Source organism: Pseudoramibacter porci, from assembly GCF_009696145.1.
Lineage (GTDB): Bacteria > Bacillota > Clostridia > Eubacteriales > Eubacteriaceae > Pseudoramibacter > Pseudoramibacter porci.
This window is the reverse complement of sequence record NZ_VUMO01000008.1, coordinates 1-115,146: the sequence shown is the minus strand read 5'-3', so window position 1 is coordinate 115,146 and position 115,146 is coordinate 1. Positions and strand designations below refer to the sequence as shown.

Here is a 115,146-nt window from a genome sequence, read left to right as displayed (position 1 = left end):
TTACTGAATGCATGGCCTGTTTCTATTATTGCTATTTTACCACGGTTGTATGGCAACAGGTGAAAAATGATTGCGATAATAAACAAAGCCTAGAGCGTTTGCCCTAGACTTTGTCTACAGTCTGAAACCAGATGGTTGAACCATCTGGTTTTTTATTATTTTGCCCTATTTCGAATATTTTCCATCAATGAAGACCACTTCTTCGTCTTGTCCGTAGGCACTGCCGTAAACCTTCACCAAGCCGATAATCCAGTCGACAGTGGCCCAAATACCGACGCCGCCATCGGAGTATTTTGTTCATAAGTCACCTCGCATATTATTAAATGATACTTAAACGGTATCATACAGCCCGCGCTGTGACAAGATACATCGCGTAAAAACTTTTACAAATTTTATTTTCTGTAAATTTACATTACACTATTTTCAAATGCGTAAAAATATTTATTAATCAGACTTCTATCGTCCTTCTATTTTTCATCCGCATCGTTTTGATCGAGGGCACACAAAATCCCCTTCGGCAAAACGTACATCACTGTCCCTTCTGCTGTGTCGCCAATTTTATCGTACAGCCGGCCGGCACTCATACTTTCGCCCAAAACCGTGAAGGAACTATTTGCGACGTAACCGACTGGCCCAAGCCCTTCCATTTCAACGCGGATCGCTTCTTTATCGTATTCATTGTCCGGTTCTTTGATCAGTTTCACCTTCATGTTGGGTTTGAAAAATTCCTGTCCAAATTTGTAGCTGGTTCCCGTAATGGTAAAATAAATCTTATTCATGCCTTCCCCTCCTTTTCCTCATCTTACAACCATTCTCCGAAAATAACAAGAAAAATAGGCGATGAATAGGCTTGGGTATCTCCTAAAATAGTGCGTTATCGTCCAACTGTGCCGTCCTTTTCGTCCAACTTCTACACGATTTTGGACGAAAAATCAATCGGCTGGACGAATCGCTTCACTGTCTGCTCGGACGTAAAAAGTACCGCGTCCCGCGCCTTTCTTCTCAATCTCGCCCGCTTCGACCAATTTTTTCAGCGCCGCCAGCACAGACGATCGGCTGACACTCGGGCAGTGCGCAACAACTTCCGCGCTGGTGAATTTTCCGATTTTTTCCTCAGTATAATGCTTGACGATATCGTAAGCTGTGCTCCGCTGTCCAGTCTTCGCCATCAGCCCAACGCGGTCTTCAAATTCGATGTAGCAGGCCAAAATGACTTGAAGTGTATATCGGATAAACGGTGTCGGGTCGTTTTTACCCTCATACCAGCCTGCGTCGGCCGCCGCAAGCGCTTCATAATAGCGGTCTTTCGTCTTTTCAATCTGCTTTTCGATGCTGATATATTTGCCGACATCGTAGCCGTTTTGATATAAAAGCAAAAGCGTAAGCAGCCGGCTCATCCGGCCGTTGCCGTCATTAAACGGATGAATACAGAGGAAGTCGCAAATGAACACCGGAATCAAAATCAGCGCGTCGATTTTTTCAGCCGCTGCCGCTTGTTCATAAGCGTGGCACAGCCGCTCGACCGCTTCAGGCGTGTCGTAAGGTGGGACCGGCGTAAAACGCGTCACAACCGTTCCGTCCGGACGGGTTTCGTTAATCACATTCTGCACATTTTTAAAATGGCCACCGAAGGAAAGTCCAGCTTTCTTCAGCAGATCACGATGCAGCTGAAGAATATAGGATGGGCGGATTGGAATGTACCCGTAATTTTCGTGAATGGTGTTCAGCACGTCCCGATAACCTACGATCTCGTCCTCGTCGCGGCTTCTCGGCGTTGTCTTCTCGGCAAAAAGCTGCTTCATACGCGTGCTTGTCGTCACAATACCCTCAATTTTATTCGACGCTTCTGTACTTTGAATTTTAGCTATTTCGACCAGCCGATCCAGTTCCGTCGGTTTTTGACGGACAAACAAATCTTGTCTGCCCTTGCACTCGTGTATTTTAGCAACAAAATTGACAATGTCTGTGGGCCAAGACCGTTCTGCCAACTGAGTGTAGTCAAAAGTTCTCATGCAGCAGCCCTCCTTTCGTCCAATTTCGTTCCCTTTTCGTCCAATTATGGACGATTTTGGACGAAAAATCAATCGGCTGGACGAAAAACTTGTCCCATCCAAAAGTCATGCATCAAAAAAGCGCCAGCCTACTGACGCTGACGCTTCGCTTCATGCAGTCTGCCGTTTGGCACCGCTCGTTTATTTGCCGTAATAATATTTCGATTTGCCGATCGTCTTTTTGCCGTACTCAATCGCGCTCACCGGGCAGCTGCCGATGCAGGCGCAGCACTGCGTAGACCGGCCCGACAAAGACGTAGGGCTTTTCAGAGGTGTAGCTGCCGACGTCGTGTTTTTTCAGATGAACCGCGATGTTTTCAATGGCATCGCCTGTCGCCTCCGCGATCTTTTCCGCCACATGGCGGCTGTTGCCTGTCCCTGTAAAATATAAAATCATCTTGTGGATTCCTTTCTTTCAGTTATTTGTTCAAACATTTGAACCTTATTGTATCATCGAGGCAACAAAAAAAGCGCATCCGTCAAGTAAATCGAGACGGATCAATTTGATGACCCTCTCTTGACAGATGCGTTTATACTTAGCGAAAAAACGCCGCGCTTTCGCAGCTCTTTCGCATCATATTTTCATTCAATCCAACCGGCCGAATTTTTCAATGTAATCCTCAATCGTTTCGCCATGCGCGAGCCCGTTCAGCAGCTCGACCGCCGGCGACTTAAGTTTTTCGGCTCTCGGGTAGAGCGGCTCTAAAAAAGCTTCTTCGTTGAGTCCCCGCTTCGCCAGACCGGCGTGGGCCAGATCCAGAATTTGAACGAGGGTCTTTGAAATGGCCTTTCGATCGAAAATATTTCCCGGGAAATTTTTTTGTACGAACAGATTTCGCAGCTCGGCCGCCGTGTAGCCCTGATGATAAATCGTGCGGTCGCGGGCCAGTAGTTTGGTTAAATCGTGAAGTTTTGCCATCAGCCCGACGTGGAAGGCCCCGGCCGCAAAAATCTCGCTGACCGGCTGCGCGCATACGCTTCTGAATTCCACCGTTCCGCGAAAGGTCAAGTCCTCAAATTTGAAAGAGCGCAGTGCGCTTAAATCCGACTCCTCAGGCTGGAAGGTGATCGGCTTGTACGCCGTGCCGTCAAAAAATTCACCATTCACCTGTTCCGATGCAAAGTAATCGGCCAGGGGTGTCGGCGCAAAGTTGATGTATTTGCCGTCCCGCTCGACACAGTACAAACTCATGCTCCGAATGTAAGCGGCGATCTCCTCGACCGATTCGAAATCCGCGGCAAACATGTCCACGTTGTACGGGTTGACGCCGTGAAGACTGTTGCGCCAGAAATAATCCCGGGCGCAGAGCAGAGACTGGCCGTCTGTCTGCCAGACCGAGTTGGCAAAGAGCACCGCCTTGTAGGGCTCCAGCTTCGAAAAAGTGTTGAGGACCTCGGGCAAATCCTGCTCCTCCACGTCCAGCTGAACCTGGCTCGCGCAGGAAAACAGCCCAAAATTCGGATGGTGGTGAAAGGGAAAGCCGCCTGGCTTTTCGTATTTCGGGTAGGACGACAGATGATGGAGCAGCATGCGGTAGCGCTCGCTGGCCACCGGCACGTTGCGGTTGACAGCATAGCGCGGATTGATGCCCATGCCGGTCAGTGTGTGGCCGCAGCGGCCCAGCCCGTCGTAGAGAAAAGCGTAATAACTGGCGAACCGCCGGTTCAGCTCGTGCAAATCGAACGCCGCGCCAAAAGACAGCTCCACCGTATTGTAGCTGCAGTCGAAAGATAAATTGTCGCCCGTTTCCGGGTGGGTGGCGCTGTAAATGAAGCCATCCGCATCCCGGCACCGCTCTGTAAAATCGAAATGATCGACAAAATCCTCAGCCACTCGATGCACCGCGTCGAAATCTACGGGCAGGGGCTGCCGGTTGACAATGGGCAGTTCGAGTTCAATGCCCGCTTTTTCCGTCCGTGGCCGCCGGGTCGGTGCGATAAACCGCTCATCGATGGCCTGGTCCAATTCCGCTCTATTCATGCTGGTTCTCCTCACTTCGGTGTTAATCCTTATTGTTTTAATAGTTTATGAGGAATCCCGCGATTTGTCAAACAAAAAAACAGACAGTCCGGCGAATTGATATATCCCCGCCTTACTGGGCATCCAGTAAAGCGGGGACATATCAGACCTGCACTGTCTGTTTTTCTGTGGTTTCTTTATTCTTTTTTAATCCGCGCCAAATCGTGGTTATCTGCGCCTTTTTGAGCTTTAACCGATGCCGCGTTCAAATCCGTCACCACCTGATCGCCTGGCAGTCCCTTGGATAAATACATGTACTGATCGGCTCGGTTGACGAGCGTTGCCGCCGTGTCACCAGACCTCACAGCGGTGATGCCGATGGAGATGTGGAAATGAATCCGCTGACTGTCCGCCCGCACATCGATCTCTTCGGCGATTTGGGAAAAGCGCTTGGCCACGCCTTCCAGTTCGTCGCGGTCTCTCAGCTGCAAGAGCCCGACAAATTCATCGCCGCCCCACCGGCAAAACCGGTCGATCCGGCGGCCGTATTGTCTGAGGGCAACGCCGAAAGCCTGCAGCACCTCGTCGCCCACCTGGTGGCCGTAACGGTTGTTGATGCCGTGGAAATCGTCGGCGTCTGCAAAGAGCACGGCGAAAACGTTGCCGGTCCGGCGATAGGTTTCCAGCGCCTCTCGCAGACAGAGATCCATATATTTCCGCCCCGGCAGACAAGTGATCGGATCCCGCGTCGCCACTTCGTAAACATCTTGGATCATCTCGTCATCGTAGCTCGCATCGGTCAGCGGCACAAAAAGCGCCACGAGCTCGTTGGTCTTGCCGGCCTCGTCCTGCAGGGGAATCAGCGTGTTGCGGATCAGAATATCCTTGCCGTCCGAACGGCGCATGAACATCTGCATGGTCTGCGACTGGCCCGTCGCGAGAGTCACAATCGCCGGGCAGCGATGGTCCGGCACGGCAATGCCGCTCGTAAAAGAGCACCCCAGATTGGATTCGAAGCAGTCGCGCCCCAGCATCTCTTCTGCCGCATACCCGAGAAGATTTTCCGCCTCGGCATTCCAATACTGCACGCGGTGATCAATCGACAGGATATAACATCCGACACCCGCAGAATCCAGGAGCTCCCGCAGCGCTTTGCCGCGAGCGGCCTTCCAATCTAAATCGGGCCGCTTCCCTCCCCCTTCCTGCAGCAAGGCCTTTTCAAAGCTAGGCAGCTCGTCGGCGTACACGACGTGCATTTCGGCTTCGAGGACGCACCGCATATCGCCGACCTTGCGAATGCCATTGATGGCGCTTTTGATGCGCTGGGAAAGGGATTCGATATCCTGCGGCGACGCGTACTCGCACAAAATGGCGAAATGGCTGGCGCTGATCCGCGCCGCGATGCCGCCGTTGCCGATCTGTTTCACAATGGCGTCTGCGCAGGCGCGCAGTGCCGCCTCGAGCGCCTTTTTGCCCTGGATCTTCCCGATCTTCGGCAATTCCGGAACAGTCGCAAAAATAAGGCCGTAGGGTCTGCGGGACAATCGGTAATCGGAATCGTAGTTGAAGAAATGAGTGGTGAAGCTCGCCGCATTTTCGAGCCCGGTCACCGGATCGATCGTGTCCGCATGGCCGTGGCTGCCGCGCATTTCAGCCCGCATGTTGTCGTCGAGGAAATAGCCCATCAATCCGACAATTTGCCCGTCACGGTACAAAGGCCATTTGGTCGCGTAAATGTCCCGGGCGACACCTTTCGCGATGCATTTTCCCGGCACGTTGCTGGACCGCGCACCGGTGTGCAGAATGGCCAGTTCTTCCTCGTGGTACGGCCCGTTGTCCAGATGCCAGAACATCTCCTCGTCGGTTTTGCCGAGAATCTGATTCGGCGAATCGAAACCGTAGTAGTCAAGGAAAGCCTGATTGGCGCCGAGGAATCGGCGGTGCCGATCCTTCCAGAAAAGGGGCACCGGCATGTAGAGCATCAAATCGTCCCAAAGGGAAACTTTCTTGTTAACCAGCTCAGTATTCCAGCCGATCAGCGAGGCGTACGGATCCTGCTGCTGCCGCGCCTGCTCTTCTTTGACAGCGGCCATGTCCATCGCGCGGACCGCGTAAAGAAATTGTTCGCGGGCCGTCCCGGGAATGCGGATGATCCGGTGGGACATCCAGTTGAAGCGGCCGCGGTCGTCTGCAGTTCGGAAGCCGCTTTCCAGAATACCGCTCTCGGCCTGCGCCAGCCGCGACGAAAGGGTCGCCGGTTCGATAAACGCGGCGTAGCGTTTTTGGTCCGCTGCAAAAATCGGCGGGAACAAAGGCGAGAACCGACCGTCCTCGCCGCAAATGGGCTCGCGATTATCTCCCTCGGCACCATTCTCACCGAACTGAATGCTCGTCACCGTATTGTCCGTCAGATCGAGATGGAAAAGGGTCTGGTAGAAGTAGCGCAGACTCATCAGCATGCGCGTTTTCTCAGAGAGCCGCTCACCGGTTTTGAAAGAATCAAAAACATTGACCACAAATAAATACTGGGAATCCGTTTTGCTGATCAGGCGGTAGCGGCACAATAATTCCTGCCCGTGGAACGCGTAGTACAGCTCGCCGGATTTACCCGTCTGAATGGCGTACCGGGCGGCCTGGTACAATTCCCGATTGGCCGGATGATGGCCATCGTTCAGGCGCGCCTCCACTGCTTCCTGCGTCTCGACCCCATCCTCCGCGAACAATGCCATGGCGACGTCGTTCACGTACAAAATGCGGAAAGTCTGGTGCTGCTCTTCAATCAGCATCAGGGGCAGGTCCGTCATGAAATTGACCTGCTGCACCGCGTCGTAATAGGGTTTCTGTTCCACATTTTCGACGGTTGCGCCCTTTTCCATGCAGTTGCGCAGGGCCTTGTCGTAGGGCATGGGTTTGCTGAAATAATACCCCTGCAGGAAGTCGCAGCCGCTCCTTTTTAAGAAATCGGCTTGTTCTTCGGTTTCCACCCCTTCCGCCAAGGTCAGGCCGCCGATTTTCTTGTCCATGGCAATGACCGACGACACGATCTCCCGGGAACGCGGCGTATCCTTCCGCAAAAAGCCCATGTCCAGCTTCAAAACGTCAAAATCGTAATCCTTTAAGAGGTTCAGCGTCGAATAGCCGCTCCCGAAATCGTCAATCCAGATTTCGTACCCCGCTTCCCGGAACCGGTCCAAGGCCTGAAAGATCTTGGTTTCGCTGGAGGTCAGGATGCTTTCCGTGACTTCGATGTGCAGCATCCCGCGGGAGACGTCGTATTCCTGGATCATCGCCTCAATTTCGCCGAAAATGTCACAGCACAGGAAATCCACACGCGACAGATTTATAGAGATATGGATGTCCGGCGCGCCTTGTTTTTCCCGCTCAGCAATGCCTTCGATAACTTGGCGGATGACGCAGAGATCCAATTTCCAGATTTGCTGCGTCTCTTCCAGTACATTGATAAAGACATCGGGAAACAAAAAGCCCTTTCTCGGGTCGATCCATCTCACCAACGCTTCCATGCCGCAGATCTGATTCGATATAGCGCGGATAATCGGCTGATAATAGACCTGAATCCAGCCCTTCTCTACCGCCTCATCGACGTGGGACGCCACGTATTCCGCTATCTTCAGGGCTTTACCGCTTTCTTGGGTGTAAAAAGAGAAGAAGGTGTTCACGTGTTTGCGGTTCTCGTCGCAAGCCAGCTTGGCCCGATTGCAGACTTCTTCCGGGTTGATGGCGGCATCGTCCCAGGCACACGCCCCGACACTGCAGTCGACGCTGCTCGGCGCTATCTGGCAGATCATGGCTCTGGCGTGGTTGGCCCGCTCCTCGAGATCGCGGTTGTCCACGAGCACAGCGAACTGGTCGCCACCGAAACGGGCCGTTCCAAATTCGGGAAAGGCCATCTGCAGGATTTTGCCGATGGCTTTCAAGAAGTCATCACCGGCGGCAACGCCGTAATGCAAATTGATCTGTCTAAAATTGATCACGTCAAAAAAAAGTACGGCCAGCTGACGGTCCTCGCTGCCACTTTCAATCTGCCGGCGGGCGTTGGTCATCAGCGAAAAAAAGGCGTGCATTTTTAACAAACCGGTCTGCGCGTCCATATGGCTTTTCGCATCCAGGATGTTCTGCATGCCCAAGTCGACGACGAAATTGACGAGCAACAGGCGGCCCTTCCGGTCGATCTGTGCTTGGGCGATGATGCGCACGAGGCGGATCCTGCCGCTCTGAGTGACAAGGCGGCATTCAAAATGATCCTGGTCCCCCACGACGCGGCTGACCCGCGCGTACACCGCTTTGGCCGTCTCCACGTCGTCCGGATGCATCATCTGCCAGTAATCACCTTTTACACTTTCGCGCAACATTTCCGCGCTTTCAGCTCCCATCATTTCGAGAAAAGGCCGATTGACAAACACCGGCACGAACCCCTTCTCCGGCGCAAAGGCGAACACACCTCCAGGGATGCTGTTTAATATTGGTTCAAGGGGTCCTTCTAAAAGATATTCCCTTAAAGGATTGGAATTGCGGTTCATGCTCATTGACTCTCTCCATCCATTAATTGTTGATCATTGACTTCGTCAATTAAATTGTATCATCCAAACGTCTTCCACCGGAAAACAACTGCCGGTAAACCCCGGCAGATTCGCTCATCGCAGCCTCCCGCTGTGCGTTCAGATGTTGTTCAAAAAGCGCTGTGTCGGCTGCGAGCCGCTCGGCCAACCGGCATAGGGGCAACGCATCCGAAAAGCAGTTCATCTTTGACGTGTACCGGCGGCGGTGAAGGGTTCCCTCAAGGCCAAGAATCAGCTGATTGTTTAAAAAGGCCCGCTTCACAGACGATAGGATTTCACCGCCGTGGTTGACGTCAAAATAATAATCACATTTTTCGAACAATTCGTCAACGACTTCTTTTCTAACGATCGGGTAAAGTCTAACGTTGGCGTGCCGACCATAGGCCAGGAGACGGCTGGACATTTCCGTCACGGCCGCGATGTGGAAAGTCATTTGCGGCAAATGGGTCAGAAACGTCTCCAATTGTTCGATCTGATCGGAATTCGTGCAAATCAGTACGTCGCGCCGACGGCGGTTCATCCGCTCAAAGGGATAGACGAATCCGAGGGGGCGCACCTTTTCAGCCGGAGCGCCCAAAGCGGTGAGCTGTTCCCAGCTGGCGCGATTCTGCACGTAAATGGCCGATGTGTTGGCTCGGCCCTCCAAAATCATCTGCATATTCCCCGGAATGTCCGGCCGGGGGTTTTCCTGCCAAAACAGCACGTGGCCGCCTTCGGCACAGCCGAGCTGCTCTGTGACAAACAGCGGCGTCGACAGCGAATTGTAGAAAATCCGCTGGCCTTCCGCGCCGAGCTCCCGGATCATCGTCGCCGCGAGGGCGGTCCGGTTTTTGAACAGCTCGGTCTTCCCCCGGCGGGTGACCAGAATATCACGGGTGACGGCGTTCTCGACGACGCGCTCCCGGCCCGCGCCGTCGAACCAGGTGCGGCAGAAGCGCTCGCCCTTCCGGTTAAAAACTGTCCTGGCGTACAAAATCCCGCGCCGATCGTAATGATCCGTCGCGCGGACTACCCCTTTTTCGTTGAGCCAGTCCACCTCGCTGACCAGGCGCCGCCCCGAGGGGCCGCCGTAAAAAATCCGGCCGCGCAAATGGTTCAGGTCGTGAATTTCTCCACTGCCGTTGTTGCTGCTGATTTCCCAATAATCCGGCACCTCAATCTGATTGAAAAACCGGGGCTTCCCCCGCTGCCACCCCGCGTGGGACAGGCGGTAGGTCCACTGCTGCTCCGGGGTTTCGTCCGGTGCGTCGCCCGAATCGGTGCAGAACCAACGAAACAGCGACAGGACGTCCGCCGGCAGAAATCCCGCGTCACTCACGACGACGACCGGCCCGTCAAATCCCGACAGACGGAAGGACTGCTTCAGTTGATCCGCCATCTCGTCATAGTGGTCCAACAGCAGGACGCCCTTGGATTGACGCCGATTTATGCGATCACACTTTTCCATCTCTGTTCCACCTTTTCTGTTAAATAAGCTGCTGCAATAGCGTAGGCATGCGCCTGGAAAGCCGGCTGGTCTGCTGTTTTAAAAAACCGGACGAGCCGATCCCGCAGCCCCTCGATATGGGCCTGAACCGAGGTGCGCGCATCGACCGGAATCAAATAGCCGTTGCGCCCGTCATCAATAAAGGTCGGATTGCCGTAGGGCACGTCGAAGCCGACGATCGGCAGGCCGCTGCCCACCGCCTCCATCAGGCTCAGACCGAATCCCTCGCTCGTCGAACCCGACAAATAAAGCGCGTAATTTTGGTACACATCCGTCATGTCGTGCTGCCCCATCAGGCGGATATAACCGTCCGCGCCCTTTTCCCAAATCAGCTGAACCAGCGCGTTGTATTCGCTCCCGGCGCCGTAAATATCCAGCGTCATCTCCGGAATTTCCGCTTTGGCCGCGGCACAGGCTTCGATAATCCAGTCGATGTGTTTTTCCGTGGCCAGGCGGGACGCCGTGACGATCGAAAAAGGCTTTCTGCCTTTTTTAGGATCGGGGCGGCGGAGTTTGTCTAGGCTGCCCACCGGAATGGTGACGATGTTCGGCGCCTCGCCCACATACTGTTTAAACTGCGATAACATTTTGTCACGCTGGGCGTCAGTGGAGGTGACAAAAAAATCAATATGGCGGATCATATCGAAGGCGTACTCGTAATAATTGTTCCAAAGAATTTGATTCTCATCCGTGCTGCCGGCGCTGTAATGGTCCGCGTGGACGACGATGCCAGTTTTTGCCGTGCCGCAATTTTGCAAAATAGCCTGGCCAATGCCGGTGGTCCGGTCGATGATCACCGTGTCCGATGCCGTCAGGCCAAGGCTGCGGACCATGTATCCCACCAGCGCCTCTTTCGAGTACAAGAGCTGGTCGGGGAAACGGTACATCACGTCGCCGCCGTCGATGATTTCCTCGTAAGCCGTGGTCCCGTCGGTGTTGAAAAACCGCCGCAGGTACAAATGGGCTTTGCCGTCGAGGGGCGCGTAATATTCTGAATAGACCCGGCCGTAAGTGAAATAATCCTTCCGGATCAAAAACCCCCGGGAGACGTATTCCACCCGGTGCAGGCGCTCACTCCGCTCGTCCGCAAAATACAAGGTGAGAAAATCACCGCCTTGGGCGCCCACCATCCGCCCGATTTTTCCGCTGCGCTGCATCGGCACCTCGGGGATAGCCAGGGTTTGTCTAAAATCCGCCAGGGTGTAGGTGACCGGCGCAATTTTAAAATCGGTAAAGAAGGTGTACAGCCAGATGATTTCTTCGTCTTCAAAGCCGATGCGGCGTGTGTAATGCTCGATATTTTCCTGGGGGAACATATCGGTAAAGACAAATTTCGCCGGGGCGTCAATGCCGCGGAACATCCGTGCGCGATACACCTGGGCGTATTCGACCCCGCTGGAGGCCCAGCCAATACCGAGATTAAAATTGTAGATCATCCCAACCTCCTGTCTTTACGGGAATATGATTGTCATTTTGCCGTCATCGCCAATTTGGGGATCCCCCAAGAAGAAATTTCGGGCGATGTTCTGCTTCATGGTGGCCTTCATCGCTTCAAAGGATTGGTAAGCTTCGCGGCTGTACTCGAAAATCGGGTTGCGCTGCGCGGTACCCCGGGTGGTAATCGCGTACTGCAGCTGCTGCAGGTAGTCGACCTCTTCGACCCAGCCGTCGTCCAATGCGTTCAATAAGCACTGCCGCGTGTATGCCTGCAGCTGGTCTGCTTTTGAGAAACCGGCCGCTTTCTGTTCGTAGAGCCGAGCAGCGTAAGCTTCCATGCGTTTCAACAGCCGCTGCTGGTCTTTCCGGCCATGGCCATCAATTTGGATGACCGCCGGATCCAGCTCGTAGGTCAGATTGTCGAGAACGTAGCGGCTCAGCTCGTGGGGCGTCAAACGGGGATGGGCCTTCACAAAAGCTGTCAGGTTGTCCCGGATGATGCCCCGCATCATCCTCGGATCGATGTCGCCCTTGTCCAGCAGGCGGTCCCGGGCGGCGTACAAAATTTCCCGCTGGCGCCGCAGAATTTCGTCGTAGCGCACGGATTGTTCCCGCGTCGAAACGCCCTGCTCTTCCATCGTCTTCTGGGCGCCGTCGATGAGCCGTTTGAGCCGGCCCGGAGAAATGCGGCGGCTGCCGTCGATGTAAGCCTCCACCTTTTCACCGTTCATGGTCGTCACGATTTCGTCCTCCAGCGACACAAAGAACTGGGACGAGCCCGGATCACCCTGGCGGCCGGCCCGGCCTCTGGCCTGACGTTCCAGCCTGACGTTTTCCATCCGGCCGACACCGATGACTGCCAGCCCGCCGAGAGCCTGCACCCCCGGCTCAAGCTTGATATCGGTGCCCCGGCCCGCCATACCGGTAGACACCGTCACCGCGCCGCGCATGCCGGCGGCAGCAATGATTTCCGCCTCCCAATAAGCGTTATCGGCGTTCAGCACACTGTGGGGGACACTCTCGCGCACCAGCATCCGCGAAAAGATCTGGGTATCTTGAATGGTGGCCGTTACGATGAGCACTGGCTGGCCCGTCCGGTGGTGTCGGAGGGTCTCTTCAAGGGCTGCCTGATACTGCTCTTCGGCCGTCACAAAATACTGGTCTTTCTGATCGATGCGCTGCAATTTTTTGTGGGGCGGCACCACGACAACCTTTTTGTGATAGACCGTCCGCAATTCTTTTCGCGCGTCGGCAATGGTCCCGCTCATGCCGCACATTTTCGGGAACATCAAAAACAAATTCTGGTAAGTGATGGAGGCGACTGAACGCTGTTCTTGGGTCAAGGGGACGTGCTCCTTCTGCTCCAGCGCCTGGTGTTCGCCGCCGCGAAGCTTCATCCCCGGCAGGCTTCTGCCGGTGCTGTTGTCCAGCAGGACGATTTCATCCTGATCGGAGACCATGTAGTCGTTCTGCCGCTCGAAGAGAACGTGGGCCCGCAGCGCCAGTGTCACGTGGCGGTTGAGCTCGAAATGCTCCCTGGCGTAAAATCCACGGATGCCGAAGAAGCGTTCGGCGTATTTGACGCCTCGTTCCGTCAGCCAGACGGCCTTGTCCTCAGTTTCGTAATCCAAATCCGCTTTGAGGGTCGAGACGAAAAAGTCCGCCATCTGATACAGATTCGACTGGACTCGGGGCGCACCGGAAATGACTAAAGGCATTTGAGCGCCGTCCAGCAGCACCGAGTCAGCCTCGTCGATGATGATGAAATAAAAATCCCGAAGGAAGCGGTCCTCCGCCCGCATCACCAGATTGTTTAACAGATAGTCAAAGGCCAGCACGCTATGGGTCGTGTAAAGAATATCCGCCTTGTAATTCTCGCGCTTCTGATCATTAGTCAGAAATTCTCCCGGCGTCTGCGACACGCCGGCGCGCTGGTCGAGCCCCATGAACGCAAAGACCGGGCGCATTTCCTCCGCGTCGCGGTAGGCCAGGTACTCGTTGGCGGTCACAAGGATCGTGCTCTTTCCCGTCAGGGCGTTCAGGTACAAAGGCATCGTCGCCGTCAAGGTCTTGCCTTCGCCGGTGTTCATTTCCGCGAGAGCGCCCAGATCCATCGCGATGGCGCCGTAAATCTGCACATCGTAAGGGTATTTGCCCAAGACCCTGCGGTCCGCCTCGCAAATGGCTGCGTAAGCCTCCGGCAGAATCTGCTCCAGGGTTTTCCCGTTTTTCAGCTGCGCCTTCAGTTTCGGCGTTTCGGCTTGAAGCTGTGCGTCATTCAGAGCGCGCATCGCCACGCCCTGAGCCTTGACTTTTTTCAATAAGTTGTTCAACCGTCTGTCTGCCATGGTTATGCTGTTCTTTCTGAAATTGTAAAGGAATGGAAATGGAAGGTGTGGGCCCCGGCGCAGATCAACTGCGCCTCGTAGCTGTAGGTCTTCAGCGGACACCGAAAATCCATCTCGGGCTGGTCGACGACCAGACTGCCGGCTTCATCGCCATTTTTCCCAAGAAAAACCAGCCGCAAGAAGATCCCGCCGGGCACGTCGCAGTCCACATCGACGGCGACGTGGTAGCGCCCTTCGCCGTCGATGATCGGCAGGGTGGGCTCCACACGCCCGGCCTGGAAATTGACCATCGAATACCAGGTCTTGATCGCCGTTCCCGGCGGCATCAGCAAGTTCTTAAAGACAACGTCGTCCGCCGCCCGAAAGTCGATTTCCGTGCCGTACAGATAGGTATCGCTGACGTATTCATTCCAATATACGGTCCAGCTTTTATTTTGTTCCGCCATCTTCCGCTCCCTTTCTGCCGTATCCGTCCCGAAGCACCCGCTGGTACTGCCTGAGAAACCAATTGACGATCCCCGAGGTATCGTCGTTGTGGCGCCCGTGCAGCCCCTTTCCGATGATTTTGGCGCCTCGGCCGCTGACGTGGGAAATGAGCTGGGTGTAGGCGTCCGCGTCGTAATCGTCCTCGATCATGTAGGCCACGCAAAACGTCCGGCCCGACCAGTCCGTTCGGTCGAATTTACTCCAGAATCGCCGGTTCATCCGTCTAACCGCGTCATCGTCCAGCTGGTGGTACTGCTTCCACATCACGTCCAGAGACGTCGGGAAACCGCCCGGCCGGGCGATCCGCTCCGCCTGCGCCATATTGCCGAGGCTGGCCAGGGGCTTGCCGACGATGAGGTAGGCCGGCCGGATCATCGTGCCGTAATACAACGCGCCGAACGTCCCCATCGAAAGCCCGGAAAGGATTACCTGATCCCGGGAAAATCCCAGTGTGTCCATGGCACCTTCGATGACATTTCTCAGACGGCGTTCGTATTCCGCATCACCCAAATAAAAGGCGCCGCCTTCCAGCCGCGGCTCGCTGATCAGCAGAAAGGGCGCGCCCATCCTGCGCATCATACGGTAGCCTTCAAAGCCCTCCATGGTTTTATACCCCGAAAAATACACGCACAGCGGCGGCTTTAAATCCCCGGGGTCCAAATACGCGAAGATTTCCTCCCGGCTGCTGGCGGCGATCCGCGTGCTCCCTGGCAGAAAATCCCCTGCGCCCCGCCGCGAATACCGGTCGTGCAGCGCCACAATGCGCAGCCTGCCCCGCCCCTTGGCGTTCAGGGAGACGAAAACCGGGCCATCCTGCTTGGGATTGTCGATCGTCACCGGGCGGCGCATCGCGGCCTCGTCAAAGGTCCAGATTTTCTGAATGACTGAGACGCTCCCCGCCACAAATTGCACGACCTGAAGGGCGATGTCCACCTCGCCCTCCTTTTCGTATTCCAGCCAGAAATCGATGGCCTGCCCCGCTTCCACCGGAATGTTGCCGCGCCAGAAGGCAGCCTGCTGCATTTTATCGCCAAAAAAGCCGTCCATGACCATTTCCGTGAACCCGTGCCACGCCGCCTTTCCCTGAAAGCCCGGCGCCACCGTCAGGGTATGGGCGTCAAACTTTTCGCCGTAAGGGCGCCCGAAATAATTCCTGAGCTGTTTTTCCAAAAAGGGCTTCAGATCCTGCCGCGGCAGTTTTCTGCCGCAGCGGCGCCCCATCATTTTCGCCATTTTCCCGCTCAGCGGGACATCGTCGAGAACGAAAAGGCTGTGGGCCCGCACGATTCTGGAGAGGATCTCGGCTTCCCGGTCGGTGAGGATGCGGTCAATCAGGGCCACGTCGTATTCTGCGTCTTCAAAGCTCAGCTCCGGCTCGTAATGCCATTCCGTGTCCGAAGGGAGAGCGGCCTGGCGGGAAAAATCAGCGGGGCCCAGCTGCAATGCTCTGATGTTCAATGTTCGCAATGACCTCCTTCCAGGATTGTACAAGCTGGCCTGTCGTGAACCGGCTGCCCAGCTCGTAGGACGCAATCTGCGCCTGGTTCGCGTGGGCGACGCTGCTCAAATAGTAATCCAAAGCCGCTGGCAGATCCTCAAGGGTTTGGAGGACGATGCCGTTTTTGCCGTTTTGGATATAATCCGTCTCCCGGGCTGTAATCTGCGGCATGCCGACACTCATGGCGGAAATCTGCAGGAACTGATCGGGAACGGCTTGCAGGTCGACGAGGACCCGCTGTTCCCGCAGCGTCCGGCTCACGGCCATTTCGTCGACGCACTGCGCGACCGAGAAGACGGCCTCGGCGAGACCCTGGGTGTCGATTTGGCTCTCGGTCACGCCCTCGTCTTCTCTGGCCAGATCGGGATTCATCCCCGCTGCCCGAAGGGCGTTCCGCGCGCGGTGCATCAGCTGGCCGCTGATGTTGTAGCGCGACGCGCGCGTAAACAGACAGACCCTGGCTCGGGGGTTGACTTTTTGAATGTAGTCCGCGAGCAGCACCACCAGCTGGTCAAAATCAGCGTCCCCAATCTGATCGACGGCCAGCAGGATGTTCTGCACGTGAAGGTGCAGGCTGTTGCCAAATTCCTGCCGCGAGTCGTAGGGGGTGATTACGCGGATCGCCGCCGCGTCCAGCCCCGATTGCTTCTGAATCTGAAGGGCCGTCGCCTTTTTATCGGCGACGATGGCGTCCGCCCCCGCGATCAGGGCCGCGTCCCCTTCGCCCATACCGTTTTCGTCCAGACGCCGCCCGAAAAAGGAGAGCACCGTTTTGTTCTGGGATAAGGTCTGCGCCAGCACCTCGGCATGCAGCGGATGCATGGCGATCAAGAAAATGTCCGCGTCCGACACCGTCTTCAGACTTTCCGCCATGACCTCGGCGATCATCTCGTCAATTTTGTCGTATCGCGGCTTCCGGTAAGGGACGTGCGCGATGCCGCCGTCGGTGCGCACGCAGTACCAGCTGCTCTCCGGATTGACGATGACGTGCCCGTCGTCCATGTACCGCGCAAATTTCCAGACGCCGTCCGCGTCGAAATACTGCTCCCGGACAGGAACCCCGCTGCGGTACACAATCTGACAGGAGATGAAGCCGCGGTCGTCGTAGACATTGCTGCACGTCCGCTCCCCGTCTTGGAACATGTCGACGCGGAACATATTGCCGTCTTCTGCGAATTCGATCTGCGCGTATTTTTCGACGCCCCGTCTGACGATCACCGCAAAGGGCGAATAAATGAATTCGACGCCCTCCGGCCAGGACAAATCGTGAAAGGAAAAAATGGCGATATCGGACAGCGTGATGCCCTGCATCGCGTCAAAGCAAGACCAATACGGCGCGTGGTACACGCCCTGGCGGTGAAGAAAGTGTCTAAAATTGGGGGAGAACCCGAGCAGCAAAATCTTAAAGGGCGCGACATTTTTTCTGAAGAACAGCTGAATCTGCTTCACCGTGTCGTCAAACTCCGTCACGGTTCGCGCCCGGTACCAAACCTGCTCGTTTTCCTTCCAGTCGCCGTTTTGATACCAGGCTGGAATAAAGTACTCCATAAGTCCTCCTTTGTGGTTTCGCGCGGTGCCCTCACATGAAGAAGCGGTACGCGTCGTACCGGTAATACGTGCCAATTTCCTGCACCAAACTGCAAACAATACTGACCAGAATCATACCCGAGGATGGGAGCATCGCCAATGTCGCCGGAATGACATCCTGCAGCGATAACACCAGCGAAGCGGCCATGCATCCCGCCTGGAGCAGCCCGCTGATTATACTCCATTTCAAGACCAGGCCAACCAACATGCGCGTCGTGTGGGCACCGGCGTACACCCCGACGATGCTGTCCCCGTTGCGCTGGAGCTGTCTGGCGCTTTCCTTTGGATTTAACATGATGAAAGCAAAGACGATCGACAAAGCGACAATGATGATCAAATACACGGCAATCCCCAACGGCTGTGTCATCACTATATCCTGACGGATCTGCGCCAGCGCCGCGCTCTGGGGAATGATAACCGTCAGCAGCCGGACGGCGTACCGCGGCACGATGAAGGCGGCCGTCGCAAACATGACTGGCATGATCCCGACCGGGTTGCGCTTGTAAGCCAAGTAATTCCGATCGGCGTGAATATTGTGGATGGATACCCGCTGCAGCGGCACGCGAATAATTGAATTTTCCATAAACGCCGTGCCCGCGATAACCCCTAAACTGATCGCCATCAGGACCGGATAGCGGAGAAAATGATGGGCGTCTAAATTTTGAATCAATGCGGTCAAAACGTTGACTAAAATAATCGGCATCGGCGCGCCGATCCCGTGTTTTTCATTAGCGGTGCACAAAATAAAGGTCAGCATCGCCCCGCCAATCATTTCCAAAATCACAATCCCCTGTACCAAAGCGACCGAGCCTGCACTCGGAGCGTAAGTCAAGTCCGTCGATTGGACAACAGCCATCACGACGGTAATGACCAAGGCCGCAACGCGCATCCAGCGGTCCTGCTTCTGTTTGGAAATTTTAGCGCGGCTGTTGGCACTTTTCATCGCCGAAACGACCTGCACCAGGAGGGAGGCATTGATGTACGGCATGATCCCCAGCGCCATGATGGTGCGCTGGTAGCGGTCGCCGCTGAACATCGTCGTGACCAGAGACTGCGCGTTGACGCCGATGTAGCGCCCGCCGCCGCTCGAGACGCCGTAGAGCAGCACGCTTCTCGCCGCCAAATAAACGGCCAGCACGATCAACGTGAAAACCAGCCGCTTCCGCAACTCGTGCGTGTCGGTGTGTGCCATGGGGTCCCGCCTCCTTTCCAACGACGTCGGTGCGTGATTGCACCTCTAACGCTTAGGATTATAACATAAAAATGAGCAATCCCTCTATATAAAGTGCATGCCACAACATGAACACCCAGAGGCATCGCTCATTTCTATTGTGCTATTTTATTTTCGAGTTTTATTTAAGGCGATGCCGCCCAGGCCGATCAGTGTTTGATCACCTGGAGCGGTACCACACTGTCCAATGCGTCGATTTCAGAAGAGGCCGCTGCATCACCCGCCGCGGAGCCGTCAGCCGAGGCCGCCGTTGACGCTGCGCTGACGGCGCCGTCCGATGCGGTCGAGCTGCCTGCCATATTGTTGCTGGGCGACGCGCTGAGGGAATCTTCCGCGGACATCCGGATACTGTTGGAAATGCTGTTGCTGTTTTCCGTTTCCGATTCAGAGGCCGCCGTTGACGCCGAGGCCGATTTACTTTCACTGGCCGCTGCGCTGGCGCTGTCGCTCGAACTTGCCCGCTGGCTTGCGCGCGTCTGTTCATCTGCTGCCGAGGCAGAAGTGCTGAGCGATGTGCTTTCGCTGGTCGACGTGCTCAGTTGCACCGACGTGCTTGCTGGGGCGGTGCTCGTGCTGGCCGCCACTGCCGAACCGGCAGCCGAAGCCGAAACGCTGAGAGAAGCCGCCGCGCTGGCCGAAACTAATGCAGATGCGCTCATCGACGCGCTGGCACTGGCCGAAACACTCGCGCTCGCTGACTGCGAAGCCGAGGTTGAGCCACTAGCCGATGCACTTGTTGAGGTGCTTGTTGATTCAGACGCCGCAGCCGATTCGCTTGCACTTACTGACTGCGAAGCCGAAGTTGAACCACTAGCTGATACACTTGTTGAAGTACTTGCTGATTCAGATGCCGCAGCCGATTCGCTTGTGCTTGCTGACTGTGACCCCGAAGTTGAACCACTAGCTGATACACTTGTTGAAGTACTTGCTGATTCAGATGCCGCAGCCGATTCGCTTGTGCTTGCTGACTGTGACCCTGAGGTTGAACCGCTGGCCGATGCACTTGTTGAAGTACTTGTTGATTCAGACGCTGCAGCTGAAGCGCTGGTACTTGCTGATTCAGATGTCACAGCCGATTCGCTGCTACTTGCTGACCGTGACCCTGAGGTCGAGCCACTAACCGATGCACTTGTTGAGGTGCTTGCTGATTCAGATGCCACAGCCGAGGTGCTTGCGCTCGCTGACTGCGAAGCCGAAGTTGAACCGCTGGCCGATGCACTTGTTGAGGTGCTTGTCGATTCAGATGCCGCAGCTGAAGCGCTGGTACTTGCTGATTCAGATGTCACAGCCGATTCGCTTGCACTCGCTGACTGCGACCCTGAGGTTGAACCACTAGCCGATGCGCTTGTTGAGGTACTCGCCGATTCAGATGCTACAGCCGATTCGCTTGCGCTTGCTGACTGCGACCCTGAGGTTGAACCGCTAGCTGATACACTCGTCGACGTGCTCGCCGATTCAGACGCCACAGCCGAGGTGCTTGCGCTCGCTGACTGTGACCCTGAGGTTGAACCACTAACCGATGTACTTGTTGAGGTGCTTGTTGATTCAGACGCCGCAGCCGATTCGCTTGTGCTCGCTGACTGTGAAGCCGAGGTTGAACCGCTGGCTGATGCACTTGTTGAGGTACTTGTCGATTCAGACGCCGCAGCCGATTCGCTTGCGCTCACTGACTGCGACCCTGAGGTTGAACCACTAGCCGATGCACTTGTTGAGGTGCTTGTCGATTCAGATGCTGCAGCCGATTCGCTTGCGCTCGCTGACTGCGAAACCGAGATTGAACCGCTGGCCGATGCACTTGTTGAAGTACTTGCTGATTCAGATGCCGCAGCCGATTCGCTTGCACTCACTGACTGCGAAGCCGATGTTGAACCGCTGGCCGATACACTTGTTGAAGTGCTTGTTGATTCAGACGCCGCAGCCGATTCGCTTGTGCTCACTGACTGCGACCCTGAGGTTGAGCCACTAACTGATGCACTTGTTGAAGTGCTTGTTGATTCAGACGTCGCAGCTGAAGCGCTGGTACTTGCTGATTCAGACGCCACAGCTGATTCGCTTGCACTTACTGACTGCGACCCTGAGGTTGAACCACTAACCGATGCACTTGTTGAAGTACTTGCTGATTCAGATGCCACAGCCGATTCGCTTGCGCTCACTGACTGTGACCCTGAGGTTGAACCGCTGGCTGATACACTCGTCGACGTGCTCGCCGATTCAGATGCTACAGCCGATTCGCTTGCGCTTGCTGACTGCGACCCTGAGGTTGAACCGCTAGCTGATACACTCGTCGACGTGCTCGCCGATTCAGATGCCGCAGTCGATTCGCTTACGCTCGCTGACTGCGACCCTGAGGTTGAACCGCTGGTCGATGCGCTTGTTGAGGTGCTTGTCGATTCAGATGCTGCAGCCGATTCGCTGCTACTTGCTGATTCAGATGTCGCAGCCGAGGTGCTTGCGCTCGCTGACTGTGACCCTGAGGTTGAACCGCTAGCTGATGCACTTGTTGAGGTGCTGACTGAAACACTTGTGGATTCAGAGACCGACGTCGAGCCACTGACACTTGCCGATTCACTTCCAGACTCGGATGTCGAGGCCGATTCGCTTTCTAAGCTGCTTTCAAATTCAGACACTGATGTTGAATTGCTTGCACTCGCTGACTGAGACGCTGAGGTTGAACCGCTGGCCGATGCACTTGTTGAGGTGCTCGCCGAGTCAGACGCCACAGCCGATTCGCTGGTACTTGCTGACTGTGAACCTGAGGTTGAACCACTAACCGATGCACTTGTTGAAGTACTTGTCGATTCAGACGCCACAGCCGATTCGCTTGCGCTTGCTGACTGTGACCCTGAGGTTGAACCACTAACCGATGCACTTGTTGAGGTGCTTGTTGATTCAGACGCTGCAGCTGAAGCGCTGGTACTTGCTGATTCAGACGCTGCAGCCGATTCGCTTGCGCTCGCTGACTGTGACCCTGAAGTTGAGCCACTAACTGATGCACTTGTTGAAGTACTTGCTGATTCAGACGCCACAGCCGAGGTGCTTGTGCTCACTGACTGCGAAACCGAGATTGAACCACTAGCCGATGCACTTGTTGACGTGCTTGTCGATTCAGACGCCACAGCCGATTCGCTTGCGCTTGCTGACTGTGACCCTGAGGTTGAACCACTAGCCGATGCACTTGTTGATTCAGACGTTGAGACTGATTCCGATTCACTTTCGGATTCGGAAATTGACTCACTCTCAGATTCAAACGCTGATACTGATTCACTTTCTGATTCGGACGTCGAGATTGATTCCGATTCGCTTTCGCTTTCTGATTCTGATTCACTTTCAGAACTGCTTTCCGATTCGGAAATCGATTCGCTTTCACTTTCTGATTCAGAAGCAGATTCACTATCAGATTCGGACGTCGAGATCGACTCTGATTCGCTTTCGCTTTCTGATTCCGATTCGCTTTCAGACTCAGATGTCGAGATCGATTCCGATTCGCTTTCTGATTCGCTAATGCTTATTGATTCACGTTCTGATTCTGACGTAGCTTCACTATCGGATTCTGACGTCGAGATTGATTCGGATTCACTTTCTGATTCTGACGCAGCTTCGCTATCGGATTCGGATGCCGAAATCGATTCGGATTCACTTTCTAATTCAGAAGCAGATTCACTATCAGATTCGGATGTCGAGATCGATTCCGATTCGCTTTCAGAACTGCTTTCCGATTCGGAAATCGATTCACTTTCACTTTCAGACTCAGATTCTGATTCACTTTCAGAACTGCTTTCCGATTCTGATTCGCTAATGCTTGTTGATTCACTTTCTGATTCTGACGCAGCTTCGCTTTCAGACTCAGATGTCGAGATTGATTCCGATTCGCTTTCAGAACTGCTTTCCGATTCGGAAATCGATTCACTTTCACTTTCTGATTCTGATGCAGCTTCGCTATCGGATTCGGATGTCGAGATCGACTCTGATTCGCTTTCAGAACTGCTTTCCGATTCGGAAATTGATTCACTTTCACTTTCGGATTCAAACGTTGAGGCTGATTCAGATTCACTTTCCGATTCTGAAGTGGATTCACTTTCAGATTCGGACGTCGAGATCGACTCTGATTCGCTTTCGCTTTCTGATTCTGATTCGCTTTCAGAGCTGCTTTCCGATTCGGAAATTGATTCAGATTCACTTTCTAATTCAGAAGCAGATTCGCTATCAGATTCGGATGTCGAGATTGATTCAGACTCGCTTTCGCTTTCTGATTCCGATTCGGATTCTGAACTGCTTTCCGATTCGGAAATTGATTCACTTTCACTTTCTGATTCAGAAGCAGCTTCGCTATCGGATTCGGACGTCGAAATCGATTCGGACTCACTTTCTGATTCTGACGTTGAGGCTGATTCTGATTCACTTTCGGATTCGGAAATTGACTCACTCTCAGATTCAAACGCTGATACTGATTCACTTTCTGATTCGGACGCAGCTTCGCTATCGGATTCGGATGCCGAAATCGATTCAGATTCGCTTTCAGAGCTGCTTTCCGATTCGGAAATTGATTCACTTTCACTTTCGGATTCAGAAGCAGATTCGCTTTCAGACTCAGATGTCGAGATTGATTCAGACTCACTTTCAGATTCGCTTTCGCTTTCCGATTCAGACGTTGAGGCTGATTCGCTTTCTGATTCTGATTCTGATTCGCTTTCAGAGCTGCTTTCCGATTCGCTTTCTGATTCTCTAATGCTTATTGATTCACTTTCTGATTCTGACGTAGCTTCACTATCGGATTCTGACGTCGAGATTGATTCGGATTCCGATTCGCTTTCTGAGATCTGAGTAGATGCTGAAAGCGACGTGCTGGTACTGACTGAAATAGATGTTCGTTCGCTTTGACTGTTGGAAAGCGACGTGGATCGGCTTTCGCTCGCGCTCTGTGACGCAGACGTGGACGCACTTGCGCTGACAGATTCGCTCGTAACGCCACTCAAGCTTTCACTGCCGCTTTCACTGGCGCTCACGCTGCTCGAATCCCGTTCAGAGGCGCTGAGCGATGCGGATTGCGACGCGCTGGTGCTGGCCGACGCGGTTTCCGAATGCCGTTGCGACACGCTTGTGCTGACGCTGCCGGACGCTTCGCTGAGTGACGCGCGCTGAGACCCTTCGCTTTCGCTGTGTGCCGCTGACGTTGAAAGACTGGTCGATCTGCTGGTGCTGGCGCTGGTCGACGCACTGGCAATGCTATCGCTTTGAGATGCTGAAACCGACGCGGCGCTGTCCGATTGGGACAGCACATCTGACAGGCTTTGCGAAACCGACTGGCTGGCGCTGGTTGACGCGGAGGCTTCCTGAGATTGACTGGCCGAGGCGCTGGCGTCGCTCGCAATGCTCCGAGAGGCGCTCTGGCTTGCAGCCTGAGATGCACGCTCTTGTTCAGACTGCTGTACGGACTGAGAAGCGTTGATCGATTCCGAGCGTGACGCCTGATTGGAAATGCTCTGAGACATCGACTGGCTCCGGCTTTCCGAAGCGCGGCTGTTTTCCTGGCTTTGAGACACCGACCGGCTGGTGCTGCGGCTGACCGACTGGCTGGTTTGGGTTGAAACCGAAGCGCTGGCCTTCGACGAGGCCGATTGACTCTGTTTCGCTGAAACCGAGGCCACCGTCGACTGGGACATAGATGTCAGCTCGCTGATACTCTGCGCTTCGTGGGCATAGTTGTGTTCCGGTGTGATGACCACGACGCCGCGGTTGCTCTGTTCAGAGCCGCTGGTGCTTTCCGCAACGGTCGGATGAATCGTGTACCCGCCCGCGTCGTTGCTCCAATGGGTCGCTTCGGTGCTGGAGGTGGCCTGCACGCTGACGACAACGTTGGCAATGGCCTTTCCCCATTCTTCGTAATCGCCGAGAGACGTGTCAAATGCGACCGTCACCGTCCCGTCGACGTTGATCTTTTCGGTCGTTGAGTAGCTGTCGCCCCAATAGCGGCCCTTGTAGTCGAGAGTCGTGATGTTGGACCCGAGGGACTGCTTCTTTCTTTCGCCAGTGGCCGGGTCGACCTGTGTTCGGCTGTATGAATCGTTGTTCTGGGCAAACCCACCGTTGTCCAGCGTATAAATGTTGCCGTCGGCGTCGGTCACTGTGATGTTTTGCGGTGCTTTCGCGCCGCCGACGACGTTTAAATAGAAGCCAAAGTATTGATACTGATTCGGTTTAGATGCCCAGCCCCACCAGGTCCGCATGGTCTGGTCCGCGTCTTTTGCAGCGTAATCAAAGGTCCAATGCACCACGCCGGTTTCGAGATCCAGTGTCCCGGTCATGGTGGTAATCGTACCATTCGCGGTGTCCGTGTATTCAAACACCTTGACTTTGGTGACTCTTTCAATGCCCGCCACTTCGCTGGCTGAAGCCGACGCGCTGGCGCTGGCCGACACCGATTCAGAGGCCGAGGCGGACGCGATCCGACTCAGAGAGGCGGACAAGCTGTCCGAAGTGCTCTGGCTGCCTGAAGCGGAGACGGAAGCCGACGCTGATGTGTGCGCGCTGGCGCTGTCTGACGCAGATTCCGAGATGGACTGCGAGGTTTCTTGGCTGAGCTGTTCTGAGCCCTGAACCGATTCCGAGACGACCGCACTGGTCGCTTCCGATGCTTCCGCCGAAGCCGAGGCCGACGCGCTGGCTTCCGCCGAGACGGAACCGTTCATCATGGCGCGGCTGGTCGACGCCGAGGCGGAACCGCTCGCGCTGCCGCTGGACGAAAATGAAGTGCTTTGAGAACCCGAAGCGCTCGCTCGCGCTGAATCGTCCAAGCTTCGGCTCTGCTGTTCGCTGGCCGCGAGGGAACGCGCTTCGCTCTCCGACGCGGACTGGCTGTCCTGTCCACGAGAGACACTGACCGACGTGATCTGGCTCGCTGCCTCAGACAAACTCTTGGTGTCCGCTTCGTCCTGTACCGAATTCACAGTCGACACCGACTGACTGGACACAGCCGACGCCGAGACCGACTGACCCACCGACTGGCTGGCCGCCGCGCTGCCCTTGGCCGATGTGGCAAGCGACTGAGACCCGGCGCTCGAGCCGGACTGTGAACCGCTTTGGGAGACGGCTGTACTCGCCGACGCGGTTTCAGAGGCTTCGCTGTCCAGTGCGCTGTCTGACTGGCTCATCGCATCGGCTTCGCTGGCCGACTGTTCGGCCGAGGCCGACGCCGAATCCTCCGATACGGAAGCGGCGCTGCCGGGGGCCTTCTGAAACGCGGCGCTGTCAGCGCTTTGGTCCGATGTGCTGATCTGTTGCTGAGAGGCTGCGCCCGACTGGGACGAACGCACACTCGGTGTGTCGGATTTTGCTGTCGAGGCAGAAACCGATTCTACCCGCGATTCAGACGCCGACGTCTGCTCCAGCACGCTCTCGAGCTGCGAGCCTCCGTCGGATTGACTCTGGGACACGGCCGCGTAGACCATATTCCCCTGGCCGAACATGGCACTGCCGCCAAGAACAGCGCCTGTTGCGGCTGCCCCCCGCAGAAGCGCTTCTTTTCTCTTGCGTTTCTGATTCTTTTTTTCTTTTTTCTTTTTCTTACTCATTTTTCACACCTCGTGTGTGCGCATTCCGCCGTCGCGGGCGTCTCTGCCGCCGCAATCGCATGTCGCAGCCGAATCCCCGCGATTCAATTTATTTTTTACCTATCTTTTATTATAACGCTTCTAAGCAAGGCCATCACAGCGTTTTTATGTTTTCTTCAGATTGGCCTTGCGATCTTGTCTATGTCCGCTTTAATCCTGTGGATCGGTCCGCCGCCTTCTGTGGGTGCGCCCCTTGTCGGCGTACATCGCCCGGTCGGCGTCCCGCATGACCGTGTCAAGATCGTCAATGGGGCCGGTGTGCACCACGTAACCGATCGAAATGGTGAAGCCGGCACGGCGGGCGTCGTTTTTGATCGCCTGCACGATCTGCCGCGCGCCGCCTTCATCCATGCCCTCCCGGACCACGAGAAATTCGTCGCCGCCCATGCGGAACACGTGATCGCGGTCCCCGTGGCGGACCAAAATGGCCGAAGCGTTCTGGATCAACTGATCGCCGGCCTCGTGGCCCTGGGTGTCGTTGACGGTCTTCAGCCCGTTGATGTCGCAGGACAAAAAAACCTGTGGCCCGGCAAAATGGCTTTCGGCGATGTAATGCTTGAAACCCCGCCGGTTCAGCACGCCGGTCATGTGGTCCCGCCGGCCTTGCTCTTCCGCGTCTCTAAGGTTGTTGCGGATCCGGATCATCACCGCGAAGAAATCCGTCAGCGTATCCAGCATGTAGCCGGCCGGTTCGAAGCTTTTAGCCGCCAAATTGGTCAACAGCGTAAAGCCCACAGGCCTGCCGGCCTGAAGCAGCTGCCCCGCCACAAAATTCTGAACGCCCGCAACCGGCAGCGAAAAGCCCGGATGTTCGCGCTGAAAGGCGGCGTAATCCGCAGCCAGCACCACTTTCTGCGCCTCAAAGGCTTTAAACAAAGCGCCGAAATTCTGCGTCAGTACGCTTTGCAATTCGCCCTTCAAGGGCAGACGCCCCGCTTCTTTCCACTCGTAGCTGCAGGTCGCCTCGCGGCTTCCCCGCGTTTCAAAGATGAAGAACCGCTCAGCGTGCAGATTTTGCGCGATGTAGGCGATGCATTTCGCGATGCCCACCTCGATGTCAGGTTCGCCGAGACCGATGGCGATGGCCGCGTTGCCCCAGCGTTCAGCTTCCAAAATGGCGTTCTTCGTCGTTTGTTCGTTGTCAGAAATCACCACCGGTTCGCCGAGAATCAGCCGCGCGCTGCGCCCTCTCCAAAGCACCGGTATATTTTTCACGCTGAAGGTTCGGCCGATGGCGTCGTGCCACTGATTTTCGTAGGTATCGTACTGCTCATTCGCTGCCCGCTGCATCTCGCAGCCGAGGCAGGGCTGGGTTTTGCCCCGCAGTTCAAAACAGGATCTGCCGACGAAATCCGCATCCTCCGGCAGGCCCGCCGACTGTTTCATGGCTTTGTTGACAAAGAGCAGCTGCCGCATTGCCGGATCGACGATAAACGCCGGTTCGGACAAGTCGTTGAGGACATCAGATTTGACGCCGGCCGTCTCCCAAACCTCGCTGAAAAGAAAATCCCCCGACTGACGCCACTGTTCGGCCCGCCGCATAAGGATCTCGAGCAAGTTGAGAAAGCCTTTGGCTTCGCCCCCCGACCCGATTGCGCGGTTCAGTTCGATCTGACAAGGCAGACCGTCGATTTGCCTGAGCGCCTGAATGTCTTCCACCATTTGGATCGACCATTTCTCCAGCTTCAGCATGGCCCGGTCTTTTCCCAAAAGCAGGAAATATCCATCCCGGATGCGGGCCGCAGCCACGCCGCTGGGCAGCCTACCGTCCGCGATCCGGTTGGCAACGGCTTTTTCCGCCTTGTCTACAAAAGCCTGCCCAAAGGTTTGGCGGAGCGCGGCGGCGTTGCGGATGACGAGGATCACCGCGCCGTAGCCCCGGCCGCTCTGACGGAGAGCATCGTCAAAGGCGAAGCCTGCCGCCAGAATGCCCGCCGCGTTCATCAGCCCCGTTCGGTCGTCGCGGTGCGCTTCCTCGCCGCCCTCTTGGCGAATCCATCCGGCAACGCCCGCAATGGCGCTGCCGCCTTCATCGTAATAGGGGAATTCCGTGACGCGGATCACCTGTTCTCTTCCCCCAACTAATACGTGCCGGCGCGCAGCCGCCACCGTCTTCCCTTCGCCGATCACCCGGCGTTCTGCCTGCTCCGCGGCTTTCGGATTGGTGTACCAATTAAAGGACTCGGCCGTTTTGCCGATCAGCTCCGCTTCTGTGTCTACCCGGGCCAAATCGAGGAAGGCCCGGCTCGCGCCGACGTATTGCAGCGCCGTGTCTTTCCAGAACAGCGGCAGCTTGGAATCGCCGAGAATCGCCTGGAAAAGCCGGTACGCCGAAGTCTGTTTGTGCCCCTGGGCGCCGGCTCCAGCTGAAACGGCAGGCGCCGCCCCGCGCTGCTCTAAACGGTCCTGCCACGCGCAGAGGACCACCTTCGTGCGCTCTGCGTCGACGACCAAAGCCGCCCGGCAAACCATCCGGCAGTAGGCACCGTCCTTCTGGCGCACGCGAATGATGATTTCCGCCCTGCCCTGATGGGCGGCGCGCAGCCGCTGCACCAGCGTGTCCGTCTCCGCAAAGGACAGGAAAAGTGCCCGGTCGTCCGGGTGGATGTCGCGCTGGCAAAAGGTGCCGAAGACTTCCCGTATCCCTTTTACGGTCTGTCCTGCTGAGAGCCGCTGATCGGTGCTGACGATCACCTTGATCTCGTCTTTTTCCATGTCGATGTAAAACACCTCATCAAAAAGCATGACCGCATTGCGGAAAGTATAATCAAAACGATCGGGGCGCCAGTCCGTCCGGTCGGCACTGATGTGGCTGAGCTTGGCCTGGCCGACCCAAAATTCCGGGATGCCCGCCACAAAGCTGGTCTCCAGCTGGACGTATTGGTGATTGGCCACGAAATACGTCAGCTTTTGCGGTGCGCCGTAGGCTTTCTCAGCAAACTGCGCAAAGCGTTCCGGGAAAAGCCGTCCCTGATCCTTAAAAAAGTCAGCCACCTTCGCTGCACTGGTGATCCCGATTTTTTGAGCCGCCGCCAAATAAGCCGCGTTCATCGTCAGCATCCGGATTTTTCCATTGTCAGCGAGAAAGAGCGCAAGGGGCGCTTCGGAGACGATGTCGACCAATCCGGCCGCCTGATAGACGGCCGCTTCCAAACCCCTTTCCTCCGTCCAGCCTTTCTGTGCCAGGGTGTTGAACACGTCCGCGTGGTTTCCGGGTTTTCTGACGTAGGGCCCTCGGATGTTCTCACAGCCTGCCATTTTGAGAAAGTCGGCCTCCTCTTCGGTGGCGACCCCTTTGACCAGCGTGTGCACGCCAAGGTGTTTGGCCATTTTGACGACATCGGTAATAATCGTCTTCTTTTTTTCGTCCAAGGGGGCGAAAAAGCGCCGATCCAATTCAATTAAATCAAACCGGTCTTCGTAGAAAACCGCATTGGATAAATTTTGGGTTCCAAAATGATCGACCCAGATCTCGTAGCCGACTTCTCGGAACCGATCGATCTCGCTGTGTATGGTTTTGGAACTCTCATTTATAAACTTTTCCGAAAATTCAATGCGTACACATTGGCGCGGCAGCCCGTAGGACTCGCGGACCGTCTCCAAATGTTCAAGGGGGCGCATCAGCTCCATCCCTAGGCGGGAAATCGAGAAAATGACCGGAATCAACGAAAGTCCGTTTTGCTGCCGCTCGGCCTGAATCTGGAGCATACGGTCCATGGCGAAAAGGTCCAGCCGACCGGAAAGGCGCGCCTCTTCCAGCACCGACCAGAAAACTTCAGGGGGAATGGTCCCTTTCTCGGGATCTTCCCACACCACTGAAGCCTTAATGCCGCTGATTTTCCCAGAAAGGAGACGGAGCACCGGCTCGTAGATCATTTTGATCTGGCCGTTTTCCATCGCCGACTCGAAGGCCTTCAGGATGAAGTCGCGCAATTCGGCGCGCGACTGAATCTCCCTGCTGAACACGACGTAAGCGCGGCCGTCGCAGTTTTTGGCTTCGTCGCAAGCCAGCTTCGCCATATCGAAACTGTGAAGAACCTCCGCCATGGTAACAGGCTGGTTGTAAATCACGAGGCCGGCTTTGAGGGCGTAGCTCTTCTCGCCCAGATAGCGGTTGACTTTGACGCAGACCTCATCGACCTTGCGCGCCAGGCGCTTTCTCGGCAGAATCGCGTAAAAGGTGTCGGCGTTGATGTGGCTGTACAATCCGGTGGGGAACACCTCGCGCAGGGTCTTGGCGATAAAGGCCAGCGCCTTGTCGCCTTCCGCCACGCCGTTGTTCCGGTTGAAGCCCCGAAAATTGTTGACGTTGAAGCAAGCCGGGCAGAACTGAGTGAAGGTATCCCGTTCCAGATTGATTTTGGCCAAATCCGCGGCCTTCCTAAAAAAGATTTTCGGCGCCAAAAACCCGGTGAGGCGGTCTGGTTCCGTGTCCGCCATCAGAATCCACTGGCTAACCATCTCAACGATGTACACCGGTCGGCCCTGAAGCACCGCTTTTTTGACCGAGGCGTCCGCTTCGCGAATGTGGCGCCGAACGGTCATGAATGAAAAATGCAGATTAAAATCCCGCTGATCCCCGGCAATGGCGGCGAGAGACACCTCCCGCTTCAAGTGCATGCCGGCAAAACGCCCGCCGGTCAGTTCGAAGAATGCCCGTTCTGAACGGCAGTCGTAGAAATTGAGTATGCCTTTGTTCGCAAAGAGAATCGTCTCGTCTTGATCCTGTGCCACAATGCAAACGCCCGATTTTAAAACGTCGTAAAGCCGGTGATAGTCGTCTGTTTTGAATGTACACATCAGCGCTGCTCCTTTTTGCGTTCGCCTACCGTTTTTTTCTGCCGTACATGCCCTGATCTGCCTGGTTAATGAGGGCACTCTGGCTGAGACCATCGATATCGGCCAAGGCGTAGCCGATACTCATTGTGAATCGGAAAGGATACTCCGACGCGTCGAGGGCGGTCTTCAGCACTGCCCCGTAATGCCGGATCAGCTGCTGCGGCTCCACCTCATTTTCTGAAATGGTAAACAAAAATTCGTCGCCGCCGTACCGGGAGATGAACAGCGTCCGGTAGTCTTTGGCGAGATCCCGCAGGGTATCCGCGACCAGCACCAGGGCTTCGTCGCCCATGATGTGGCCGTAATGGTCGTTGATCCCTTTGAACTGGTCGACATCGGCCATGAACAGGTAAAAGGGCTCGCCCTCCGCCCGTTCGATCCGGCCCTTCAAATAAGCCATGGCGCTCGCCCGATTGTTCAGCCGGGTCAGCGCGTCGGTGTTGATCTGCCGCCGCTGCAGCGAATTGAACAGAATGAACATGCCGAAGGTGAAGGCGACCGTCGAAAAGGCCACCTGGCTGTAGGCGATCTGAAGGATCCCGCCGACGACAATGATCGTCGGGAAAAACAGATACAGCGTAAAGTCCTGCCGGTCGATGTGCTGCTGTTTCCAGCTCTGCGCAATCAGGTAGACCACCGGCACCGCGTAGAAAAAGCAGCAGAGCGCGTGAACGGCAAACAACGGGCCGCGGTAGTAGACGCCGGCCTTCGTCAGGGTAAAGGTCAGTCCGGTGAAAGGCGACGTGCCGTCCAGCACCGTCATCACGCCAATCGGCAGGGCCCAAAGCTGATTGACCACTTTCGGCCGGCGGATGAGGGCTTCCCGCGGCGTGACCTGGGTATCCATGAAACGGTACCAAAAATAAACAGTGTAGCCGGTGCAAAGCAGATCCGCCGCGCAGCTCAAGTTGAGCAGCACCCGCGCCGCGCCGTCCAACCCGGCGCAGACGATCCACAGCCCCTCAGCGACAATCTCGACGATCAAACAGAGCGACAGGCAGTGAAAGGTCCGCACCTCATTGGAGTAACCGATATCCGGTGTCATTTTTGCGGCCATTACCACCGCCTGCGCCCCGCAAAACACCTCGAAAACTAAATAAATCATTTCATAATTCGACATATCTATCATCTCTTGCGCTGTGACAGCAGACACAGCCGAAACGTTGTTTCGGTCTCACAAAGGTCTCACAAAGCGCAGTCTTTCTAGAACATAGTATTCTCATGTTACCATTTAAGTATATCATGAGGACACGGGTTCCACAAAGGAATTCATCAAATTTTGTGTGAAATATTGCATATTATTTCATTTTTTTATTTTTACATAATTTCTTTTTTGAAGCAATTTCCAGGTTTTGTTTTCATTATTTTTCAAATATCTGTTTTTTCTTCTTTTTTATAGCAAAGTTTAACAGAAAACAGTATAATATTTTTTACTTATACAATGTCCTTATTTTGGGTGATCCTATTTTGTCATTTTCATATAGAGAGGAGACTTATGAAACGTCGTTCTCAATCGGATTTAATCCGCTGGCTCAATATCACCGGTTACGCGGTGATCGTCGTTGGTGTGATTTTCCTTTCTGTTTCTCTGTTTAAGGCCATTCAAATCAACGACCGAATCAGCCAGGAACAATCCTATGACCTCTCTGGGGCTGCCACTTACAGCGACAACACCACCATCAAACAAGTCGACCACAGCGCAACAAAAAAGGTATTAATCCTCGCATCTTACGACCCCACCTACATCTATTACCAGGATCAGATCGCCGGGATGCTCTCGGTCAGCGACGCCAACGACATCGAATTCGACGTTGTCAATCTGGACACCTTCAAGCACCACACCAAGACCGATCTGGCGTTAATCGATAAAATCGTCGAGCAGCACCTCGCCGACGGGCATTACAGCGGGGTCATCGCCTTGCGGGATCCCGCGCTGCGCTACGTCATGGACCACCAGGATGATTATTTCAAAGACCTCCCGATTCTCTTTTGCGGCGTAGCTGATCAGAAGCTGGGGAGGCGCGCCGCTAAAAACCCGCACATCGCCGGCTCTGCCGAAAGCACCCACATCACCTCAACCGTCAACATGGCCCGCAAACTTCTACCCGGCACCAAACGCATCGTCGCCGTTCACGATGACAGCGACCTGGGGAAGACGGACGCCAAAATTTTTGAGGGTCTGGCCCGCAAAAAGCGCTACGCCGGCCTCGATCTCGTCACGCTGAACACCGATCAATATTCGGGAAAGGCCTTGCGGAAAATCATCGCTTCGTACAAAAAGGGCACGATCGTGCTGGCGATGACGGCTCACACCGACCGGGACGGCAACTACTACACCGTTGCCGAAATGGTCCGGAACCTCTCCGAAAGGGCGTCGGTTCCAATTTTCCGCTCCGGCAAGGGCGGCTACAGCAACGGTGCGGCCGCCGGCCGCATTACACTTTGCAAAACCGAGTCGGCCAACACTGTGCGCCTGATGCACCAGATTATCGACGGCAAAGTCGACCTCGCCAAGCTTCGCAATGTGCCGGTCAACACCCGCGCTGTATCGGTGGTCAGCTACCCCATGATGAAAAAATACCATCTGGACTTCAACCGCCTGCCGAAATCCACGCTGCTGATCGGCGCACCGGCCTCCTATACCCGGCGCAGCTACTGGCCGGTTCTCATTGCTATGGGAATCATTCTCGCGGGCGCTTTGATGCTCCTCGTCGCCTCGCGTTTAGACGTCAAGATGCGTCTACACACCGAAAGACGCCTTCAAAAGCTGACAGATCATCTCCAATTTGCCAACGCTCACGACCCGCTGACGGCAGTCTACACCCGGCAGGCCGCCGGCAAGCGCCTGGATGAACTCGACCGGCAGCACCGGCCCTACGCCGTCGTGACCACCGACCTTGACAATTTCAAAGACATTAACAAAGTCTACGGCCATGAAGCCAGCGACGCCCAGCTCAAAGACATCGCTTCTGAACTTAAATCCCTGACCGACGCGTGCGGCGGCGTGGCCGCCCGGTACAGCGGCGATGCCTTTCTGCTCTTCTTCCCAGATCGGACCCTTCAGAAAGACGACCCGATTCTGCACCGCATTCAGAACATCTTCAAACGCCGGCGCACCATCGGCATGGACACCATCCAGCTGCGCGCCAGCATCGCCGCTGCCAATTCCAATCCGAGCAGCACGAACAAAGACGTGCTCCTCTTGTGCGAAACGGCCATGCAAATCGGCAAGCGCAGGGGTAAAAATGCCTGCATTGTTTACGACGAGAGGATGAAACAAGAAGCCGCCAAATCCGAGCAGAAACGCCTCGCGGTGCTAGACGCTATCGAACACGACGGACTGACCATGGTCTACCAGCCTCAGGTCGAAACCGCTACCGGCAAGCTGACCGGCTTCGAAGCCCTCGCGCGGATGAAAGACAAGACCTTAAGCCCGGGCGTCTTCATCCCCATCGCCGAGGCAAACGGCTGGATCCAGAAAATCGGCCGTATCACCACCAAAATGGTGATCCGCCAGATCTGCGTCTGGCGCAACAAACAGCTGAACCCGCCGCCGATTTCGATCAATTACTCCATCGGCCAGCTCAGCGACGCCGACTACCTCACCTATTTGAAGCAATGCCTCGTGATGTACGCGGTGCCGGTCGAGGCCATCCGCCTCGAAATCACCGAAAGCCTGTTCATCCGGAAGGAACGGGAAGCCCGGGCCTTCTTCGAAGCGGCCCATCGCATGGGCGTGCGCTTTATGATGGACGATTTCGGCACCGGCTACTCTTCGCTGAGCATGCTCCAGCGTCTCCCGGTGGAAGAGGTCAAAATCGACAAATCGATTCTCGACAACCATTGTTCGAATTCGGGGGATCCATTTCTCAAGCACGTCATTGCATTGATCCACGACGACGGCAAACGCGCCCTGTGCGAAGGTGTCGAAACCCAAATCCAGCGCGAGCTGTTAAAAGACTTGCACTGCGATCTGATTCAGGGATTCTACTTCGGAAAACCCGGCCCGGCCGAAGCGGCCGAAGGGGTGATCCGAAAGGGCGTCCTCGATCCGGAAAAGGACTGATATACAAAAGGCCTGCGGCATCTGCCGCAGGCCTTTTTGCTGTCTGGTTGCCTTATGTCCGCCGGCGGTCAGCGCCGCCGTTTTCTTTGTAGTACTGCTGCTTCATCTTGTACATCCGCGCCTCAGCTTTCTTCTGAAGGGCCCCGAGAGACGCGTCTTCCAATTCGCCCCGGTACGCGCTGCCGCAGGACACCGAGAGGGCGTCGTTAAAACGGCCGTGCCAGGCAGCGGCCCGGGCGAGGAAATCGTCGACCATGGCCTTCGCCCGCTCCGGCGGCGCGGCCACCACCGCGATAAATTCGTCGCCGCCGACCCGGTACAGCTTGGTGTCCCCGTCGAAGGCCTCCCGCATGCAGGCGGCCGCCGCGGTGATCAGCTCGTCGCCGGCGTCGTGGCCCAAGGTGTCGTTGGCGTGTTTCAGGCCGTTGATGTCGGCGTAGACGTAGGTGATGTCCCGGGTCGTATCCGGCTTCAAAAAGGCTTCGGCCTCAGTGTAGGCCCGCCGGTTCAAAAAGCCGGTCATGGCGTCGGTGATCGCTTCCCGATGCTCTTCCCGAACCCGCTGGGACAGGCGCTTGAGCAAAAGCCCCATGCAGATTCCGGCGAGGGCGAGGTAGGCCGCGACGATGAGCACCGTCCGCGGGACATCGGCGTTGATGGTTTTCACTTCCTGCACCACCGCGATGCGGTAGCGACCGCTGGTTTTCACATCGCAATACGACCAGGCGCCGTTCACCCTTGCCGTGAACCGCCCGCTTTTGGCCTTGCCGAGACCAATGGCGCTGATTGGCTTTCCCTGGAGTTCCGCCTTCGTCGCGCCGACGATCTTCCCCTTTTTGGTGGCCACGATAATCGTCGTCCCTTCGTAGGACGGCATGTTGGCCACAACCTCGGAAATTTCGTTGGCCCGCAGCTCGTTTAAGAGCCGCACTGGTTCGATCCCGACCTGGACCATATACGTGCCGGTGTCGTTCCAGCAGATGGCGTACATCATCGGCTTGCCCTCCGCCGTGTTCGGCGTCACGTCCTGGCACATCGTGAGCTTCTTGTCGGTGAGCATTTTCTTGAAATAATTCATCTGCTTGCCGGAGTCGAAATTGTAGCCGTAGTATTTCGGCTCGGTGCCCGAGACGATGGTGCCCGAGGTATCAAAAATGTGGATCTCGTCCACGCGCTGCAGCTTGGCGATCTCGTCCAGCTCCGCTTCACTGGGAGCGGTGGTGCGGTGGTCGAGGATGTAGGCGACCGACTCCGCCCGGGTAATGTAGGATTCCTTGAGCGTCTCGGTCAGGGCCTTTTCTTCTTTGGCATTCTCCTGAATGATTCTGGACACCTGGCCGATCAGCAGGTCGGCAGCTTCCCCGGCCTGCATCCGATTGCCGCGGATCTGAATCCAGGATTCGAGACACAGCAGCAAAAGGACAACGGCAAAAAATGCGACGAAAAAAATCCGTTTCTGTTTAGAATTAAATACCATAACGTCTCCTGGCCGGGCTTTCCCCGGCGCACAGCCCGTCCATCAGCCCAGGCGTCTGCTCGAAATCTTGGGTTCGGCTTCTTGATAAATCTGCGTCATCAGCTCCGCGACACTGCCTGCGTCCTCCGCGTAGTAAACGGCCACGGCCGGCGCAAGGGTTTCGGCGTAGCCGTCCAGCTCGCGCACCCCGCGAAGACGATCGGTCAGCTCTTGGGCGAAGGCCGCGACGTCCTGCCGGTCTGTGTATTTCATCAGCACGAGAAAATGCTCGCCGTAGATGCGCCCGGCGACTGCGCGGTTGCGGCAGCACTGGGCGATGAGGCGGTTGACGGCCTTCACCATGCGCCCGGCGATCTCGCCGCCGTACGTCTGTCTGGCCCGTTGGTAGCTGTTCAATCGAACCGACAGGGCGGCGAATGCTTCCCCACGGAATTCCCAGCCCTCCATGTACGCCTCCGCCGCGGCGGAGATGCCCTGGGCGGATTTCAGCCCTGTGCCGTCCCCTTCAGATGACTGGTCAGTCAATTGGGGGACGATCTCATCGACGGGGATGAAGGCGCCGAGGAGGCCGACCACTTCCCCGTCGCGGTAAATCGGCTCTTTTGACGCCATAATATCGTGGACCTCACCGCGGATGATACACTGACCGAGGCGATTTCGAACCGGTTTCCCTTCCTGAAGCACTTCGATTTCGTCATTGCGAAAAGGCGCGTCGTCGAGATGCCAGTGCATATCCTCGTCAGTCTTGCCCACAATCTCCGCCCGGTCTTCGATGCCGTAGGTTTCCATGAATTTGTCGTTGACGTCCACAAAGCGCCGTTGGCTGTCTTTCCAAAACAGATTCATGATCCGGGAATGGCGCAGGGTCTTCCGGAGTTCCGGCTGATCCGCGTCCATTTCCGACAGATGCGTGTACCGCCAGTTTTTGCTGGCCATCTGTTTTTGAATCATGGGGACAAAGCGCGTGGTGTAGAGCACACGCGCGCTCCCCGGCATCGGCTGAATCGTGTGCAGCTTCATGATGTAGGCGCCGTTTCGGCCCTTGGAGCGGAACAGCTGTGTGAGGACGCCGCCGTCGGCCTTGGCCATGCGCGCCTTTATCGTGGCCGGATCGGCAAATTTAACGTAATCGCCCTGATCCTCCAGCTGAATGAAAAGCTTGGCCGCCGCTTTCACATCCATCTTCCAATTCCGTTTATCCCATTCTTCGGACATTTCCAGGTAATTGACCCCGGGTTTGATCGGCTCAAATGCCAAAGTTTCCAGATTGATGAGATAGAGCTCGTCAAAGGTGGCGTAGAGGAGGCGGAAAATGTAATTTTCATCCCCCTGATCTTCTTCGTCCTTCTGCCCGAGATTGGCGGCTTCGATCATCAACAGCCGGTGCTCGCTTTCTTTGGCCAAGAGCTCGAACTGCAGACTCACAAAGGTGCCGTAGACGTTGTATTCCATACGGAGGGGGTCACCCAGCCGCAGTTTGCCCACATTGTCGCGGGCCTCTTTATAATAAGGCGAGGCCGAATTGTTCACCAATTCGTAAACTTGGGCCTGAGAATTGAAGTTCAGGCTCTGCCAGACTGCCTGAGCCGGGGCGTTGGCGTAAAGCGAGTGGAACGCCTCGCCGTCGAAATCGATGATTTCCATGGGCTTGTCGGTGAGGAAATTGAGGGCGCTGACGCTCCCGTAATACCCCTTGAAGCGCCGGCCCTCGATGTGTTCAAATTTAGTATAAATTTCACCGAGTTTCGCCAGCGGCAGCGGCGGGCTGAAATAATACCCCTGGACTCTGTCACAGCCGATGTCTTTCAAAAAGGCGTATGCCGCTGCGTCTTCGACCCCTTCCGCCAGCACCTGGAGCCCCAGCCCCTTGGCCATCGACACCGCCGAGCGGATGACCCGCTTCGACTTGTCGTCAAAGTTGCGCAGGAAGATCATGTCGAGCTTGATGACATCGAACTCGTAATCCCGCAGGACGGTCAGCGATGAGTAGCCGCTGCCGAAATCGTCCATGAACAATTCGTAGCCCAAGTGGCGGAAACGCTTCACATCCTGTTTCAAAACGTCCGAATCGGCCATGACCATCGACTCGGTCACTTCCAGGCCGAGCATATCCCGGGCGATACCGTGGCGGGTGACGCAGGCTTCCACCTCCGAGACGATATCGCATTTCAGGAAATCGATCCGGGACAAGTTGACGGAAACCGGCACCAGCGGCCGCCCTTCGGCCATCCACTGCGCCATATCCTGGCAGACCCGGTCCAAAACGTAGAGGTCCAGCTTGGTAATCAGCTGGTTGTCCTCCAGCACCGGCACATAATCTTTCGGCTTGATCAGCCCGCGTTCAGGGTCGACCCACCGCGTCAGCGCTTCGACGCCGCAGAGGGCGTCGTTGACAGTCCGGACCATGGGCTGATAATCGACCTGAATCCAGCCTTCCCGAATCGCCCGGTCGACATTCTGAACGATGTAGACGACGTTTGCCGCGTGGTGGTTGATCTGTTCGTCATAATAGCGGAAGTCCTCTGGCTGGTTCCGAATGGCGTCGCAGGTCAAGTTAGCCAATTCGCAGGCTTCCGCCGCGCGGACGCCTGCTGTCATCTGAAAGAGCCCGGCCTTCAATTTCAGGCCGTCTGCGCCGTAAGCGTCCTTAAAGGCCTGCTGCACCTTTCGGATTTTATCCTCGAGACCGGCCTGCCGGGACCACACAGCGAAGCGGTCGCTGATGAACCGGCCGCACAGCGCGTCGGGATCGGCCTGGGCGATCCACTGGCTGAGGGCGCGCAGCACCCCGTCGCCGGCCTGGCTGCCGTACTTGATGTTGTAGTATTTAAAATTGCAGATATTGGAGCAAACGAGAACGTAGTCTTCGAGCGTCCCTTCCGCTTCCGCCGACGCGATGCGCGCGTCGAGCGCTTCTAAAAAAGCTCCTTTGCGCATCAGACCGGTGACCCGGTCCAAATCGCACGCCTTGCGCTTTTCTTCCATGTTCCTTCCTCCTGAACTGAGCGGCCGCGCGGTCCCGTGCGTCCGTTCTGAGCTCTCGAAAATTTGCGCCACCTTTGTCGGTGACGATCGTATCTTATTCTGGTGATATGGTTTTCACCTTGTCATGCTTTTGCTTTTCATGATACAATAAAAATATAAAATTATCCATAAATACTGACTGATTATCCGATCAACAGTGCAAAAGCAACGGAGTTGCTCCGATTTGTTTTCTTTGAAAGGGACTCTTATGCACACATCATCTTACACGCCTCAATTATTTACCGATATCCCCGTTCCTTACGCCGTTTTCAAAGTTCAGATGAATCCGGAAAGGACGGCGGTCGTCGAAACCTATTACGTTTACGTCAACCAAGCCTATTGCGAGATGGCCGGCCTCAGCTCAGACCAGCTGATCGGCGCCGCCTACAGCGAAAGCTACGCAGCCCCCGATCAGCAATGGTTTGACTATTGCTACGAGGCGCTTCGCCAGCAGCAGCCGATCCACGCCTGCATCCACAGCGAGGAAATCGGCCTTTGGCTTGATTTCACTGTCGCACCAGTAGGCGCGCCCGACCACGTCGCCTTCGTCTTCACCAACGTCGATGAGGAAAAGAAAAAAACGAACCGAAACAAAGCCACTGACGACTTGATCATCGAAATTTCCAGTATTTTGAACAGCGACGGCGATTACGACGACCGGATGGACCTCGCCCTCGCCAAACTGGGCCAGACCATCCAATGCGACCGCCTCTACGTCCTCGAAACTGACGGCGTAACCGCCAGCAACACCTTCGAGTGGTGCACCGACGGGATCGAGCCGGAAATCGACACCCTCCAGCATCTGCCCTACAGCGAATACCTCGCCGGGTGGGAACCCTATCTCGAACACGACTCCTGCGTTCTCATTTCCGACATTGAGGAGCTGAAAGCAACCGACCCGATCGATTACGAAAACCTCAAGCGCCAGGGGATCAAACGCTTGATGGGCGCGCCGTTTTACAACCGCGGGCAGCTCATCGGCTACCTTGGTACCGACAATTACAAACAGACGGACTGGATCAACATCCGGACCGTACTTGAATCGATCTCATATTTTATCGGCGCCCAAATCGTCAATCACAGGCTCGTGGCCGCGCTGGACATTGCGAGCCGCAGCGACGCGCTGACCGGCGTCTTCAACCGCAACGCCCTGATCGAAAAGATGGACGCCTTGGCGACCAGCCGTTTGTCTGTCGGCGTCGTCTTCGCCGATGTGAACAATCTCAAGCAAACCAACGACCACCAAGGCCATGCCGCCGGCGACGCCGTGCTCTGCCAGGCGGCGGCCCTGCTCTCCGAGCATTACGGCCAGGATAACGTCTTCAGAATGGGTGGTGACGAATTCGTCGTGCTGCTGCCGACGATCCGGCGGGAGACCTTCAACCGCTCCCGCAGCCGGTTCTTTAATAAGATCGATCAACATCCCGACCTTAACATGGCACTCGGCTTCGCCTGGACCAATAACGCCGCCAACATCGACATGACGGTCCGCCTTGCGGACAAACGCATGTACGACAACAAAGTCGAATATTACACCAAACACGACCGGCGCCAACGTAAATCCTAAACGGCTCGCGCAAACCGGCACCGCTGAAAAACAGCGGTGCCGATTTTTTATGGCGCAAAAAACGGGCCGGCCTGGTAGGGCCGGCCCGCTTGATTCAAATGCCGTTACTGTCTTTTCTTATTTTCGAGTTCTTCGGTGAGGTCAAAGATTTTCTGCTGATCGTCCTTCATCATCTTGGTGTAGAGGATAACGACGGCCATGGTCAGAAGCATGAACAGGAATGGCAAAATGTTGCAGGCTTCCAAATCTTCTTTGAGGCCTTTTGGCGTCTTGACATCGTCGAGATCCTGGAGGGTGTCGCCGTTGTCACCTGGTACGATGGCCGCGCCGCCCGGTGTGGTGCCCGGAACGTTGACGTTGCCCGGGATCACGATGGTGCGGACCGGTGCCGGCGGAACCGTTGGTGCCGCTGGCGGCGTCGGGTTGACCGGCGTCACCGGAATGACCGGGACGACCGGCGTCGGCACAGTGTTCGCGTCGTAAATCACGGTGACTTCGACGTTGCGTTCCGGCATGCTCGCCATGACGACGTAGGTCTGTCTGGCGGTGTAACCCGGGACCGTTGGGGTGGCGATATTGAAGCTGTCGCCCGCCATGTACTGTCCAATGTAGTCCGGCGCCAGGGTGTTGCCGTTCGTATCCTGATAATGGATGGTCGCGACGTAGAGCACCGGCGCGTCGACTCTCAAGGTGCCGTAAACCACGGTCACTTCGTAATTAGCGATGTTGGTGCCCGGTTGAACCGCGTAGCTGAAGGTGTTCGCACTTTCACCGCGTTCGGTTTGGCTGCCGAGGAAGGTGTAGCTGAAGCCTTCGCCCTTCGCGAAGCCGTCGCCGCTCACTGTCATGTCGCTGTTGGTCAATGGGGTTCTGTCGTAAGGCTTGCTCGCGCTGCCGGAAGTCAAGGTGACGGCGCGTTTGGCGATCCGCAGGGTGCCGTTGTCGTAGCTGATGTTCTTGAAGAAGTCGGTGACGTTCTTGCCGTCCTTCGTGATGGCCAGGGTGGCGCGATCGACAGTGGCGGCCGTTTGTCCGGCGTCGGTGATGGTGCCGCGGCTCTTCGCGGTGCCGCTGAATCCCGTCGGCAGGCCCGTGACCTTGGCGTCGCCGGCTGTCAGGGCCGTGCCGTCGTAGGTCTTGTCTGCGCTTGCCGCGGTGACGCGGATGGCGGCGGTGGTGTTCTTCGTGATTTCCAGTTCGCCTTCCTGCGTTTCGATGCGGTAGTTGCCTTTCTTGAAGCTGTCGTTTGTGTCGTAAGCAATCTTGTTAGCTGCGGTGCCGACATCGGTGATCGAGCCGATAGCTCTGAGATTCAACACTTCGCCGGCCACAAAGGCTTCGCCGCCGGTGACGTCCGGGCTGGTCAGGGCATTGCCGTCGTATTCCTTCTTGGCGCTGCCGCTGCTCAGTTTGACCGCCTTTGGCGTGACTTCGAGGGTCCCGTCGTTGACGGTGATCTTGTTTTCATCAAACTGATCGGTGACGTCTTCGCCGTCCGCGTTCAAGATCTTGTAAGACGTAATCTTGTTCGCGGTCTTGCCGGCGTTCGTGATGCTGCCTTCGGTTTCTGCGGTGACGGTGTAGCCGTCCGGCGCGGTGGCCGCGTAGCCTGCCGTCAGAGCCTGGCCGTTGTACGGCCGGCTGGCCGATTCGGCGCTGATGACGACGGCGCCTTCGTGCTTGGTGACCGTCAGGGTGCCTTCTGCCTTTTCAATGCTGTAATTGGCTTCGTCGTACTTCAGTCCACCGCGGATTTCGATGGTGTTGGTGACGCTGCCCACCTTGGTGATGGTGCCAGTCGCCTTTGCCGTCGCTTCGCCTGAGACAAAGCCCTGGCCGCCGATGGTGACGTCCGGTTTGGTAAAGGCCTTGCCGTCGTAGACGTGGGTGCCGCTTTCAGAGGTCAGCGTAACCTTTCTCGGTGTGATCTGCAGGGTGCCTTCGCGGGCGGTGACGCTTTCGAATTGATCGGTGACGTCTTCACCTTTGTACATCACCGCGCAGCGGGTGAAGGTGTTCGCAACTGTGCCGTCTTTGACGTTGGTGACACTGCCGCGGATAGTGGCTTCGCCGGTGAAGCCTTCGGGCATGTTGTCAAGTCCGGTGACGGTGAAGTCACTGGTGCCGTGAGCCTGTCCGTCGTAGGTCCAGGTGCCGCTTGCCGCCGTGAAGACGACGGTTGCGGTCTGTGCCGGAACCTGGGTGATGGTCAATGTCCCTTCGTTGACCGTGATGTCGTAGTTGTCCGCTCTGAATCCGCGGTTTTGCGTGTAGGCGATGGTGTTTTTAACCGAGCCGGTCTTGGTGATGGCACCGGTGGCTCTAAGATCGCTCACTTCGCCTGCCACAAAGCCCTTGCCGCCGACGGTGACGTTCGGACGGGTCAGCTCACTGCCATTGTAGGCGCGGGTGTAGCTCGCCGAGGTCAGGGTGACGGGCCGCTTGGTGACCGTCAAGGTGCCTTCGTTGATCGTGACGTTTGTGAATTGATCGGTCACGTCTCTGCCGTCCTTCGTGATCTGGACGCGGCTGAGGCTCGCTTTCGCTGTGCCGACGTTGGTGATCGTGCCGCTGGTGGCCGCGCTGCCTTCAAATCCGGCTGGGAGGCCTGAGAAGACTGCTTTGCCAGCTGTCAGGGCTGTGCCGTCGTAAACCTTGGTGGCGCTCGGCGCGGTGACGCTGATCCGCGCGGTCGTGTTCTTGCGAATGGTCAATGTCCCTTCGTTAATCGTGATGTCGTAGTTGTCGGCCTTGAACTTAGCCTGGGTCGTGTAGGTAATGGTGTTCTTAACCGAACCGGCTTCTGTGATGCTGCCGGTGGCTTTGATATCGCTCACTTCACCGTCTACAAAGCCGTCGCCGCCAACCGTGACGACCGGGCTGGTCAATGCTGTGCCGTCGTACTCTCTTTCCACTGTATCGGAGGTCAGGGTAACCTGGCGCTTGGTGACCGTTAGGGTGCCTTCGTTGACTTCGACCCCTTCAAATTGATCGGTGACGTCCTTGCCGTCCGCATCCAAGATCTGGTAAGACTTAATCTTGTTTGCGGCCTTGCCGGCGTCGGTGATGCTGCCGTCTGTTTTGGCCGAAACCGTGTAGCCTTCCGGTGCGGTCCAGTCGTAGTCAGCGGTCAGGGCCGTGCCGTCGTAGGGTTTTTCAGCCGTTTTCGCCGTAATCGTCACAGCGTTGGCGTGTTTCGTCACCGTCAGGGTGCCGAGAGTTTCTTCGATGCTGTAGTTGTTCTTGTCGAAGCCGCCGAGGTTCTGGTATTCGATGGTGTTGGCGGTCGAGCCGGCCTTGGTGATGCTGCCGGTCGCCGTGACTTTGACTTCGCCGTCCACAAAACCTTGGCCGCCGACTGTGACCTTTGAATTGGTCAACGGTTTGCCATCGTACACCTTAGAGGCGCTCGCGCTTTCAACCGTCACCGGTCTCGGCTTGACGACCAGGGTGCCGTTCTGGAGCGTGATGCCCGAGAACTGGCTGGTGACGTTGCGGCCGTCTTTCTTGATGACTGCCGTCTTCACGGTGTTGACCGCATTGCCGGCCTTGGTGATGCTGCCTTCGGTGACGATTTCTGCGTCAAATCCTGATGGCAGGCCGGTTATCGTGTAGCCGCTGTCGCTCAGCGCTTTGCCGTCGTAGACCTTTTCGGCGTCGTTGGCCTTGATGGTGATCGCCGTCGTGTTGGCCGTGATTGCCAGCTGGCCTTCGCGGGTCGTGATCTTGTAGTTCTTAGCCTTAAAGCCGCCGCCCGTCGTGTAAGTAATGGTGTTGTCCACCTGGCCGATTTCCGTGATGGTGCCGGTGGCTTTAATTTTCGAGACTTCGCCTGAGACAAAGCCGTCGCCGCCGACGGTGACGTCTGGCCGGGTCAGCGCTTCGCCGTTGTAGGCGCGGGATGCGCTGTCAGAGGTCAGGGTGACCGTTCTCGGATTGACGGTCAGTTTGCCTTCTTTGTACGTGATGTTCGCGAAATTGCGCGTCACGTCTGCGCCGTCTTTCGTGATCTTGACAGAATCCTGATCGACAATCGCCGTGGTCGTGCCCGCGTCGGTGATGGTGCCGGCGGCGCTTGCGGTGCCGCTGAAGCCTTCCGGCAGGCCCGTGACTTTTGCGGCGCCCGCTGTCAGCGCGGTGCCGTCGTAAAGCTTGCTGTCCGTTGGGGCGGTGATGACGATCGCGGCCGTTTGATTGGCCGTGACGACCAAGTCGCCTTCTGTCTTCGTGATGTCGTAGTTGCTGACCTTGAAGCCGTCGCCTTTCGTGTAGGCGATGGTGTTCTTCACCGAACCGGCTTCTGTAATGCTGCCGGTGGCTTTGATATCGCTCACTTCGCCGTCTACAAAGCCGTCTCCGCCGACCGTAACGTCTGGGCGGGTCAAGGCTGTGCCGTCGTATTCCTTGGTAGCGCCGGCGCTGGTCAGGGTGACCTGGCGCTTGGTGACCTTCAAGGTACCGTCGCTTACGGTGACGCCTTCGAATTGATCGGTGACGTCGTTGCCGTCCGCATCCAGAATCTGGTAAGACGCGATCTTGTTCGCGGTCTTGCCGGTGTCGGTGATGCTGCCGTCGGTTTGAGCTGTGACGGTATAGCCTTCCGGCGCAGTCCAGTCGTAGCCGGCTGTCAATGCCGTGCCGTCGTAGGGCTTGTCGGCCGTCTTCGCCGTAATCGTTACGGCGTTGGCTTTTTTCGTCACCGTCAGAGTGCCGAGGGTTTCTTTGATGCTGTAATTGGCTTTGTTGAAGCTGCCGAGGTTCTGGTATTCGATGGTGTTCGCGGTCGAGCCGGCCTTGGTGATGCTGCCGGTGGCTGTGACTTTGACTTCACCGTCTATAAATCCGTCGCCGCCGATGGTCACTTTCGAATTGGTCAGCGGTTTGCCGTCGAACACTTTAGAGTCGCTCGCACTTTCAACCGTGACGGATCTCGGTGCCACCGTCAGGGTGCCGTTGTTCTTGGTGATCGGCGCTTCGAACTGATCGGTTACGTCTTCGCCTTTGTACACGATCGCCGCGCTCTTGACGGTGTTGTCCGCCGTGCCGGCGTTCTTGATCGTGCCTTCGACTGTGGCCGTGACGCTGAATCCCTTATCTTTGTAATCGTCTGGGAGGCCCGCCGCGGTGTAGCCGTCGTCGCGGTGGGTCTTGCCGTCGTAAGTCCAGGTGTGGCTGTTTGCGGTGACACTGACGCTGGCCGTCGTCCCCAGAACCTTGGTGATCTTCAACGTGCCTTCATTGATGGTGACGGTGTAATTCTTTTCGTCAAAGCCAGATTGCGTCGTGTAAGCGATCGCGTTCGTGACCGAACCGACCTTGGTGATCGAACCGGTGGCTTTGATGCCCGTCACTTCGCCGTCTACAAAGCTGCCCGTGATGCTGACGTCTGGTTTCGTCAGGGCGGTGCCGTCGTAAACTTTGGACGCACTTTCAGCGGTCAGGGTGACTTCCCGCTTGGTGACGGTCAGCGTGCCCTTGGTCTTCGTAATGCGGGTAAAGTAGTCAGTCACGTCCTTGCCGTCTTTTCTGATGACGACTTTGTCGACCGCGTTGTCCGCCGTGCCGACATTTGTGATGCTGCCCTTGGTGGTGACTTCAGCCGTAAAGCCTTCCGGCAGGCCGGTGATCGAATAGCCGCTCTGAGTCAGGGCAGTGCCGTCGTAGGCCTTCTTCGCGTCGTGTGCGGTGACGTCGATCTGTGCTGTCGCGTTCTTCGTCACGGTCAAGGTCCCCGCCTTGAGGATGATGCTGTAATTGCCGTCTTTGTAGTGTTCGCTCGTGAGGTCGTATTCAATTTTGTTGAACTTGTGTCCAACCTCGGTGATCGAACCGGTGGCCCGGATGTTCTTGATTTCGTCACCGACAATGCCGTCGCCTGTGATCGTGATGGTGTCGTTGGTCAGGGTGGTGCCGTCGTATTCTTTTTCGGCGCTGCCTGAGGTGATGATGACCGTCCGTTTGGTGACGGTGAGGGTCGCGGCGGCTTCCGCCGTTTCGTAATTGGCATTTTCCGCCTTGACGGAGACGGTCTTCGTCCCGACATCCTTGATGCTCGGCGCTTCGGTCGTCCAGTCGCCGCCGTCGACTTTGTAATAAATCGTCGTGCCGTCGGTGACCGATGCGCTCGCGCTGACTGCGTGGCTTTCGCCGTCGTAGACACCCGTGTAGCCGGTCGCCGTGACGGACAAGGTGCCCGCCTTGACGATGGTTAAGGTGCCCGGTTTGTAGGTGACGGTGTAATTGCCCTGCTCGGCGTCGCCTTCCGGCGTAATGGCGTAGGTGCCGACCTTTTCGCCTTTTTCGCGGCTGAGCTTGTAATCCACCTTGTCGCCGTTCAGCGTGCCTTCGACTTTGGCCGTGAGCACAGGATCCGCCTCGCCGTAATTCTTGGTCTGGTTGTCCGCGGTGACGGCGACCGCCTTCGGGGTGACTTTCAGCGTCGCCTTCGCGGTCGCGGTTTCGTAATTGGCATTTTCCGCCTTGACCGAGACGATCTTTTCGCCGACGTTCTTGATGCTCGGCGCTTCGGTCGTCCATTCGCCGCCGTCGACTTTGTAATAAATCGTCGTGCCGTCGGTGACCGATGCGCTCGCGCTTGCCGCGTGGCTTTCGCCGTCGTAGACGCCGGTGTAGCCGCTCGCGGTGACGGTCATGGTGGCCGCCTTGGTGATGGTCAGGGTGCCCGTTTCGTATTTCACCTTGTAGTTGCCCTGATTTTCATCGCCGCTCGGCGTGATGGTGTAGGTGCCGACTGCTTCGCCGTCTTCACGGCTGATGCTGTGCGTAATGCGGTCGCCATTGATCGTGCCGCTCACTGATACGGTGAGGGACGGGTCCGCCGTGCCGTAGGTCTTGGTTTTGTCGTCCGCCTTGACGGTGACTTCCTTTGCCTTAACAGTCAGACTGCCGGTGGCCTTGGTGATGTCGTACAGACGGGTGACGTCTACACTGCCGCGGGTGACTTTAATCGAAGCGATCTGGCTGGTGGCGGTGCCGACATTGGTCTGGCTGCCGCTGTAAGTCACGGTGAGGGTGTCGCCGTCAGCAAGAGCCCCGTCGGTGATGGTATAGCTGTCGGCTTTCAGTGCGGTGCCGTCGTAGGTCTTGGATTTATCCGCCGGCTTGACGGTGATCTTGATCTTCGGCACCGGTTTCCACTTCGCGTAAAGTTTGTTGTCGCCGATGTTGTCCACAAGGATTTCAGCGCCCGCCGCGACGTCTTTGCCGTCGCCGTCCTGCCAGCCGTCGAAGGTGTAGTTCAACGGGGCTTCAAATTTAGCGCCCGCGAGGGCCAGGGCTGTCAGTCTCGTGTTGTTGTCCAAATTGGTGCCGCCGTTGGCCGTCTGCTGCACCTTGGCGCTGCCGTCGGTACCCATGGCGTCGTCCGGATAATTGGAGTAATAAGTCAGGCTCGTCGTCGCGGTTTTGTCGCCATAGATCGCGGTCAGGGTGATGATGTGGTCGCCCTTGGCGTTGGCTTCGGTGATCGTGATTTTATCGCCCGGGTAGTAAGCGTCGCCGGTTTCAGACTGCCAGTACAGGAAGACTTTACCGGTTGGCGCCGTGATGCCCTTGGCCGATTGAATATCCGCCTTGGCGTCAATGGCGTACCATTTGCTGTCGCTGGCGCTGCCTTTGCCGTCGCCCGCGCTGTATTGGACTTGGTACTTGCCGTTGCTGACGTAATAGGGGTAGAGCTCGACGTCGCCATGGACCTTGGTGTTGAAATTGTACAGCGTGTAGCTGTCGCCGGACTTCGTCGCCCAGCCCTTCCAGTCGTAGCCTTCGGGGACGGTGACTTTCTGGCTGCTGCCGTTCTGGAGGACGTTGCCTTCGCTGTCGACCACTGTCGGCATCGCGCCTTCGTCGATCGTGCCGCCGTATTCAACTTTCAGCGAGATCGAATCGCCGCCGTGAATCGCGAGGTAGGCTTTCCCGGAAACTTCCGGCGCTTCCCATTTGGCGTAGAGCGTGATGTTCTTTGCCGGCATCGTTCCGGACAATTTGACCGGGTCCCCTGCGCCGAGTTCGTTGTCGTACCAGCCGGCGAAGGTGTAGCCTTCCGGCACGCCGCTCGGGCGTTCCGGCGCTGTTTTTAAATCGACGCCGCTGATATCTGCGCCGTACTTGTAGGATTCGGACCTTTTGTTGTCGCCGTTGATGAAATTGATGTCGTAGGTATTGCGGCTGTACTTGAAGTCAACTTTATAAGTATTACGCGTGACCTTTTCAAATTTAGATCCATCTTTTACATTATTCGTATAAGTGAAGCCCGCAATATCGTAGTGATCCTCAGCTGTTGTTGACCATTCCGTATTATCCGTTTTAAAACTGTCGGTGTGGTCCAGGGTGTACTTACCGTCAAGCCCTTCAACGTAATAGTTGAGGTTCATGGTGTAGCTTCCATTTTGGCTCACGTAATAGAATGCGCCGCCGTCGAGGGGCATGGTGGCGATCCCCGATTGATAAGGTGCGTCGCCCTGGCCATTCTCGCCTTTCTTCGTCCCCCAAATCTTAGAGGTGGCAGACGGCCATTTGACGGCAATATCGGCGCCGTACTTCGCGGTGATCCTAAGCTCTGTCATCTCAGGCCATTCATAATGTCCCCAATACCTATAACCTTGCCATTCAGCTTTGTAGAATTTAATGGCATAGGTGTTGCGGGTGTAGTAAATGTTGACGATGGTGGAACCGTCGCCCGCGATCGTCACTGATTTTTTCGTTTTGTCCGTGTTCAGGGTAAAGCCGTCATAAGTTTTGGCTAATGCGCTGGTGCTGACTGTCGCGCCGGACTGCCCCTTTTTAGCTGTCGACTCGTGATACGAATACCCGCTGTCATTGGCGTTTTCCCACCAGTAAATGACCGTGTACTGGGTGTCTTTCTTGGCTTCCCACACCGCGTAAATCGTGGTGTCTTCGGTCAGGCCGCCGCCAAAGGTGTAAGTCGCCACCTGGGCGCTTTCGCTCGCTGACCAGCCCTTGAAGGTGTAGCCAGCGCGTTTGGGCGCGGCCGGTTCCTTCGTCTGGCCGTCCGCCTTGACAAACTGCGGCTCGATGTAGGTACCGCCCTTGGCGTCGAAATACAGGTAATGCCCCTTTTCAATCTTTGGATACAGCTTGATGTTTTCCGTGCCGAGGGTCACCGAATCGCCCACAGGATGGGTCAGCGCTGGGTCAGTGTACCATCCGGTGACGCTTTCCGTTGAGCTCAGCGGGAGCTTGACGCCGGACGTCGCGATGGTGTCGCCGTTGATGCCTTCTTTGGTCGTAGAAACTTTCGCATCGCTGCCTGCGCTGTCCATGAAGAAGACGTAATGCACTTCTTTGAAGACCGGGTACAGGTTCACGGTTTCCACCGCGCTCACTGTCACCGTACCAAAGCCGTCAAAATCCGCGGTTTTCGCATCTTTTGATCTCGCCCAGCCGATAAATTTGTAGCCATCCTTTTCTGGAGAGGCCGGCTTTTTCAGGGTGTCGCCCGTCTTGACTTTCTGAGTGTCGATGACACTGCCGCTCAAATCGTGGAATTGATACGTCGCGACCGCCGGGCTTTCTTCAGACGTGCCGACGCCGGAGATGACGTAGATGGAGAAGGAACTGCCGGAGAAGCTCGCGCCGCTGGCGCTGGCGCTGGCCGAAACCGCTGTGACGTTGCCGCTGTCGGTCTGGTGCGACACGGCAAAGCGGTCGCCGTCGAGGCGATGGCTCAGCGACATGGAGACGCTGACGCTGGCTTCCGGTTCAATTTCCGCGCCGTCCTGATTGTGGAAGGTGATGTTGACGCCGACGGCATCCTTCACCTCACCGGAAGCAGTCGATTTCGCGATGCTTTTCGCGGTGCCCGTGGAAACCGCCGAGACGCTCATGCTGGAATTTTCCGGCAGGGCGCCTTCCGGTGCGCTGACGTGAACGGTCACGCCGTTGCCCGCGGTTCTGCTGAAAGACTGTGCCGGTTTTTTGTCAGCTTCTTCTTCCGCCTGAGGGATGTCTACTTCGATCGACGGCACGTCGACCGTCTGGCTGGACGAATCCGCCGTCTGATCGGAAGACGCCGGCGCGCTGGCCGACACACTTTGCGCCGCGCTGCTCGACGTGCTCGATTCAGCCGATGTGCTCGAGGCGGCCGGTGTGCTCGCCGATTCAGAGGTCGAAGCCGTGCTCTGGGCCGCCGCACTGCCTGCGGCGCTGTCGGTCGATGCGCTCGGCGCTGCAGCGCTGTCGGCCGCAACCGTCTGCGCTTGTTCCTGAGCTGCGTTGTAGACGTCTTCGTCCGCACCGAAAAGGTTTTGCGCTGTCGTGATCAGGCCGCTGGTCGCAACCATGGCCAAAGTGAGGAACAGCGCGACCCATTTTCTGACGTTTTTCGTCTTTTTGTAGCTCTTCTTCTTAAAGGTCTTCATAAATGCGTTCTCCTTTCCCTTATGATCTATCCGTCTTGCGTCGTGTGGACACGGCGCTGGTCCTGATCGTCAATCTGATCCTGCAGATCGTCCTTGATCTCCTTCATCTTCAGCTTGCGCACGATGAGGACCACGATGGCGCAAATCAAAACGATGAGGGTCAAGAGTGCCCAGATGTCAAAATTGACCTGGGTGTGAGTCATTAAAAATTTCATACCGCTCCTCCCAATCGGTTAAAAGAACAGCGGTCCGCTCTTCTGCGCGGCGCCGTTTTCCGAATTGCCATATTTTTCTTCCATTTCGTCTTCGAAATCCTCCTGGCGTTTTTTCTGTTTGCGCCAGTGCAGCAGTCCGAAGAGCACGGCCAGAGCTGCCGCCACGATCAGCGGGATCGTGTACATGTGAATGTGCAGGGTCTCGTGGCAAAAGGTGTAATAAGCCTGAATCATTTGTTTTCCTCCTTATATAATGGTGACATCTAATGGCGAGATGTAAAATTGGCCATTTACGAATCAATCTATTAAACGTTTACTCTTTACCGAGTATTTTCCCCTGGATTTGCGCGGCGGACACGGGTCCGAAGGTTCGGGAGTCGGCCGAATGCCGCCGGTTGTCGCCGAGAACGAAATACTTGCCTTCCGGCAGGGTGTAAGGGTAGATCATGAGACCGTTCGGATTTTTCTCGGTCCGGCCTCTGGCGTAGGATTCCTTCACCGCTGCGCCATTGACGTAGAGGCGGCCGTCCCGGATGTCCACCGTGTCGCCCGGCACCGCCGCGATCCGTTTGATGTAGCGGTCGCCGCTCGGCATCCCGACGGCGACGACAGTGCCGCGGTGCAAATGATTGCCACTGCGGACGAACCAGACGATGTCGCCGTTTCGGTAGGCCGGGGCCATTGAATTGCCCTGTACCCGGGAGATCCCGAATACGAAAACCATCAATGCGGTTAGTACAGCCGCTGCGGCGGCCACCCCGCAGGCGATGCTCAGCGCTTTGTGTTTGAAGGCGGCCGGTCCCGATGCCGCTTCCGGCGGCGGGCCAACGGGTGATGCCCGAAAGTCGCGAAGTCGTTCTGTCATCTTCTGCCTCCTGAAACGCCCGGCCCCGATCCCTAGATGAAATTTCACCGCGATCGTGTTATAATGCCTTTGAGACCTGTCCCCTTTGGCCGGGAGTGTAAACGGCAGACAGCTCTCTCAATTTTGGATTGTCTTAAGTATAAAGGGCCTCCGTCACACGCGGGTCTCATTTCGTTAATTTCTGCTTAATTAATTCATAGATTATGACTTTTTTGTCTTATGACCCAGGAGGTGCCCCGCCATTATGAAGAAAATCGATCGCTTCAAAACCATTCAGCTCGTGCTGTTTCTATTCCTCGCCGCGCTCTCCGCGGTCGTCATCGTCGTCCGCGGGGGCGACCGCCGCAGCGCAGTGCTGCTCCTGTGGGCGGTCCTCGCCCTTTCTTTTTTCTTTATCTTTTTGGATTTTTCCCTGTTCGCCGAACAACAGCAGGCCTACGAGAAAATGCTCGAGACCTTGGGCTCCGATCCGGTCTCAAAAATCGCGAACCGCACCAGCATCGACGCCCTCCTCGACAAATTCGAAGGGCAGCCGCTGGCGCCGACCTTCGCCTGTATCGCCCTCGAGATCGTCAACATTCAGGAGATCAACCAGACCTTCGGCCGGGCCGGCGGCAACGAAGCCCTCAAGCGCTTTTCCATCACGCTGAATCTGGCCGCCCTCGACGATTTCTTCGTCGCGCGCAACGGCGGCTGCCGCTTCGCGGCCCTCTCGGAGGACCTCACTCGGGAAGAGGTCGACGTGTTTCTCAAGCGCGTCGCCGAGAAAATCGCCCAGTACAACAGCCAGCCTGACCATCCGCCCATCCGCTACACCATTGGTGCAGCTTTCAACGATTCGGCCCAAAGCCAGGATATCGTGACGCTGCTCGCGGCGGCCAACCGCCGATTGAACCCCGCCGAGGAGCGCCACACCCTCCCGGCAGCGCCGCAGGAGGCGGCTCCCCATGTCTAACGCTTTTCATCCCTTTCACGCGCTCACGGCCAAGGCCAACGCCGACTACGTGCAAGGCCTGATCGACGGCATCCGCAGCCGGGACGGCAACGCCTTCGCCGCCTTCTACGCCCTGACGGCCGAGCAGGTCTACCGCGACTTCTACCGCCAGCTTGGCAGCGCCTACCTCGTCCAGGACTGCGTCGCCAAGCTCTACGTCTTGTTCGTCCAGGCCATCGGCCGCATCGACACCCCAGCCAAGGCTGCCGACGCCCTCCGCCACATCGAGGCGAAAATTTTAGACTACGTCCGCACCAGCGGCCGCGACGCCCCCCGGGATAAACGCCCCCGGCCGACCCTCAGCGCGGATGTGTCGGAGATCCTGCTCATCGATCTGCTGGACCGGCTGAAGCTGCCGGAAAACACCGTGCCCCTCGAGATGATCGCCGCCTACGACGTGTATTTGAAACAGAAATCCACGGTCCTGCGCTGGCTCATCGCCCTGGCGGCTGCCGTCCTCGTGATATTTCCGCTGCTCTTCGTAAATCCAAAGGGCCAGCTCACACGGGCCGGTGGTGTCAGCCCCTTCACCGGGCGGCCGGCGGTCACGCTGACGGTCAACGCCGTGCTGCCCGTGCGCTCGGTCACCGCCGCGGTGGACGGGCAGGCCGTGCCCATCATGCAGGAAAGCCGGAACACCTACACCCTGCTGCCACAAAAAAGCGGGCGGCTGACGGTCACGGTGAAGACCCTCGGCCGGGGAAAATGCACCGAGAGCCTGCAGATCGGCGACTGACCCGCCGCAAAAAAAGAAGCAGATGTGCCTTTCTCAGACATATCTGCTTCTTTTTTGTACTCCGCCTATTGGGCGTCCGTTTTCTTGTGCTCGCGATTCTCGAATTCAGGCCGTTCTCCCCCGACGACGGAGTCGATCAACTCGACGAGCTCGAGCGCACTGCGAAAATGCTTGGTCTCGTCGCTGCCTACCCAGGTCACTGTGCCCTGCCAGGTCTGATTCCGGGTTTCCAGTACGTCAATGATGAACGAATTCATAATTTCCTCCCGGTTGTTTAAAACTTATTACTATCATAGGTCTCTCTGGTCTCAAGATTGTCTTACGCGCGGCTCAACCGTACATTTTTTTCACCTGGCGCACCAGATCGAGCTCACTGACAAAGGCCGCCTCCCGGCCGGTATCGTCAAAGAGCGTTCCCTGCCAGGTATTCTGGTTCCGCCCCGAAAACTGAATATCAAAGGTTTTGAGCGCACCGGTATCCTGGGCGACCGCTTCCGGCGTATGGTAGTGTGTCGGCGCGTACTGCCAGTCCATGGCCGCCCCTTCGCACGGTCCGCCGCCGAACTTTCGGGAAATGGCGTTGGTCTTCGGCCGCCCCACTTCGTCCAAAATCTGATTCACCGCCCGCACAAAAGTGAGGGCGCCTTCGAAATGCACCGGTGTCCGCACCGCGACGCCGGTGATGTGGCCGCCGAACTCGCCGTTGGCCAGCTGATCGTCAATGCAGACCCGCAGCGCGGAGGCGCTGTTCCGATTAAACGCGGGAAGTACTATCTCGTTTGAGTTCCCCAGCACTTCCCGCAAGGTAAAACAGCGGCGGTACCTGTCACTTCCCTTTTGCCGGTCAAATTTATTGAAAATGCGGTGCATCACCACCTCGCCGGTCTCGTATTGGCAGGCCGGCAGCAGCACGACAAATTGGGTGCGGCTGTAGCGCGCGGCCACGTCTCCGGTCCGCAGTGTGCTGACGATGCAGGCCTTCATCTGCGCCATACCGCGCTCCAGCGCGGCGTTGGCGTCGCCCTTCGCCTTGCCGTCCCGCAATTCCAGGTTGATCAGCGCGATGTGTACGGGAAAGCCGAGGCGGCTGAGCCGTCTGGCGGTCAGCTCGTAGATTTTCTTGAACACGCCGATTTCGCAGTAATACGCCCCCTCGGGCTGATCCGCCTCCTGAAGGACGTGCATGACCGCCTCCACACCGGCGGCCTCGCTGCCCACCTGCTCCAGCGTCGATTTGTAGGCATCGGTCAATTCTTCCGACGGTCCGATGCCCAGGGTTTTGTACAGCGATTCCGAAACCTGCTGGAAGGTTTCTTCCGCCATTTGCATTTTGCCGTCCTCGCCGTAGCTGCGGATCAGAATCGACCAGAGGGTCTCGTCCAGCGGCTCCTCGACCACCGCGCGGCGGACCACCCGCTCCACGTCGGCGTACTGCCCGAAGGATTCGTACAGGGCGGCCAGCCGCTTCGCCGTCGCCATATAATCGTTTTGCAAATAGACCGCAAGATTCGCCGCCCAACGGCCGTTTTCATCCCCGGCCATAAAGGGCCCGGTGTACTGCTCAAAGGCCCGGTTCAAAAGCGCGGCCTGCGCTTCCGGCGCGTCGGTTTGGTCGGCCTGGCGGATCAGTGCCTCCATGTCCTCGTAATCCGTTGCCACCGAAAGCTCGGGGTTCAGCTTGTAGCCCCCTCGAAAGGTGAGGATGAAGGATTCCTCCGGCCATTTGGTTTTCAAAAGCTTGCGCATCCGCCAGACGAGATTTTTGACCACGCCCGGACCGTTCTGCTCCGCTTCTTCACCGCAGACGGCGCTGCTGATCTCGCTGAGGCTCAAATTCCGGCCCCGATTGACGATCAAAAAAGAGAGCAGGTTCAAAAGCCGGTTCGAACGCATTTCTTCCTGCGTCAGGGTCACCGCCCCGTCTGTCAGCATGAATTGACTGAAAAACACAGCCTTGTATGTGTTCACAATTTCACTCCTTTCCAAGCCGGCGGCGCATTGTCTGAGGCTCGCTGGCGTATTGAACCGCGGTGGCCGCGGTAATACGTCCCGCTTTCGCGAGCTGATACAAACTGCCGTCATAGGTCAGGCTGCCGCCTTCGCGTCCGCTTTGAACGGCGGCGCCGATCTGTGCAATTTTATTTTCCCGGATCATGTTTTGAACCGCCGGGGTGACCCGCATCATTTCAAACACCGGGATGACCGTGCCGTCCACGGTCGGTACCAGCTGTTGGGACACCACGGCCCTGAGCACCATGGAGAGCTGAATGGCCACCTGGCGCTGCTGATTGGCCGGGAAGGCGTCGATGATCCGGTTGATCGTGTTGGCCACGCCGACCGTGTGCAGGGTCGACAGCAGGAAGTGGCCGGTTTCCGCGGCGGTCATCGCGACGGAAATGGTCTCGAAATCCCGCATCTCGCCAAGGAGGATGACGTCCGGGCTTTGGCGCAGGGTCGCCCGAAGGGCGGTCACATAGCTCTCGGAATCCGCCGCCATTTCCCGCTGGCTGACAATGGCCTTTTTGTGCCGGTGGAGGTATTCAATCGGATCTTCGAGGGTGATGATGTTGGCGCTGCGCGTCGAATTGATGCGGTCGATGATGCAGGCCAGGGTCGTGGACTTGCCGCTATCGGCGGGGCCGGTCACAAGCACCATGCCGTCCCGGGCGTCGGCCAATGCCACGATCTCGTCGGGAATGCCGATGGCCTTCGGGTCCGGCAGCCCCAGGTTAATCACCCGGATCACCGCCGCGAGCGAGCCCCGCTGGCGATAGGCGCTGACCCGGAAACGGGACAGCCCCGAAATCGAAAAAGAGAAATCGTCGTCGCCTGAAGCCTCGTAGGCCGCCATCGCCCGGCCGCCGGCCAGCTGATAAATCTCCGCAATGAGCTGTGCCGTGTCGTCGGGCATCAATTTTTCGCCGTCTGTTTTGACAATGTCGCCGTTCACCCGCAGGCCCGGCGGCATGCCGGCGACAATGAACACGTCGGAGGCATCCATCACCACCGCTTTTTTCAAGATATCTATGATCCGCATTGTCCCCTCCTTCCTTCGATTCACTGCTCACTGCAGGCCGGACACCGTTGGGTCATCCCCCGCGCCGCCGCGCGCTGCCGGCACCACCTGCATCCACGTGATCCGATGCCGCCCACTGACCGCGCTGACGCCGGCCTTCAGGGTCCCACCGGTTTTCATTTTCACGGTGACCGTCTGCGTTGACGGGTGCCAGGATGCCCCAGCCACCGCCGGCGCAACACCCCGATCCAGCTGGGCGCAGACCTGCTCCGCCTGGTTGGCCGCATTTTGATACGCCGTCTGCCGAGCTGCGTGGCGCTGGGCGCGGCGGTTGTCTTCTTTTGCCGTCACGTAGGCGCCGACGCTAAGGACCGTCAGGCACACCGCGATGAAGACGGTCATCAGCAGCGCGATGCCGATGGGCATCGCCTGCCAGCTCCGCCCGTCCCTCCGGGCTGTGTTGTTTTGGCTCATGTGATCCCCTTTAATCTCTGCGGTGCTCAACTGTCGATTTGGCGCCGACAGCTCACCTGATACAAAGTCCGATGCCGATCCCAAATGACGATGCGGGTGTGCATTGTGCCCTCTGCCGTCCAGGCCGTGATGCGCACGGTGACCGCCGTTTTTTTTGAATCAGCCGTCGGCTTCAGCGCCGCCGTGTAGCGCTGGGTCAAAACCGACCGGCCGGCACTGTCGGTCTTCACGGCCGTCTTCGGAAAAGCCTGGGTCAAAGTGTCGACAAAGGCCTGAACCGAATCCGAGGTTCTAAATATCGCGCTGACGTCCCCAGCCTGGTCTGACGCCCAGGACAGCCGCGACGCTTCGGTGCTCATGGCGCTGGCTCGGGCGAAAAGCACCGTCGCCGCCGAGCTGACCAGGGCGAAGATCAGCATCGCCATTAATAATTCCATCAAGAGCGGGCCCCAGCTGCGCCGGCGCCTGCGAATATTCAGGCCGTCCATTTTTATCTCCTCGTTGGTATCTCAGACACACTCACAACCCGCTGCTCACGGTCATGTACGCCGTCTTCACGCGGCCGCCCAAGGGGGTAAACCGCACCCGCAGCAGATTTGGCTTCACCATTTTCAGCTGAAAAGTTGTCACTTCGGCGATTTCCGTGCCGCCCGCCGGGTCAGCCGAGGCGCCGCGCTGCACCGCCTGCTCCATCATGCGGCTGCCGAAGCGGTAAACGTACGTCGTCCAGCTGCCGTCCGACTGGGCGATAACCAGGGCCTGCCTGCCACCAAAGGTGCCGATTGACACCGTCCCGGGGTCAGCCTGCCGAATCTTCTGGTCAATGTAGGCCGAGATCATCCGCCCGGTCTCATTCTCCTGAGCCGCCGCCTGCTCCTGTCTGTAGGTACGCACCGAGGTGGAGGCTACCCACAGCGCGAACAGCGCAAAGGCGCAGAACAGCAGAATCGGCAGCACGCTGTTGATGCGAAATGTCCTGTTATCCATTGTGCTTCACTCCCCGGCCCCGTCTTTTCGAATGACCGCAACGTCGGGGCGGAGGTTCGCGCCCCGCGGCTGAACTTTCACGGCGAAAGCCCGGCGGTCGTACATCAGGCCGTAATGTGTCGATAAATAGGCCGCGCTCGGGGGGTATCGGCCCTCCCAGGCGTAGCACAGGGTGATGTCCCAGTTCACCGCCCGCTTCAAGGCCTTCTCCTGACGCTGGGTGTTGCCGCGGTTGATCCGGTTCATACCGTAGACCGTCAGCAGCACAATCGCGCAAAAGCACAGCAAGGCGGTGAGGGCCGCCGTCCCAAAAGAACGGCCGCTGCCTTGAGTTCTGGTGAATCGTTTCATCTTTGGTTCCTGTTCCTGCGGCTCACAGGGCCGACATGATGCTCATGAGCGGCACCATCACCGACAGCAGAATACCGCCGACGATCACCGACATGATGATGACCAAGGCCGGCTCCAGCCGCGCGATCCGCGTATCGATCCGGGTGTCCAGCTCAGCCTGACATAAATCGGCCACCTTTTCCAGCGCCTCGTCCATATTCCCCGTCCGGCTGCCCATCTCGACCAGCTGGGCGTACATGCCCGAGAAGATGCCGCTTTGCCGCACCGCCGACGAAAAAGACGCGCCGTCTGCCATCCGTTTGCGGCAGTCGGCCAGCTTGTGCGCAAAACCAACATCGGGGATTAAATCTATCGCCATATCCAGCCCCTCATCGACCGTCAGCCCGCTAACGAGTACCAGGCTCATGTGGGCCGCAAACCGCGCCGCCGCTTCCGCCTGCCACAAGCTGCGAAGCCCCGGCATCCGGCTGGCCCACGCTTGAAGCCGGGCTGCGCCGTGTTCCGACCTGCCTGCGATCAACAACATCGCCGCCAATGCCAGCACTGCGACGATCACCCCAAAGCCGACCCCGCTGAGGGCATTGCCCAAACGAGACAGCACCAGGGGCAGGCCGGTCATACGGGTTCCCAGCTCCTGGAATACCCGGTCAAACACCGGCATGACCTGAACCACGAGAATCAAGACGACCGCCGTGACCATGATCGACAAAATCACCGGGTAGACCACGGCTTGGTAGATACTCGCGCGCAGGCTGCTCTCCCGCCGATAATGCCCCTCCAGCTGGGCCATAACCCGGTCAAGATTGCCGGTCACTTCTCCGGTGTTGACCATGGCGGTCATGTACGCCGGGAAGACGCCGGTGGCCGTCATCGCCTGGCTTAAGCTGTCCGTCTCGCGGAAGACGTCGCGCATCGCGTCGAGAATGACCCGTTCGCCGTCGTTTTCGGCGTCGTCACGCATGATCTCCAGGCCGTCGAGCACCGGCAGTCCCGATTGGATGACCAGCGCCATCTGCCCCGCAAAAGCAGCCAGCTCGTCGACCGACAACTTTTGCATCCGTGTGGTTTTCTCTGCCATGGTTGTGTCTCCTTTCGGCAATAACCGGCTCAATACTGGTACATGCAGGTATAATGGCTGCGGTCCCGCATATACTGAGCGGCTTTTTTTCGGCTGCTGGCCGCCGCCAGCGTCGGGTCGATAAGGGTCCAATGCTTGCCGTCGAACTGGATGACCCCGTCGACCCATCCTTTCTCTTTGAGGTACACGCTGATCCACGCGTGATAGACGTCTTCGTTGTAACCGACCTCTAATTTCGTCGGAATGCCCTGATCGCGCAGCATCGCCGTCATCAGCGACGCGTAGTCCAGACAGATGCCCTTGCCCGTTTGCATCGTCCTGTCCGGATCCGGCAGGTAGTTCACCGGAATGTGCGCCGCCATTTTTTTGTCGTAGTCGACGTGCCCCGTGACGTAGTGAAACACGCGGGTGATGTAGTCGATGTCGTCGTCCGACCGATCGGACAGCCGTCTAGCGTAGGCCGCGCAGTCCGAATCGTTGGTGTAGGTCACGTATTGATTCGGGTAAAGAAACGGACCGAAGGGGTCGCTGAGCTGAACGTCGATCTGCTGAGACAAAGCGACCGCGTAACGGTTGTCCGTCATGTGGGCGTATACGACAATGGTGTAACGGCCGTCTCCCTCGGTGAGGGCCACCGCGTGGTAGCTGCCCTTCTCAAAGGGGTAGGGTGTCCGCGTTCCCTTCGGCCCGATCACCTGCACCTGCACCTTGTCGGCGGCTCCGGTGTAGCGGACCATGACGTAGCCCTTGGCAGTGTTGGAGGCGTCGATCGCCGCGTCCGCGCCAGTGTACACCTGTGTCCCCGACGCCTCGGGCATGGCCGCCTTTTGGACGGTTTTTCTGCCGCCTCCCCGGCCCGCGGCACAGCTGGACACGAGGATGAGGATCAGCGCCAACACCACAGCGCTTCTGCCTATTCTGCCCATTGTTCAAACCTCATCTGATTTTGACCGGCGCCGTCCGCTCCGCCGAACCTGCCGCGCCTCTCTTCCGTCGATCCCACCGCTTTTATAATTAAACGGTTTTTTTATATTTTAATAAAAATCAGCGCGGACTGTCAATATCTCTATTTTGCCTGTTGCCGGGATATTTTCTGATCTCCGGAGTTGACTGTGCGGCCGCAATTAAAAAAACCTACCCTTCTATTTTTAGATTAGAAAGGTAGGTTATAATTCAAAACCGATTGCTAAAAAGGAAGCACCTTCATTATGGTGGCAACGACAGTCGTGCAAATAGCCATAGATGTCACGTTAGCCACTGTCACGTGTACACCATCCGGTAATTTTCCAGCAAAATATTCCGCAACAGGCCCTCCGAGAACGCCACCAAGGGCGCCCGAAAAAACTGCCACCGAAATATTCGCTCCAAACATTAATACACAGGCCGGCCCGACGCTCACAACGGGTACGTAAGTCGCGTACCATCCTCCATCTTCAAATTTGCTTGAATACAAAAAAATACCGACAGCTGCACCGATAAACTGGCTTAGCACAATAGCTGGAATCTGACCACTGCCATAAGCGCCGTGTTTCCCACAGATAATTTCCCCAACAATTAAACCGATCAGGAGGAAGACTGAAGCCACTTCATTGCCATAAAATGGCGCTTCTGAGAATTCAGCCAGCACACGTCTCAAAAACCATTTCGCTGTGTAGACATTTTCCTTCGTATCTATTTCTTTGTGATAAGACCGAGTTGGTTTGGCCTGAACCCAAGGTAAGGCTTTGCATACCATACAAATAATTAGTCCTGTAATAGCCATAGTAGAGACATTTGCCACTACTCCCGGCAATTTCCAAGGACTCACGATATAAGCGCTGATCCAGGTTGCAACCGGCGGACAAAGCAGACCGCCTAAAACAGATGAGGTGAGCAGCGCTGACACGCTAGGGCCATAAAGCAACATAACCGCCGGTGGTGCCCCGACAACGGAAATAAACGTCGCTATCCACGTAACCGATGAATTGCTGAACAGATTAATGTATCGAAAGACAAAAATAGCTAAAAACAGCGAAATGGCTTGTGAGGCAAAAACCCAAGGAAAGAGAGAAGCATTGCCGTAGCAGATTTCAAACCCTTTATACTTAGCATTATGTTTAGCCAACTGCCATGCCACAAAGCCACCTAAAATCAAACCGATCCCGGCAAATAAACTGGCGTAAAACTGCGCTTCCGTAAAATTCATAAAAAACCAGGCAATTTGCTTGGGTACTGAATGAGTAATGTCATCAATCATATTAATATAATTGAAGAAAGCATTTGCTCCCTCAATAGCTTTTAAGATGAAATATAAGCAAAATCCGATGGTCAGACTCATTACCAGACCTAAAATTGACCCAAATTTTCTTGTTTCCGATTTTTCCATAATTAATCCTTTTTGTTTGTTTGCATGATGTAGTTGATGTAGAGTTTTGTAAATCTCTGAACGCTTCTCAAATCGATGGATTCATTAACACAGTGAGCAAGGGCATCGTCTCCAGGACCTGCAATCGCAAAAGGAATATGCATCTGTGGAATAAATTGAGACGCATCGGTATAAAAGAAATGCCCTCTTTCTCCGGTATTGATTCCCACTTTCGCCCCAATGGCTTTTAAAGTTTGAATGAGCGGATGATCTTTGCTGGTTTCAATGGCCGGTCGATTGTTAATGACAGTTTTTGAGATTTTAAGCTGCCCTGAACGCGTCGACACCTGACCGGCTTCCTTCAAAAGCTGATCGATGATCTCATCGATTTCTCCCTCTAAATCTTTAGAGGATGTATCCGGATTTGTCCGAATGTCCATTTCAAATTCGGCGTGGGCCGGAATAATATTGGTCATACTGCCACCAAAGATCTTGGTCACTGCCGCTGTCGCCGGTCCTAGAATCGGATGCACCGATTTCGCTGTCACCATGTTCTTAATCCTTTGGCTTAAAAGAGACGCGTATTCTACCGCATTGATGCCCAACGTCGGGCGTGACGCGTGTGCAGATACTCCGTCGATGGCAACGTGTATCCAAAGAGCGCCTTTTTCGCTATTGCTAATCTGTTCACGGGAAGGCTCGCAAACGATCATCGCATCGACTGCGTTGAGATAACCGCTAGATAAAACTGACTGGATGCCGAGACCTGAAGCTTCCTCATCAGAAGTAAAACAGAAATATACCGGCCGCTTTAATGTCACTTTATTTTCGAGCAAATATTTTAACGTCAGTAGCATGGCGGCATCTCCGCCCTTCATATCACAGGCCCCGCGGCCATAAAGCGTATGATCCTTAACCACGGCGCCGTGCGGCGGATCGGTCCATCCATCAGCTTCTGAACAAGCCACCGTATCTAAATGCCCGACGAAAGCGACACCGCCGTCGTCTTCATCCCCTTCCAGCTTCACAATAAGCGAAGCTCTATTTGAGGCATTTTGGATTTTAAACTGTGTCACATCTTGTGGGAGTTGGGCGACGATCCAATCGACCAATGCCTCTTCATTACCTTCCGGCTGACAGGTATTGGTACGCACTAGCGTCTGTAAAAGCGTTTTGCATTGTTCTTCAGATGGATAAGTTTGCATCATCATTTCCCGTAAGAAAACATGGCGATTTCGCCAACACCGGTTCTGCGAACCATACCAAATTTAGAGACCCAGCCGCCAGCGCCACAGTTTCTTCTGACCGCCCGATTTTCAAAGGAAACAATCTGTCCATTTACGATTGTATACGTCGCTAATTTGTCGTTCTGATCGATTACCGTCACGTTACCCAATGCGCCTGCGCCCAGATGGCCCAATTTTTCCGTCCACCAATTGTTGGCTGTGCGTTTCGCGATGAGTTCCGCCGGATTTTTAGTCATGCACGCGACAGCGTCGCTGAGCGACAAAATACCCGCTTCAGCCAGTTCGATGATACATGGGATATCGTCTCTTGTGTCGCCGAATCCTTTCATAGTCGCCTGATTCTGTCCATCGGAAATGAGAATTTTAACTTTTCCAGATGACAATGCATCATAGGCCAATTTTTGGGCAGCTTTAGGCATTTGTAAGCCTTCTCGGCTGCCGCCCCCAGTTCTTAACATGGTCGTAACAAATTCGCCGGTAATATTGCCGCCGATTAAATCTAATACGCGCTGCATTCCTTCAACCGGATCCATGTGTGTGCCGCACCCTGCTGCCGTCGCGTGTGCCAAATGAAGCGGTCTCCCTTTGGACAGAGCAGCCAATCGTTCTGCATGTTCCGGATCTTGAGTATGGGACATATAGATCAATTTTGCTTCAGACGTAATCTTAAAAATTTTATCGATGTTTTCATCACTCATGATAAAATGCCCCATATGATCTTTGATCCCGACACAAAGGGCTGCGGTCGTATTGGTAATGCTGTTTCTCGTCATTTTTGATGACATGGTTTCAGCATCAAGTTCTCCTTTAAACAACTGAATCAATTCGTCTGTATCGAGCCGCGTTCCTAACACATTTGCTGCGCCGAGATAGACTCCCAAATTAATGGGCACCCCATGGTCAACTTCTGCACCCAACAAAGACGGTGCCATAAAGGTATTCCCAGCTCCTGGTGAAAGGCCCAAGGTAACGCCATCTTCAGCTGCACAGAAAATAGGATTGGTCGACACTTCAAATAAATCCCCTAAATGGAGATGCATATCGATTAACCCTGGCACGACTAACAAACCTCCGCAATCAATCACCCGATCGCCTTCATCCGGATGAATCCCGTCTGCCACTTCTTTGATCAGGCCGTCTTCAATCAAGACGTCGCGCTCATCGTCGATCTTATTTTTTGGATCAATCACATGGCCGTTTTTTAATAAAATACGGTCGTGTTTCCATAAATCCCCCACGGTATCTTGCATTGCGCCGTTTTTGACCGTAGCCAAAACTGAATCAGAAAGCGGAACCACATGGTGATACATAAAAAACCTCCAAAAAAAATACGACGCAAGAACTCTGTTCTCACGTCGCTGTGATGTAAATTATTGTATTGATTTTATTGTAGTCCCTAATCGTAGATATTCAAGATAAAAAATTGACGATCATTTGTAAATATATGCTTCACTAAAAATAGACTTCCGTCCTGCCGGCACCAATCGCGAACCTCAAATGATTCAACTTTTGAAGATCTGCCGGATTACGTATTGACAGCTCACAATATGGTGATGTTGCTCTTATCATCATCGCTATAGTGCTTTTATTATTTCCGGACAATAGTATGTAATATTACGTCTCTCCTCGCCCCGTTTTAATATTCCGAACTTGATAAATTCATTAATAACATTATAAATCGTTGCGTTGCTTACTTTTATTTCCTTTTGGACCTGTTGAGCTTTAAAAACAGGTTGAACAAAAATAAAGTCTAATAAATTAATTGCATATCTTGATTTCATTTTAGTCAAGCAAATATCTTTAAAATGATCATATAGAGTTAAAAGTAAATTTACCTTGCGAGTGTTTTCTTGTGATTGATCGATAATACCATTTAAAAAATATTTAATCCAAGGCACAAAGTCATCATTGCGTGAAGCAGTAGAAAGCATTTGTAAATATAAAGCTCTGTCAGATTCAAAGTACGAACTCATGTAAAACGTTGGATACGGCAGCACCTCTTTATAATACAACAATAATGGAATTAACAATCTTCCAATTCGTCCATTTCCATCTTCAAAAGGATGAATCATTTCAAATTGTACATGTATTAAAGCGGCCTGAAGCAAAACATCGATTTCGTCATAATGAATATACTTTTCAAGATTTGACATATATTCGTCTGTCAACGTCGGTGGTAATGGCGTAAAAGTAATAGCTTGTCTGCTGCCGATATAATTCTGTGCACGCTTAAATTCGCCCGGGTTTTTTGTAGAGCCTCGCACATTGCTTAACAAAACTTTGTGGATTTCTTTTATTAAACGCGTACTCAACGGAAGTTTTCTTTTTCCCTCATCGGAATTATCATTGACCGTTGACATTTTTTCTAAAGCAATAAATAACGCTTTTCGATAATTTGCTACTTCGTGCATTTCGTCTTTTGCAATCGGGACATCGTTGCCCGCATTATAATTAAGGAAATCATCAAGTGTAGCATGTGTTCCTTCTAGCTTTGACGACAGAACAGCTTCTTGTGAGATTAACGGTGATATCAAGAGCATAGGATTTGCCGTATTTAATAAAAATCCCTTATATGCCCCTAATGCATTATTAGATTGTCCTATTAATTTTACAATCTCTGGATCAGAAATTATATGAGTTAAATTTATTGGTAATTTATCTGGAATATGTGGGACAGGCGCTTTTTGCAAAATTTTATCTATGGATTTCATGGCAATACACTCTCATATTATTTTATTATTCTAATCATAACAAAATTATTAGAACAATGACACCCTTATTCTAATAATTCCCGATTTATTAGAATAACAGCATTCTTATTCTAATAAATTGGAGATTGTTAGAATAAGCTTGACTTAACAGGTAGGCACCTACCTCTTCTCATGACTCAGTTTCATAAAAAAACAGCCGCCGCATCCCTGCGGCAGCTGTGTTGCGCTGCGTCTCTTATTTCCGATACCCGTCTGGGTTTTGTTTCTGCCAATTCCAGGAATCCCGGCACATGTCTTTCAAATCGCGCTTGGCTGTCCAGCCCAGCACGGCTTTCGCTTTATCCGCATTGGCCCAGAATTGCGGCAAATCGCCTGCGCGTCTCGGCCCGATTTCGTACGGGATCTTTAAATCGTTGGCGTCTTCAAAGGCGTGGACGATGTCCAGAACCGAATACGGTGTGCCGGTGCCCAGGTTGAAGATTTCCGTCCCTTTGTGATTTTCCGCGTATTCCACTGCTTTCACATGGCCTTCGGCCAGGTCGACCACGTGGATGTAGTCGCGGCGGCAGGTGCCGTCCGGCGTATCGTAGTCGTCGCCGAAAATCGTCAGGTGATCCAGCTTCCCGACGGCCACCTGAGAAATGTAGGGCATCAGATTATTGGGAATGCCCTTCGGGTCTTCGCCGATTCGGCCGCTTTCGTGGGCGCCGATCGGGTTGAAGTACCGCAGCAAAACGAGCGTCATGTCGGGATTGGCCACGACCGCGTCCTGCAGAATCTGTTCCATCATCGATTTGGTCCAGCCGTAGGGATTGGTGCAGCTGCCCTTGGGCATCGTTTCGACGTAAGGGATCGGATTTTCTGATCCATAGACCGTCGCGGATGACGAGAACACGAAACGGCTGACGCCCGTTTCCGCCATGCATTCCAAAAGGGTCAAGGTCGTGTCGATGTTGTTGCGGTAATACATCACCGGCTTTTCGACTGATTCGCCAACGGCCTTCAGCCCCGCAAAATGGATCACGCAGTCGATGGCGTTGGATTTGAAGATTTTCATCATCGCGTCCCGATCCTGCACGTCCGCTTCGTAATGTACAATGAATTTGCCTGCCAGTTCTTCGACCCGTTTCACCGCTTCCGGCGACGAGTTGGCATAATTGTCCACGATGATGACGTCGTGGCCGCTTTCAATCAAAGCTAATGCTGTATGACTGCCGATATAACCGGCTCCGCCGGCTAAAAGAATATTCATGTCTTTCCTCCTCAAGATTTAGGTTATCTTGGTTTGATCCACTTTATTATAGCGTAACACGCGCGCCGATGCTCCCCTTTACAGAAAATTTATACAAATTTTATGGCGGATTGATTGTGCGTTCGGCTAAACCGCGTTCTGCCTCAGATTTTTTATCGACATTAATCAACACTACTTGAAGGATGAGGGTCCCATCCTTTTTTTATTGACCTTGACTCGCATTTATGCAATTTTCCGCCCATACTTCATTTCGCCGTAAACTAGGACATCGGCAGTCATCTGTCCTCAATCCATCTCGGCGCGTTTGAGTTCTTCTAGATAACGATGCAGCGCATCCTGCCAGGTCGGCAGCGGCTCAAAGCCGTTTTCCGCGAGCTTCGATTTGTCTAACCGGCTGTTGAACGGCCGCTTTGCCTTGGACAAACCGTATTCTGCCGTCGTCACCGGGATGACTTTCGTCGAATATCCGGCCTGTTTGTAGATTTCAACGGTAAAATCGTACCAGGAGATGTACCCGCCTTCATTGGTCGCGTGATAATAGCCGTACTTCTCGCTGGGAATCATATCTACGAGGAGCCGAGCCAAATCAAAGGTGTACGCCATGTACCAGACAATGGTCTTGCGGATGCCTTCTTTGAACATCGTTTCCGGTTCCCAGCCCAGTTCCGCTTTGATCTTGTCCGGCGCAATCGCGTAACGGCGGTCGTGTCCCTTGCGGTCAGTGACATGTTCGATCAAATCCTTTGTGATGTGGGCCTTTCTCGGGTCTGTATCCGGCAAATATTCGCGCAGCACGTCAATGATCGTTTCTACAATTTCGATGTTCTGTTTTTCGTTGTGTCCGCCGATGTTATAGGTTTCGCCGTCCCGGCCTTTCTGTTGAACGAGATCGATGGCTTTGCAATGATCTTCCATATAGAGCCAGTCCCTCACGTTCTTTCCGTCGCCGTAAACCGGCAGCTTCTTGCCGTTCAGCGCGTTGTTGATCATCAGCGGGATCAGCTATTCGGGGAACTGATACGACCCATAGTTATTGGAGCAATTGGTGATGTTCATCGGAAAACCGTAGGTGTCGTGATAAACGCGCACCAGCATGTCAGAGGACGCTTTCGATGCCGAGTACGGGGAATGCGGCGCGTAAGGCGTCGTTTCGTAGAAATAGGCGTCCGGATCTTCCGGCAGCGAGCCGTACACCTCGTCTGTGGAGACGTGATGGAATTTTTTGCAAAGAAGAAATTACAAAATTAATGCTATATTTCCCTTTCAGCACTTGTCGACTCTCAACACCTGAGCCACGTTCAATCGCATGCTGCATAACAATCATAAACATCGCGAGAACTCGAAGTAGTTCAAAATTGGACTCTCTTTGCCGTGCCATAAACTTCTGATTCCTTCGACAATCAGCAATTCCGATTTCTGAACTTCTCCATTACACCCACAATGGCCTTGGTAACATTTCGATTAATATAGAACTCTGCATTACCATTTTGAATTGCGTGTGCAAACTCCACTAATTCATAGCGAATTCCGTCACCTTCCAACTGATAAAACTGACGTTTATTATTCTCCGGGTTTTCATAACGAACTTCAAAATAATCTGTTTTCCACCAAGGCGCCGGAACATAAATATATCCCTTTGTTCCAGATACAATAAGTTCACCTTCGGACTTTACTCCAGTACCAACTTTTATTGTTGCCGTTACATCAGGGTAGTTCAAATTTACTTTGGTAAATGCATCCGTTCCTGGATAGCTTTTATCTTCAACTGTAAAGAAGTTTATTTCAGTATAGTCAGTTCCAAGTATCTGGAATATCGGTAGTAATGCTGTTGGTCCCCATCCTTCCATACTACCCCATTTCTTACTCTTTTCTCCAAAATTACCATAAGTGCGTAAACTGGTACAAGTCGCATCAACTGACACCACCTTTCCAATCTTTCCGCTCTTTACAATAAGAAGCAATCTTGAGTATGCCAGCATGTAGGCTGTGCGAATTGCTTCCATTAAAATTAGATTATTCTTTTCAGCAAGTTGAATCAATTCATCATACTGTTTCTTTTGCAATGCGATTGGACTTTCGCATAAAACATGTTTTCCTTTTTTAAGGGCATGACAAATCTCATCATAATGCAATGTTGGATGAGAATGAATATAAACTGCATCTACGTTGTCCAGCATTGCACCATAACAATCGGTTGAAAATGAAATCTCCTTTTGAACTTCTTCCAGTTTAGTGAAATCCGACGAACATAGTGCTGTTACATTCACTGCATTAACAAATTTCGACTCGTTATAAACTTTGTCGAGAAAAGAAGAATATCCCAACATTCCAATTTTTACAGACCCTTTTTCAGCCCGAAGATCAGAACTCGATACCCCTTGTGTCCGGGGAAGATAAACAACTTTGCAGAATTCATTCAGATAATCAAAATAACCTTCCCAGTCAGATCCAACTGTAAAAATATCTACTTCGTAGCGCTTGATATCATCAATTTTCTGGCCTTCATACTCCTCAACAATAATTTTATCTGCTATTCCAGTTGCTTTCACTGCAGCGACACGCTCTTCCAATGTCTGTTGAACATTGATCTTACCGCGCTGTCTGTCAAAATCGTCAGCTGTAACCCCAACAATCAGATAATCTCCCAAAGCCTTGGCTCTCTCAAGAAGCTTGATATGACCGTAATGCAGCAGGTCATAAGTGCCATATGTAATAACTTTTACCATTAGGTCACACCTCTCTCCCAATAACTGCTTACAAAAGGCCTTTGCTCATCAAATCCTTAAAAGCATTCACCAATGTTGTATTATCATCGTGATTCAGATATCCAATGTGTCCAACCCTAAAAATAGCATCCTTCATATCACCACCATTAGGGCAGATCCAGATACCATATTCATCCTTTAACTTCAAAAAGATATCATAAGCATTTGCATGGAGAGGATGAAGCGGTGTTACTCCATTTGCCGGTGATTCAGAAACTATTTCAAATGGCAGATCTTTAATCTTTTCACGGAAGTCAGCCGCTTGTGCCGCAACACGTGCCACTTCTACATCTTCTCCTCCAGCAGCCTCAATCTCTTTTAATCTCGTATTGATCTGAATGAGAATTCCAACTGCCGGAGTAAAAGGAGTCTGACCTCGTTCCATATTTTTAAGCGCATCCGCAAGATCGAAATACATTGAATTTACATGTGCCTTCTTTACTCTCTCTACTGCGATAGGCGCTAGCACTACAATTGATATTCCCGGAGGACATGCAAGAACCTTCTGTGATCCTGTCAGCATAACGTCAGCACCACATTCTGCCATGTTGAAAGGATCTGCAAGAAATGACGACACACAATCACAAACATAGAACAAATGATTCTTTTTGCAGAATTCACCTATCATCTGCGTATCGTATAAAACACCAGTTGAAGTTTCATCCACATTCACAAGAAGACCCGTAAAGGGCTGACCATCATACCGATACAACATCTCTTTGGTAAGCTTCTGCCCATGATTCAATTTAATCTCTGTATAAGGAATATTATGAATCTCACACATCTGAGCAAATCTGGCGCCAAAACTTCCTCCATTGACTACCAAAACATTATCTTTCTCCGTAAAGCAATTCATAATAACTGCCTCCATCGCTCCTGTTGAAGAGTTCGTAAGAAAAACAGCTTTAGATCCCCTCGGTGCTTTCGTAAACTTGAGCATCAGTCTTTCATTCTCAAACATCAGTTCTGAAAATTCGGACGTTCTAAAATATGGAACTTGCTCTGCACCGACAACACGAACTGCTTTTGATGACATAACCGGACCAACAGTAAAATTTAGCATAACATTTCCTCTCATCTCAAGTAAAACTCCTGTAGCTTTTCTACAAAGTATTCCTGAATCGACTTTACACCACTCAGACCAACGGAGAAGTGCATTCCTTATAGCTTCTATTCTATTACTAAACCTGCAGATAATCTTAGAACACGCATCATTCCAGGACTGATAATAATAGATCTGCTTTAGGAAAGCTTGTCTTTTTATAGTCTTTCAAATAATAGAACGATCCACTAATATGGAACAATGCATTACCTAGAAACAGCGTCACATTTACATAGTTCTCCTATATAGATGATGAAGATTGCGATTTACATAAAGAACTTATCTTTGCAATAGCTATAATCCACTTTTCCTACATTGCCAGCAAGCTGCAATGTCTTCTCAGCGAAATACAGATCATGAATTGCCAGCCCATAGTTGTACACAAGAATCCGTTCTTGATCTGATTGTCTACCCAGTGTACTCTCATTCAGGACATCCGTGTGATTCGTTACTGCCTTAAAGGAATTAAAATACTTAAATCCCCGTATCTGCTCTATCTCATCGGTATACACATGATCAAAGAACAGATCACAGTTCTGGAATCCTAGTGTCATAATCGGGATAACCGTACAACCTTCTTCGTAACAATCATTTTCACAGAAATCAGACTCTGCTCTAGTCAATGCAGAAATGATAATATCTGATCCCCTAATCGTATTTTCATAAGTATTGCAGAACTCAAACCTAACATTACTGTATTTCTTATATCGTTCAGAAAATCGAATTTCTTGGTCATGATGCCGATACAGCTTAACCAGCAGTTTTTTATTCTTTGTCTTCTCAAAGAAAACATCCATACAAGCCGTCATAATATTACCAAGGCCAATAAGACCAATCGTCCTGAACGCCTTCTTTCCATACATAATAGCAGAATGAGCTGCTGCCGCGCCGGTGCGAAGAGTTGTAATGTATTCCGCATCCATTACCGCTTTCAGTATGCCTGTATCCGCTTCATACAGAAGAAGATCACTCATCATAGTCGTTCTCTTCTCTCCCGGCTTTGGTGTATGACGGCCAATCATCTTGACCATTGCCACATTATCTTTTACAGATAGGCATGGCATAACTGCGTAATAGTCGCCATGCTCCTGTCCCATGCGCGTCTTTACCGGCATCAGAAAATCTGATTTATGCTTCAAAGCATCATCTATCCAGTCGTAAAAGTTAATTGATGGCACTCTTTTTAATGTATTATTGACTTTATAGAAATCTAATAACTGCATTTTATGCCCCCCTACATTTTTTAATCCCAATAATATCCAACACACGTTTGGCCGAATTGCCGTCCGTGTATGTGTGATAGTCCTTCATCACTGCATTTCGGGCATCTTTATATTTATCGATTCTATCGGCTATTTCAGATATGCTCTCTTCCAATTCTTTCTGATTGTAAACATGATATCCTTTCATATAGTCAATTGCATTTTTGGGGAATACCCCGCGCGATTTCTCATATTCCTCATAGTCATCAAGAGTGAAAACAATTGGCCTGTCCTTAAGCAGAAAATCAATGGAAATTGAGGAATAATCGCTGATCATCGCATCTGCCATAGAGATGAACTGATACAATTGTACACCTATATCGTGAAGATTTTCGTCCCTCACTAAGAGAATATTATCAAAATGACTCTTAAATACTGGCAAATCTGCCTGCAGATGGTGCAGCTTAAAAACCAGAAGCAAATTTCTTTTCTTTAGAAAATTTGAGAACTCCTGAAGACTGTCTCTAGTTTCAAAAATCGGAAGCCCTGTCTGATTTTTGATATAATCCTCTGAGAGAGATTCATTATTTGATTGCCTAAAAGTAGGCATCCAGAAAATCACTTTTTTATAATGATCAAAATGCCATTTCTGGTTGATTTTCTCTCGCACGTTAGCATTTGACCAAAAGAAATAATCAAGCCGTGGATACCCCGTGATAACCGCTTTCTTTTCTGGCTCCTGCCAATATTCAGACATACCTTTAGCCGGAATAGGTCCAGTTACTGTGATCATGTCGTAATGGGTCAGATCATTTGTTGTAAATCCGCCTTTTGCCGCTTTATATCCCCAGCCATGAGAAAGGTAAATAACCTTTTGTCCTTTCCTTTTTAGCAATGGTGCTAATAGATTACAGTGGTCATAAATATACCACTTGCATGTAGATAGTACCTCTCCCCACCTCTTATCAATTTTCCGTGGTACCTTCTGAACAAATTCTGTATTCGGGAAATCCTCAGGGTTCTTCTGTTGCAGCGTTCTTGCTTCTCCTACGTGATCTACAAGCCATGCGACATGATACTTTTCCAAATAATCATTGTGCCGCATATAGTTATACAGAGCAAAAGCATTATCTGATAAATCACCTTCGCTTTCCATTACAATAAGATGTTCATCCATCGGCCTATGTCTCTTAAAGTAGTAAAACCATTTATTGTTGATGACGACTGCTAAACGAAAGCTAACCACCTTCATTGAGCCCACAATCCCATGTTTTTTTATCTTTTGAAGAATGTTGCCTCTCATCTTCTCTCCCGGTTATCTATGTAAAACTTTCCTTACAACCAGCCCGATATCTTTGATATACATGATAAAAATTACTACGAACAATCCAATCAAAATACCATACAGAGGAATGGCAGCGTCAACGAACAGCAATATAACGGATTGAATTACCAACAGTATATAAGAAATACTATCTCTAATAAAGTTGACTCTCAGCTTAATGTATTTCCTTGACTGAATGAGCCGCACAACATAAACCTCGACGTAACATACCGCGGTTGCAATGGCTGCACCAAGAGCGCCAATCATCGGTGTGAGAATGATATTCAAAATAATATTAGTAACTGCCCCCACAACTGTTGAAGTAGCGTAAACCGTGGAGTCTTTAACCGCAGTGAAAAATCCGCCAATATATCCAGACATCGCTCCAAACAGGATCGCCATTGTGAGCCATGGTACATATCTCCATGCGGCATAAAAATCATTAGCGTATAAGAACTTTGCCAGTATTTTATCAGCCACAATAATCGCCGAGCATACAATTGTCATCATACAATTATAAGCTCTGTATGTATTTGCAAAGAACCCACTCTTATCTTCTGGATCGTAGTCCTTTACTGCAGATAAAGCCCAAGCCTGATTAAAAATTGTCTGGAAAACATTCAGAATAGAGGGAATCTTTGATGCCACGGAATAAACGCCATTAGCTGCCACACCGCAGAAAAAAGTGACCACATATCTGTCTGATGCATTATTGACCCACCAGGCAATGCTGTTCGCAATAAGTGGTCTCGAGTAACTCAAGAGCTCTTTAGATTCTTTCTGATACTTTCGTGTCAGATGAGTATCGCGAAACATATGTGCTCTTGCAGCAAGCCAAACGCATTGAAAAAATGGTCCGATAATATTTGCGAGAAAGTACCCAATCAGTCCCCATTTAAAACCAACTAAAAATAGAATATTGCAGCCAATTGTCACCGCGGATGCAGCAACACTCGATATCGAAAGATCTCCAATACGGTCAATCCCTCGAATATAAAACGGAACAATCCCTCCAAGCGCCTGTACAAAGAACATCAGGAAAAAGAAAATAGAATACGTCTTCAGCATCGAACTGAATCCAAAAATTCCATTCACGCCAAGACCTATTGCTGTAATCGCACTGCCAATCAACAAATATCGAAAGCCAACCGTAACAATTGCTTCCTTGTCATAGTCCTTATCCATCGCAAATCTAAGCATTCCTTCCTGCACATTAAGTGTCAGGATCGGAAGCAGAACTCCGACTGTTGTATTAAATAGATCATAGGTACCATAATCAGCTGTCGTAAGAATACTGGTATATAAAGGTACCAAAAAAAAGCTCAGCAGCTTTGTTGCAAAGTTGCTCAGTGTCAACAATCCTATGTTTTTTGCTAAATATTTGTATTTACTCTGTTTTTCCATCAGTCTTTATTCATCATCTTGTCCTAACCAGCACTTCAAATTTCTGAAATTCCTTCCTCCGAAGCACTGTCTCTATGTCTTTATTCATTTCGCTATGCTGATTCCCGAAGTACTTCTCCAGTAGTCCGCACTCCAGTACAAAAATTGCCTCTCTAACATTCTTAGGCTGCTTCCTGGTCCTAGACCAGTTCATTATGCACTGTCGGAGGAAATACTCATACGCCCGCTGATCATATGTTACACCAAATAGTGGAAACTCGCGAAGACACAAGGCTGTAATGTAATAACTCTCCACACTCCGCTTTGATCCGCTGCTCCTTGCCGTGATACCATCTGGGTTTAGTCGGTATCCATAAACCACATCTGGAATAACTTTCGAACTGTACCCTGCTCCGTAAAGTATAAAAGATAGCGGTGTATCTTCAAACCAATACCCTTCTGGAAACTGAAAATGCTCCAGTACTTCAGCCTTAAAAAGCTTTCCCCAAGGATAACCGGATAGTTGACGCACCTTATGTGGAGCATCTCTTCTAGATTGTGTAAATGTGTACCATCCGCCCTGAATTATATCCTTGCCATCTGCCTTATCGAGTAGCATCTCGATTGCACCTTCTGCCATAACATCATCTGAATCTAGGAAAGTGACATACCTGCCTCTTAAAACTTTCAGTGCTGCATTTCTGGCACCAGATATGCCTTGATTCTCCTGGCTAATGATTTCTATTCGGTTCGGGTACTTTGACTGATATGCTCTGATAATTTCTAGTGTCTGGTCTGTGGATCCATCATTCACTGCAGTAACAATGTAGGAATATTGTGTCTTCTGAGTCAATACAGATTCTAAACACTTCGCCATGTACTTTTCCACATTGTGTGCAGGAACAATGATCTGTAGATCAGTCTCGGGTTCAAATTTATTGTTTCCAATACAACTCCCCAAGGGTCTTGGAAAATAGTTGCTCAATATCTTTTCAGCTTCTGAAACTGACATAGTTGTTTTTCTAATCAGAAAAGGGGCCAATTTACAGCAGATTATTTTTAGGAATTGCTTAATATTCATTGTGTTATGAACTTCTGACTTCCATCAAATTATTTTTTCCAAATTTTCTTATATATCAGTTTAACTGTAGAAGCTTTATTTGTATAAAATTTTATTAAAGAATCAGAAGGTAGGGAATCTTCAGAGAGACAGGATTTATAATTTATTCCATGTGCGTCATAACCCATACTTTTTATCGTGTAATATAATGCCACTGCCTGAAGCGCCGTACCATAATTGTAGTATTGATACCACGTCATTACTGCTATACTTTTTTATTATTCTTAACAGATTTTTCTTTAACATCTTTCATTATATCTAAATTATTTATCGCTTTCTTTTTATCCATCCCAAAGTCTGACTTATTCCACTCTTCACTCCATTATACTTAACTACAGAAATAAATTTTGCCAAATAGCTTTCTAAACTCTTTGGAAAATACTTCGGCATTTTACGCTTCAATTGCTCATAATAGACATCTTCCGCGCTATGCCACGATCCATCAAAATGATGAATAACTAAAGTATTATTCGTAATATGAATCTTATGTGTTTCATGATCTTTTGGGCACAAATAATCTTTTGGAAGTAAAGTAAACCCTTTTATCATTTGAAATGTATTGTTTTGTTTAAAACCATATTTATTACAAACATTTGTAATTCTCGTAACATTTGTAGTTAAATCATAACTCCCATCTTCTCTAATAAAATGTTTATCTGCGTAGTCATTCAATAATTCTTCGAACAATACCTGATGAGGAATACTCGCCATGAGTCCCGTTGAAATTTGAGTCTCTGATTCGAAACCTGACACAGCTTCGTATTGCAAGAGATTGTCAATTGGTTTAATCACTTCGACATCTGTGTCCATATAAACGCCGCCAAAGTTTACCAAGGCATAAAGTCTTGCCACATCAGATACAAAAGCCCATTTTTTTGATTTATAAGCTTCGCTTGAATAATTACAGATATTTACATCAAAATTAGATTCGTTCCATTCTTTTATTTCATAGTCAGGACAATACTTTTCCCAACTCGCGATACACTTTTTGGCCATATCTGAGAGCGGATTGCCTCCAAACCAACAATAATGAATTATTTTAGGGATCATTTCTTTTTTCATGTATTATTACACTTATTGAAAAACGTCACATAATCAAACTGATCGATATATCTTTTTCCGTTAATATATTGTGTGGCATATACATTCCCATTCTTTCCATTAGAGCAACTATATCCGTGCAGATAAAAAGCACTGCTAATGTTAGAATATTTCCGATCTGTAAACACCACTTTGTGTTTAAATGGTAAGGAATCAAACTGTTTTAACTGTTTTGTGTCATAACCCCCCCAGTTTGACAACATTACACAACAATTATTCTTGTTCATTCGCTCTTTACGTTCGTTCCATTTTGAAATTGCTTGATCAAAGTTTTTGTAATGCATAAAGTGTATTAGCGTTCCTTTATATCCTATGCCAACAGGATAATTTTTCCCACTGTCCTTCAATTCAATAATATTCTGTTCCATGAAATTATCAAAATTACTAAGTGCAGTGATAAAATCTTCTGGTGTCATATATAAATTAATAAATGGACTTTTAAACTCTAGTCCTAACCAATGATATAAAAAGCCACCTGTGCAATTACTTGCTATTATCGTTACATCCGGGTTTGTAAGTTTTTTCCTATTCTTCTGATTAATGTTGTCTTGTAATTTATTCTTTACTATGTTAAAAAGTCTGCTCATCATAATGATACTCTTAATATTTTTAATCCCATCTCAACATTTATAGCACATATGGCTGCTACGATTTTTCCTTTTATCGAAACCTTGCTAGTAAAATAGTCCTTCCAATATTTTCTATATAATTTTTGAAGTTTTTCCTCAACCTCTTTATACTGCCCCGTACTTTTGCTTAATAAAATCATACATTGATTACAAGCATAAATTATATCTTTATTTGCACCCTTTGAATATTGTGGATAAAAATTATGAATAAATTCTGCCTGTTCAAGCTTTCCTTCAACCATATTAAATCTTTTATCAGAAAAGGGTTCATTCATAATACTGGCATTATTTTTACGATAAACATAGAGTGGTTGATTTAATGAAACGATTGTGTTGCATAATGCAACTAATTTATACGTCGTGTATGTATCCTCATGATATTTCCCATATGGATATCTTACATCCTTAAACAAACTCCTTTTATAAAGTTTTGACCATGCCGCTGTTCCAATATCATTGGAATATAGAAATTGGCGCATGCCCTCATTATTCCCGTGTATAACATGCTGCTGCACGTCAGAATAACTCCAACGATTAAAGTTAAATTCCTTATAGTTATCGTCTTGTTCACAGCGCACATGTTGCGCTGATACAAGGTCAGCATGATTTTCTTCGGCACAATTAACAAAACTTTTTATCATATCTGCAAAAATAAAATCATCACTATCAATAAAAGTAATATACTTTCCTGTAGCTATATTTATTCCAGCATTCCTGGCATCTGACAATCCGCCATTCTTTTTGTGAATAACCTTTATTCTGCTGTCCTCTTTGGCTAAGTTATCACATATTTTTCCACAATTATCAGGCGACCCATCATCCACAAGAATAATTTCAAGGTTTCTATAAGTTTGACTTACAATTGATTGCACGCAATCATTTAAATATTTTTCTACATTATAGACTGGTACAATTACTGTAATAAGCGGTTCTTTCATTTTATTCTCACTCTAATAATTCAGAAAAGTAATATACAAATATTGAGCAGTTTGTGTGGATAATATAAAATAAATCAAAAAGCAAATAATTGCGCTAACCATATATGTCTTTGCTAAATAAATATTCTTTATTTTATACTGTATTTCATCGAACATTGGAATTAAAAATGGCAAAAAATATACTCCAATCCTATCCATATAATTAAACTTAAGACCAACGAGAGACATAATTACGTAGAAAATAGCAAAAAGACCCGATACACTCGCCTGATCCTCATCATTTTTCCCTTTAATTATCAGATATAATGATAAAAATACTATAACAATCCAAAATAAAACCACAAGCCCAGCCGTTTGTTTTAATCTTTCATTTACAAGATAATTATTATAATTATAGTAATCTTGTAAAATCGGTGTAAAAAATTCAAGTATCTTTTGATAAAAAATTCCTACAAAAATAACACACATAACCAAATATTTATGTGTTTTCTTGTAAGGCCACAATTTATAAACCAAATAAACAATCAAGAAAATTGCTGATGTAACATGAAATGTACAAGCAAGAGCAACTAGAAAAAAAAATTCTCTCGCTTTTTCTTCTCTTAATTTATCCCATGCATTTGCCACAAGCATAACTGCGATCATCTGTCTAGCTATATTAAAGCTATATAAATATAATCCTGTTCCTAAAAAAACAGACATCGCCAAAACAGCATTTGTACTATTCTTTTTTATAAAAGGATAAAAGCCAAAGCAAAAAATTGCGCTTGTTATGATTTGTAATAAATAATAATTGTTCGATATCAAACTAACCAATTTGCTCAAGATATTCCAACCTATTTCTTGTCCTTGATATTTAAAGGAAGAAAATATCTCAGCCCAACTAGAATCACATATATTGATATAGAGTTTTGCATAGTGTGCAGTATCTGCACCAACTGATATATTTCGAAAAGCCGCTATCATCCAACAAACAGCTAATACTATCAAAATATACTTATTGGCATTCAATGCAAATGCTATTTTCCCATTTCTCATTTGAAGGACAATCATGAAAAAAAACATGGATATTATAATAATCCAATAAGCCATTTATCCTCCTTATATTAATTTTATTATTTTCACTACTATTTTTATCTATATCCAGTTCAGATTTTCTGCATTTTTTGGAATATAAAATTTATTTTTTCAAAGCATTTATTGAGTTCATATTCTTCCATAACGAACTTTCTTGCCTGTTTTCCTAACAAAACCTTTTTATTGTAATCATCATGTAATTCAACGATTTTCTTAGCAAGTGCATAGTAATCGTTTCTAGGTATCACTACACTTGTTTTTCCTGGTTTGGTAGCTTCTTTTAATCCTGGTACATCTGTAATAATAACCGGTATCCCGCATGCCTGGCATTCAACGGCAGACACGCCAAATGACTCAGAAGAAGAAGAAACAACGCCAATATCCATATTAGCCCACTCTCTTGCTGCATCCTCCTGCGAAATGAAGCCAAGCCAACAAACAATGTTATCTATTCCCAACTGTTTAGCAAGACCTTTCAGTTCTTTTTCTGCCGGTCCTTTTCCCGCAATACGAACTTCGAGATTATATTCAGGATGTTCCTTATAAACTAAAGCAGCAGCCTTAAGCAACGTATCTATTCCATATTTTGGTGATAAAGACTTAACCGTTCCAATCACAAATTTATCATCATGCCTGGTCCTCTTAGCAGGGCTGAATAAATCCATATCAACACCAAACGGTGTAATTTCGAAATGTTTTTTTGTATATTTTCCACCCTCCGACGCCATTGCTTTACTTGTTGAAAACAAATAATCTGCTTTTTTTAAACTGTATTTCAGAATCAATTTCTGAAGAAATCCATGATTTGGAAAATCATATATGTCAGATCCCCACACTGAAAGGATATAAGGATGAATACCCGTTAGCGCCATAGCCGTGCCATAACTTGTAGCATAATGCGCATTTATTATGTCAGGATTAATTTGCTCTATGTATTCTTTTATTTTCTTTCTGTGCGTCAAATAGGCAATTTTATTCGCATCACTACCTTCTGGATTTGCAGAGTTTCCAACATAATAAACTCTAACACCTGAGATTTTAGCATCTACAAATGATATCACAGACACCTCATGACCATGACTTGAAAACCAGGTGGCCCATTTTATAGTATGATAATTCTGAGCATTTGATAAAAAGCATATTTTCATTAATTAATTTTCCTATCAATTTTCATGAAACAGATCCCGTGTATAGACTTTCTCTTTTACTCTATCAAGATCTTTGTTATACCTATTTGCGATAATTACATCGCTATTGTCCTCAAACTTCTGAATGTCATTCACAACCTTGCTACCGAAGAAGGTACAGCCATCCTCGAGGGTAGGCTCGTAGATGATCACTTCTGCGCCTTTTGCCTTTACGCGTTTCATTACACCCTGGATACTACTTTGCCGAAAATTATCACTGTTGCTCTTCATTGTCAAGCGATAGACCCCAATAATGATTCTTTTTTCCTCTGTTACCTTATAAGCATTTTCGCTTGAATAGCTGTAATAGCCAGCTTTCTTTAAAACCTGATCTGCAATGAAATCCTTACGGGTTCTATTGCTATCAACAATAGCCTGAATTAGATTCTCAGGAACATCTTTGTAATTTGCAAGCAATTGCTTTGTATCTTTCGGTAAGCAGTAACCACCATATCCAAAACTTGGATTATTATAGAAGTCTCCAATTCTGGGATCTAAGCACACACCATCAATAATTGATTTTGTGCTCATTTTTTTCGATTCAGCATATGTATCAAGTTCATTGAAAAAAGAAACCCGGAGGGCCAAATAGGTATTTGCAAAAAGTTTTACAGCTTCCGCTTCTGTAAATCCCATATGAAGAACCGGCGTATCCTCTTTTAAGGCTGCATCCTTCAGAAGTCTCGCAAACGCCTTCGACGCCCTGACAACAGCCGGATCATTTTTATCCCAGCTAACAATGATCCGGCTTGGATACAGGTTGTCATACAATGCTTTGGATTCCCGAAGAAACTCTGGAGAGAACAAAATCCTATTTGTCTGATACTTAGAACGAACATACTCTGTGTACCCAACAGGAATTGTTGATTTTATTATCATAAAGGCTTTGTCATTAACCTTTAAAACCTGTTCAATCACTGATTCCACCGCACTCGTGTCGAAATACTGTGTAGTGCTGTCATAATTGGTAGGAGCAGCAATAACAATGAAATCTGCATCTTTATAAATGGTATTAGATGGATTTTTATCTCCATCTTCCCCATTATTAAGTACTGCTTTAATATTCAGCTTTCGCAAACCATCTTTGGCTTCAGCCAGATACTTCTCTATATATTCATCTTGAATAGGACTCTCCCAATTATTAAGTTTTTCAACTTTCTCAGGAATAATATCAACAGAGGTCACATGGTTTTTCTGAGAAAGAAGCACTGCTAACGAAAGACCCACATATCCTGTTCCAGCAATTGCAATATTCATCTAAACCCTCAAATCTTTGTCTCGTATTTCTGTTTCTTTTTAATGCCATAAAACATATTCCAACATGCATACCAAAAAGCCACTGGTGCAGGCTTACCATCACAAACGTGAAACAAATCGTAATGACTTCTTAATTTCTTCCTTAATTTGTCATGGCTTATACTTTTTTTACGGATTCTATATTCAGCAAGATTCTCTTTTAGAAGATAGCAATCTGCTTTCTTGCACAATTTAAGAAGAATTGCATAATCATTATTTTTCTTGATATCTTTAATTTGAATCAAGCCAAATGCCTTAACACTATACATAAAGGTCAGACATCCTGGATATCCATAGTTGTACATGCGATGCCTATCAACCACTTCAGGTCCCGATACATAAATGCCCAGTGGATTGTCCTCTTCGTCAATCTTTGTGTATTCATGATAAGAAAATACATATCCATTCTGTTTCATAAAAACGATCTGTCGTTCAAGTTTTTCCGGCTTCCAAAGATCATCTGAGTCAAGAAAAGCGATCCATTCGCCTTTTGCTTCCCGGATAGCTCTATTTCGAGAAACCGCAGCTCCAGAATTCTTTTTATTTTTATAATATCGGATTCTCGGATCACTAAAAGATTTTACGATCTCGTCTGTGTTGTCTGTAGAACAATCATCCACTATGACCAACTCAAGGTTCTCATATGTCTGTTTCAAAACAGATTGAATAGACTTTCCTATGAATTTTGCGGTATTCCATGACGGCATAATCACAGAGACTAACCCATCGACTATTTCTCTTTGTATGCCGTCATATGGCTGACCATTAATATTTGATTCTTTCATCTGCCTATTCCTTACTCACCGCTCCTACGGTTTCAAACATCATTCCTATCTCTCTCAAGAAGTTGAACTTCTTAAGGCTCTCAAGGTTCCATTTCATTTTGCCCGGGAGCACCTCTTTCATATAGACAAGATCCACATCATCTGCCGCTTCCAACAACCTAGCTTCATCCTTATAAGCAATTGAAGCTTTCGACGTAATCCCCGCCGGCAAAAGCAACGTTGCGTAGTATGCTTTATTATACTTTCCATACTGCGCTACATACTTTGCCGCTTCTGGTCTTGTGCCTACAAAAGACATATTTCCATCCAAAACATCAAACAGCTGTGGCAATTCATCAAGTCTTTTGTCCCTAAGCTTTGTCCCAACTTTGGTAATTCGGCTATCGTTATTAACTGTAACCGCACTGCCCTTCTGATCCGCGCCATCGACCATTGTCCGAAATTTATGAATGCGAAATCTTTTTCCGTAAGTCGTCACACGTTCTTGCCGATAGAAAACCGGCCCAGGCGAATCGCGTTTGATTTTTACAGCAATGATTCCCATCGGAATCGCAAGGATGATGAGAAGAATAACACCAGCAATTAAATCAAATACTCTTTTAAGGATCAAACTTCCCTTTTTCTTAGAAAGCGCATCGTAATACGGGCGAACTTCCTCGCAACGCATATAGTCCGGTAAATCTCCCCATTTCCTTAACATTCAAGTATGCTCCTCTTAAATATACGACTTTAATACATCTTTAAAATTTTGAATCACATAGTCTACATCTTCATCGCTCAATTTCGTATGAAGCGGCAATGTGATCTCATTATTGTACAATTTATAAGCGTTTGGGAAGTCTTCGATCTTCCATCCCAATCTTTTGTACGCGGTCATCATCGGAAGGGGTTTATAATGAACATTTGTCGCTACACCACGTTCAGCCATTTTTTGAATAATTTCTCGCCGCTGTTCGTCGTTACACCCTGTAATTCGTGTGATATACAAATGCCCGGAAGAAGTGTAACTATTGGTAAAATGGACAATATGATCAACCCCAAGCGCATCACAAGCTTCATCGTATTTCGCAATAATTGCTTTGCGGCGCGCTAATAGCTGAGGATATCTTTCAAATTGTGCTAAACCAATGCCGCCCATAATATCGGTCATATTGCATTTATAAAGCGGTGCCACAACGTCGTACTCCCACGCACCAACCTGTGTTTTCGCCAGTGCATCCTTGCTTTGGCCGTGAAGGGATAAGAGCTGGAACCAGTGATACATCACGGCATTGTCTTCTGCTGTATTGAATGGAAGATTCCAAGATGCTGCGCCGCCTTCTGCCGTCGTAAAATTTTTCACCGCATGAAATGAAAAGGACGTAAAGTCTGCAATCGAACCGACTTTGCGTTCCTTGCGTTCTCCGCCTTCTGGTTCGCCTGACCAGTGCGATAATATTCTGCGGGCGCCCAGTGCATGTGCCCCATCGGCGACAATGGCAATCCGCCCCAGCTTCTGCTGGATGTTTGCCCCTAGTTTAGTCAATTCATCGTCATCTTCAGAAGCACTTAGCGGTCGAAATTGTGTCTTTGCTTCTGGACTGGTGACAATAGAAAAAAGCGCGTCATAGTCACAGGGGACTCCGCCAAGATCAACCGGAATAATGGCCTTGGTTTTATCTGTGATTGCTTCAGCCACCTTGTCGTAATCCATCTCGACACTGTTCGGCTGAGAATCCACAAAAATAACTTTTGCCCCGGCATGAATGGCTGCAGCTGCACTTGACGTATAAGTATAAGCCGGGACGATGACTTCATCTCCTGGCCCAATACCGAGCATGCGTAAAATCAATTCTTCTGAGGCCGTAGCTGAACCTAAACACGCGACAGCCGGCGCTTTTTCATCAACTTCTAGAAAAGAAGCAAGAAGCTTTTCTAATTTTTTTACCTTAGGCCCTGTGGTGATCCAACCGGAGCGTAAAGTGTCGATTACCTGTTTTTCTTCCAGCTCACCCATATCAGGCGGACTGAATGAGATCGTCCTTTTATCCATTTATTTTGTCCTTCCAAATCTCATTATGCGATTTCTTCAATTTTGTTTTCATCTCCCGTTGGATGTTCCCCAACCGGATGGAACGTTGTAAGCATGGTTTCCACCATTTCAACAATATGGTCAGAATTATTGTAACTCGCTTGAGCGAGCTCTTTGAGTCGACCAAAGAATTCTCGAATATCGAAAGGCACCGGTTTGCCGATAAAGATCAATTCATTATCGGTCTTCTTAAGCCCTTCACTGGCCATCAGCTTTTCTTCATAGAGCTTTTCACCCGGGCGCAGACCGGTGTATTCCACCTTGATATCCACGTCCGGGGTATAGCCGGACAAGCGGATCATATTGCGGGCCAGGCTGTCGATCTTCATCGGTTCGCCCATATCGAACACGAAGATCTCACCGCCCCACGCGTAAACGCCAGCCTGAAGCACCAAGCTGACCGCTTCGGAAATCGTCATGAAATAACGAATGATGTCCGGGTGGGTGACCGTTACCGGGCCGCCTGACTCAATTTGTTTCTTAAACAACGGAATCACCGAGCCATTGCTGCCAAGCACATTGCCAAAACGAACCGCCACAAATTGCGTGCCGTTTCGCGCTTCATTGCGTGTGCTCCCAATTTGAATGTCAGACAGGGATGCTGCGTCCTTCGCCGCCCCATCCATTTCCGCGCAGGCCGCCGGATCATCATCCGCTGCGTCTGCGTGGGCGTGCAATGTCGGCAGTTTGTCAAACTGGCCTTCCCGGCTGACCGCATCCATACTCTGGATCACCATTTCGCAAAGGCGTTTGGACGCCCCCATGATATTGGTCGGATTTACCGCCTTATCGGTACTGATCAAAACAAAGCGCTTGGTGCCGTACTTCATCGCAGCATAGGCTGTCTTATACGTGCCGATAACGTTATTTTTAATCGCTTCGTTCGGGCTGTCTTCCATTAACGGCACGTGTTTGTGCGCGGCGGCATGGAAGACGTAATCCGGGCGATACTGTTTGAAGACCATATCGACCCGGCGGCTGTCCCGGACGGAGCCGATGAGTACCACCAAATCGAGATGAGGATAGCGCCGTCTAAGCTCCTGCTGGATATCGTAAGCGTTGTTTTCGTAAATATCAAAAATAATGAGCTGTTTTGGCTCGTGGGCCGCGATTTGACGGCAAAGTTCCGAACCGATCGAACCACCGCCGCCCGTCACGAGAATGACTTTGCCTTTGAGCAACTCGTAAATCTCTGTCATGTTGACCTTGATCGTTTCCCGCCCGAGCAAATCTTCTACAGAAACTGGTTTCATCTTGCTGAAGGAGATCTCGCCGTTGGTGAGCTGATACACCCCCGGCAGGTTCTTAATCTCGCAGCCGGTTTCCTGGCAAATATTTAAGATGTCGCGGCGTTCTTCTGGTGCCGCTGAGGGAATGGTGACAAGAATCTGGTCGATTTGATATTTGTCAACCGCTTCGAGGATGCGGTCTCGGCCGCCGACCACCGGCACGCCGTAAAGACTTCTTCCCCATTTATTGGGATTGTCGTCGATCAGACAAACCGGATTGATGTCGAGCTCTCTGGAATTTTGCAATTCCCGGATGATGATGACGCCGGCGTGTCCCGCTCCGATAATCATCGCATTCTTTTGAGCTTTAGCTGAATTATCCCGATTATTTCGCATCAGATTGACATAACGGTAAGAGAAGCGCACCAGCGTAATTAAGCAAAACTGCATCACTGCCCCAACCAAATAATAAGAGATCGGCATGCGCTGGAAAAAGAGCGTAATGCCTACAATTTGAAACCCTGTTGTGATCAGCGTCGCGATAAAAATGCGATTCAGCTCCGTAAAACTCGCAAATCGCCAGACACTGCGGTAAAGTCCAATTGCCTTAAAAACAATAATCGCAAAAACCGTATAAATTGGTGCAAACCGCAGAAAAGGCACGAGATACGCCTTTGGAATTTCGCTGAAGCTTAAGTCAAAGCGGATCAACAGCCCGAAAAAATAAGAAAAATTAATCGCAATGACATCATAAGCGCCAAGATAAAACGCGATCAACTGCCAATGCATCAATCCATTTGTTTTCTTTTGTTTGTGTGGTCCTTCCATCATTGTTATCTTTCCCTTTTGTGTCCTCTCTCTTTCAGCGCACCCCAGGACAAGGCGGTGTGCTTTACCCTCCCCCATGTATCTTGGAAGGATACAGTATAAGCGCAATAAAACCGCTCAGGGCAATCCAACATCGGATTCCCTTTTGGGCGCCCGAGAGGCGACCCTGAGCAGTTTGTTGATTAAACCTTATTCTGCCACGTCTGTGCTGGTCAATTTTTCGCCGTTTTTCACTTTATCGATCAATCGGGCGCCCTTCACGACCTTGCCTGAATCTTCGTACATGACCGAGACCTTCGTCCCCGGCATCGAATAGGTCGTGTCCATTCCGGTTTTGCCGCTGACGGCGTAGGACTGGACGTTCCAGCTGGTCCCGTCGTCGAGCTGTTTTTTGACGATTTTGCTGATGTCCTTGGACGTCAAGTCCGTCGTGAAGGTGCCGGACAAGCTGTCCATGATGCTCTTGTAATGAAGCAGGGTGTTGCCGCCGTCAGAAGTGATCTTCGCGATGACCGCCTTGATGACGCGCATCTGGTTTTCGCCGCGCATGTTGTCCCCTTCGTTGAAGGCATGGCGTTCCCGGGCGAAGGCCAAAGCCTGGGCCCCGTTCAAGGTGTTTTCACCTTTTTTGAAGGAATAGCTGCCCGCCGTAAAGGACTGGGGCGAATCCACTGTGATACCGCCGATGGCGTCGATCAGCGTTTCGAATCCCGTGAAATTGATCTGACTGTAATAATTGACGTCGGTGTTGTACAGCGAACCCAAGGCCTGTTCCGAGCAGTCGATGCCGTAGAGCCCGCAATGGGTTAATTTATCGTAAGCTCCGTTAGCCGCCGGATTCTTCACGTAATAATCCCGAGGCGTGTTGAGGAGCAGAATCTGTTTGGTCACCGGATTGACGATCATCAGGATATTGACGTCGCTGCGGCTGGTGTCGAGGATCTTGCTGCGGGTATCGGAGCCGGAGATGTAGAGCACGAACGGCGTCTTGGTCACATCGACGGCTTTATTCGAGGTCTTTTTCTTCTTAATCGGCACTTCGTAGAGCAATCGTGTCTTTTTCCGGAAGTCCGCGTAAGCCTCTGTATCCACCAGCGAATCGGCGTAGGCTTCGTTCATGATGATCGCCTGGACATCGCCGTTGTAGAGCGCCGACACGTTGTCGTTCACCGATTTTTCCGGAATCGTCGTAATCGCCTTTTTAACCTTGCTGCTGACTTTTTCCACTGCCTTTTGGGTGTTGTCAGCGTCGTAGCCGGTCATCACGCCGAATTTGTAGTTTTTCGTGCCCTGGATCGTCCGGGCCTGGTCCGTCTTCAGCACGTAAACCCCTTCAACCGCGGCGAGCTTATTGCTGGCTGCGGTGACCGTGCTCACTGTCGAGTAAGCTTCCGCGGCGAAAGCGGTCGCGATCGCGGAGCCGATGCCCACAATCAGCGCGATCACAACCGAAGCGACCCGGCGGCGGTGGCGGTGATGGCTTGGCCCATGACCTGTCCCTTTAAACAGTAAAAACGCCGTGAGCACGGTCAGTCCGGCCAAAACGGCGTAAAGCACCATCAAGTATTTCGTCGGCACCATGTTCAGGCGATGGATATTGATGAGCGCGATCGCCTCAAACAGCACCTGAAACAAAAACACAAAGCCCGCAACCGGGCGCCATTTTTTCTTCTCCCACATAATGTACTTCCTTCTCCTTTTGACGCGGCGGCATGCCTTCCGCCGCTGATGCATTTCAAAGTTAATCGAGCGTTTGCCCGCTTATTGCCCTTTAGCCGCCATAAAGATCTGCCGGTTGTTGTCCAGAATGTCGGACAGCGCGTCGGCCATGCCCTTTTTCTGGAGGGCCTCAATGGCCCAGATCATGTTGGGCGGGCGGCGCTCCGTGTTGTGGCTATCGGTCGCGAGGGCCTGAATCCGGCCGTTTTTGATCAGCTTTACCGCATTGCGGGCGGTTTTGCGCCGGGCGAAATTGCCGGCGTTGAGCTGGACGACCACGTCCATGTCCATCAACGCCTCAATGTAGGCGTCGTCCGCGAAACCGCGGTAGCGCTCAATGTGGGCAATAATCGGCTTGATGCCCCACATGTTTTCGATTTCTTCGACGCCGCGCAGCGTCCGATCGCTCCAGGGTTCGAAGGGCATTTCGAGGAGCAGGTAGCGGGATTTGCCGAAACACAGCTTCTCAAGCTCGGGATCGTGAACCAGCGCCTCCCGGTACGCCACCTCCGCACCAAAGGTAATCGCCGGCAGCTGCAGCGCGTCGGGCGTGACCCGCTGACCTTCGCGGCGCATGGCCTGGATGCGGCCATTCATTGTTTTCAGCAGCCGGGCCGCCGCCTGCTCTCTGCGTTTTAGGAATCGATCGATAGATTCCTGGGCGTAATAATGGGACGTCGAGACGACCCCGCGGCACCCCTGGCGGTAATGCTCGGTGAGCAGCGCGATGGATTCCTCCGGCGTCTTGCAGCCGTCGTCCATCCCGGGCAGGAAATGGCTGTGTAAATCGTAAAAAGTAATGCAATCTGTTGGTTTCATTTTTTACTTATAATAGCGGTAATACTTGCCGCCGCCGGCGCTTTCGGCGTCGTTGTAGATGAAGCCGATGACTTTCGCCTTGGCGAGGCGCATCTGTTCGAGGGTATCACGCACGGCGCGGTATTCCGTCACGTTGTTGCGAACCACCAGCAAATAGCCGTCGATTAATGGTGAAAGGATCAACGCGTCGGCCACAGAGGTGATTGGCGGCAAATCGATAAAAATGTAGTCGAAATGTTTCCGGAGGCCGTCGACCAAGGTGCTCATCTGTTCCGACTGGAGCAGCCAGGTCGGATCCGGCGGGATATTCCCCGCGGGAATCACGGCCAGATTTTTGTGTTCGTGGATCGTTCGGGTGCATTCTTTCAGGGATTGGTCTCCGATGAGCATATCGGACAAGCCCGGAACTTGTCTGCAGCCCAGTTTTTTGGACAAAGTCGGCAGCCGCAAATCCCCCTCGATCAACGCGACTTTCTTGTCAATCTGGCAGAAGCTGATTGCCGCGTTGACGGCGTTGGTCGATTTGCCGTCGTGGCGGAAGGCACTGGTCACGCCGATGACTTTGCAGCCCGATCCCGGAAGGGAAAAGGTGATATTGGTGCGCAGGGCCTTGTAGGCTTCCTGAATGGGCCAGGGGGATTTATCGGTCAGAATCCATTCGGCGTTATCGCTGGCCTTGCCGCGGTTCAATTTATTTTTAATTTGAAATGCCATATGCTTGGTTCTCCGTTCTCACTACTTTGCTTTGCTGGCAGCGTAATAATAGCCTTTTTTGCCTTTGTTGTTTGCGGCCTCGTCGAAGTTCGGAATGGTGCCGATCACCGAGAACCCGAATTTGGCTTCAAGCTCTTCCACACTCTTGATCCGGTCGTCGGTCAAGTGGCGGATGATGATAATGATCATCGCCAGCAAGCAGCCAATGATCGCGCCCACCGCCGTATTCTTCGGAATGCTCGGCGCGTAGGGCTGGTCGGGCAGGATTGGCGAGGAGACGATTTTCATCGAACTCCCTTCGACGATGCTCGCGACGTATTTCGGTGCCACCCGCGCAATCGACCGGGCCAGGTTGCGGGCGTCCGTGGCGTTTTCCATCGTGACATCGAGAGTCACCAATTGGGAGTCGGTATCGACTTCCGTCGTGATATCGTCGGCAATATCGTCGTAATTCACGTCCATGCTGATCCGGTCCATCGCGTCTTCAACGACGGGACGGCTTTTGATGATCGACGCGTAGGTCTGGGCCAGGGTCTGGCTGGCGGCGGTGTCTCCGCTGTTCAAGCTGCTGACGTTGTTTTCACTGCCGGACGCGTGGTTGTTGACGTAGGCTGTAAAGCCGGAACGATAAGTGGGATGAATGAGAAAATTGGTGATGCCAAAAGCCAAAGCGGCGCCTATAAGGGTCAGTAAAACAACAAACCAAAATTTATCCCAAATGGCTCTGCCAATTTCCAAAAGATCGATCTCTTTGACCTGATCCGACGACTGACGGCCGCGGTTCTCGCTGCCGGCTGTGCTGGTACTCAATGCGCTTTTCCTCCAAGTTAAATTTAATTTCTATCATTAGATAAGCCCTCATCTGATAAAAAGGACTTCACTCATTATATACGCCCCGCAGTATAAAATATTTTTCCGCCAGAGCCTGTTTTTAAGCTTTTTTTAATAAAAATTTGCTGTTTTTCAATGTATCACAAACCAAAGAAAAAAACAATCTAAAAGTTACATCTTAATACTATTTATTCCACGGAGGGGTCATCAAAAAGCGGCGTCGAAAAATACCGTTCCGCCGTGTCGGGCAGAATCGTCACCACGGTTTTGCCGGGGCCGAGCTTTTTGGCCAGCCGCAGCGCCGCGGCGACGTTGGTACCGCTGGAGATCCCGCACATCAAGCCTTCCTCCCGGGCCAGCCGTTGGGCGGTAGTCAGGGCTTCTTCGTCGGAAATGATGCAGATATCCGAATAAATCTGCTGATCCAGAATCGGCGGGATGACGCCGTCGCCGATGCCCATCTGCAAATGGGTGCCCACCGGCCGGCCGGAGAGGATCGCGGCGTTTTCTGGTTCCGCCGCCCAGATGGTGATGTCCGGGTTCGCCGCCTTCAGGGCTTCGCCGACGCCGGTGATAGTACCGCCAGTGCCGATGCCAGAACAGAAGCCGTCGATTGGCCCGTCCACCTGTTCGAGAATTTTCTGGCCGGTGTACTGCTTGTGCGCCAAGGTGTTGTGGACATTTTCAAACTGCTGGGGCACGAACACGTGGGGATCGTCCGCCGCCATGCGCATCGCAGTCGCGGCGCATTCCGAGATGCACGCGCCGATGTCGCCCGCGTCGTGAACCAAAATCACCTCCGCGCCGTAATGCCGGACCAGCTTGCGCCGTTCTTCGCTGACAGAGTCGGGCATGATGATGACCGTCTTGTAGCCCTTGACCGCGCCAACCAGCGCGAGGCCCACACCCTGATTGCCGGAGGTCGGTTCGACGATCACTGTATCCTTCGTGAGCTTGCCTTCTTTTTCCGCGGCCTCGATCATGTTGAGCGCCGTCCTGGTCTTGATCGAACCGCCCACGTTCACCGCTTCAAATTTGACGAGAATGTCCGCACTGCCGTCCTCGGTCAGCCGATTCAGCCGAATCATCGGCGTGTGGCCGACCGCTTCTAACACATTATTGTATACCATCATTTTTTCCTTTTAACCTATTTAATCTATTTAAAGTAATTTTAAATTGATATGAATAGTATAACACCTTGAACCCGCGCGCTCAAGGCAGAAAAACAGGGGGATTGGAAGTCTTAATGGTCAGTCAATCCGTCGTCCTTCTGCGCGATGTACTTTGTCCCTCTGCCGTTGCCTATTTTTCTGACAATGCCTCGATATATCAGCGCTTTTAATAGCTGAAGGGTTTTTCTTTTGCTGAATCCCGACTGTGCCGCAATGGCTGAGCTTGATTTTCCCACTGTAGATAAAACCTGATAGAGCTGCCGCTCGTCCGGTGTCATATGTTCGACCGTCTGCACAACAGGCAGTGTGACGGTAATAGTATTGGTAGAAAAGCTGTATATCGGTTTGGTTTCGCTGCCGTTGTAAGCTTGATTCATGCGTCGAACCCCTGTGCCGAAACTTTCAATGAGATGAAGCCTGAAAAAAACGTTCCCGATCACGGGGTTTCTGAGCAAAGAAACCTGTCCGCGCAAATATTCATCCTGAGTCATGCCTTCCGGCAGTCCGCCCGGTGACACGATCTCAACGCGGTCATCGTACATCGACACCCGGATCTGAGCCCGCGTATCCCATGTGCGGTGAACCAGTGCGTTGGCTAGCGCTTCCCGATAAGCCTTTTCCGGAATCTGCTGGATGGTTTTTCTCACGCTGCCGTCAATGACATCGTACTGATAGTATTTTCGGTACAGCTCAAGTGCGTCGTCGAATTGTTTCAAAATCGATTCACGATCAAAGGTCTCACGATCTCGGATGATATCGATCGTCTCCCCAAATCGCGCACAGTCAATACCCGGAAAATCATTATGATCGGCGAGCAGTGCGGCCGCGTTATTGTACTGGCCATTCACATCGACGAGACCGATCGTTTTCAAGACATCTTGACTCAATTTGGCAATGGACAACATCTCTCTCATCTTATTTTCCAACACGGAAAAGGACAATTGCTGGTTTTTAGCGGGCAGGGCATCAAACGAGCGCCCTTCCCCTTCGAGAATAAGCCGATTCAGCTCGACGCGGTCAACCTCAATGGTTGCAGTATCGTTGCGTTTATACGCCTTCGTTTTATAGTAATACGGCTTAAATTGACCCGCTTCAACTTTCAGCGTAATGATACGCGTCCGATCGTCGATGGTCAACTGGTACGACGGAATGGGACGAATGCTATCGTTGATCCGATTTTCAATATCCAGACAAACGGCTTTGGGGTTATCTATCCCAATGATCCGGCCATCATCACTGATCCCAAATTGGATGGTACCGCCGCCGTAATTCGCAAAGGCGCTGACCGTTTTAAGAAACGTATTGGTCACTTTCTCTTTAATTTCATAGCTGCGATTTTCTTTCATCCCCATAGCCTCCTTGAAACGCAAAATTCATTTTTTCTATTTTATTGTACCAAAATAAAACGCAAAATGAAACGTATTGTTTTGCGTTTCATTTTGCGTGTCAAAAGCCCACGTATTTCCCTATTGTATTTTACTCCGTCCGTCAGCGCCAGGCCGTCCTTTAATTCTCCGCGGCGCCGCTTTCCGAGAAATGGGCCTGCGCTTCGGTCATATCCTGGACCAATTCCACGGTCCCGAGGTATTTTCCGCTCCGGTCCCGAACGGCGGTGTAGGTCACGAGCATGGGGCGTCCGTGCTTTTCCATCCAAACCGGCACGCGGTCCTGCTTCCCGGTTCTGAAATCGTCGAGAATCGCCCGCACCATGGGTTCGATTTTCGGCGGGTGGCAGGAAAAGACCTCGCGGCCGAGAGCCATCTGCGGCCGCTTGAACACCTTTTCCCCTTCGTTGAAGTAGCGGTTGATGTTGTCCGCGTCGATGAAGGAGATTTCCATCGGGATGGTGTTCAGCAGGGCGGTCAGCTGGGCGACGGTCATGCGGCCGCCGGGCATCACGATTTCCCCGTCCATCAAAGCGGCCGGCTGCGCTTCGGACCCTTCGCCTTCCGGCCAGGTGGCGCGTTCGACGCCGAAACAGGTCGCGTAATCTTTGGAATCACGGTAAATCTGCGCCCATTCGGCTTCGGTGAAGTTGACCGCGCAAATCGGGAATAAAATATTCTGTTCCTTGTAAATCATTTCCTCCGCGCGGGTCAGGACCTTGTCCATCCGGTCCTGCCAGTCTGCGTCGTGTTCCCCGGCCTGGGCCAGGGCTGATAATTCGTCCCGGATCTCGTCGTCAACGGTCCACATGACGTCAGAGGGGCCGGACACGCCGTAAGTCACCTTCAATGGCGGGTAGAGCAAGTCGCCCTTCTTGGCGTAATGAATAGCGAGCTCTCGGATTTGTGGCAGGAGCGCCCCATCGCGGTCCGCCCGGAACTTTTCCAGCAGGGCCGTGAAAGCGTCGTTTTCCTTCGTCAGCGTGTTCAATGGATGGCCGGGGACGGCTGCCAGCGCAGCCGCTTTGGCGTTTTTGTCGGTGTAATCCCGCTTTGGGAGGGGCGCCGCCTGAGCGCGTTCGACTGCCGCCTTCTGGCGCATCAGCGATGCGGCGACCGCTTTTTCGGCGTTGGCAATCCGTTCTTCGGTGGTCGCGCCGTGAAACAAGGCCGAGTGCACGTCGCAGAGCTTCTGCACTTCGGTCAGCGGCGTCCCCTCTTCGAGCAGTTCCTGCTCAGCTTTCATGATTTCCGACGCGTCCACATCGCTGAAATGGGCCGCGAAATCGGCGCGCACCGCTTCGAGATCTTCTCCCGCACCGAGGCGTTTGAGGTAGCCCTTCAGCTGATCGGTCCGGCTTTCAGATTCAGGCTTTGGCGCATCCGCCGGCTGCGCTTTGGGCGCCGCCGAGAGATTTGGCATCTGCCCTTCCAGTTCAAAGCCTGCCGTCATCAGCGCCGCGATCACGTCCGTCATGGCGATCCCTTTCATCTTCGCCCCTTTAGGGATGGTCATCAGCTTGCCCACTGAGCGCAGCATGCCCTTTTTGGTGATTTCTTTAAAGCCGAGCCCGGCCATGATGTCGATCAATTCCGGATAAGTTCTGGTCAGCTCGTAAACACTTTTGTTTAAATCTATGGTTTTTGGCATTTTGTTTGCCTCCTCTTCAAATGGATGAGGCCATTGTATCGGGAAAGGCCGCGGGTGTCTGTGGTTTTAACAACATTTTAAGTTTCATATAAAAAACCGCCAGCCCTCGAGCTGACGGTTAAAAATTGCTACGCCTCTCCTTCGTGCAGCGGCAAATCGATGCGGAAGAACGTCCCCTTCTCAATCGCTATCTGGAAAGTCTCACGAACCCGACGCCGATCCGCTTTTCCGGCCAGGGCGATGGTGCCGCCATGCTTTTCGACAATGGAATGGACAATCGCCAGCCCCAGGCCGCTGCCCGACCCGGTGGTCCGGGACTGGTCCCCCATCACAAAGGGTTCAAAAATATGCGGCGCGAGGTCTTCGGAAAGCCCCGGGCCGTCGTCGCCGACCACGAGCACTGCCCGGTCCGCGGTCTGCTGCAGCAGCGCGAAGAAATGGGTGCCCGGCGGCGTGTGCTTCAGCGAATTGTTGACCAAATTGTCCAAAACGCGGTTCATTTGCGCGCGGTCCAGATCCACCGCAATCTGCCCTTCCGGAATGTCGTCCAAAATCTCGTGGCCGGCCGTTTCCATCTGGCTGTAGATACCGGCAAAATAGGACCGGACGAATTCGCTCATGTCCGCCGGTTCAAAATGCAGCTGCACCTCCGGGTGGTCGAGCTTGTTGTAGGTGCTGATCTGATTGATCAAGTCGCCCAGAGCCTGGGTCTTGTCCGACATGATTTGGAGGTATTTCGGATAGTCTGCCTCGGGAATCAAATGATCCTGCATCGCGTTGAGGTAGCCCTGGATCACCGTCACCGGCGTTTTAAGATCGTGGGACAGATCCGCCGTCATGCGCTGCTTCTGCGCCACCAGCTCCCGATTGTCTGCCTCGGCCCTGACAATCGTCGCGTTCATCTTGTTGAAGGTACGCACCGCGCTGGCCACTTCCGTCGGCCCCTGGATCGCGTCGATCGGTTCGCGGCTGCCCTCTGAAAATCGGGTCATGCCCGTTTCCAGCTGCCGAATGGGCTTCGTCACCCTTTTCGTCAGGGTATAGCCGCCGATCAATACCGTGAGGAACACCCCCAGACCGTAACCGATTAAAATGACAGTCCTTTGAATGTCCCGCTGCGTCTGATCGTAAAGGGCAGAGCCGTCCAGATGCAGAAGTAAATACCGCTTCTCGCCCTTTGCCGTAGTGAAGGCGTATTTCTGAAACAGCGTATCCGCGTGATCGATTAAAAGCTTCACGGTCTTTTTCGAAAGCCTTTTCCGCGGACGGCGCGCGGTCGTGTACTGAACGTTTCGGCTGCGGTCCAGCACGGCGGCTTCCCGAATGGCGTCCTGATCGCCGTAAACCAGCAGGTAGCCTTTGTTTCGAATGTGGTACAGCGTGTAAAAGGCATCTTTGTCGTAAGACGGGATGTAGGCCAAATAGCCTTTACCGTATTTTTTGGTTCTGCCCGAGCTGCTGTAGAGCACGCGCCCCGACGGATCGACCACATCGAAGGCATCCTGTTTTTTCAACCGTTTGCTGTCCGACAGCGCCTGATAACGCGCCGCTTTCAAATCGGGCTGGGCCTCGGCAATGAAGCGGTCCACGCGGTGCCACATGTTTTCAGTGCTGTCGATCTCGTTCGTCGCGATGAGCATCACCGCGGTCAGGGCGACAATGATCCCAAGCATGATAACGACTCTGCCCATGATCATCCGGAACAGCGTCTGGTGCTTTTCCTTTTTCATGCTTTTCCCTTGAGCTTGTAGCCCAGGCCTCTGACGGTGATCAGGTACGCCGGGCGCTTGGGCTCGTCTTCGATTTTTTCGCGGAGGTGTGACATGTGCACCATGATGGTGTTTTCGTCGCCGTCCAGTGCGGTGCCGTTCAGCGACGCCGCGATCTGCTCTTTGGTGAACACCCGGTCCGGCTGTTCCATGAGCATGACCAGGATTTTAAATTCGGTCGGCGTCAACGGGAGCGCCTGTCCGTCCCGGTACACGCACATTTCCGAAAGATCCGCCTTTAAATCCCGGACGTGCAGAATCTTGGCCGCGTGGGTTCTGCCCTGCGCCCGCCGCATCACCGCCCGGATCCGGGCCGTCACCTCCAGCGGGTTGAAGGGCTTGACGATATAATCGTCCGCGCCGATATTCAGCCCTAGGATTTTGTCGCTGTCCGCCTTCCTGGCGGAAAGGACCAAAATGGGCATCTGGCTTTCCTCCCGGATCCTGCGGATCAAATCGAAGCCGTTCATTTTCGGCATCATGATATCGACCAGGCAGAGATCAAAGCGCTCCTTCTGAATCCGATTCAGCGCCTCGAGGCCATCGTAGGCCGCCACCGTTTCAAAACCGCTGTTCGCCAAATACATTTCCAGTACGGCGACAATGTCTTCGTCGTCCTCAGCGATGAGGATTTTCTGTTTCGTTTCTTCAATCATATCTTCAATCATAATGGTATCTTAAACCCGCTTCTGCTGGCCGTCAAGGCGTTTGACCCGTCCGGCGTACAGACGGTACAATTTCCCATAGTAGTCGTATTTTTGATCCTGTCGGTGATCCGGCAGACGATAGGCGTCCAGTTCTTGCGCCAGCGCGTCGGTCGCCTTCACCGCGCCGTAATAATTCAGATGGTCGCCGCCGTCGTAGGTGTCTGTGTTCCAGTCGATGGCAGTGCGGCCAATGCGGGTATTGAGATCGATGTACGCGACGCCGAGCTCTTTCGCGTACCGGACCAGGGCGTTGTGCTTCGCTGTCGAATAATTCTTCGTGCTCGGCGCACTGTACAGCACGACGCGGCTGCCGCCGTCCTGGCAGGTCCTCACGATCCGCGCCATCATCATCTGATTGAATTCCGGAATGGCCTTGACGCGGCGGTCGGGCTTCATGTAGCCTGACACGTCCGCATCGGGGAACGCCCGGCCCAGGACGCGGAACCCGTTGTATTTTTGAACTTCGTAGCCTTTGATAAACAGGGCCTTCCAAAAATCGTGGTTTTGGAAAATCGGAAAAATATCGCTGATCTTCTGCCCAAATTGATTTTCGGCTCCATTTACCATATTGACTTTGCGAAAGAGCATGTTGGTTTCCACCAGCACCACCTTCGGCCGCTGATCGTCGTAGATTCGCTCCACCATTCTGGCCATTTCCGACACCTGCGCCCCGGGCTGGCCGAGCACAAAAGCGGCGATGCCCCGTTTCTGCCACAGGCGCATCGTATCCACCGAGGTGTAGGACTCGCTGTCGCCCAGCACCGCCACATCCACGGTATGCTTTTTCTGGCTTTCAAAATCGCGAACAATGCTGTTGCGCCGCGCCGAGTAGCTGGACAAATTGTCCGCCGATACCCGGACCGACACCGCCGAAAACACCGTCAGCAGAATCAGCAAGCCCGCGACGAACCCCATCCATTTAGAATTTTGCATAGATCATATCAACCTTTCGATATCCCGCACCGTAGGCGCCCAAGAAAATCAGGGCAAAGATCAAACTGTAGCTGAGCCCCCAGCGCACCGATGTCGGCAGGCGGTCCAGCCAGTCGAAAAGATGAACCCCTTTTTCTTTGCACACGTCGACGATCGCGACCAGCGCCAGACAGAACCCCACCGCCAGCCAATCGGACGAGTCCAGATGGCTGACCGCGAACAGGGCGTGCACATTGCTCGGGCCGCGGAACACGTTGCCCATCATGAGCAGCGCGGCCGAAACTGTATTGGCCCGGAAAATGATTTCCCCTGCGACGATGATCGCCAGCGTCCGCACCCAGCGCAGAAACTTGAAAAAGCCGCGATCCGGCGAATAGCCGGTCTTGGCGTAAAATTGCTTCTTAACCGGTTCGAGCATTACCTCCGCCATTAAAATCGCGAGGTAATACAGCCCGTATACGATGTAATTCCATTTCGGGCCGTGCCAGAATCCGTTGAACAGCCACACCGGTGTCAGCGCCAGAAAAGACGTCACGACTTTTGCCGTCTGCCGGCCGTATTTTTTCCGCACCTTGCGGTTCGCGTTGACGACGAGATGGCTCGTGGACACCGGGAAAAACACGTAGGTCTTCAGCCAGGTGCCGAGGGTGATGTGCCACCGGCGCCAAAATTCCGACGCGCTGCGCGAGAAAAACGGCTGGCGGAAATTTTCCGGCAGGTGAATCTGGAGCACTTCCGCCGTGCCCATGGTCACGTCGATCATCCCGGAGAACTCGAGATAAAGCTGCGCCACGTAGGCCACGCCGCCGATCAGCGCCGCCCATCCGTGAAACCGCTAGGGCTGATTAAAGACCATGGCCACCAATAGGGACAGCCGGTCCGCCCCGGCCATTTTCTTAAAAAAGCCCCAGAGCATGCGCAGGCAGCCGTTTCGCAGGGATTTCCCCGTGATGGGCCTGCCGGCGCACAGGGACGCCGCGCTGTCCTGGTACCGGGCGATCGGGCCTTCCATGATTTGCGGGAAGAACCCTAAAAACAGCGCCACCCGGACAAAATCGCGGTCAGCCTCCTGGTGGCGCCACAGCACCTCGCACAAATAGCTGATCGCTTCCAGCGTGTAATAGGAAATGCCCAGGGGCACCACAAGTTTTTTCAGCGCAAACGCCTGGCCGGTCAGCATCTGCAGACCGCCGAAAATCCACCCGGCGTACTTCACCCGGATGAGGACGCCGGCCAGCAGCGCGAGGGCGCAGGCGAACCGCATTGTCCGCTTTTTTCCTTCCGCCCGGTCGATCCAAAGGGCGGCGGCGTAAACCCCGGCGCTCGTCGCCACCAGCACCCAGGCGATCTGGCGCATGGCCAGAAAATAGAAAAGCCAGCTCGCCCCGAGGAGCACGTATTTCCGATAAGCCTGCTTCGTCAGCGCGTAAAGGACGAAGACAGTCGGCAGAAAGAGGGCGCCGTAAAAAAGCGATTGATAACTCATAATCGTTTCTGAATGAGTTCGGCGATGGCTTTCACCGAATTAAAATGCGCCGGAATCAGATCCGCCGTGCCGATTTCCACGTCGAAGGCGTCTTCAAGATCGGCGACGAGGGCGATCACGCCAAAGGAATCCAACAGCCCGTCGTCAATGAGGTGGGTTTCACTGGCGTAATCAATTGAATCGTCGTTTTCTTTCAGCATTTCAATAATTTTTTCTTCCATATTTTCCATTTTTATAACCTTCTTTCTGTATGCAGGGGCCAGGCCGCTGTCCGCTCTCTGAGCACAGAGACCGTCTCCCCACTAACCCGATAAACCGCCGGCAGTTCGTGACTTAAAAACAGCGCCGGACCTTCGTCCATGGCATAAGCGCCGGCCTTTTCAAAAACGATGCGGTCGCCGATTTCCACCGCGCCCAATGGCGCGTTGCCGACGAGAATATCGTTGAGGGAACACAGCGATCCGGCAATCGTCCAGACCTGATCCCCTTCCCGCTTTGGCTCGGTCCGCAAATAGGGCACGTGCATGCCCCGCATCATGCCGTCGTAATGCAGCTGATGGCTGCCGCCGTCGATCAGCACGTAGCCCGTGCCGCGATTGCGCTTGCAGTCGACGATGCGGCTCACGTATTCCCCGCAGGGCGCTGCCAAAGCCCGGCCCATTTCCAAGGTGACCCGGTACTTCTGTCTGAGCGGTGCTGCCGCTTCCGACAGCGCCGCAAAAAATTCGGATTCGGTCACTTTCGGCGTGCGATCCGAAAAATAATCCACGCCGATGCCCGGGCCGTACTCAATTTCGTCGATCCGGCCGCCTTCACCTTCGATTCTTTCGCAGACGCGCGTCAGCTCCGCCATCTCTTTGGCGTACACCGCCGGCTTCCGCTTCATCGTGCCGGTGAAATAATGGATGCCCTGCAAGTGAATCCACGGCCCCTGGCGGCGAAACAATGCGCAGAGGACGTCCTCGTCCATGCCAAATTGGGTCCCGTCGGTCAGCCGCGCCAGCACCCGCAGCGGCGTGCGGTGAGTCCTGGCCCAGTCTGCGAGCAGCGTGTACTGTCTTTCGGATTCGGCTGTGTAGATACAGGCATCGCCCCAGGTGTCGAGCACCTCTTGAAGCTCCCCGTCGTTCTTGACGACGCCGGAAAAAATCACCTGCCGGGGGTCGATGTCCTCGTGGACACAAATCTTGAATTCCCCGTAGGAACACACTTCGATCCGCTGAACCGCTTTCGAAAAAGGCTTGACCAAAAAAGGATTGGCCTTCATCGCGTAGCAGAGCTCTCCGTCCCAAAGGCGGCGCACCGCAGCAACCCTGGCGCCCACGCGGTCTTCCTGCAGGATGTAGCAGGGGGTTTCGAATGCTTTCATACGGCCTCCTTCAATTTGCGGCGGTCGATTTTTCCGTGGCTGTTCACGGGGAAGGTCTCGAGCCGCCGCAGCTTGGTCGGAATCATGTAGGCCGGCAGGCTGTCTTTGAGCGCCCTGCGCAGCTGCCGGCTTTCAATCTCGCCGGTGTACCAGCCGGTCATCCGCTTCTTTTCAGGGTCGTAAGTGACGCAGGCCCGTTCCACGGCTTGGATCTGGCCCATGGCCTTTTCGATTTCGCCGAGTTCGATGCGGTGGCCCATCAATTTGATCTGATCGTCAGCCCGGCCGACGAAGAAAAACTGACCGTTTTCCCGGTAGCCGAGATCGCCCGTGCAATACGACCGCATGCCGTAAATCGTGCGGAAAACCTTGTTGGTCAGGTCCGGCCTGCCGATATAACCCATACCGATGGATTCCCCGCAGATACAGATCTCGCCGGTCACATCGTCCTCGGTGATGATGTTGCCGGCCAGATCGAGGAGCAGCACCTGCCGCCCGTCAAAGGGAACCCCGATCGGCAGCCGGTCCTCGCCGCCCTTCACCCGGTAATACAACGCGTTACACGTGATTTCCGACGGCCCGTAGAGATTGATAAAGGCCGCCCCCGGCAGGTGGTCCTGCCATATTTTTAAATGCTTCATCGGCATGACTTCCCCGCTGAACATGACCAGGCGCAGGGCTTTCGGCGTCCGATAGTCAAAGCCCTTAAAGGTCGACACGATGCACAGCGCCGAAACCGCCCAGATCAACACCGTCACGCGATTGTCCGTGAGGCAGTCCATCAACGCCTTGGGCATGGCAAAGTCGACTTTGGGAATCAAAACCACCGAAGCGCCGGTGAAACAGGCGCCGTACAAATCTTTCACCGAAACGTCAAAATCAAATGGCGCTTGATTGCCGATGACATCCCTGGCGGCCAGGCCGCTCATCTCAATAAAATGCTGCATGAACTGCGCCACGGCGCCGCGGGAAACCAGCACGCCCTTCGGCTCGCCTGTCGAGCCCGACGTGAATACCGCGTAGAGCGGATCGGACGCGTCGGCTTCGCTCCTTTTGCAAAAATACCGGCGGCTGTTCAGCGCCGCCTCTGCCGTGTATCCCGGCAGCGACTCAAAATCCACGCTGTCCTGAATCAATATCCCGGTCTGCAGCGTGTTCAGGATGCTGCGCAGTCTTTTCTCCGGCTGATCCGGATCGACAAAGACGTAATACCCGCCGGCCGCCACCGTCCCGTACATCATACAGACAGCCTGCCAGCTTTTTTTCATCCGCAGCACCACCGGTACCCCCGGCTTGACGCCGTGGGCGCTTAAAAACCGGCCCGCTCGATCGGCGTAGGTTTTAACTTCCCGCCAGGTGAGGCGGTGATGACCGTCGATGATGGCCGTTTGCTCGCCGTGTTTGACACACGTTTCTTTAAATACCTTCCAAATCGGATCCATTGTTTTGTCCTCCTGATTGGCTTTCAGTATAAGGGCCAGACCTAAAGCCGCCGTTAACGTCCCCTTAAGAAAAATTAATAAATGCCGGCGCGTCCGCGTTTTGGGCAAAACAAAAAACAGCCCGGCCGCCAGCCCCCATGGGCTGGCAGTCAGACTGTTGATCTCACCGCTCGCAAAGGTTTGATAAATGGTATTCCGCATTTTCCGGCCGCGCCGCCGCCTTTATTCGCCGTCCGCCTGATCGTCCAAAGCACCTGGAATCTCTGATTCCGGCTTCAGCTTGGCCACGTAGCCGTTGACTTCTGCCCGCTTGCTCGACGTGTTGTAATAATCGTTGATCAGGCGCGTGAGCGAAATGGTCTTTGTCACCACCGGCGCGTCGGCCACGCAGTCCGCGTTGGACGCGTCGACATATTTGTAGGTGATGGTGTCGCCGTCCAGGCGGTAGAGCAAAACGCTCGTTGGATCGCCGTTGCCCGTAAAAAAGTGATAGGCCTGGCCGTCCTGCTGGTCGTCGCCGTAGTAAATGCCGGAATCGTCGATCAATCCTTTAAAATAATCCGGCCAATAATACAGCGAAAGCAAGGTGCCGACCTGACGGCTGTTCAGCGTCGGCGCCACCTGCTGCTGGCTGGCCGTCCCGGTATCAGATGAGGCCGTCTTGTGACTGCTCGACGGCTGGCGCTTCTTGACCGTGGCCGTCTTGTGCGACGCCGTTTTGGTTTTGGGCTGGTCCTTCCCCTGAATCGTGCGGTACGCCGCAAATCCGGCGATAACCGCCGCGGACACCGCGACGATCAAGACGATGAAAACAATCGGCACACCCGACGACGGGCGCTTCTCAGTGGTCTGCATGGTCCTCCCCCTCTTTCACGTCATTAACTTATTTATCTGTATTGTAACGCATTGAGGAGGTTTTGTCACGGCTTGCTCTGTCCGCACTCTCGACTTCCCGCTTGTTGGCGTACATCGCCGCGTCCGCACGGGTGTAGAGCGCGCCGTTGGTTTCGCCCGGTTGGCGGACGGCCATCCCGTAGGCGAAATCCATCGGGAAATCTCCGAAGACCGGATCGCATTGGGCCATGTGTGCCAAATCGTCGAAGGCGGCCGCCACGCGCGCCGGTTCCGAATTGGAGACCAGGCAGAATTCGTCGCCGCCGACGCGGTAAAACCGTCCTAGGACATCGAGCCGTTTCTGCGCCGTCTGCGCAAAGGCGCGAAGGTACTGATCGCCTGTTTTGTGCCCGAAATGATCGTTGAAGTATTTCAGGTGATTCACGTCGACTGACACCAGAACCGGCGCCGGATGCCGCGTTTCCCGGAAGTACGCCAGCGTGAAGGCGTTTCGATTGGGCATGCCGGTGACTTGATCGGTTTTGTCAAAAAGGCGTTCGAGGGCCAGGTAGAGCAGCAGGTAGACGATAGACAGGCATTCCCACACTGCGACCACATCGCCATTGTAATAACAGCCGCCCCCGCCTAAAGCTGCAATAAGCAAAACAAACCCGGCCAGCACTTGATCCTCGAAGTCCATGTTGAACGTCCTGAGGAAATCGTGAATGAGAATAAACCCGAACAAGACGAGGACCCCCAGATAGATCCACACCGCACCCGCAGCATTTACGTAGTATAATTCCTTATCCATGTAGGCGTAAACCGGCATGCGGATGTTTAATATCCCCAATGCAAAGAGCGCGATGTCCGCTGCCAGCGCAAACTTGTCGGCTGCATCCCATTTCTTTCGGCGGTACAAGAGCAAAAAAAACAATGTGCTGGGTACGCAGAGAAACTCAAGGCTGGAAATGGTGTTCAGCAGCTGGCGGGATGCGGCCGAACCGTCGGAGATGTTGAAAAAATACTGCCAGACGTGATCGACCGCGAGCGTCGCGAGCAATGTGATGCCGATATTTCGAAACAAACGGACTGCTCTCGGTTCCAAAGCCGAATGCGTGTACATGCGCGCCCACACGTAGGCAACGAGTGCAACGCTGATTAAATCAGAAAAAATCAAAGAAAACCCCTTCACCGTGCCATTTACCTCCTAAAATCACGCGAGATGCCCTTGCTCTGCTGATTGCGCCGGGCAGGCCTTTAAGCGCGGCGCAGCCGGGCCCAAAACCGCAGGTACAGCACCAGCGCAACGGCCATGCCGAGGACTTCTGCAAAAGGCGTGGCCAGGCACACACCGGCGGCGCCAAAGCCGAGGGCGGTGCGGAAAACGAACATCGCCGGAACGTCGAACACCCCTTTGCGGAGCACGGACAGCGCAAAGGCCGGCCACTTGCGCCCGCAGGCCTGGAAGACTGTGACGCACAGATAAGAAATGGCGGCCAGCGGTGCCGCGTAGCCGATGATGTGTAAAAACTGTGTGCCGTAGCGCACAGACGCTTCTTCATCGATGAAGAAGCGCACGAGGTGCGGCGCCTGCGTAATGAAAACCGCCGCACAGGCTGTGCCGAAGAGCAGCACGACCGTCCCGGTGTAGCGGATGATTTGCCGCATGCGCGTGTAATCCCGGGCGCCGTAGCTGTAGCCAATCAGCGGCAGGACGCCCATCGTCATACCCATACAGGTGTTGAAGGCGATCATGTTGATTTTCTTGGCAATCCCCATGCCCGCCACAGCGCCGCTGCCGTAGGGCCGGATCAGCACGTTGGCAAAAATATTGGAGACCATGGCAAACGTCGTCTGCAATGCGGCCGGAAAGCCCGTCATTAAAATCTCCGGCAGGACGGGGTCCGCCGGCTGGGCCTTGGGCAGGCGGATGTTGAGAATGCCGTCTGTCTCCCTTTGCTGCCGCCTGCGTATATAAATCAGGAAATACGCTAAAGCCGCGACGTTGGACAACAGGGTCGCGACCGCAGCCCCGGTGACTTCCATCCCATCGGGCAAAATCACGAACATGAACAGCGGGTCCAGCGCGATGTTCAGCACACCGCCCATGGACATGCCGAAGCCGGCCTCCTTTGACGCGCCGATCGAACGCACCAAATGGCCGCAGAGCACGTTGCCGATCGTCGGAATGGCGCCGACGACCATCGTCCAGAACATGTAGTCCGAGACGTACTGGAAATCGTGGGCGTCACCGCCAACCAGCCAGATCAGCGGCGTGCGGAAGATCAGGATGATCCCCATGAAGACGACCGCGGACGCCATCCCGCCCCAAAAGGAGACGGCGAAAGCGCGGCGGGCTTTTTCGGTATTCTGCTCGCCCATGGCGCGGGAGATCACACTGGCGCCGCCGATGCCGAAAAGATTGGCGACTGCTGCCATGATGACGAACAGGGGAAAACAAACCCCCAAGGTCGCCACCATCGCCGCGTTGGCCGTTCGGCCGACGTACCAGGTGTCCGCGTAATTATAAACGATGTTGATCAGCTGGGTGACAATGGTCGGCAGGGCCATGATCCACACAGCCTTGGATACTGGCGCCTCCGCAAACAAGGCATCAGCACTGCGGTGCGCTGTTGGTTCGCTCAAGGTTCTCTCCTTTCTGCATCCGTCATTGATCCATCTCACCGTTTGATTGACTCGGCCTGCTGCATCACCCAGGCGAACGCCTTGGCCGTGCGCCGGTCCGCGTCTTTAAAGTGATTGCCCGCGTTCCATTCCAAGACGCAGTGAACACCTTGGGCCTTTAACAATGCCTCGGCTTCGCGGATGCGGTCGCCAACGGCAGCCATCACTTTATTGCGCGTCTTTTCTTCTTTATCGCCCAGACTCAAATAGACGCTGCGGCTCTCGATTGCCGCGGTTTTCATGTAATCTATCAATCCAGGAAACCACATCGAAGGCGATGCCGCGGCCGCGCCTTGAAACCGATCCGTCTGATATACCGCCCACAAAGCGAACAACCCGGCCAGCGAATAGCCGCCGATGTAGTAGGTCTTTGTCCGATCTTCACAGAGCGCCAAAACTGCCTTCAGCGTTTCCTGGGCGCCGCCGCCGAAAGGCTGATTGCCGAAAACCGCCGGCGCCGCCCACGGGGATAAATCCGCGTTCCAATCCTGAACCTTGCATGCGATCAGCCTGAAAGGCGTGCCGGTCTGCTCCTCAATCAAGGCCACCTCATTTTCGATGGTTTCAAGGTCATGGTCGTCCACCATTTGAAGCAGCACCACGGCTGCATCTCGATCGCCGTACTCCAATACTTCCATTACATCTCTCTCCCCATGAGCATCACGCGCTGTTCTTTTTTAAAGCCATATTGTTCGTAAAAGGCGGGCAGCCGCCCTTCGCCAGCAGTGATCAAATGAACGCCGACCATCCCCTGAGCTTTGATATCGGACAGACAGTGTTCCAATAATTTGCGCCCGATCCCCTGCCGCTGGTAAGCCGGGTCAACGGCCAAGTCGTTGATTTCAAAAGTACGGCCATAGTGAAACAGCATGGACGTGCCGATGATGAAGCCAGCGACTTGTCCGTCGACGACGTATTCCAGGCCGTACGCTTGTTTGGATTCCAGCAGTTCGGTTACATGCACCACAGCATCGCTCGCCTGCCACGGATCGTTCCAGGGCTCGCCGGAAAAAGCTGCCGCGTAAATTTTGCCATAAACTTTCACATGGTCAAGGGTTGTGGGTCTGATTGCGTTACTCATTTTTCCTCACTTCTTCTTTTTTTCTTTATTCCGCCAAACTGATCGTCACGGCGGGCAGCATCTCTTGTGTTCGCTGCGCTATCCCTTCAGGTTAAGGCGTAGCTGCTTCGAACCCATTGCATTATCACTTCATCTGGAAGGACATCTGCCAAAACAATTGAGATCCAGGTTTTATGATTCATATGATACCCCGGAAAGATCACCCCCGGATATCGGCTGACCGCCTCTTCCAGCGTGTCCGATTTGAGATTGATGATATCAACCCGTGTCTCATCCTTATTTTTTAAAAGTTTATCCCATTGGACATTCATAATCAGTGCAAACCATTTCCGCGTGTCCGCATGTCGGAAGGCACCGTAGGACTGGTATGGCTTTTCTTCCCAGGGGAAATCCGGCTTGACATCGTACTGATCTAAAATCAATTCCGCAATTCGATTGGCTTGATCAGATGCAAACAAGACCCCGTCGCAGACCGTCTCGCCAATATGGCGAAGCCATTGCACGTACGCCTGCCGAACCGAATGAACGTACGGTCCATCGAATTGGCGCGAGCGAAGCTGATGATATTCCTCGTCATTCATCCGATCGATCACCTTGCCCGTCACTGCGCCTTTTTCGGAAACGGATAAAATGGCGTGAAAGGCCCCGTCCATCAAATCCGTTTCACAAATATATTGGCCATCGGATTTGGTAAAGCCAAAGGTCGTCATCTTGGACGGTACAAATCTTTTTCTTCGAAATACATCATCTTCAATCATCATTTTACTAATCCGCTATATTCGCCTGACGCGTTATCTGCTGCCCCGCCTCCGGGTTTTTCGCCGCAATCTTTTAAAAAGACGATCACGGGCAAAAGCACAGCCACCGTCAGCAGCGCGCTGAAGAGGTTCACATTGCCAATCGGCGAGTCGTACAGAAAATGATTCACCATCACAAAAAGAATCCAAAACACGCCTTGTCTAACGTGATGATCTCCTCGGGAACGGACGATCAAATAAAGGCCGACGGCTGTTAGACCCGTGTAAGCCCAGTGGGAGCCGAGAGCGCCGACAATCCGATCGAGCGCCGTCGGGAAAGCCTCGCTTACGTGCTTAAACCCGCTTTCCGTGATGTACGAAAAATCTTCCTCGATCTGGAAGCCCATGCCCACACTCATACCAATGCTCAGATAATCTTGCCGTGATTTTCGGCTGAAAAGGTACACCAGCAGCGCCACCGTGCCCAGCTTGAGCAGCTCCTCGACTACGCCGGTCTCCGCAGAGCCGAGCCACGCGTCCGAATACGCCCGGCCCATGAGGTGGCGCATCAGGCCAGAAAACCCGTCGTTGATTTCTCCAGCGAAGGCCGCCGGGATAAAGGCCCCACAGGCCACCGCGATCAACAACTCAAATCCACTGCTCTCGTATTTTTTGCAGAGCCGTTTCATCAAAATACAAAAAGGCACGATATACACGAGAAGCAGCAAAAACGCAGTGTAAACTTGTAAATACACGGCGGCGCTGGTATGCTTGCTCGCCAAATAATCGCCTTCATCGATGGCCATGCCCAAAGTAAACAGCAAAATGAGCACGCCAGCTGCAATGATCCTGTTTTTGTATTGCTTGCCCGCTATATTAAAACCCCATTTATTATTCACGAACATCTGCCTTTCTCATACAGTAATCTAGCTCAGCGCTTGCCCTATACGAAACGCGTTTTCCAGATCCTTGGGGAAGTGTTCTTCATGCGCCGCTTTTTTCTTGCGCTCATCAAAGCTGCCCATACTGAATTTAGCGTAATCCGACACCTGAAGCGTATCGTAACAGGGATAGAGGCAAACTTTTCCATTAAACATTTCCAATTCCTTGGCGTACGCTTCAAATTGATCTTTGTACAATTGATCGTAGAACGTCTGCGTAGCATTCATGCTGACGAAGAAGCCAACGTTGATCTTCCCCTTAAAATAATTACTGTAATCATCATAAGACAGAGAACAGAAATGCAGCCGTTCGATCAATGCGAAGTATCCGCTTGTCGGTCGTCCCAAATAGATGCACGTCCCGATCAACAGGGTATCGGCAGAAAATATTTTATCAATAATCGGCGATAAGTCGTCTTTCCAGTAACAATGACATCTTTCCACATTTTTTCTCTTGCAAAGCATGCAGCCGCGACATCCGGTAAAATGCAAATCGTATAAATCGATGTATTCAACCTCCGCGCCAGTACTTTTCGCGCCTTCTGCTGCTGACTTTAATAATTTTGCGGTATTCCACGCTTTTCTTGGACTTGTATTCAACACAATGACTTTCATTTTCGTATTCCTTGTTTCTAAACTTAGACGAAGCCGATAAAACCATTCCGGTCTTGTTCCATATCGTCTTTTTAATAAGATAATCCATTGTCTCGTATTTTGCAAGATCGGGCAAGCACTTCTTTTCTTGCGCGCCACGCTATTCTGTGTTATATTCTAAAAAAATCTAATTCTTTATTACTTATAGAGGTTTACTATGAATTATACGCAGACATGGCGCGATCGAACTGATCTCAGCAAAAATGAATATTGGAAACTGGAAAAAGACGGACTGGAGATTCTCAAAGAACTGGACCGCCTCTCGACGACGCCTTTTGAACAAATCGACGTCTCCGATATCGAGCGGCTGAAATGGGCTGGCATCTATTGCCAGCGCCCGAAAAACGGCAAATTTCTAATCCGCATCAAACTGCCTTCCGGCAAGCTCAACGCGGCACAAGGACACATCATTGCCGACCTGGCTGAACAATACGGCCAGAGTGAATTACAGATCACCATTCGGCAGTGCATTCAAATTCATAATCTGACTTTGAATGAAATTCCGGACATTTTCCGCGCATTGGACAGCGTCGGCCTGACGACCGTTGAAGGCTGCGGGGACGTCCCGCGGAACATCCTCGGCAACCCGCTGATGGGCGTTGATCCGGAAGAACTCTTCGACACCGAACCGATCGTCGATGAAGCGGTCCGGCGATTTGTTGGGAATCCCGATTACGCTAATCTCCCGCGAAAATACAAATTGAGCTTCTCCGCCAATCCCCACGATGTGGGATACGCCGGAATCAACGATCTGGCCTTCGTCCCCGCTGTTTACGGGCCGGCGCATACACCGGGGTTTCACATCAGGATCGGCGGCGGCCTTTCGAGCGAGCCAAAGCTCTCCAAGCCCCTCAACCTGTTCGTACCACCCGAGCGCGCGGTCGATGTGGCCGAGGCCGTTGCCTGTATTTTTCGCGACCGCGGCTACCGCACCAAACGAAACCACTGCCGCCTGAAATACCTGATCGAAGACATCGGCGCGCGCGAAGCTGAACGACTGATTGAGGCGATCACAGGGCCGCTGCCTCACGGCGGCCGCACCCTCACCAAATCCTGGAACCGGGGCAACTTCTACGGCATTCACAAGCAGAAGCAGCCGGGGCTTTACTACGCCGGGCTCTGTGTCACCGGGGGTGTGCTCCCGGCGTCGGACTTCCGCAAAATCGTCGCGCTCTCTGAAAAATACGGCGACGGTCAGCTGCGCACGACGAACACGCACCAATTGATCGTCCTGAATATCCCCGAAGACCGGTGCCCTGATTTTCGTTCGGAAAACATTCTTTCCCGCTATCCGCTGCGCCCGAAGGCCTTCAGCGGGTACCAGGCCTCCTGCACCGGAAGGGCTTACTGCAGTTTTGCCTCGATCGAGACCAAGCACGCCCTGAACCGGATCACGGCTGAGCTGGACGAACGTTTCCCAAGTCTGCGCATGCCCATTCGAATCAATCTCACCGGCTGCCCCCATTCCTGCGCGCACCCGCAGATTGCGGATATCGGCTTCACCGGCGGAAAGATGAAGACCGCTGACGGGACCCTCGTCGACGCTTACGCGGTCGCCGTCGGCGGACATCTCGGCCCGAATCCCCATTTCGGCACCGTCTTAAAAAACCGCATCTCCGCTGATCGGGCCGTCGATCTGGCTGCGGACTTCGTCAGCCATTACCTGAACGGCCGAAAAAAGGGCGAACGCTTCTACGAATTTGTCGACCGCACCGGCGCAGATGCCTTTCAGGACATCTTGAACCGGTATCAGCCATCCGCGAAATAATCTAAACCAGGATGCGTCTTCTGAGGATCAGCGGGTTTCCGCCAGCTTGAGAAAGACCGACGCTATCGTCCGCAGGATGCGGTCATTGAAATCGAACCCGGGCTGATGGGGCATTGGCCAGTGGATGCCGTTGCCCACATAAAACATGGCCCCTGGACGCACTTGGGTGTACCACCCGAAATCCTCAGAGGGTCGTCAAGGCTCCGGCATGTCGGCTACGGTAAGGCCCAGTGCCGCTGCGGCCTGCCGAACCGCCGCAGCACATTGCGGATCGTTGACCGTAGCCGGGAAGGGATCGTACACTGTAAAATCTGTGCGCAGACCGAATGACCCAGCCAGCTGACCAGCCCGCAGCCGTAGCGCCCGCTCCATGGCAGCAAGGTCGTCATCCGATGTGGTCCGCAGGGTCAGCCCAATGGCGCCGTCTCCCGGAGAGATGCCGAAATCCAAATGGCCTTCCTGCATATAAACGACGGTGCAGAGGCGTCCCCCTCGATCCGCCTGAAGCTGATTTGCAAAAAGCGCCAGCTCGGCGATCGCAGCGGCCGGATTGTGTCCGTCTTCTGGGGTGCCCGCGTGTGCCCGTTCGCCGTGAAAGGTGACCAGGAGCCCTGTGGAGGCGCATTGCGTCAACCCGTCGCGAACCATCACCGCGCCCTCGGGATAACCGCTCAAATTATGACAGGCATAGACCGCGCTGACCGCTGTTTCGCTTAAAAAGTCCGCGCAGGGCTTCCCACCCTTGCCCGTTTCTTCCGCAGCTTGAAAGATCAAATAAACCGGGCGGCGCACTTGGGGATCGCTTTCCAGCAGGGCAGCCAAAGCGGCCAGCGCTGCAGCATGACCGTCGTGGCCGCATTTATGCGCGACGTTTGGCTGTACAGAACCGTACGGCAGCGCAATGGTCTCCGGCACGGGCAGGGCATCCATATCGGCCCGAAAGGCCACCGGCGCTTCCCCATTTTGCTCAGCCGGTTCGTACAAAGCGTAAAACCAATCGCCCTGATTGACGATTTTTAAATGGGACTGCGTCCGAATAAAGGCCATCAGACGCTTTTTTGTCTCTGATTCCTGTCCGGACAGCTCCGGATTGCGATGCAGCTCGTGGCGCAGGGCTGTGACCGCCTCCCACAGCCCCGCCGTTTTATCATCTATTGTATTCATCTGTTTTTGAACACCCCTTGGCTTGATTAAAGAGACGCCGAATTCTTTCGACAGGATAATGGTCTTCGATATCTGCGACTTTAAACATTCCCCTTGGAAGTTCCGCGAGTCCTGTCAGTTCTAGATATTCCGGGACGGCCCGTCGATCTATCGTGATGACGCCATGGCCCGCCCAATGCCGATTGCTTTCATTTTTCTTCACGCCGGATATCCAGTACGCATCGCCGTTTTCAATGTCGACGTAATTTGAAGTGTATCCGGTTTGTCTTTGGAAGGCGTGATCGTTGAAATACACCGTCCTTCCGGTTTTGGATGTTTTCACATAGCCGATCCACGCTGGACCGTCATCAGAATATCCTGTTTTGAGTTCAATATATTTCAGGGTTCGCATCATAAATGCACCTCCAATTCATGTGTTTCGAAATCAGAATATCACAAAACGTAATACGTCGAAAGCCTCCCCCTTAAAGCAGAACAGTCGACCCGCAGCGACGCAAACAAATAAGAGCAGGTGCGCCGTCTTGGCGGACCTGCCCGGTTGATGCTTTTTCTTTTTTATTCTTCTGACGCCCCGCTGACAGCCGCACGCCAGATCTGCCGGCTGCCGTATCCCTGCTTCTTGAAATCAGAATTCAAGCAAGTGATCGCAGTCGGTGTGATTTTCAGAAGCCACATCGGTTCTTCAAGTTTTTTCAAAGCATCCAGCGGAATCTTCCGAATCGCGGCCGCCTGTTTGTATGCCTCGGAAAACGGCTCGATCACCTCCGCATTCCCTTCAATTTGTGCCGAATGCAAGCCGCCAAAAGACGTATTACTCTCAAAGACAGCTGCGGCGACACGCTTATTTGCTTTCAGCGCTTTGAATTTCAGCCCGCCTTCTGTAAAAATCCAGAATGCGCCGTCGTGCCAGGTGTACTCCAAAGGCGTGCACCGGATGAAATCTGCCGAGGCGGCCGCCAACGCGAGCACCTTGTGGGAAGACAAAAACGCGTCAATCCAATCGTATAGTGCATCCCGATTCAGCTTTGTTTCTTTTTCATCTTTGCGCGTCCAGAAGGACGCCGCTTGTTCGTATTCTTCTTCGGTCATTGTTACCCTCCTATCAATAATCCTGTACTTCCTGCGATTGATCCTAGTATACGCCAAAAAGCGGCGGTGCAAAGAGAGCACGCAAACAAGAGACTTGTGTATCGACACAAGTCTCTTGTTGCAGACTGTAGACAAACGAGGCTCTGAGAAAATACTCAGGAGCCTCGTTTGATTTAATATCAAGCTGCAATTTGTAGATTTATAAATTGAAATCGAAATATAGGACGATTCGGTCCTGAGTGGTTCTT

The 115,146-nt window shown here is 52.7% G+C and carries 87 protein-coding genes and 2 pseudogenes; 9 read left to right on the top strand and 80 right to left on the bottom strand.

Annotated features, from left to right (window positions below; all coding sequences use genetic code 11):
* Positions 1 to 467: 467 nt before the first annotated feature.
* The 13 genes from FYJ52_RS07185 to FYJ52_RS10245 form a co-directional block, all read right to left on the bottom strand.
* Positions 468 to 779, bottom strand: a complete 312-nt coding sequence (locus FYJ52_RS07185) for an HIRAN domain-containing protein (protein ID WP_154576548.1) — start codon at positions 777 to 779, stop codon at positions 468 to 470.
* Between the two features lie 153 nt (positions 780 to 932).
* Positions 933 to 2,012: a Fic family protein gene (locus tag FYJ52_RS07180; protein WP_154576547.1), complete on the bottom strand. Its 1,080-nt coding sequence runs from the start codon at positions 2,010 to 2,012 to the stop codon at positions 933 to 935.
* A 229-nt stretch (positions 2,013 to 2,241) separates the two neighbouring features.
* On the bottom strand, positions 2,242 to 2,448 hold the full coding sequence (locus FYJ52_RS07175) for a hypothetical protein (protein ID WP_154576546.1): 207 nt from the start codon (positions 2,446 to 2,448) through the stop codon (positions 2,242 to 2,244).
* 189 nt (positions 2,449 to 2,637) lie between these two features.
* Positions 2,638 to 4,032 carry a glutamylcysteine synthetase gene (locus FYJ52_RS07170; RefSeq protein ID WP_154576545.1) on the bottom strand — a complete coding sequence of 465 codons (1,395 nt, stop codon included), beginning with the start codon at positions 4,030 to 4,032 and terminating at the stop codon, positions 2,638 to 2,640.
* A gap of 176 nt (positions 4,033 to 4,208) precedes the next feature.
* Positions 4,209 to 8,555: a diguanylate cyclase domain-containing protein gene (locus tag FYJ52_RS07165; RefSeq protein ID WP_154576544.1), complete on the bottom strand. Its 4,347-nt coding sequence runs from the start codon at positions 8,553 to 8,555 to the stop codon at positions 4,209 to 4,211.
* A 43-nt stretch (positions 8,556 to 8,598) separates the two neighbouring features.
* The gene (gene gtfB / locus FYJ52_RS07160; RefSeq protein WP_154576543.1) at positions 8,599 to 10,035 is read right to left on the bottom strand and encodes an accessory Sec system glycosylation chaperone GtfB; all 1,437 of its coding nucleotides are present in this window, start codon (positions 10,033 to 10,035) and stop codon (positions 8,599 to 8,601) included.
* Positions 10,014 to 11,510 (bottom strand): accessory Sec system glycosyltransferase GtfA, encoded by a 1,497-nt coding sequence (gene gtfA, locus FYJ52_RS07155; protein WP_154576542.1) that lies wholly within the window; start codon positions 11,508 to 11,510, stop codon positions 10,014 to 10,016. The genes gtfB and gtfA overlap by 22 nt, the downstream gene beginning before the upstream one ends.
* A gap of 15 nt (positions 11,511 to 11,525) precedes the next feature.
* Positions 11,526 to 13,859, bottom strand: a complete 2,334-nt coding sequence (secA, locus tag FYJ52_RS07150) for a preprotein translocase subunit SecA (RefSeq protein ID WP_154576541.1) — start codon at positions 13,857 to 13,859, stop codon at positions 11,526 to 11,528.
* Between the two features lie 2 nt (positions 13,860 to 13,861).
* The gene (gene asp3 / locus FYJ52_RS07145) at positions 13,862 to 14,305 is read right to left on the bottom strand and encodes an accessory Sec system protein Asp3 (RefSeq protein ID WP_154576540.1); all 444 of its coding nucleotides are present in this window, start codon (positions 14,303 to 14,305) and stop codon (positions 13,862 to 13,864) included.
* On the bottom strand, positions 14,289 to 15,803 hold the full coding sequence (gene asp2 / locus FYJ52_RS07140; protein WP_205960799.1) for an accessory Sec system protein Asp2: 1,515 nt from the start codon (positions 15,801 to 15,803) through the stop codon (positions 14,289 to 14,291). The genes asp3 and asp2 overlap by 17 nt, the downstream gene beginning before the upstream one ends.
* On the bottom strand, positions 15,769 to 17,391 hold the full coding sequence (asp1, locus tag FYJ52_RS07135) for an accessory Sec system protein Asp1 (protein ID WP_154576538.1): 1,623 nt from the start codon (positions 17,389 to 17,391) through the stop codon (positions 15,769 to 15,771). The genes asp2 and asp1 overlap by 35 nt, the downstream gene beginning before the upstream one ends.
* Positions 17,392 to 17,422: 31 nt before the next feature.
* The gene (locus FYJ52_RS07130) at positions 17,423 to 18,622 is read right to left on the bottom strand and encodes a hypothetical protein (RefSeq protein WP_154576537.1); all 1,200 of its coding nucleotides are present in this window, start codon (positions 18,620 to 18,622) and stop codon (positions 17,423 to 17,425) included.
* A 188-nt stretch (positions 18,623 to 18,810) separates the two neighbouring features.
* Positions 18,811 to 19,002, bottom strand: a complete 192-nt coding sequence (locus FYJ52_RS10245; RefSeq protein ID WP_205960801.1) for a hypothetical protein — start codon at positions 19,000 to 19,002, stop codon at positions 18,811 to 18,813.
* Between the two features lie 16 nt (positions 19,003 to 19,018).
* On the opposite strand from FYJ52_RS10245, the gene FYJ52_RS10240 reads away from it, so the two are divergent.
* The 4 genes from FYJ52_RS10240 (at position 19,019) to FYJ52_RS07110 (ending at position 25,255) form a co-directional block, all read left to right on the top strand.
* A complete protein-coding gene (locus FYJ52_RS10240) occupies positions 19,019 to 21,319 on the top strand; it encodes a hypothetical protein (protein ID WP_205960800.1) in 2,301 nt (766 codons plus the stop codon).
* Between the two features lie 39 nt (positions 21,320 to 21,358).
* Positions 21,359 to 23,482, top strand: a complete 2,124-nt coding sequence (locus tag FYJ52_RS07120) for a hypothetical protein (RefSeq protein ID WP_154576536.1) — start codon at positions 21,359 to 21,361, stop codon at positions 23,480 to 23,482.
* A gap of 72 nt (positions 23,483 to 23,554) precedes the next feature.
* A complete protein-coding gene (locus tag FYJ52_RS07115; protein ID WP_154576535.1) occupies positions 23,555 to 23,800 on the top strand; it encodes a hypothetical protein in 246 nt (81 codons plus the stop codon).
* A gap of 1,227 nt (positions 23,801 to 25,027) precedes the next feature.
* On the top strand, positions 25,028 to 25,255 hold the full coding sequence (locus FYJ52_RS07110; RefSeq protein WP_154576534.1) for a hypothetical protein: 228 nt from the start codon (positions 25,028 to 25,030) through the stop codon (positions 25,253 to 25,255).
* A gap of 881 nt (positions 25,256 to 26,136) precedes the next feature.
* Here the strand turns inward: FYJ52_RS07110 and FYJ52_RS10350 are convergent.
* The 3 genes and pseudogenes from FYJ52_RS10350 to FYJ52_RS07095 all read right to left on the bottom strand — a co-directional run.
* Positions 26,137 to 26,229: pseudogene (locus FYJ52_RS10350) on the bottom strand (accessory Sec-dependent serine-rich glycoprotein adhesin); the annotation flags it as partial.
* Between the two features lie 189 nt (positions 26,230 to 26,418).
* Positions 26,419 to 31,068 carry a GGDEF domain-containing protein gene (locus FYJ52_RS07100; RefSeq protein ID WP_205960798.1) on the bottom strand — a complete coding sequence of 1,550 codons (4,650 nt, stop codon included), beginning with the start codon at positions 31,066 to 31,068 and terminating at the stop codon, positions 26,419 to 26,421.
* A 25-nt stretch (positions 31,069 to 31,093) separates the two neighbouring features.
* The gene (locus FYJ52_RS07095) at positions 31,094 to 32,227 is read right to left on the bottom strand and encodes a GGDEF domain-containing protein (RefSeq protein ID WP_205960797.1); all 1,134 of its coding nucleotides are present in this window, start codon (positions 32,225 to 32,227) and stop codon (positions 31,094 to 31,096) included.
* Positions 32,228 to 32,602: 375 nt separating this feature from the next.
* Between FYJ52_RS07095 and FYJ52_RS07090 the strand changes: the two genes are divergently transcribed.
* Positions 32,603 to 35,173: an EAL domain-containing protein gene (locus FYJ52_RS07090; protein WP_205960796.1), complete on the top strand. Its 2,571-nt coding sequence runs from the start codon at positions 32,603 to 32,605 to the stop codon at positions 35,171 to 35,173.
* 52 nt (positions 35,174 to 35,225) lie between these two features.
* Here FYJ52_RS07090 and FYJ52_RS07085 read toward each other — a convergent pair whose 3' ends face one another.
* Together FYJ52_RS07085 and FYJ52_RS07080 are read right to left on the bottom strand one after the other, a co-directional pair.
* The gene (locus FYJ52_RS07085) at positions 35,226 to 36,650 is read right to left on the bottom strand and encodes a GGDEF domain-containing protein (RefSeq protein WP_154576530.1); all 1,425 of its coding nucleotides are present in this window, start codon (positions 36,648 to 36,650) and stop codon (positions 35,226 to 35,228) included.
* A 42-nt stretch (positions 36,651 to 36,692) separates the two neighbouring features.
* Complete coding sequence (locus FYJ52_RS07080; protein ID WP_154576529.1) at positions 36,693 to 39,635, bottom strand: sensor domain-containing diguanylate cyclase; 2,943 nt, start codon at positions 39,633 to 39,635, stop codon at positions 36,693 to 36,695.
* A 247-nt stretch (positions 39,636 to 39,882) separates the two neighbouring features.
* Here FYJ52_RS07080 and FYJ52_RS07075 point away from each other — a divergent pair, with 247 nt between their 5' ends.
* Complete coding sequence (locus FYJ52_RS07075) at positions 39,883 to 41,241, top strand: diguanylate cyclase (RefSeq protein WP_154576528.1); 1,359 nt, start codon at positions 39,883 to 39,885, stop codon at positions 41,239 to 41,241.
* 104 nt (positions 41,242 to 41,345) lie between these two features.
* Here FYJ52_RS07075 and FYJ52_RS07070 read toward each other — a convergent pair whose 3' ends face one another.
* The 4 genes from FYJ52_RS07070 to lepB all read right to left on the bottom strand — a co-directional run bounded on the left by FYJ52_RS07070 (position 41,346) and on the right by lepB (position 52,721).
* A complete protein-coding gene (locus FYJ52_RS07070) occupies positions 41,346 to 51,641 on the bottom strand; it encodes an MBG domain-containing protein (RefSeq protein WP_154576527.1) in 10,296 nt (3,431 codons plus the stop codon).
* A gap of 26 nt (positions 51,642 to 51,667) precedes the next feature.
* Positions 51,668 to 51,856, bottom strand: a complete 189-nt coding sequence (locus FYJ52_RS07065) for a hypothetical protein (protein ID WP_154576526.1) — start codon at positions 51,854 to 51,856, stop codon at positions 51,668 to 51,670.
* 18 nt (positions 51,857 to 51,874) lie between these two features.
* Entirely contained in the window at positions 51,875 to 52,090 is a 216-nt protein-coding gene (locus FYJ52_RS07060) for a hypothetical protein (RefSeq protein WP_154576525.1), read from the bottom strand.
* A gap of 79 nt (positions 52,091 to 52,169) precedes the next feature.
* Positions 52,170 to 52,721 carry a signal peptidase I gene (gene lepB, locus FYJ52_RS07055; RefSeq protein ID WP_154576524.1) on the bottom strand — a complete coding sequence of 184 codons (552 nt, stop codon included), beginning with the start codon at positions 52,719 to 52,721 and terminating at the stop codon, positions 52,170 to 52,172.
* Positions 52,722 to 52,965: 244 nt separating this feature from the next.
* Between lepB and FYJ52_RS07050 the strand changes: the two genes are divergently transcribed.
* Positions 52,966 to 53,676: a GGDEF domain-containing protein gene (locus FYJ52_RS07050; RefSeq protein ID WP_154576523.1), complete on the top strand. Its 711-nt coding sequence runs from the start codon at positions 52,966 to 52,968 to the stop codon at positions 53,674 to 53,676.
* Entirely contained in the window at positions 53,669 to 54,451 is a 783-nt protein-coding gene (locus FYJ52_RS07045) for an RNA polymerase sigma factor (RefSeq protein WP_154576522.1), read from the top strand. The genes FYJ52_RS07050 and FYJ52_RS07045 overlap by 8 nt, the downstream gene beginning before the upstream one ends.
* A 65-nt stretch (positions 54,452 to 54,516) precedes the next feature.
* Here FYJ52_RS07045 and FYJ52_RS07040 read toward each other — a convergent pair whose 3' ends face one another.
* From FYJ52_RS07040 to FYJ52_RS06770, 54 genes and pseudogenes are all read right to left on the bottom strand, one after another.
* On the bottom strand, positions 54,517 to 54,708 hold the full coding sequence (locus FYJ52_RS07040; protein WP_154576521.1) for a hypothetical protein: 192 nt from the start codon (positions 54,706 to 54,708) through the stop codon (positions 54,517 to 54,519).
* 73 nt (positions 54,709 to 54,781) lie between these two features.
* The gene (locus FYJ52_RS07035; RefSeq protein WP_205960795.1) at positions 54,782 to 56,419 is read right to left on the bottom strand and encodes a BTAD domain-containing putative transcriptional regulator; all 1,638 of its coding nucleotides are present in this window, start codon (positions 56,417 to 56,419) and stop codon (positions 54,782 to 54,784) included.
* 4 nt (positions 56,420 to 56,423) lie between these two features.
* The gene (locus tag FYJ52_RS07030; RefSeq protein ID WP_154576519.1) at positions 56,424 to 57,488 is read right to left on the bottom strand and encodes a type IV pilus twitching motility protein PilT; all 1,065 of its coding nucleotides are present in this window, start codon (positions 57,486 to 57,488) and stop codon (positions 56,424 to 56,426) included.
* Positions 57,489 to 57,515: 27 nt separating this feature from the next.
* The gene (locus tag FYJ52_RS07025) at positions 57,516 to 57,941 is read right to left on the bottom strand and encodes a hypothetical protein (RefSeq protein ID WP_154576518.1); all 426 of its coding nucleotides are present in this window, start codon (positions 57,939 to 57,941) and stop codon (positions 57,516 to 57,518) included.
* Positions 57,942 to 57,967: 26 nt separating this feature from the next.
* Positions 57,968 to 58,429, bottom strand: a complete 462-nt coding sequence (locus FYJ52_RS07020) for a hypothetical protein (RefSeq protein ID WP_154576517.1) — start codon at positions 58,427 to 58,429, stop codon at positions 57,968 to 57,970.
* A 31-nt stretch (positions 58,430 to 58,460) separates the two neighbouring features.
* Complete coding sequence (locus tag FYJ52_RS07015; RefSeq protein WP_205960794.1) at positions 58,461 to 58,835, bottom strand: DUF4860 domain-containing protein; 375 nt, start codon at positions 58,833 to 58,835, stop codon at positions 58,461 to 58,463.
* Positions 58,836 to 58,934: 99 nt separating this feature from the next.
* The gene (locus FYJ52_RS07010) at positions 58,935 to 59,279 is read right to left on the bottom strand and encodes a hypothetical protein (protein ID WP_154576515.1); all 345 of its coding nucleotides are present in this window, start codon (positions 59,277 to 59,279) and stop codon (positions 58,935 to 58,937) included.
* A 22-nt stretch (positions 59,280 to 59,301) separates the two neighbouring features.
* Positions 59,302 to 60,378 (bottom strand): type II secretion system F family protein, encoded by a 1,077-nt coding sequence (locus FYJ52_RS07005; protein ID WP_154576514.1) that lies wholly within the window; start codon positions 60,376 to 60,378, stop codon positions 59,302 to 59,304.
* Between the two features lie 8 nt (positions 60,379 to 60,386).
* The gene (locus FYJ52_RS07000) at positions 60,387 to 61,283 is read right to left on the bottom strand and encodes a transglutaminase-like domain-containing protein (protein WP_154576513.1); all 897 of its coding nucleotides are present in this window, start codon (positions 61,281 to 61,283) and stop codon (positions 60,387 to 60,389) included.
* Between the two features lie 260 nt (positions 61,284 to 61,543).
* Positions 61,544 to 62,722 (bottom strand): hypothetical protein, encoded by a 1,179-nt coding sequence (locus tag FYJ52_RS06995; RefSeq protein WP_154576512.1) that lies wholly within the window; start codon positions 62,720 to 62,722, stop codon positions 61,544 to 61,546.
* Between the two features lie 2 nt (positions 62,723 to 62,724).
* Positions 62,725 to 63,906 carry a M20 family metallopeptidase gene (locus FYJ52_RS06990; RefSeq protein WP_205960793.1) on the bottom strand — a complete coding sequence of 394 codons (1,182 nt, stop codon included), beginning with the start codon at positions 63,904 to 63,906 and terminating at the stop codon, positions 62,725 to 62,727.
* A gap of 2 nt (positions 63,907 to 63,908) precedes the next feature.
* Positions 63,909 to 65,258: an amidohydrolase family protein gene (locus FYJ52_RS06985; protein ID WP_154576510.1), complete on the bottom strand. Its 1,350-nt coding sequence runs from the start codon at positions 65,256 to 65,258 to the stop codon at positions 63,909 to 63,911.
* A 264-nt stretch (positions 65,259 to 65,522) separates the two neighbouring features.
* Positions 65,523 to 66,659, bottom strand: coding sequence for a Fic family protein (locus tag FYJ52_RS06980; RefSeq protein ID WP_154576509.1), 1,137 nt, complete (start codon positions 66,657 to 66,659; stop codon positions 65,523 to 65,525).
* A gap of 235 nt (positions 66,660 to 66,894) precedes the next feature.
* The gene (galE, locus tag FYJ52_RS06975) at positions 66,895 to 67,911 is read right to left on the bottom strand and encodes a UDP-glucose 4-epimerase GalE (RefSeq protein ID WP_154576508.1); all 1,017 of its coding nucleotides are present in this window, start codon (positions 67,909 to 67,911) and stop codon (positions 66,895 to 66,897) included.
* A gap of 285 nt (positions 67,912 to 68,196) precedes the next feature.
* Positions 68,197 to 69,132: pseudogene (locus FYJ52_RS06965) on the bottom strand (GDP-mannose 4,6-dehydratase); the annotation flags it as partial.
* Between the two features lie 179 nt (positions 69,133 to 69,311).
* Positions 69,312 to 70,637 carry a Gfo/Idh/MocA family oxidoreductase gene (locus FYJ52_RS06960; RefSeq protein WP_154576507.1) on the bottom strand — a complete coding sequence of 442 codons (1,326 nt, stop codon included), beginning with the start codon at positions 70,635 to 70,637 and terminating at the stop codon, positions 69,312 to 69,314.
* A gap of 28 nt (positions 70,638 to 70,665) precedes the next feature.
* Entirely contained in the window at positions 70,666 to 71,754 is a 1,089-nt protein-coding gene (locus tag FYJ52_RS06955; protein WP_408003707.1) for a pyridoxal-phosphate-dependent aminotransferase family protein, read from the bottom strand.
* Between the two features lie 290 nt (positions 71,755 to 72,044).
* On the bottom strand, positions 72,045 to 73,001 hold the full coding sequence (locus FYJ52_RS06950; RefSeq protein WP_154576506.1) for a hypothetical protein: 957 nt from the start codon (positions 72,999 to 73,001) through the stop codon (positions 72,045 to 72,047).
* A 1-nt stretch (position 73,002) separates the two neighbouring features.
* Complete coding sequence (locus FYJ52_RS06945; protein ID WP_154576505.1) at positions 73,003 to 74,283, bottom strand: CDP-glycerol glycerophosphotransferase family protein; 1,281 nt, start codon at positions 74,281 to 74,283, stop codon at positions 73,003 to 73,005.
* 12 nt (positions 74,284 to 74,295) lie between these two features.
* Entirely contained in the window at positions 74,296 to 75,708 is a 1,413-nt protein-coding gene (locus FYJ52_RS06940) for a lipopolysaccharide biosynthesis protein (protein ID WP_154576504.1), read from the bottom strand.
* A 13-nt stretch (positions 75,709 to 75,721) separates the two neighbouring features.
* On the bottom strand, positions 75,722 to 76,768 hold the full coding sequence (locus FYJ52_RS06935) for a glycosyltransferase family 2 protein (RefSeq protein WP_154576503.1): 1,047 nt from the start codon (positions 76,766 to 76,768) through the stop codon (positions 75,722 to 75,724).
* 306 nt (positions 76,769 to 77,074) lie between these two features.
* Positions 77,075 to 77,869 (bottom strand): glycosyltransferase family 32 protein, encoded by a 795-nt coding sequence (locus tag FYJ52_RS06930; protein WP_205960792.1) that lies wholly within the window; start codon positions 77,867 to 77,869, stop codon positions 77,075 to 77,077.
* Positions 77,866 to 78,498 carry a DUF1919 domain-containing protein gene (locus tag FYJ52_RS06925; RefSeq protein ID WP_154576502.1) on the bottom strand — a complete coding sequence of 211 codons (633 nt, stop codon included), beginning with the start codon at positions 78,496 to 78,498 and terminating at the stop codon, positions 77,866 to 77,868. Before FYJ52_RS06925 ends, FYJ52_RS06930 begins: the two co-directional genes overlap by 4 nt.
* Positions 78,495 to 79,475: a glycosyltransferase family 2 protein gene (locus FYJ52_RS06920; RefSeq protein WP_154576501.1), complete on the bottom strand. Its 981-nt coding sequence runs from the start codon at positions 79,473 to 79,475 to the stop codon at positions 78,495 to 78,497. Before FYJ52_RS06920 ends, FYJ52_RS06925 begins: the two co-directional genes overlap by 4 nt.
* Positions 79,476 to 79,487: 12 nt before the next feature.
* Positions 79,488 to 80,567 (bottom strand): EpsG family protein, encoded by a 1,080-nt coding sequence (locus FYJ52_RS06915; protein ID WP_154576500.1) that lies wholly within the window; start codon positions 80,565 to 80,567, stop codon positions 79,488 to 79,490.
* A 56-nt stretch (positions 80,568 to 80,623) separates the two neighbouring features.
* Positions 80,624 to 81,700, bottom strand: coding sequence for a glycosyltransferase (locus FYJ52_RS06910; RefSeq protein WP_154576499.1), 1,077 nt, complete (start codon positions 81,698 to 81,700; stop codon positions 80,624 to 80,626).
* Positions 81,701 to 81,715: 15 nt separating this feature from the next.
* A complete protein-coding gene (locus tag FYJ52_RS06905) occupies positions 81,716 to 82,996 on the bottom strand; it encodes a nucleotide sugar dehydrogenase (protein WP_154576498.1) in 1,281 nt (426 codons plus the stop codon).
* Positions 82,997 to 83,004: 8 nt separating this feature from the next.
* Positions 83,005 to 83,820 carry a glycosyltransferase family 2 protein gene (locus tag FYJ52_RS06900; RefSeq protein WP_154576497.1) on the bottom strand — a complete coding sequence of 272 codons (816 nt, stop codon included), beginning with the start codon at positions 83,818 to 83,820 and terminating at the stop codon, positions 83,005 to 83,007.
* A gap of 4 nt (positions 83,821 to 83,824) precedes the next feature.
* Entirely contained in the window at positions 83,825 to 84,520 is a 696-nt protein-coding gene (locus FYJ52_RS06895) for a sugar transferase (protein ID WP_154576496.1), read from the bottom strand.
* Between the two features lie 15 nt (positions 84,521 to 84,535).
* On the bottom strand, positions 84,536 to 85,852 hold the full coding sequence (locus FYJ52_RS06890; RefSeq protein ID WP_154576495.1) for a DegT/DnrJ/EryC1/StrS family aminotransferase: 1,317 nt from the start codon (positions 85,850 to 85,852) through the stop codon (positions 84,536 to 84,538).
* A gap of 23 nt (positions 85,853 to 85,875) precedes the next feature.
* Positions 85,876 to 87,951 carry a polysaccharide biosynthesis protein gene (locus FYJ52_RS06885; protein WP_235901564.1) on the bottom strand — a complete coding sequence of 692 codons (2,076 nt, stop codon included), beginning with the start codon at positions 87,949 to 87,951 and terminating at the stop codon, positions 85,876 to 85,878.
* Between the two features lie 186 nt (positions 87,952 to 88,137).
* A complete protein-coding gene (locus FYJ52_RS06880) occupies positions 88,138 to 89,628 on the bottom strand; it encodes an LCP family protein (RefSeq protein WP_205960791.1) in 1,491 nt (496 codons plus the stop codon).
* Positions 89,629 to 89,709: 81 nt separating this feature from the next.
* Positions 89,710 to 90,486, bottom strand: a complete 777-nt coding sequence (locus tag FYJ52_RS06875) for a CpsB/CapC family capsule biosynthesis tyrosine phosphatase (RefSeq protein ID WP_154576493.1) — start codon at positions 90,484 to 90,486, stop codon at positions 89,710 to 89,712.
* Between the two features lie 3 nt (positions 90,487 to 90,489).
* Positions 90,490 to 91,200: a CpsD/CapB family tyrosine-protein kinase gene (locus tag FYJ52_RS06870; protein ID WP_154576492.1), complete on the bottom strand. Its 711-nt coding sequence runs from the start codon at positions 91,198 to 91,200 to the stop codon at positions 90,490 to 90,492.
* Positions 91,201 to 91,221: 21 nt separating this feature from the next.
* Entirely contained in the window at positions 91,222 to 92,010 is a 789-nt protein-coding gene (locus tag FYJ52_RS06865; RefSeq protein ID WP_154576491.1) for a YveK family protein, read from the bottom strand.
* A 209-nt stretch (positions 92,011 to 92,219) separates the two neighbouring features.
* Entirely contained in the window at positions 92,220 to 93,164 is a 945-nt protein-coding gene (cysK, locus tag FYJ52_RS06860; protein ID WP_456238975.1) for a cysteine synthase A, read from the bottom strand.
* Between the two features lie 110 nt (positions 93,165 to 93,274).
* Entirely contained in the window at positions 93,275 to 94,549 is a 1,275-nt protein-coding gene (locus tag FYJ52_RS06855) for an ATP-binding protein (RefSeq protein WP_154576490.1), read from the bottom strand.
* A 160-nt stretch (positions 94,550 to 94,709) separates the two neighbouring features.
* Entirely contained in the window at positions 94,710 to 96,239 is a 1,530-nt protein-coding gene (locus FYJ52_RS06850) for a DUF438 domain-containing protein (protein WP_154576489.1), read from the bottom strand.
* 128 nt (positions 96,240 to 96,367) lie between these two features.
* Entirely contained in the window at positions 96,368 to 97,969 is a 1,602-nt protein-coding gene (locus FYJ52_RS06845; protein ID WP_154576488.1) for a sensor histidine kinase, read from the bottom strand.
* Positions 97,966 to 98,676 carry a response regulator transcription factor gene (locus FYJ52_RS06840; protein WP_235901563.1) on the bottom strand — a complete coding sequence of 237 codons (711 nt, stop codon included), beginning with the start codon at positions 98,674 to 98,676 and terminating at the stop codon, positions 97,966 to 97,968. The genes FYJ52_RS06845 and FYJ52_RS06840 overlap by 4 nt, the downstream gene beginning before the upstream one ends.
* Before the next feature lie 9 nt (positions 98,677 to 98,685).
* Complete coding sequence (locus FYJ52_RS06835; protein ID WP_154576487.1) at positions 98,686 to 99,648, bottom strand: hypothetical protein; 963 nt, start codon at positions 99,646 to 99,648, stop codon at positions 98,686 to 98,688.
* On the bottom strand, positions 99,635 to 100,459 hold the full coding sequence (locus FYJ52_RS06830) for an MBOAT family O-acyltransferase (RefSeq protein ID WP_328598782.1): 825 nt from the start codon (positions 100,457 to 100,459) through the stop codon (positions 99,635 to 99,637). Before FYJ52_RS06830 ends, FYJ52_RS06835 begins: the two co-directional genes overlap by 14 nt.
* Positions 100,460 to 100,483: 24 nt before the next feature.
* A complete protein-coding gene (locus tag FYJ52_RS06825; RefSeq protein ID WP_154576485.1) occupies positions 100,484 to 101,134 on the bottom strand; it encodes an MBOAT family O-acyltransferase in 651 nt (216 codons plus the stop codon).
* Positions 101,131 to 101,364, bottom strand: coding sequence for an acyl carrier protein (locus tag FYJ52_RS06820; RefSeq protein WP_235901562.1), 234 nt, complete (start codon positions 101,362 to 101,364; stop codon positions 101,131 to 101,133). The genes FYJ52_RS06825 and FYJ52_RS06820 overlap by 4 nt, the downstream gene beginning before the upstream one ends.
* Positions 101,365 to 101,366: 2 nt before the next feature.
* Entirely contained in the window at positions 101,367 to 102,503 is a 1,137-nt protein-coding gene (locus FYJ52_RS06815) for a type III PLP-dependent enzyme domain-containing protein (RefSeq protein ID WP_154576484.1), read from the bottom strand.
* Positions 102,500 to 104,146: an amino acid adenylation domain-containing protein gene (locus tag FYJ52_RS06810; protein WP_154576483.1), complete on the bottom strand. Its 1,647-nt coding sequence runs from the start codon at positions 104,144 to 104,146 to the stop codon at positions 102,500 to 102,502. The genes FYJ52_RS06815 and FYJ52_RS06810 overlap by 4 nt, the downstream gene beginning before the upstream one ends.
* Before the next feature lie 21 nt (positions 104,147 to 104,167).
* A complete protein-coding gene (locus tag FYJ52_RS06805) occupies positions 104,168 to 104,800 on the bottom strand; it encodes an Lreu_0056 family protein (protein WP_154576482.1) in 633 nt (210 codons plus the stop codon).
* Positions 104,801 to 104,828: 28 nt separating this feature from the next.
* Positions 104,829 to 105,971 (bottom strand): sensor domain-containing diguanylate cyclase, encoded by a 1,143-nt coding sequence (locus tag FYJ52_RS10310; protein ID WP_154576481.1) that lies wholly within the window; start codon positions 105,969 to 105,971, stop codon positions 104,829 to 104,831.
* Between the two features lie 65 nt (positions 105,972 to 106,036).
* Complete coding sequence (locus FYJ52_RS06795; RefSeq protein WP_154576480.1) at positions 106,037 to 107,425, bottom strand: MATE family efflux transporter; 1,389 nt, start codon at positions 107,423 to 107,425, stop codon at positions 106,037 to 106,039.
* A gap of 35 nt (positions 107,426 to 107,460) precedes the next feature.
* Complete coding sequence (locus FYJ52_RS06790; RefSeq protein ID WP_154576479.1) at positions 107,461 to 108,102, bottom strand: esterase; 642 nt, start codon at positions 108,100 to 108,102, stop codon at positions 107,461 to 107,463.
* On the bottom strand, positions 108,102 to 108,545 hold the full coding sequence (locus FYJ52_RS06785) for a GNAT family N-acetyltransferase (RefSeq protein ID WP_154576478.1): 444 nt from the start codon (positions 108,543 to 108,545) through the stop codon (positions 108,102 to 108,104). The genes FYJ52_RS06790 and FYJ52_RS06785 overlap by 1 nt, the downstream gene beginning before the upstream one ends.
* Positions 108,546 to 108,631: 86 nt before the next feature.
* Positions 108,632 to 109,306, bottom strand: a complete 675-nt coding sequence (locus FYJ52_RS06780) for an MmcQ/YjbR family DNA-binding protein (RefSeq protein ID WP_154576477.1) — start codon at positions 109,304 to 109,306, stop codon at positions 108,632 to 108,634.
* Positions 109,303 to 110,187, bottom strand: a complete 885-nt coding sequence (locus FYJ52_RS06775) for a PrsW family glutamic-type intramembrane protease (protein ID WP_154576476.1) — start codon at positions 110,185 to 110,187, stop codon at positions 109,303 to 109,305. Before FYJ52_RS06775 ends, FYJ52_RS06780 begins: the two co-directional genes overlap by 4 nt.
* A 21-nt stretch (positions 110,188 to 110,208) precedes the next feature.
* A complete protein-coding gene (locus FYJ52_RS06770; RefSeq protein ID WP_154576475.1) occupies positions 110,209 to 110,838 on the bottom strand; it encodes a flavodoxin family protein in 630 nt (209 codons plus the stop codon).
* A 196-nt stretch (positions 110,839 to 111,034) separates the two neighbouring features.
* Between FYJ52_RS06770 and FYJ52_RS06765 the strand changes: the two genes are divergently transcribed.
* Positions 111,035 to 112,645, top strand: coding sequence for a nitrite/sulfite reductase (locus tag FYJ52_RS06765; protein WP_154576474.1), 1,611 nt, complete (start codon positions 111,035 to 111,037; stop codon positions 112,643 to 112,645).
* 27 nt (positions 112,646 to 112,672) lie between these two features.
* Here the strand turns inward: FYJ52_RS06765 and FYJ52_RS10235 are convergent, their stop codons facing one another.
* From FYJ52_RS10235 to FYJ52_RS06750, 4 genes are all read right to left on the bottom strand, one after another.
* On the bottom strand, positions 112,673 to 112,807 hold the full coding sequence (locus FYJ52_RS10235) for a hypothetical protein (RefSeq protein WP_268892588.1): 135 nt from the start codon (positions 112,805 to 112,807) through the stop codon (positions 112,673 to 112,675).
* A 33-nt stretch (positions 112,808 to 112,840) separates the two neighbouring features.
* A complete protein-coding gene (locus tag FYJ52_RS06760; RefSeq protein ID WP_205960790.1) occupies positions 112,841 to 113,809 on the bottom strand; it encodes a M20 metallopeptidase family protein in 969 nt (322 codons plus the stop codon).
* Positions 113,793 to 114,203, bottom strand: coding sequence for a mannose-1-phosphate guanylyltransferase (locus FYJ52_RS06755; RefSeq protein WP_154576473.1), 411 nt, complete (start codon positions 114,201 to 114,203; stop codon positions 113,793 to 113,795). The genes FYJ52_RS06760 and FYJ52_RS06755 overlap by 17 nt, the downstream gene beginning before the upstream one ends.
* A gap of 161 nt (positions 114,204 to 114,364) precedes the next feature.
* The gene (locus FYJ52_RS06750) at positions 114,365 to 114,898 is read right to left on the bottom strand and encodes a pyridoxamine 5'-phosphate oxidase family protein (protein WP_154576472.1); all 534 of its coding nucleotides are present in this window, start codon (positions 114,896 to 114,898) and stop codon (positions 114,365 to 114,367) included.
* Positions 114,899 to 115,146: the final 248 nt, after the last annotated feature.

Coding starts and splice junctions, on each gene's coding strand:
- gtfA (WP_154576542.1), bottom strand. CDS start 11,510: ATGATCTACAATTTTAATCTCGGTATTGGCTGGGCCTCCAGCGGGGTC.
- FYJ52_RS06845 (WP_154576488.1), bottom strand. CDS start 97,969: ATGAAAAAGGAAAAGCACCAGACGCTGTTCCGGATGATCATGGGCAGA.
- FYJ52_RS06825 (WP_154576485.1), bottom strand. CDS start 101,134: ATGAGTTATCAATCGCTTTTTTACGGCGCCCTCTTTCTGCCGACTGTC.
- FYJ52_RS06850 (WP_154576489.1), bottom strand. CDS start 96,239: ATGCCAAAAACCATAGATTTAAACAAAAGTGTTTACGAGCTGACCAGA.
- FYJ52_RS07180 (WP_154576547.1), bottom strand. CDS start 2,012: ATGAGAACTTTTGACTACACTCAGTTGGCAGAACGGTCTTGGCCCACA.
- FYJ52_RS07045 (WP_154576522.1), top strand. CDS start 53,669: ATGTCTAACGCTTTTCATCCCTTTCACGCGCTCACGGCCAAGGCCAAC.
- FYJ52_RS06880 (WP_205960791.1), bottom strand. CDS start 89,628: ATGTGGGAGAAGAAAAAATGGCGCCCGGTTGCGGGCTTTGTGTTTTTG.
- FYJ52_RS06775 (WP_154576476.1), bottom strand. CDS start 110,187: ATGTTCGTGAATAATAAATGGGGTTTTAATATAGCGGGCAAGCAATAC.
- FYJ52_RS07010 (WP_154576515.1), bottom strand. CDS start 59,279: ATGAAACGATTCACCAGAACTCAAGGCAGCGGCCGTTCTTTTGGGACG.
- FYJ52_RS06930 (WP_205960792.1), bottom strand. CDS start 77,869: ATGAAAAAAGAAATGATCCCTAAAATAATTCATTATTGTTGGTTTGGA.
- FYJ52_RS06960 (WP_154576507.1), bottom strand. CDS start 70,637: ATGGTAAAAGTTATTACATATGGCACTTATGACCTGCTGCATTACGGT.
- FYJ52_RS06780 (WP_154576477.1), bottom strand. CDS start 109,306: ATGATGATTGAAGATGATGTATTTCGAAGAAAAAGATTTGTACCGTCC.
- FYJ52_RS06935 (WP_154576503.1), bottom strand. CDS start 76,768: ATGAATATTAAGCAATTCCTAAAAATAATCTGCTGTAAATTGGCCCCT.
- FYJ52_RS07065 (WP_154576526.1), bottom strand. CDS start 51,856: ATGAAATTTTTAATGACTCACACCCAGGTCAATTTTGACATCTGGGCA.
- FYJ52_RS07110 (WP_154576534.1), top strand. CDS start 25,028: ATGCCCGCCACTTCGCTGGCTGAAGCCGACGCGCTGGCGCTGGCCGAC.
- FYJ52_RS06945 (WP_154576505.1), bottom strand. CDS start 74,283: ATGAGAGGCAACATTCTTCAAAAGATAAAAAAACATGGGATTGTGGGC.
- FYJ52_RS06925 (WP_154576502.1), bottom strand. CDS start 78,498: ATGATGAGCAGACTTTTTAACATAGTAAAGAATAAATTACAAGACAAC.
- FYJ52_RS07170 (WP_154576545.1), bottom strand. CDS start 4,032: ATGAATAGAGCGGAATTGGACCAGGCCATCGATGAGCGGTTTATCGCA.
- FYJ52_RS06990 (WP_205960793.1), bottom strand. CDS start 63,906: ATGCAAACTTATCCATCTGAAGAACAATGCAAAACGCTTTTACAGACG.
- FYJ52_RS07090 (WP_205960796.1), top strand. CDS start 32,603: ATGAAACGTCGTTCTCAATCGGATTTAATCCGCTGGCTCAATATCACC.
- FYJ52_RS06940 (WP_154576504.1), bottom strand. CDS start 75,708: ATGGAAAAACAGAGTAAATACAAATATTTAGCAAAAAACATAGGATTG.
- FYJ52_RS06815 (WP_154576484.1), bottom strand. CDS start 102,503: ATGAAAGCATTCGAAACCCCCTGCTACATCCTGCAGGAAGACCGCGTG.
- FYJ52_RS07040 (WP_154576521.1), bottom strand. CDS start 54,708: ATGAATTCGTTCATCATTGACGTACTGGAAACCCGGAATCAGACCTGG.
- FYJ52_RS06915 (WP_154576500.1), bottom strand. CDS start 80,567: ATGGCTTATTGGATTATTATAATATCCATGTTTTTTTTCATGATTGTC.
- FYJ52_RS06820 (WP_235901562.1), bottom strand. CDS start 101,364: ATGGAAAATATGGAAGAAAAAATTATTGAAATGCTGAAAGAAAACGAC.
- FYJ52_RS06855 (WP_154576490.1), bottom strand. CDS start 94,549: ATGAAAGAAAATCGCAGCTATGAAATTAAAGAGAAAGTGACCAATACG.
- FYJ52_RS06900 (WP_154576497.1), bottom strand. CDS start 83,820: ATGAAAGAATCAAATATTAATGGTCAGCCATATGACGGCATACAAAGA.
- FYJ52_RS06995 (WP_154576512.1), bottom strand. CDS start 62,722: ATGGAAAAATCGGAAACAAGAAAATTTGGGTCAATTTTAGGTCTGGTA.
- FYJ52_RS07165 (WP_154576544.1), bottom strand. CDS start 8,555: ATGAGCATGAACCGCAATTCCAATCCTTTAAGGGAATATCTTTTAGAA.
- FYJ52_RS06870 (WP_154576492.1), bottom strand. CDS start 91,200: ATGGCATTTCAAATTAAAAATAAATTGAACCGCGGCAAGGCCAGCGAT.
- FYJ52_RS07050 (WP_154576523.1), top strand. CDS start 52,966: ATGAAGAAAATCGATCGCTTCAAAACCATTCAGCTCGTGCTGTTTCTA.
- FYJ52_RS06895 (WP_154576496.1), bottom strand. CDS start 84,520: ATGTTAAGGAAATGGGGAGATTTACCGGACTATATGCGTTGCGAGGAA.
- FYJ52_RS06955 (WP_408003707.1), bottom strand. CDS start 71,754: ATGAGAGGAAATGTTATGCTAAATTTTACTGTTGGTCCGGTTATGTCA.
- FYJ52_RS07085 (WP_154576530.1), bottom strand. CDS start 36,650: ATGGTATTTAATTCTAAACAGAAACGGATTTTTTTCGTCGCATTTTTT.
- FYJ52_RS07025 (WP_154576518.1), bottom strand. CDS start 57,941: ATGAGCCAAAACAACACAGCCCGGAGGGACGGGCGGAGCTGGCAGGCG.
- FYJ52_RS06810 (WP_154576483.1), bottom strand. CDS start 104,146: ATGCGGAATACCATTTATCAAACCTTTGCGAGCGGTGAGATCAACAGT.
- FYJ52_RS06760 (WP_205960790.1), bottom strand. CDS start 113,809: ATGAATACAATAGATGATAAAACGGCGGGGCTGTGGGAGGCGGTCACA.
- FYJ52_RS07095 (WP_205960797.1), bottom strand. CDS start 32,227: ATGTCGAATTATGAAATGATTTATTTAGTTTTCGAGGTGTTTTGCGGG.
- FYJ52_RS06885 (WP_235901564.1), bottom strand. CDS start 87,951: ATGATGGAAGGACCACACAAACAAAAGAAAACAAATGGATTGATGCAT.
- FYJ52_RS06805 (WP_154576482.1), bottom strand. CDS start 104,800: ATGCAGACCACTGAGAAGCGCCCGTCGTCGGGTGTGCCGATTGTTTTC.
- FYJ52_RS06770 (WP_154576475.1), bottom strand. CDS start 110,838: ATGAAAGTCATTGTGTTGAATACAAGTCCAAGAAAAGCGTGGAATACC.
- gtfB (WP_154576543.1), bottom strand. CDS start 10,035: ATGGAAAAGTGTGATCGCATAAATCGGCGTCAATCCAAGGGCGTCCTG.
- FYJ52_RS06950 (WP_154576506.1), bottom strand. CDS start 73,001: ATGCAGTTATTAGATTTCTATAAAGTCAATAATACATTAAAAAGAGTG.
- FYJ52_RS06750 (WP_154576472.1), bottom strand. CDS start 114,898: ATGACCGAAGAAGAATACGAACAAGCGGCGTCCTTCTGGACGCGCAAA.
- FYJ52_RS06980 (WP_154576509.1), bottom strand. CDS start 66,659: ATGAAATCCATAGATAAAATTTTGCAAAAAGCGCCTGTCCCACATATT.
- FYJ52_RS06985 (WP_154576510.1), bottom strand. CDS start 65,258: ATGTATCACCATGTGGTTCCGCTTTCTGATTCAGTTTTGGCTACGGTC.
- FYJ52_RS07185 (WP_154576548.1), bottom strand. CDS start 779: ATGAATAAGATTTATTTTACCATTACGGGAACCAGCTACAAATTTGGA.
- secA (WP_154576541.1), bottom strand. CDS start 13,859: ATGGCAGACAGACGGTTGAACAACTTATTGAAAAAAGTCAAGGCTCAG.
- FYJ52_RS07070 (WP_154576527.1), bottom strand. CDS start 51,641: ATGAAGACCTTTAAGAAGAAGAGCTACAAAAAGACGAAAAACGTCAGA.
- cysK (WP_456238975.1), bottom strand. CDS start 93,164: ATGATGGTATACAATAATGTGTTAGAAGCGGTCGGCCACACGCCGATG.
- lepB (WP_154576524.1), bottom strand. CDS start 52,721: ATGACAGAACGACTTCGCGACTTTCGGGCATCACCCGTTGGCCCGCCG.
- asp1 (WP_154576538.1), bottom strand. CDS start 17,391: ATGGAGTACTTTATTCCAGCCTGGTATCAAAACGGCGACTGGAAGGAA.
- FYJ52_RS07030 (WP_154576519.1), bottom strand. CDS start 57,488: ATGCGGATCATAGATATCTTGAAAAAAGCGGTGGTGATGGATGCCTCC.
- FYJ52_RS07060 (WP_154576525.1), bottom strand. CDS start 52,090: ATGATTCAGGCTTATTACACCTTTTGCCACGAGACCCTGCACATTCAC.
- FYJ52_RS07130 (WP_154576537.1), bottom strand. CDS start 18,622: ATGGCACACACCGACACGCACGAGTTGCGGAAGCGGCTGGTTTTCACG.
- FYJ52_RS10245 (WP_205960801.1), bottom strand. CDS start 19,002: ATGTCCGCGGAAGATTCCCTCAGCGCGTCGCCCAGCAACAATATGGCA.
- FYJ52_RS06785 (WP_154576478.1), bottom strand. CDS start 108,545: ATGAGTAACGCAATCAGACCCACAACCCTTGACCATGTGAAAGTTTAT.
- FYJ52_RS06905 (WP_154576498.1), bottom strand. CDS start 82,996: ATGAATATTGCAATTGCTGGAACAGGATATGTGGGTCTTTCGTTAGCA.
- FYJ52_RS10240 (WP_205960800.1), top strand. CDS start 19,019: ATGCTGTTGCTGTTTTCCGTTTCCGATTCAGAGGCCGCCGTTGACGCC.
- FYJ52_RS07100 (WP_205960798.1), bottom strand. CDS start 31,068: ATGTGTACATTCAAAACAGACGACTATCACCGGCTTTACGACGTTTTA.
- FYJ52_RS06910 (WP_154576499.1), bottom strand. CDS start 81,700: ATGAAAATATGCTTTTTATCAAATGCTCAGAATTATCATACTATAAAA.
- FYJ52_RS06765 (WP_154576474.1), top strand. CDS start 111,035: ATGAATTATACGCAGACATGGCGCGATCGAACTGATCTCAGCAAAAAT.
- FYJ52_RS06840 (WP_235901563.1), bottom strand. CDS start 98,676: ATGATTGAAGATATGATTGAAGAAACGAAACAGAAAATCCTCATCGCT.
- FYJ52_RS06755 (WP_154576473.1), bottom strand. CDS start 114,203: ATGATGCGAACCCTGAAATATATTGAACTCAAAACAGGATATTCTGAT.
- FYJ52_RS07075 (WP_154576528.1), top strand. CDS start 39,883: ATGCACACATCATCTTACACGCCTCAATTATTTACCGATATCCCCGTT.
- FYJ52_RS06875 (WP_154576493.1), bottom strand. CDS start 90,486: ATGAAACCAACAGATTGCATTACTTTTTACGATTTACACAGCCATTTC.
- FYJ52_RS06790 (WP_154576479.1), bottom strand. CDS start 108,102: ATGGAAGTATTGGAGTACGGCGATCGAGATGCAGCCGTGGTGCTGCTT.
- FYJ52_RS06835 (WP_154576487.1), bottom strand. CDS start 99,648: ATGCAAAATTCTAAATGGATGGGGTTCGTCGCGGGCTTGCTGATTCTG.
- FYJ52_RS07020 (WP_154576517.1), bottom strand. CDS start 58,429: ATGGACGGCCTGAATATTCGCAGGCGCCGGCGCAGCTGGGGCCCGCTC.
- FYJ52_RS07080 (WP_154576529.1), bottom strand. CDS start 39,635: ATGGAAGAAAAGCGCAAGGCGTGCGATTTGGACCGGGTCACCGGTCTG.
- FYJ52_RS06920 (WP_154576501.1), bottom strand. CDS start 79,475: ATGAAAGAACCGCTTATTACAGTAATTGTACCAGTCTATAATGTAGAA.
- asp3 (WP_154576540.1), bottom strand. CDS start 14,305: ATGGCGGAACAAAATAAAAGCTGGACCGTATATTGGAATGAATACGTC.
- FYJ52_RS06890 (WP_154576495.1), bottom strand. CDS start 85,852: ATGGATAAAAGGACGATCTCATTCAGTCCGCCTGATATGGGTGAGCTG.
- FYJ52_RS07175 (WP_154576546.1), bottom strand. CDS start 2,448: ATGATTTTATATTTTACAGGGACAGGCAACAGCCGCCATGTGGCGGAA.
- galE (WP_154576508.1), bottom strand. CDS start 67,911: ATGAATATTCTTTTAGCCGGCGGAGCCGGTTATATCGGCAGTCATACA.
- FYJ52_RS07000 (WP_154576513.1), bottom strand. CDS start 61,283: ATGGGCAGAATAGGCAGAAGCGCTGTGGTGTTGGCGCTGATCCTCATC.